The sequence below is a fragment of the Microbacterium sp. LWH12-1.2 genome (assembly GCF_040675825.1).
Lineage (GTDB): Bacteria > Actinomycetota > Actinomycetes > Actinomycetales > Microbacteriaceae > Microbacterium.
The window spans coordinates 343,954-455,097 of the sequence record NZ_JBEGIJ010000001.1 but is presented as its reverse complement, the minus strand read 5'-3'; the positions used below and the strand labels follow the sequence as shown (position 1 = coordinate 455,097).

The following is a 111,144-nucleotide window of genomic DNA, read 5'->3' as shown; positions in this document are numbered from 1 at the left end:
GCGTCACGACGGCTGCCAGCACGTCGTGAAGCTCCTTGGCCTCTGCATCGTTCACGGAGACAACCAGACGGCCGCCGCCCTCAAGCGGGACACGCACGATGATGAGTCGCCCCTCCTTCACGGCCTCCATCGGTCCGTCTCCGGTTCTTGGCTTCATCGCTGCCATCGTGGCTCCTTTCCCTCGGTCGTATGGATTAACTTTATCGGGTGTCGCCGACGCCCGGACGTCACATGTGAAGAAATGCATCAACCCTTAACGTTCAGGGCACCTGCCAGAACGTGTTGCCGAGGGCGTAGACGTGGTAGATCCAGAGCCATTGGCCGAGCAGAACCGCCGCCAGGACCCCGAGCCGCCAGGGGCGCGACCGCGGAACGGCGATTGCTCCCCACAGCGGGCTGAGCGGAATGAGCAACCGGAACGTGCTCGACTGCGGGAAGAACACCGCCAGCAGGTACAGCGCGTAGCTCAGGCTCCACAATCGCAGATCGGCGCCGAGCGCCCTCACGTGGCGCGATCGCAACAGGGCGACACCGAAGGCGGCCACCAGCACGATGAGGGCGATGAGGCCCCACCATGGCGGCATCCCCCACTGGCCGAACCAGAACTGCGCCGCCTGGATCCATCCATCGAACGGCACGAACCCCGAGGCGCCGCCGGAGACCCAGTTGCGCCGCCACGCGAGCTCGGTGGCGAGGTAGGCACCGGCGTCCCCGGTCACGAGCCCCGCGATCACCTGCCAGCCGAAGCCGGTCGCGGTGGCGAGGGCGCCGAGCGCGACGATGTGAACGATCTCGCGAACCAGCAGCGGATCCTCACGGCGGCGGACCCAGCGGAGGATTCCGTAGAGGCCGAGGTACAGCGCGAACGCGAGAATGCCTGGACGCGTGAAGGCCATCACCGGAACGAGGAGATACAGCAGCCAGAAACGGCGCCGGGCCACGGCATCCAGAGCGAGGAACAGGAAGAGCAGGAAGAGCGTCTCCGCGTAGCCGACCTGGAACAGTGCTCCGAGCGGGCCCGCGGCGAAGAACACGACCGCCCACATGGCGGCCGAAGCACCGATCCTGTCGCGGAGCAGCCGATGCAGCGCGAGGCAGGCGAGGAACCCGGCCACCAACGAGACGAGAAGCGCGCCAGCACCCCAGGACCCGAAGAGGAGCCCCAGCGCTTTCGCTGCGTATGCGTACACGGGCATGAACGCCCAGGTGTTCTCAGCAACCTCACCGGACTCCGTCAGCGGCAGTTCCCCCGGGTAGCCGTACTCGGCGACCGACCAATACCACTGCGCGTCCCAGCCGAGGACGAAGTCGACGAGCCCCGCATCCGCCCCGAACCGGGAGAGCGGCGTCGACAACGACGCGGCGAGCAGAAGCAGACCGGTCGTCACCAACCGTGCGGACACATAGACGACGGCGATACGCGCGACGACGGGAATCTGCGCCCAGCGTCGGGCGGCTCCGATCAGCGGGCCGTGAGCCACGCGCGGAGTCCCCGCTCCACGGCATCGATCTGGGCGAGCGGAACGCGCTCCTGATCGTGATGAGCCAGGTGCGGGTCGCCGGGTCCGTAGTTCACCGCGGGGATGCCGAGGGCCGAGAACCGGGCAACATCCGTCCACCCGTATTTCGGCCGCGGTTCGGCGCCGACAGCAGCGACGAACTCCTGGGCGATCGGCGCGTCCAGCCCCGGACGGGCGCCCTCGGCGGCATCCGTGATCTCCACTTCGAAGCCGGCGAGAACGCCGCGCACGTGCGCCTCGGCCTCTGCCGCGTTCTTGTTCGGGGCGAAGCGGTAGTTCACCTCGACCTCGCACGCGTCCGGGATGACATTGCCGGCCACACCACCGGCGATGCGCACGGCGCTGAGACTCTCGCGGTACAGCAATCCGTCCACGGGGATCTCGCGGGCCTGGTACTCGGCCAGCCGGCTGAGGATGGGAGCCGCGCGGTGGATGGCGTTGTCACCGACCCAGGCACGGGCGCTGTGCGCACGCACGCCGACAGTGCGCACGATCGCACGCAGCGTGCCATTGCAGCCGCCCTCGACCTCGCCGTTGGACGGCTCACCGAGGATCGCGAAGTCCGCAGCGAACAGGTCAGGGCGAACCGCAGCCAGAAGGCCGAGCCCGTTCTTCGACGCCTCGACCTCTTCGTTGTCGTACCACATCCAGGTGATATCGATCACGGGGTCGACGAGCTCGGCGGCGAGCTTCAGCTGCACGGCGGTCCCGGACTTCATGTCGACGGTGCCTCGCCCCCAGAGAAAGGCCTCGCCGTCGATCTCGATATCGCGAGTCGGCAGGTTCTCGTTGATCGGGACGGTGTCGATGTGTCCCGCGATCACGACGCGCTGGGCGCGGCCGAGGTCGGTGCGGGCGACGATGGTGTTTCCATGGCGGATCACTTCGAGGTGCGCCAGCGGCGCGACGGCCGCCTCGATCGCGTCGGCCAGCGTCTGCTCATCACCGGAGACGCTGGGGATGTCGCAGATCGCGCGAGTGAGATCGACGGAGGACGCGGTCAGGTCGAGCGGCATGCGTTCCAGCCTACTGTCGTGGATTCGGTAGCGTTGAGGCATGACAGAAGCGCGCACTGCCTGGGGAGTCGGCCTCACCACCATCGCCGGCGACGGCACCGTCCTGGATGCCTGGTTCCCCGAGGTCGGCTCCGGCCCGTTGAACGCAGCGGATGCCGCCGCAGCGGTTGTCACCTGGGAGGCGTTGGCTGAGCCCGACGAGCGGCGCAACGTCACCCTCGAGGTCGTGCAGCTGCAGATCGATCTGGATGCCGCCCCCGCTTCGACGGCCGATGCCTACCTGCGTCTGCACGCCCTCTCCCACCTCGTGGTGCGCCCGAACGAGCTGAACCTCGACGGGATCTTCGGACACCTCCCGAACGTCGCGTGGACGAGCGCAGGGCCGATGCACCCGAGCGATGCCGCCCGCCTGCGACCGCTACTGCAACGTGCCGGCATCCAGGTGCAGGGACTGGACAAGTTCCCTCGGCTCACCGACTACGTCCTGCCGGCCGGCGTGCGGATCGCAGACGCCTCGCGAGTACGCCTGGGAGCGCACCTCTCCCCCGGCACGACCGTGATGCACGAGGGCTTCGTGAACTTCAACGCCGGAACGCTCGGCGCCGCCATGGTCGAGGGACGCATCTCGCAGGGCGTCGTCGTCGGAGCGGACAGCGACATCGGCGCCGGCGCCTCGATCATGGGCACCCTCTCCGGTGGCGGCACCGTACGGGTCTCGATCGGCGAGCGCTCGCTGCTGGGCGCGAACGCCGGAATCGGCATCGCGCTCGGCGATGACTGCATCGTCGAGGCCGGTCTCTACGTCACGGCGGGCTCCAAGGTCCTGCTGGCTGACGGCCCCAACACCGCCGACGGCGGCAAGCGCGTCGTGAAGGCCGGCGAGCTGAGCGGCCGCAACGGTCTCCTGTTCTGGCGAAACTCCGTCACGGGTGCGATCGAGGCGAAGCAGCGCGCAGGCGTCGGCGTCACCCTGAACGAGGCGCTGCACGCCTGACAGCCCCGCAGGCCTGTACTTCCGCTGGGCTGCTGGCGGGGCGCACAGGGTACATCTGACGCCCCGTGCTAGTGTCATAGGGATGCCTCTCGCGAGAGCGAGACGTCTGCGTCGTCGACACGCTCCCGCGCCACTTGCTGGTTCTGGCCTTTTCGAACGGCGAAACGATGCGCGATCCCGCGCCGTCGCCCACCTTCCCGCACAGCGCCTCTGTTGCGTGTGCACTCACGGAGATACATCTATGACTTCCTTCCTCGACCTCGGCGTGCCCGCCGATCTCGCTGCAGTCCTTGCTGCAGATGGCAAGACCGAGGCGTTCGCCATCCAGCGCGACACCCTCCCCGACTCCCTCGCCGGCCGTGACCTCCTCGGCCGCGGCCGCACCGGCAGTGGCAAGACCATCGCCTTCGCGCTTCCGCTCGTCGCCCGTCTCGCGGCGTCGTCCCGCTCCAGCCGCGCCGGCCACCCGCGCGGCCTCGTGCTCGCTCCGACCCGCGAGCTCGCCACCCAGATCGCAGCGACCATCGCGCCGCTCGCGGCAGCGGCCGGCCTCCGCGTCACCACCGTGTTCGGTGGCGTCAGCCAGCGCCCGCAAGAGCAGGCGCTCCGCAGCGGCGTCGACATCGTCGTCGCCTGCCCCGGCCGTCTCGAAGACCTGATGAAGCAGCGGGTCGTGCACCTCGACGCCGTCGAGATCACCGTGCTCGACGAGGCCGACCACATGGCCGACCTCGGCTTCCTGCCCGGTGTCACCCGCATCCTCACCGCGACTCCGGCCGGCGGACAGCGTCTGCTGTTCAGCGCCACGCTGGACCGCGGTATCGACACCCTCGCTCGCCGGTTCCTCTCGAACGCGGTCAGCCACGAGGTCGACGAGTCCAGCGTGCCGGTCGGCGAGATGACGCACCGCGTGCTCGTCGTCGATTCCACCGACAACAAGACGACCCTGGTCCGCGAACTCGCGTCCGGCACCGGCCGCCGCATCCTGTTCACCCGCACCAAGCACCAGGCGAAGAAGCTCGCCAAGCAGCTGACCGCCGCCGGCATCCCGGCTGTGGATCTGCACGGCAACCTGTCCCAGAACGCGCGTGAGCGCAACCTGGGCGCCTTCTCGTCCGCTCCGGAAGACGGCGGCGTGCGCGTGCTCGTCGCCACCGACGTCGCCGCCCGCGGTGTGCACGTCGACAACGTCGACCTGGTCGTGCACGTCGACCCGCCGATGGAGCACAAGGCGTACCTGCACCGCTCGGGTCGTACCGCGCGCGCAGGCGCTGCCGGTACCGTCGTCACCGTCGTGCTCCCCGAGCAGCGTCGTGACGTGAAGGACCTTCTCCGCAAGGCATCCATCACCGCACCTCTCGAAGACGTCACCGCCGGTGCCGTCGCCGAGCTCGTCGGCCAGCGTGCCGAGCACGTGCGCCCGGCGCCGATCGTTCAGCAGCAGCCGCAGCGTCAGGCGCCCAAGCAGCGCCCCGCCGGTGCCGGCGCTCCCCCGGCCCGTCGCAGCCGCCGTCCCCGTCCTGCCGGTCAGGGTCAGGCGCAGGGTGCCGGTCGCGGCCAGGGTGGCGGCCAGGGCCGTCGCAGCTCGCAGGGACGCTGATCTAGCCTCGCTCCCCATCTCGGGGTCGTACATGGCCGCCATCCTTTGAGGATGGCGGCCATCTGCGTCTCCCGGCGTGCTCGGAACGCGCTGATCAGAGCCTGCAGCCTCAGCGCCGCACGGACTCCAGGACGACCGGATCTGCGCATCCCCTGGCGAAGCCGGCGATGCGCCGCCGGATCTCGAAGCCCAGCACCCGCACGCCGATCCACTCGGCCACTGGAGCGAGCCATATCGGACGGCAGGAGAAGTTGTACTTCCACACCGCGAGCGTGCCCGTGCCGGACGGCGCGGGCGTGAAGCGCCAGCCGCCGCCGAGCTTCGAGAAGAACCAGGGACCGTCCACCATCACCATCCCCACGTTCGTCGGCGGGGCGTACGAGACGTAGCGACTGACCATCGAGAAGCCGAAACGCTGACGGGTGTAGGTGAGCACGTCCTTGTCCGCGGCTGTCGCGCCGTCGAGGAAGTGCTGTTCGCTGATGAATCGATCCCAGCGCCGGCGTACCTGACCTGTCGTCTGCGACACCGCGAACGCCGTCGCCGGATCCACCGGGACGACGACCTCAGCGCTGACGACCGGCACGGTCGTGGCTCAGCGGCCCGGGTACTGCCGTTCCGGCCAGCCGGTGTACAGCTGCTGCGGCCGGCCGATCTTCGTCTGCGGGTCGTTCTGCAGCTCGCGCCACTGGGCGAGCCAGCCCGGCAGACGGCCGATCGCGAACAGCACGGTGAACATGCGGGTCGGGAAACCCATCGCCTTGTAGATGACGCCGGTGTAGAAGTCGACGTTCGGGTACAGCCGACGCTCGCGGAAGTAGTCGTCGGCGAGTGCGAGCTCCTCGAGCTCCTGGGCGAGATCCAGAAGCGGATCGGTGACCCCGAGCTCGGCGAGAACCTCGCGAGCCGCCTCCTTCACGAGCTTGGCGCGCGGGTCGTAGTTCTTGTACACCCGGTGCCCGAAGCCCATCAGCTTCACGCCCTCTTCCTTGTTCTTCACCCGCTCGACGAAGCGCGAGACGCTCTGTCCCGAGTCGCGGATCTGGCCGAGCATCGTCAGCACGGCCTCGTTCGCACCGCCGTGCAGGGGTCCGGAGAGGGCCTGGATGCCCGCCGAGATCGACGCGAACTGATTCGCTCCGGTGGACCCGACGAGGCGGACCGTCGACGTGGAGGCGTTCTGCTCGTGGTCTTCGTGCAGGATGAGCAGCAGCTCGAGCGCCTTCGACATCACCGGGTTGATCTCGTAGGGCTCGGAATGCACGCCGAAGTTCAGCTTCAGGAAGTTGTCGACGAAGCTCAGCGAGTTGTCCGGGTAGAGGAACGCCTGACCGATGCTCTTCTTGTGCGCGTACGCGGCGATGACGGGAAGCTTCGCGAGCATCCGGACCATGTTCAGCTCGACGTGCTCGGGGTTCGCCGGGTCGGATTCCTGCTGGTAGTACGTCGAAAGGGCAGCCACCGCGGAGGAGAGCACCGCCATCGGGTGCGCGTTGTCCGGCAGCGCCTGGAAGAAGTGCTTGAGATCTTCGTGCAGCAGCGTGTGGCGGCGGATCTTCTCGTCGAACTCCGCCAGCTCGGATGCCGACGGCAGCTCGCCGTAGATGAGCAGCCAGGCGACTTCGAGGTAATTCGTGTTGCCCGCGAGCTGCTCGATCGGATATCCGCGATAGCGCAGGATGCCCTTGTCACCGTCGATGAAGGTGATGTCGGACTTCGTCGAGGCCGTGTTGACGAAGCCGTAGTCCAGCCCGGTGTAGCCGGTCTGGCGGGTCAGCGTGGAGAAGTCGATGCTGTTATGCCCTGCGGTGCCGCGCACCAGGGGGAACTCTGCGGTGGTCTCACCGATCGTCAGCTTCGCTGTGGCCTGCTGGTCTGCCGCTGCGCTCACGCGGACCTCCTCATAGGTGTCTTGCACGTAGGTCTCTCGACTTCAGTCAAAAAAATCAGGGCGATGTCACGACGCAGAGCGTCAGGCCGGGTCACAGCCGAATCGCTTTTACAGCCTAGTAGCCGCATCGGCCTACTGTGACATCCGCCAAGAGACATCGCTCAGGCGGGAGAGATCCTACAGATTTCCGCCAAGCAGACGCCGCGCTGCTTCGACGACTCGCTCGCTCGGCGCGGTCAGCGCGAGTCGCACGTGCTCTCCGGAGCTCGCACCGTAGAACGGGCCGGGACCCGCCAGGATGCCGAGTTCGGAGAGTCGCTGCATCGACTCCCATGCATCACGGCCTTCGGTGGCCCACAGGTACAGGCCTGCCTCAGAGCCATCGACCCGGAAGCCCGCAGCCTCCACAGCCGGACGAAGGAGGTCGCGCCGCTCGCGGTACAGCTCCTTCTGCGCAGCGACGTGCTCGTCATCCCTCAAGGCGACGGCCATGGCATGCTGCACCGGAGCGGGCGGCATCAGGCCGAGGTGCTTGCGGGCCATGAGCAGTTCACCGACGTTCCGAGCGCAGCCGGCGAGGAACGCCGCCCGGTATCCGGCCAGGTTCGACTGCTTGCTCAAGGAGTACACGCTGAGCAGGTTGGCCCGACTGCCGCCGGTGACTCGGGGGTCGAGCACCGAGGGCACCGGCTCGGTGGCCCAGGGGCCGTCCCAGCCGAGTTCTGCGTAGCATTCGTCGCTCGCGAGCACGGCTCCGAGTTCGCGAGCACGTTTCACCGCGGCGGTGAGCTCGCTGATCGACCACGTCCGTCCGTCCGGGTTGCCCGGCGTGTTGATCCAGATGAGCTTGGTGCCATCCGGCCATTCCGCTGGGTCATCGGCCGGCAACGGCGTCGCGCCTGCGACGCGCGCACCGACCTCATACGTGGGGTAGGCCACGCGGGGGTGCACGACGATGTCACCCTCGCCGAGGCCGAGGAGCGTCGGCAGCAGTGCGACGAGTTCCTTGGATCCGATCGTCGGAAGCACGTTGTCGACGGTGAGATCCGGCACGCCGCGGCGGCGCGCATACCAGTCGACGATGGCTTCACGCAGGGCCGGCGTACCGACAGTCTGAGGGTAGGCGTGCGCATCGGTGGCCTCGGCGAGCGCACGGCGGATGATCTCGGGCGTGGGGTCGACCGGGGAACCGATGGAGAGATCGACGATCCCCTGCGGGTGCTGAGATGCGCGCTCCCGGTACGGAGCGACGGCGTCCCACGGATAATCTGCGAGGTCGCGGATGCTCACTTACTCGCCCTGCGGCGGGAGAGCACTGATGATCGGGTGGTCGAAGGCGAGGACGCCCGTCTTGGCCGCGCCACCAGGGGAACCGATCTCGTCGAAGAACTCGACGTTCGCCTTGTAGTAGTCGGCCCACTCCTCGGGGAGATCATCCTCGTAGTAGATCGCCTCGACCGGGCACACCGGTTCACAGGCACCGCAGTCCACGCATTCATCCGGGTGGATGTACAGCGAACGCTCCCCCTCATAGATGCAGTCCACGGGGCACTCGTCGATGCAAGCACGATCCTTCACATCGACACACGGCAGAGCGATCACATACGTCACCGCTCCAGTCTACGACTCGTGGCTGGACGCAGATCTCCGAACACCCGGATCAAGGGGCACGGCAGTGATGAGCGGCGCCTGCTCCGGCGATTCCGCGACGGGGGCCTGCTCCGCATGCGTGCGCACCTGCAGACGAGAGAACGAGGGCCAGGCGACGGCGAGGAGCACGAGCCCCGCCACGATGTACGTCCAGATGCGCCCAGAGAGGGTGTCCTCCACGACGACGGAGCCACCGGGACCGACACCCGAGATGAGCACGAGCGTTCCGATCATTCCGAGGCCCGCCGCGAGCGTCGCGCCGCGATCGTGGGTGAGCGCTCGGATCGCGATGAGAATCGCGGCGCAGGCGATCGCGCCGATGATGAGGCCCACCGGGATCGGCCCCCACATCAGGCTGTGCCCGATCGTTCCGGCGACGCCATAGACACCGCCGACGAGTGCCGCGGCGATCCACGACAGAACTCGGGAGATCCAGCTGATGCGCACCTCAGAATTCTACTCGGGCCGAACGTTCAGGCCGCGAGGCCTGTCAGACGGAGCAGCGCTGCCACCAGCGCCGCGGCGAACACGACGACGAGGAATGACTGCTTCAGCCACAGGAGCCCTGCTGCCACGAGGAGCGCAGGCACCCTGGCGTCGACGATGACCGCCTGACCGTCCCCGAGCGTCTGCACGGCCACGAGAGCGGCGAGCAGCCCGACGGTGAGCAGGTCGGAGATGCGGGCCGGATGCGGCGCTTCGAGCACCTTCGGCGGCACGAGGTAACCGATCACCTTGAGCGCCAGACAGATCAGCGCGGCGAGAAGTATCGCGCTCCACACGCTCATCGCGGCACCTCCGAGGCGCTCGTCGCCGCCGCGGCGGGTTCAGCACGGCCGAGCCAGTTGAACCAGCCGATGAGGATGGCGACCACCGCGGCGACGAGCACCGGCAGTCCCGGCATCAGGAACGGGGTGAACGCGGCGGCGACGACAGCGGCCGCGATGCCGACGGCGATGGCCTGACGCTGCTTCAAACGCGGCCACAGCAGCGCCAGGAACGCCGCGGCGGCCGCGGCATCCAGCCCCCAGGTCTTCGGATCCCCGAGCACATCTCCGACGAGAGCACCGATGAGCGTCGTGGCATTCCACCCCAGGAAGATCCCGATCCCGGTGACCCAGAACCCGACCTGTCGCAGACGCGGATCGTTCTGCGAGATCGCGACCGCGGTGGACTCGTCGATCGTGAAGTGCGCGGCGGCGGCGCGCCGCCAGGCGCCTCCGCCGACGACGGGCGACATCCGCATCCCGTAGGCGACGTTGCGGACGCCCAGAAGTGCGGCGGACGCGACCGCGGAGGGCAGGGCGGCAAGGCCCCCGGCCGCGAACACCCCGACGAAGGCGAACTGCGACCCGCCGGTGAACATCAGCAGGCTCAGGACGCAGGCCTGCAGGACGTCCAATCCGGCCGCGACGGCGAGTGCTCCGAAGGAGATGCCGTAGGCGCTGGTCGCGAGCACCACTCCCAGCGCCTCGCGCCAGACCTCACGTTCCGCGGACACGCAGCTCCCTTCGATGGACAAGCGTTCGTTCAAACGAACGGACGTCTATCATTCTGAACAGAGTGTTGCGGATAGTCAAGCGAACGATCGTTTGACATGATGAACACATGGAGGATCTGCGCACTCGAATCGCTCGCACCCTGCGGCGGGAGCGGGAGGCGGCCGGCTTGTCGGTCTCTGAGCTCGCCCGCCGCGCCGGCATCTCGAAGGCGACCGTCTCTCAGCTCGAGAGCGGCGCGGGCAACCCGAGCGTCGAGACTCTCTGGGCATTGGGCGTCGCCCTCGACGTGCCGTTCGCGGTACTCGTCGATCAGCAGGCCAACGCCCCGACGCTCATTCGCGCCGTCGATCTTGCCGGGGTGCCAGCCGCGGCGGCGGCATACAGCGCGACGCTGCTCGCGGCCAGCCCTCCCGGCGCCCGCAGAGATCTGTATCTCATCCAAGCGGACCCCGGAAAGGCTCGGGTATCAGATCCACACCACCCGGGGACGACCGAGCACGTCATCCTGATCTCCGGCGAAGCACAGGTCGGTCCCGTGGGCGAAACTGTGACCCTCCGGCCAGGCGACTACCTCTCGTACCCGGGAGATGCTCCGCACATCTTCGAAGCGGCCGCGCCGGGCACGAGTGCGGTGCTCATCTCAGAGCTCCGCTGACCCCCCTCGGTCGTTCAGTACCAATCCGTCGACTGCGAGTGCGACCAAGCGCTGCACGGCGTGCCGTACACAGACGAGATGTACCCGAGACCCCACGCGATCTGTGTCGCTGCGTTCGTCTCCCAGTCGCTGCCCGCCGAGGCCATCTTGCTGCCGGGCAGTGACTGCGGGATGCCGGTGGCGCCACTGGAGTCGTTGTACGCCTGGTAGTTCCAGCCGGATTCCTTGTTCCACAGGGAATCGAGGCAGGAGAGCTGATCGGCGCCCCAGCCGTACTGGTTAGCTGCCATCTGCTGGGCCGTCGCCTTCGCGCCGTCAACCGTGTTCGTCGCAGCCAGCGAGGCGAGCTGCGCCGCCTGTTCTGCGGCGGCCTGCTCTGCGGCGGCCTGTGCCGCGTCGGCGGCGGCCTTCTGCTCCTGTGCGGCGGTGAACGCCGCCTGCAGCTTCTCGGTGTCCGCGAGCACCCCTTCGGTCTCGGTGACGGAATCCGCGGTGAGGGCGGCCAGCACCAGCACCGGCATCTCGGCGCGATCATCCAGCGCATCGATCCGGTCCTGCAGATCAGTGGTGTCGAGCGGTGCGACGGCCGGGTCGATCGCCAGGCCGGATTCAGCGACCTCATCAGTCAGCGCATCGGCGGCGGCCACGGCCTCCCGCGCTTCCACCATCGTGATCGCGGCAGTGTCGGCGTTCTTCGTCGGGAGTTCGGAACCGGTGACGAACGCCGAGACGATCGCCGTCGCATCGGGCTGTTCGGCGCCGGCAGCCGGTGCCGACACGAGGCCGGCGGTGAGAGCTGCGCCGAGAAGCGCCGCCGTCGCCGTGCCGAGGATCATCATCGGACGGCGTGCGGTGACGGCTGCACGGGCGGACGCTGCCGCGGAGGCGCGCCGAAGGTTACGGGTCTTGTGAAGCATGGGTTTCGACTTTCGGGTCGTCGTACGCCCTCGACAGGAGACTCATCGGGAGTTCGTCCCGGGCGCAAGCCATCGAGTCTGCACGACGAACCTGAGTGAAAACCTGCTCTCACCTGGGCATTACATGAGAAGAGGGCCCCGCGCGCGCCGATTCGGCGCTGCGGGGCCCTCTTTCAGAGGCGATTCTCAGACGTTGGCGTCCTGGCGCTTGAGGCGCGCAGTCTCGCGTGCGCGGGTGTTCGCGTCGAGGTTCACCTTGCGGATGCGCACGACCTCGGGCGTCACTTCGACGCACTCGTCGTCGCGGGCGAACTCCAGGCTCTCCTCCAGCGTCAGCTGACGCGGCGGGGTCATCGACTCGAACGTGTCGGAGCTCGCTGCACGCATGTTGGTGAGCTTCTTCTCCTTGGTGATGTTCACGTCCATGTCATCGGCGCGCGAGTTCTCACCGATCACCATGCCCTCGTAGACCTCCTGCGTGGGCTGCACGAAGAACGACATGCGCTCCTGCAGGGCGATCATCGCGAACGGGGTGACGACACCCTGGCGGTCAGCGACGATCGAACCGTTCTGACGCGTCGTGATGGAGCCGGCCCACGGCTCGTAGCCGTGCGAAATCGCGTTCGCGATGCCGGTGCCGCGAGTGGTGGTCAGGAACTCGCTGCGGAAGCCGATGAGGCCGCGCGACGGGACGATGAACTCCATGCGCACCCAGCCGGTGCCATGGTTGGTCATGTTCTCCATGCGGCCCTTGCGGTTCGCCAGGAGCTGCGTGATCGCGCCGAGGTGCTCTTCCGGAGTGTCGATGGTGAGGTGCTCGAACGGCTCATAGGTCTTGCCGTCGACTTTCTTCGTGACCACCTGCGGCTTGCCGACAGTGAGCTCGAAGCCTTCGCGGCGCATGTTCTCGACGAGGATCGCGAGGGCCAGCTCTCCGCGGCCCTGCACTTCCCACGCATCCGGACGTCCGATGTCGACGACCTTGAGCGAGACGTTTCCGATGAGCTCCTTGTCGAGGCGGTCCTTGACCATGCGAGCGGTGAGCTTGTGGCCCTTGACCTTGCCCATGAGCGGCGAGGTGTTGGTGCCGATCGTCATCGAGATGGCGGGGTCGTCGACCGTGATGGCCGGGAGCGGACGCACATCTTCGGGGTCGGCGATGGTCTCACCGATCGTGATGTTCTCGAAACCGGCGATCGCGACGATGTCGCCGGGGCCGGCGGACTCTGCGGGGTAGCGCTCGAGGGCGCGAGTCTTCAGGAGCTCGGTGATACGAGCGTTCTGGTGGGTGCCGTCGGCGCGGACCCAGGCCACTGTCTGGCCCTTCTTCAGCGTGCCGTTGAAGACACGGAGCAGGGCCAGACGACCGAGGAACGGGCTGGAGTCGAGGTTCGTGACCCATGCCTGCAGCGGCGCCTCGTCGTCGTACGCCGGAGCCGGCACGTGCTCGAGGATCGCCTCGAAGAGCGGTTCGAGGTCACCGTTGTCGGGCAGCGAGCCGTTCTCCGGGCGGTTGAGCGACGCGGCGCCGTTGCGGCCGGACGCGTAGACGATCGGCACGTCGAGCAGGGCATCGACGTCGAGGTCCGGCACGTCGTCGACGAGGTCGGACGCGAGGCCGAGCAGCAGGTCGTGCGCCTCTTCCTCGACCTCGGCGATGCGGGCGTCGGGACGGTCGGTCTTGTTGACCAGGAGGATGACGGGCAGCTTCGCCTCGAGCGCCTTGCGCAGCACGAAGCGGGTCTGCGGCAGCGGCCCCTCGGACGCGTCCACGAGCAGCACGACGCCGTCGACCATCGAAAGGCCGCGCTCGACCTCGCCGCCGAAGTCGGCGTGACCGGGGGTGTCGATCACGTTGATCGTGATCTCCTTGCCCTCGGCGTGCTTGCCCTTGTAGGTGATCGCCGTGTTCTTGGCGAGGATCGTGATGCCCTTCTCACGCTCGAGGTCGTTGGAGTCCATGGCGCGTTCTTCCATGTGCTCGTGAGAGCCGAAAGAGCCGGTCTGACGCAGCATGGCGTCGACGAGCGTGGTCTTTCCGTGGTCGACGTGCGCGACGATTGCGACGTTGCGGAGGTCAGAGCGGAGGGCGTGCGCCATGCAGAAGTCCTAAAAGGGAGGGGAAAGGGTCGGGATGCCGACATACCAGGGTATCGCATGGCCAGGCATCGTTCCTGGGCGGACGTCGTACGATCAGGGACGTGACCCCTCGACCCGCTCCGGCACTCGCGCCGGACACGCCTCCCACACCCTCGCGCACGCGCCTGTGGTGGGAGATCGCGATCGTCCTGGCGCTCGGACTCGGCCAGTCCGCGGTGTACGCGATCGTGCAGCTCGCCTATCGACTCACCGACGAGAAGCCGCTCGCCGATCAGGTGGCGACACTCAATCCTTCGCGCAGCGATCGTGAACTGTTCGACCTGATCTACCAGGTGCTGTCGATCGGGTTCTCCATCGTCCCGGTGCTGCTGGTGTGCTTCCTGCTCTGGCAGTCGTCGCGCCCGCACCTCGGCCGGCTCGGACTCGACGGCACCCGAATCGGGCGGGACGCCAGCGGCGGCATCCTGCTGGTGCTGGCGATCGGCATCCCCGGCCTCGCCCTGTATCTCGTCGGACGCATGCTGGGACTCTTCGTCGCCGTGAACCCGGCCGGGCTGGACGCGTACTGGTGGACGGTGCCGGTCCTGCTGCTCGCCGCGGCACGCGCCTCCCTGCAGGAGGAGTTCGTCGTGCTCGGCTACCTGTTCGCGCGGCTGAAGCAGCTGGGGTGGGGGCCCTGGACGATCATCATCGCCACCAGCGTGCTGCGTGCGAGCTATCACCTCTATCAGGGACCGGGCGCGTTCATCGGGAATTTCGCGATGGGGATGCTGTTCGGCTGGCTGTTCCTGCGCACCGGACGACTGCTGCCGTTCCTGGTCGCGCATTTCCTCATCGACGCGACGGTGTTCGTCGGCTACCCGTGGGCCGCCGCGACCTGGCCCGCGCTGTTCGGCCTGCCGGCGTAGTCCCTCCGTCGCTCTACGAGGCCGCGCACCGCGGGCGGGTCAGAGATTCGCGATCACGACGGCTGCGGCTGCCCAGAGCACGAGCACGCCCAGGACGATCAGTGCCGTTGCGTCCCAGGTGCGACGGATCGGAGCATCCGCTGCACCGCCGGCCGCCTCCCAGCGATCCCGAATCCCGGTGAGCTCGCGAACGCCCGCCGGCATCTTGACCTCCACGTCATCCCGCGAAGGGCGACGCACCGGGCGCGACCGCGCCGGACCGCCGTAGCAGGTGACGTCGGTGCCGTCGTCGAGCGAGAACACCAGCTGCCAGCGCATATCGATGTCTCGCACCCGGGTCCAGCCGAAGCTCGTCCTGCGGAGCATGTTCTGCACGAGCGCTCCGTCCGCGTCGACGCGGACGAGGGAGACGGAGCTGACCTCATAGACCACCCACAACGTCAGCAGCACCCACGGGGCGAGCAGGAGCATCTGCCCCCAGCCCGCGCGCACCACGGCATCACCGAGGAGGAACGCCGCAAGCAGCCCCGAGATGATCATCACGACCGGCCCGGAGGACGCGCGGAACGTCCGCGTGCCCTCCGGGCGTTCGTCGTCCGTCACCGTCAGCGTCCGCCGAGCGCGATGGAGGCGCCGGGGATCGCCTGCAAGAGGCGATCCGTGTACTCCTGCTGCGGGTTCGCGAAGATCTCATCGACCGTGCCCTGCTCGACGACGCGCCCCTTCTCCATCACGCACACGAGGTCGCTCGAGACGCGAACGACCGCGAGGTCGTGCGTGATGAACAGGTACGTCAGATCGAGCTCCGACTGCAGGTCGGCGAGCAGCTTCAGGACCTGATCCTGCACCAGCACATCGAGCGCCGACACCGCCTCATCGAGAACGACGATGTCGGGCTTGAGGGCGAGCGCGCGCGCGATCGCGACGCGCTGCCGCTGTCCGCCGGACAACTCGTTCGCGTACCTCGTCGCCAGCACCCGCGGCAGCGAGACCTGATCGAGGAGCTCCTCCACCCGTTCGCGCTGCGAGGTGCGATCGCCCACACCGTGGATCTGCAGCGGTTCTGCGATGGTGGCGCCGATGTTGCGCAGCGGGTCGAGAGATCCGTACGGGTCCTGGAAGACCGGCTGCATGCGTCGACGCAGGCCGAACGCCTGAGCGTTCGAGAGGCGCGACACATCCTGGCCGTCGATCTCGATGGTGCCGCTGGTCGGCTCTTCGAGCTTGAGCACCATCTTCGCCACCGTCGACTTGCCCGAACCGGATTCCCCGACGAGAGCCAGGGTCTTGCCCTTCGGGATCTCGAAGGTGACGTCGTCGACAGCCCGGAATGCTTCGCTGCGGAAGCCTCCCTGGCGGATCCGGTAGTCCTTCGTGAGGCCGGCCACTCGCACCGTCGGCGGGATGTCGGCGAGGTCCTTGAGGGTTTCGATGCCCCGGTCCTCGACGACCGCCTGGATGCGCTGCGATGCGATGCTGGGCGCTGCGGAGACCAGTCGTTTCGTGTACGGATGCTGTGGATCCTCGAGGATCTGCCGGCTCGGCCCTGCCTCGACGATGTTCCCGTTGCTCATCACGATGATCTTCTCCGCACGCTCGGCCGCCAAGCCGAGGTCGTGGGTGATCAGAAGCACCGAAGTGCCCCTGTCACGTGTGAGAGAGGCCATGTGATCGAGGATCACCCGCTGCACGGTGACGTCCAGCGCGGAGGTCGGCTCGTCGGCGATGAGCAGCTTCGGGTCGGCTGCCAGGCCGATTCCGATCAGCGCGCGCTGCCGCATGCCTCCGGAGAACTGGTGCGGGAACTGATGCAGACGCCGCTCGGCATCCGCCAGGCCGGCCTGCTGCAGCACCTCGATCGCGCGCGCCTTGACGGCGGCGCGGCCCTGTGCGATCCCGTTGGCCCGGATCGCCTCCTTCACCTGGAAGCCGATGCTCCAGACGGGGTTGAGGTTCGACATCGGATCCTGCGGCACGAAGCCGATCTCGCGGCCCCGAACGTTCTCGATCGCGGTGCGGCCGAGGGTCGTCAGCTCGCGGCCGTCGAGCGTGATCGATCCGCCGGTGATCATTCCGGTGCCGGGAAGGAGGTTCACGATGGCTGTGGCCGTCGTGGACTTGCCCGAACCCGACTCCCCGACGATCGCCACGGTCTCACCCGGGAAGATGTCGAAGCTCGCCCCGTGGAGAACCTCTTTCACGCCCTCCTGCGTGCGGAACGCGACCGTGAGGTCGCGCACGCTGAGCAGGGGGATCTGTGCGGCTGCACGATCGTTCATCGACGTGCCCTCGCCTTCGGGTCGAGGGCGTCTCGGATCAGCTCGCCCAGAGTCACGAACGCGAGCACCGCAAGGGTGAGCGCGATCGACGGATAGATGAGTGCCATCGGCGCGACGCGCAGCGACGACTGTGCCGCGCTGATGTCGTTGCCCCACGACATGGTCGAGCTTCCCAGACCGACGCCGAGGAACGACAGCGTCGCCTCGGCGACGATCGACGCGGCGAGGCTGAGCGTCGTCAGGACGAGCAGCGGCGCGAGCGCGTTCGGAATCACGTGGGCGACGAGAGTTCCGAATTTGCCCTTGCCGAGCGCCCGCGACGCGACGACGAAGTCGGCCTGCCGGACTCTCAGCACTTCGGCGCGCACGACTCTGGCAGTCGATGCCCAGGCGAAACCACCGATCGCGAGCGCGAGGACCGGTACGGACCGGTACTGCGAGAACACCGTCATGACGACGACTGCCGCGAGGATGTACGGGATCGCGAAGAAGATGTCGCCGACCCGCGAGAGCAGCGAATCCAGCCATCCTCCGTAGAACCCGGCCAGCGCGCCCATGATCAGCCCGAGGACCGAGGAGATGAGCGTGGCGAGCAGGCCGACCGACAGCGAGGTCTGCGCACCCCAGATGAGGCGTGCGTAGATGTCGCATCCTTGGAACGTGAACCCGAGCGGGTGCCCGTCTGTCGGCCCGCCATTGCTGTTCGAGAGCTGGCAATCGCCGTTCGGTGGGGTCGAGGTGAACAGGGTCGGCCACACTGCCATCACCAGGAAGATGAGGGCGAGCGCGACGGAAGCCCAGAACAGCGGGCGACGTCGGAGATCAGTCCACGCGTCACGCCACAGGTTGCTCGGCTTCTCGGCGATCCGCACCGCGTCGACGGAGATCGTCTCCGTCTCGATCGGCGCGACGAAGTGCTTCTGCGTAGTGGGGTCAGGCATAACGGATCCTTGGGTCGAGCAGACCGTAGAGCAGGTCGATGACGAGGTTGACCAGGACGTACAGGATCACGAAGACCGTGACGAAGGAGACCACGGTGGGGCCTTCATTGCGGATCGCGGCCTGGTACAGCGTGTTGCCGACACCGGGGACGTTGAAGATGCCCTCCGTGACGGTCGCACCGACCAGCAGCACACCGAAGTTGGTCGCCGAGTTGGTGATCACCGGGATCAGGGAGTTGCGAAGCACGTGCACGGGGATCACGCGGCCGCGCGAAAGCCCCTTGCTGTACGCGGTGCGCACCCAGTCCTGATTGAGGGTGTCGATCACCGAACTGCGCATGAGCCGCATGCTGACCGCATACAGGCTGAAGCCGAGCACGATCGCGGGCAGCCACAGGCCGCCCCAGTCGTTGTCGGCGCCGACGGTGGGCTTGAACAGTCCCCACTGGATCGCGAGGAAGTACTGCGCGAGGAACGCGACGACGAAGATCGGGATCGCGATCGCGACGAGCGCGACGACCAGAGCGACATGGTCGAACAGCTTGCCCTTGTACAGCGCCGAGATCGTGCCGATGATGATCGCGAGCACGAACTCGATGCCGATGGCCATCACCGCGAGCCGGCCGGTGACCGGAAGCGTCTCGACGAGCACCGCGGAGACGGGGCGACCCGAGAACGTGGTGCCGAGGTCACCCTGGAACACGCCGGTGATGTAGTACCAGTACTGCACGAGGAACGGGTCGTTCAGGTGGTATTGCTCGCGCAGCTGCTGCACGACCGCCGGGTTCGGGGTGCGGTCGCCGAACAGCGCGAGGATCGGGTCGCCTGGCATGGCGAACACGAGGAAGTAGATGAGCAGGGTGGCTCCGAAGAACACCGGAATCACCTGCAGGAAACGTCTCAGGATATAGCCGAGCATCTGTTGTCCCGTAGTCAGGAAGCGAAAAGGTATGACCAACACGGCCTGTGAGGCGGCGACGAAGAATCGTCACCGCCTCACAGGAGAGTGCTATCAGACCTACTCGGCGGCCTTCGTGACCTGGTAGAGGATCGGCCAGGTGTCCCAGCCGAACTCCACGTCCTCCACGCTCTCGCCCCACGCGCCCATGGCGTTGGTGTACCAGAGCGGGATGGAGGGAAGCTCCTGGAACAGGATCTCCTGCGCCTCCTGGAACTTCTTGATGCCGTCTTCGACATCCGCCGCCGAAGCGCCTTCATCGAGGAGCTTGTCGAACTCCGCGTTCGAGTAGTCGCCGTCGTTCGATCCCGCGTCGGTGCCGTAGATCGGGCCGAGGCCGTTGAACATCGACGGGTAGTCGAACTGCCATCCGTTGCGGAAGGCAGTGGTCGCCTGACGCTCGGTGATCAGCGTGCGGTGCTCTGCGAAGGTCGGGATCGGCTTGCCCGCTGCCTCGATGCCGAGGTTGTTCTTCAGCTGGTTCGCGATCGCATCGACCCAGCCCTGGTTCGGGCCGTCAGCGTTGTACTGGATCTCGAAGGTGCCGCTCCACGGGGCGATGGCGTCGGCCTCGGCCCATAGCTTCTTCGCCTCATCCGCATCGAACTCGAGCACCTCGGAACCAGGGATCTCCTCGGAGTATCCGTCGATCACGGGCGAGGTGAAGTCCTTCGCCGGGGTACGCGTGCCGTTGAAGACCACATCGGTGATCTCTTCGCGGTTGATCGCGTGCGAGATCGCCTGACGACGCAGGATGCCTTCCTCACCGCTGAAGTGGTCGAGGCGGCCCGGGATCGTGATGGTGGCGTTGGCCGCTGCCGGCTGGTTCACCGTGCGTCCCTCGAAATCGCTCTCGAAGGTCTGCAGCGCGCTGTCCGGGATCTCCTGGAGGATGTCGAGGTTGCCGCCCTGAAGGTCGGCGTACGCGGCATCGGTGCTGGCGTAGAGGATCATGTCGACTCCGCCGTTCTGCGCCTCACGCGGACCGGTGTACTCGTCGTTCTTCACGAGGTCGATGCGCTCGTTGTGCTTCCAGGCGCCTTCCTCCTCGAACGCGTACGGTCCGTTGCCGACGGGGTTCTCGCCGAACGCCTCGAGGTCGTCCCACGCCGAGGCCGGCATCGGGAAGTAGGCGGTGTATCCGAGACGCAGCGGGAAGTCGGACTCGGGCTGCTTCAGCTTGACCGTGAAGGTGAGGTCGTCGACGACCTTCAGGCCGGAGAGCTCGGGGACGTTCTCGTCGTAGGAGAAGCCCTCGATGGACTCGAAGAAGTAGCTCGAGAGCTGCGCGTTGTCGAGCGCGGCGCCGTAGTTCCACGCCGTGACGAAAGCCTCGGCGTCGACCGGGTCACCGTTGGTGAAGGTCTGGTCGGGCTTGATCTTGATGGTGAAGGTCTGCGCGTCGTCGGTCTCGATCGACTCGGCGACATCGTTGTGAACAGCGCCTTCCGCGTCGTAGTAGACCAGGCCAGCGAACATGCTCTGGATGACGAGTCCGCCGCCCACCTCGTTGGTGTTCGTCGGGATCAGCGGGTTCTGCGGTTCGGTGTTGTTGACCGAGATGACGGCCGTGGGGTCACCGGATGACGTTTCTTCCGTCTCGGGGGTCCCGCCAGCGGCGCAACCGGCGAGTGCTAGCGCGCCGATGACAAACAACGCGGTGCCCGCAAGGGCGATCTTGTTTCGCTTCACTTTGTGTCCTCCTGATGGACATGGATAAACGCGCACTCCTCGTCGAATGCGCGGCGATAGTTGAGAGTAACCCCCAGAATCCCCCGTACCTATCTCCGCTAATGAACTGTTACTGAGTGGTGACCATCCGTAACAGCGCTGTAACCGGGAGGCGCGCGAAAACGGCGTTCCGCGTACCCGGGCGGGTATGCGGAACGCCGTTCGGACGTGCGGTTTCGTCTCAGGCGAATGCCTCCACCGGCGGGCAGGCGCAGACGAGGTTGCGGTCGCCGTATGCCTGGTCGATGCGGCGCACCGGCGGCCAGTACTTGCCCGCGACGAGCGCCGGAATCGGGTACGCAGCCTCCTCGCGGGTGTAGGCGTGCGCCCACTCCCCCGCGATCAGCGAGACCGCGGTGTGCGGCGCCCCCACCAGCGGGTTGTCGTCGGCGGGCCAGCGGCCTGCGGCGACAGCATCCGCCTCGGCCTTGATCTGGATCATCGCCTCGATGAACCGCTCGATCTCGCCGATGTCCTCCGACTCGGTCGGCTCGACCATGAGCGTGCCCGCGACGGGGAACGACATCGTCGGCGCGTGGAAGCCATAGTCGATGAGTCGCTTGGCGACGTCGTCGACGGTGATGCCTGTGGCTTCCTTGAGGGGACGGAGGTCCAGGATGCACTCATGCGCGACGCGGCCGTTCTCGCCCGTGTACAGCACCGGGTAGTGCTCGCCGAGGCGCGCAGCGATGTAATTCGCCGAGAGGACGGCCGCGGCCGTCGCACGGCGGAGTCCGTCGGCACCCATCATCCGCACGTAGGCCCACGAGATCGGCAGGACACCCGCCGACCCGTATGGCGCACCGGAGATGGCACCGCCTTCGAAGGTGAACCCTCCGAAGTGCTCAGCACGCTGCGCAAGCGGATGCCCCGGCAGGAACGGCGCGAGGTGGGCCTTGGCCGCGACCGGTCCGATGCCTGGACCGCCACCGCCGTGCGGGATCGCGAACGTCTTGTGCAGGTTGAGATGCGAGACGTCGCCGCCGAGGTCGCCGAATCGGGCGTACCCGAGCAGGGCGTTGAGGTTCGCGCCGTCGACGTAGACCTGCCCGCCGGCGTCGTGAACGGCGGCGGTGATCTCGACCACGTCGTGCTCGTACACGCCGTGCGTCGACGGATAGGTGATCATCAGCGCGGACAGCTCGTCGGCGTGCGCTGCGATCTTCGCGCGCAGGTCGTCGAGGTCGACGTTGCCGAGCTCGTCGCAGGCGACGACGACGACCTTCATGCCGGCGAGTACGGCGGATGCCGCGTTGGTGCCGTGTGCGGACGACGGGATCAGGCACACGGTGCGCTGATCATCGCCGTTGGCGAGGTGGTAGCCGCGAATGGCCAGGAGGCCGGCGAGCTCACCCTGCGAGCCCGCGTTCGGCTGCAGCGAGACGGCGTCGTAGCCCGTGACCTCGGCGAGCCAGCCCTCGAGCTGGTCGACGAGTTCGAGATAGCCCTCGACGTCGGATGCCGGCGCGAACGGGTGGATGCCGGCGAACTCCGGCCACGTGATCGCCGCCATCTCGGTCGCGGCGTTGAGCTTCATCGTGCACGAACCGAGCGGGATCATGCCACGGTCCAGGGCGTAGTCCCGGTCGGCGAGGCTCTTCAGGTACCGCATCATGGCGGTCTCACTGCGGTGCGCATGGAACACCGGGTGGGTCAGGTAGTCGGTCTCGCGGATGAGGTCGCCCGGAAGCGAGTTGTAGCCGTCGCCGAAGCCGAAGACGCGCTCCTGCTTGCCGCCGAACACCTGCGCGACCTGATGCAGTTCGCTGTGGCTGGTGGTCTCATCGACCGAGATGCCGATCGTGTCGGCATCCGCCACGTGCAGCAGGATGCCGTAGCCGTGGTGCGCCTGCTCGGCGAACTCCGCAGCCCGCCCGGGGACCCGCACCTGCAGCGTGTCGAAGAAGGCTTCGTGCACGACCTCGGCCCCGGCCTCGACCAGCCAGTCGCGCAGCAGCGCGGCCTTCAGCGCGGTCTCCTTCGCGATCGCCCGCAGTCCGTCCGGACCGTGGTAAACGGCGTACATCGACGCCATCACGGCGAGGAGCACCTGCGCGGTGCAGATGTTCGACGTGGCCTTCTCGCGGCGGATGTGCTGCTCGCGCGTCTGCAGCGAGAGACGGTAGGCCGGCTTGCCGTCGGCATCCACCGAGACGCCGACCAAGCGACCCGGAAGCTGCCGCTCGAGACCCGCGCGCACCGCCATGTAGCCGGCGTGCGGTCCGCCGAAGCCCATCGGCACGCCGAAACGCTGGGTGGTGCCGACGGCGACGTCCGCGCCCAGCGAACCCGGCGACGAGATGAGCGTGAGGGCGAGAAGATCGGCCGCGACGACGGCGAGGGCACCGGCCAGGTGCGCAGCGTCGATGACGGCACTCGGGTTCCAGACGCGTCCTGATGCGCCGGGGTACTGCACGAAGACGCCGAACAGTTCGGCCGGCAGGGTCTCCCCCGCGGCGAAGTCCACCGTCACGAGCTCGATGCCGACGGCCTCGGCACGGTTGGCGAGCAGCGCCTTCGTCTGCGGCAGCGCGTCGGCGTCGACGACGAACACATTCGATTTCGTCTTCGAGGCGCGACGGGCGAGCAGCATCCCCTCGACGACCGCGGTGGACTCATCGAGCATCGACGCGTTCGCGGTCGACAGCCCGGTGAGCTCGGCGACCATCGTCTGGAAGTTGATGAGCGCCTCCAGGCGCCCCTGGGAGATCTCCGGCTGGTACGGCGTGTACGCCGTGTACCAGGACGGGTTCTCGAGCACGTTCCGCTGGATCACCTGCGGGGTGATCGTGCCGTAGTAGCCCAGGCCGATCATCGGCCGATTCACCGTGTTGCGTGCCGCGAGCGCGCGGAGCTCCGCGAGCGCCTCGGTCTCGCTGGCGGCGCCGGGGATGAGCGAATCGGTCGACGCTGCGGTGAAGATCGAGGAGGGAACCGCCTGGCGCATCAGCGCCTCGACGGGGCTCCAGTCCTCGAGCTCGGACTCGACCCCGAGCGCATCGAGCATGACCCGCTGCGCCTCGGCGGTGGTTCCGATATGACGATCGGCGAAAGAGACCACGTCTGGATCAGCCCTCCGTGAGTGCGACGTACGCGTCGCGGTCGAGCAGACCGTCGGCAGCGCCGGCCGCGACGGAGACCTTGATCAACCAGCCGCCGGCGAACGGCTCGGCGTTGACGAGCGAAGGGTCGTCGACGACGGCGTCGTTGATCTCGACGACGGTGCCGGCGACCGGAGCGTAGAGCTCGCCGACCGACTTCGTCGACTCGATCTCGCCGACGACGGCACCGGCGGTGATCTCGGTGCCGACAGCGGGCAGCTCCACGAAGACGACGTCGCCGAGCTTCTCGGCCGCGTAGTCGGTGATGCCGATGGTGACGGTCTCACCGTCGATCGCGAGCCACTCGTGCTCTTCGGTGTAGCTCAGTGCGTTGAGGTCGGTCATTTTGTCCTCCGGTAGAAAGGCAGGGCGGTCACGGTCGCGGGGATCTTCGTCCCCCGCACATCCAGGAATACTGTGGATCCCTCTTCAGCGGAAGAAGGAGTCACATAGGCCATCGCGATCGGGTGGCCGAGGGTCGGGCTGAGGGCACCGCTGGTGATCTCGCCGAGAACGGTGCCGTCTTCGGCGACGACCGCGTAGCCGGCACGGCCGGCGCGCTTGCCCTCGGCGGTGAGGCCGACGAGGATCGGTGCGTCGGCTGCCGCATCCACAGCGTCCTTGCCGACGAAGCTCTCCTTGTCGACGGCCACGACGCGTCGGAGTCCGGCCTGCGCGGGCTTCGTGTCGAGGGTCAGCTCGTGCCCGTACAGCGGCATGCCCGCCTCGAGTCGGAGGGTGTCGCGAGCGGCGAGACCGGCCGGCACGAGGCCGTGCGATTCTCCGGCGACGATCAGGGCGTCCCAGAGCGCCGGAGCGTCGGCGGCGCGGACGAGCAGCTCGAAGCCGTCCTCGCCGGTGTACCCGGTGCGGGCGATGAGCAGCGGCTCACCGAGGAAGAAGGCATCGGCCCAGGCGTAGTACTTCTGCTCCGCCCACGGGGTTCCGAGATCGGTGATCCCTTTGGCGACGGAGACGATTGCCTCGGCAGCGGGTCCCTGCACGGCGAGCAGGGCGTAGGAGTCGGAGACGTCCTCGACGTCCACCCCACGGTCACCGATGAATCCGGCGAAGCTGCGGTCCTCATCGGCCCCGCGCGGCGGAAGCTCGCGCTCGGGAATCGACGGGAATGACCGAACCCGCGATGCGAACGCCGCATCGACGAAGCCCCGGTTGCCCGCGTTGGCGATCACCAGGTAGCGATCTTCTGCCAGCCGGTAGGCGATGACGTCGTCGACGATCCCGCCGCTTTCAGCGAGGACAAGCGAATACTTGGCCTTGCCGACCGGCATCGTGGAGATGCGGCCCGCAAGCGCGTAGTCGAGGAACTCGGCGGCATACGGACCGGTGACGAGGAACTCGGCCATGTGCGAGATGTCGAAGAGTCCGGCGGACTGACGCACGGCGTGGTGCTCAGCGAGATCGGAGGTGTACCGCACCGGCATCTGCCAGCCACCGAAGTCGGTGAAGGAGGCGCCCAGCGCCTCGTGGCGTTCGCGGAGCGGGGTGTAGCGGGGGTCGGACATGGAGTTCTCCCGGGCTGGATCGGGCGGACCGGCGGCGTCGCCGATCCTGGGAACTCCCCCTCTGTCATAGGCCTGAGAGCTTCGCCCATCGACAGGCCAAGGACCATCGAAGCAGGGGCTTTCACCGTCGGCGGATCTCGTTGCGCGAGATCGCTTTTCAGAGTGGCCGGAACCGCGCGGTACGCGTTACCTGAGAGATTGGCGGGGAGGCTTGCTCCTTCGGTGCCCGGCTGCATTCACCGGGGCTCTCCCGCGAGGGTCATTCGGCCTGTGTTCGGTTGTGCGATCAGTCTAGCGGGTGCGCTCCGGTCGCAGTTTCTGCCGCTTCATGTACGCGAAAGCGGCGGGAACTGCGACCGGAGCCAGGCTCGGATGTCAGCCCTTGACGGCGCCCGCGACGAGTCCGCTCGTCATGCGCCCCTGGACGATGACGAAGAAGATGATGACCGGGATGGCCACGATCGTCGAGGCCGCCATGACCTGACCCCAGTCGATGGCCTGGGTCGCGCTCTGCTGGACGAACCCGCGCAGCCAGAGCGGCAGGGTCCGGTTGTTCTCCATGATCACCAGCGCAACCGTGAACTCGTTCCAGCACTGCAGGAATGCGAACACACCTGAGGCGACGAGGCCCGGAGCCAGCAGGGGCAGGGTGATGCGCACGAATGCCTGCGTCCGGCTGAGTCCGTCGATCATCCCCGCCTCCTCGAGTTCGGCCGGAACACCTGCGACGAAGCCGCGCAGCATCCAGATCGTGAAGGGCACGACGGCTGCGACGTACAGGATGCTGAGTCCCAGTACGTTGCTGAGCAGGCCGAAGCTCGCCATCATCTTGTACTGCGCGATGAAGAGCCCCTCGGCCGGGAGCATCTGGATGAGCAGGATCGTCACGATGAACGAGACGCGACCGCGGAACTTGAACCGGCTGATGGCGATGGACGCGAGGAACGCGAACGTCAGGCAGACGGCGACCGAGAGAAGCGTCACTCCGACGCTGACCGCGAGCGCTGAGAAGAATGACGGCGTGAGCACCCGTTCGAAGTTCGAGAAGGACCCGCCGACCGGGAAGAACGTCGGGGTGAAGGACTCGAGAGTGGCCGTCGACAGCATCGACGAGTTGACCATCCAGTAAACGGGGAACGCCCAGATGACGGCGATGACGAGCGCCAGGATGCTGAGCAGCCACGTGCCCAGGCGGAGCTTCCGGCGACGCACTGGGATGCGACTCCCGTCGGCACTGACGGCGACGCGACCGGCGCTCTTCTCGACAGCGGTGCGGGCGGCGGTGACGGTCATTTTCCCTCCTCCTTGATGAGGCTGCGCACATAGAACCAGCTCAGCGCGATCGTCAGCGCCAGGACGAAGATCGACATCGCCGCTCCGGCTCCGAAATCAAGCCCGGCGACTCCGGTCTTATAGATGTAGGTGCCGAGGAGGTCGTAGTCCGTCGACTTGGGCCCGGCGTCCTGCAGGAGGGTGATCTGGGCGAAGACGCGCAGATCCCAGATGAGGTTGAGGAGCAGGACGATCGCGATGACCGGCTTGAGGACCGGGAACACGATGAAGCGGAACCGCTGCACGGCGCTCGCGCCGTCCAGCTGACTGGCTTCGAGGACCTCCCCGCTGACCTGGGTGAGGCCGGCGTACGCCGAGAACGCCACGAACGGCACCGACATCCAGATGATGATGATCGACGCGACGATGAAGAAGAGCAGCGGTGTGGTGCCGATCCAGTTGAATCCCTTCATGTCGACACCGGGGATCATGCTGAGGAGGTAGTTGATGACGCCGCGCTGGCGGTTGAAGAGCCAGATGAACACGGTCATCGCAGCGATCACGGGCATCGCCCAGGCCAGGAGCAGCGCGATCTGCAGGGTGAAGCGTGCCGCAGCGTGGATCTTGGTCATCAGTAGTGCGAGGAGGACTCCGACCACGATGGTGACGAATGCCGTCACCAGGCAGAAGAGCACGGAGCGGAACGTCACCGCCCAGAACGTGCCGTCCTGCGCGATGGCGATGTAGTTGTCGAACCCGACGAAGTCGGGGGCCTTGCCACCGAGCTGCTGCATCGCCCCGTACTTCTGGAATGACGTGACGATCTGCCAGACGACGGGATACCCCATGCCGAGCAGCAGCACGAGAACGGCGCCGAGGATCAGGAAGTAGGGCGCCAGCGCGCGACGCCGAACGGACGGATCGGCGCCGGTCGAGCGGCCGGTGCGGCCGGGAGGCGAAACGGGGGCATCTGTGGTGGTCATGCGGGCACTGCCTGTCTGAGAAATACGCGTGGGGGCCGGGCGGACCCGACCCCCACGCAGGGTGATCAACCGTTGATGACGGCGTCGATCTTGGCGTCGTACTCCTTCGCCAGGTCTGCGACGTCTCCGCCCTCCGCGACCTTGCCGAAGAACTCCTCCAGGATCTTCTTGCCCTCGACCGCCGCCCAACCGGGCGCTGCCGGGGTCAGCTTCGAGCCGAGTGCGGAGTCGACGAGCGCCTCAGCGAACTGGTCGTCGCCGAGATCGCCGACGAAGTCGACATTCGCCGGACCCAGGCCGTTCTTGGCGAGCAGCGTCTGGTACTCGTCCGAGTAGATGATCCGGAGGAGCTCCTTGGCCCCTGCCTGGTTCTCGCTCTTGGCCGAGACACCGATGTTCGAGCCGCCGGCGAAGACCGGTGCCACCGAGCCCTCCTCGAGGCCGGGGAGCGGGAACACGCCGAACGTGGCGTCGTTCCACTCACGGACCTCGGCGCCCTCGTCGTTGTCACCGGTGTAGTCGCCCACCGACCAGTGAGCCCAGCCCGGAGCGATGATCGTCGCCGCGGTCGGAGCCGCGCCGCCCTTGTCGTTGTTGATGTTGATCCATGGCGTCGAGTCGTCCTCGGTGGCCGGAGCGTTCGATGCACCCGTGAAGATGTCCTGGAACTGCTCGAGTCCCGCGATGGACTTCGGGTCGGACAGCGTGGAAGCCCACTTGTCGCCGTCCTTCTTGGCCAGCTCTCCCCCGTTGGCGAAGATCCAGGAGATGCCGTTGCGCCAGTCCTGACCGCCGATGTAGAAACCGGACTGGCCGTCGGTGTGAAGCGCCTTGACCGACTCGCTGAACTCGTCGAGCGTCTTCGGAACCTCGAGCCCGGCAGCGGTCCAGATGTCCTTGCGGTAGGTGATGTATCGGGAGCCGAAGTAGTACGGCAGCGCGTACTGCTTGCCGTCCACTTCGCCGACCTCGACGAACGACTCCAGCAGCTTGTCGCCGCCGAGATCCTCGAAGATCGGGCTCAGGTCGCTGAACGCACCGGCTGTCGTGAAGGTGGGCGACCAGGTGTTGCCGATCTCGGTCACATCAGGGGTGTTCTTGGCGTCGGGAAGCTGGTTGGTCAGCTTGGTGAGCGCGTCGCTCCAGTCCTGCTGCTCGATGGTGAGCGTGCCGCCGGTCGCTTCTTCATACGCATCGACGAGGAACTCGCGAGCCTCTTCGGGGGTGTCCCCACCCATCACCCAGAAGGTGATGTCCTGTCCCTTGGCGGACTCCGGGTCGAATCCGGACGCGGCCGTTTCGCCGCCTCCGCCGGTGCCGCAGGCCGTCAGGCCGAGGGCGAGGACCGATGCCCCCGCCACGGCGGTGAGCGCGATCTTGCGCTTCCCGTTTCTATTCATTCTTCTTTTTTCCTCTCGGTGCTGCACTGCAGGAGGGATTCTCTCCGGATGGAGTCACCCCCGGATGGGGTTTGTTAGGACAGTAACCTAACAAACCCCATCCGGGGTAACAACCTCTCCACAGCTCCGGACATAACATTTCGGACTCAGCGTCGATCTTCGTCATCGATGTGCACTAAGGGTCGGTCTGACACTAAGATCGAATCGGAGGTTAAGGTAACAATGACTCAAAGCCACGGCATCCGAGTCGCCGTCTCGACGGTGATCCTGACGCTGCGCCGCACTGCGAACGGCGAAGCCGTACTCGCGCTGCCCCTCGTGCTGCGCACCAGAGAGCCCTACGCCGACCAGTGGGCGCTGCCCGGCGGCTGGCTCACCGTTGCGGAATCCGCAGTCGACGCGGCCGCGCGCACCCTGGCAGAGACGACCGGCCTCTCGCCGAGCTACCTCGAACAGCTCTATGCGTTCGGCGCCGTGGACCGCTCCCCCACCCGCGTGGTCTCCATCGTCTACTGGGCGCTGCTGCGCTCGGATGACGTCGATGCACAGAGCGCTGCGCACCTGGCCTCCGGACACGCACCGGAGAACGTTCGATGGTTCGACGTCGACGCTCTGCCGCCACTCGCCTTCGACCACAACCAGATCGTCGAGTACGCGCTCTGGCGGCTCCGCAACAAGGTCGGCTACAGCCGGGTCGCGCACGGCTTCCTGCCCGCCGAATTCACGCTCGCCGACCTCCGCGAGGCCTACGAGGCGATCCTCGGCCGCCACCTCGATCCGGCGAACTTCCGCCGCCAGGTCGAAGCCGCCGGCAACCTTCTCCCCACCGAGCGCTTCCGCACCGGCAGCCACCGTCCCGCCCGCCTCTACCGCTACAACACCGACGTCGAGCTCGCCGATCGCGGCCCGCTCGGCTCCGACGAAACGAGCACCCGATGAGCATCACCTTCGTCCCGACGCCCACCGTTCCCGAGGCCGACGCCTCGGTCGATCACGCGATCCAGGCGATCGTCTCCGGCGCCTCCATCGACGCCACGTGCAGCACCGATCTCGCGGCCGGTCCATGGGACTTCGACAGCCGCCCCGGCTACGGGCCCGGCTCGTCGATGGGCGACGTCATCCCGACCGGGGCCCCTCGTCAGGGCGAACTGCCCGCCGCATACCGCGAGGCAGGCGAAGACGAGCTCGACGCGCGGATCCGCGCCGCCAAGGCGACGCTCGGAGACCGGGTCGTCATCCTCGGCCACTTCTACCAGCGCGAAGAGGTGGTCCGCCACGCGGACTACGTCGGCGACTCCTTCCAGCTCGCGACGGCGGCGAAGGGACGCGCAGATGCCGAGGCGATCGTCTTCTGCGGAGTGCACTTCATGGCCGAGACCGCCGACCTGCTCTCCGGTCCGGATCAGGCCGTGATCCTGCCGAACCTCGCCGCCGGCTGCTCGATGGCCGATATGGCAGACATCGACCAGGTCGAGGAGTGCTGGGAGCAGCTGGCCGACGTGCTCGGAGACATGGACGCCGTGGACGAGACCGGCCGGGTCCCGGTCATCCCGGTGACCTACATGAACTCCTCCGCCGCGATCAAGGGCTTCGTCGGACGGCACGGCGGCATCGTCTGCACGTCATCGAACGCGCAGACCGTCCTGGAGTGGGCGTTCGAGCGGGGGCAGCGCGTGCTCTTCTTCCCCGATCAGCACCTGGGCCGCAACACCGCCAAGGCGATGGGCGTCCCTCTCGAGCAGATGCCGATGTGGAATCCGCGGCGTCCGCTCGGCGGCTCCACCGCCACCGAGCTCGTCGATTCGCGGGTCATCCTGTGGCACGGGTTCTGCTCGGTGCACCGACGCTTCACGGTCGCGCAGATCGACCAGGCGCGAGCCGAGAATCCGGACGTACGCGTGATCGTGCACCCGGAGTGCCCGATGGAAGTGGTGGATGCCGCAGACGAAGCCGGCTCCACGGACTACATCCGCCGCGCGATCGACGCCGCGACAGAACCGACCGCCTTCGCCATCGGCACCGAGATCAACCTCGTTCGTCGGCTCGCCGCTCAGTACCCCCAGCACGAGATCTTCTGCCTCGACCCGGTCGTCTGCCCGTGCTCCACGATGTACCGCATCCACCCCGGCTACCTCGCCTGGGTGCTCGAGGAACTCGTCGCCGGTCGCACGCCCAACCGCATCCAGGTGTCCGCCGACGTCGCCGACCCCGCACGCGTGGCGCTGGAGCGGATGCTGGCGGCGAAGCCGCCCGTCGTGGACGGCGTCCGATGAACACGCTCGTGGTGGGATCGGGAATCGCGGGCCTCACCGCGGCGCTCCATGCGCACGAGGCGGGCCACGCGGTCACCATCGTGACCAAGGCGGCGCTCGGCGACGGCTGCACGGGATTCGCCCAGGGCGGGGTCGCCGGCGTATACGGCCCTCGGGATTCAGCGGCCCAGCACGCGTCGGACACCCTGATCGCCGGCGCCGGTCTCTCGGATGCGGCGGCTGTCGATGTCCTCGTCGCCGAAGGTGCGACGAGGATCGCTGAACTCATCGCACGCGGCGTCGCTTTCGACCGGTCCGCCGACGGTGAACTGCTTCTCGGGCGCGAGGCCGCGCACAGCCACGCGAGGATCGTGCACGCCGGCGGCGACGCGACCGGTGCCGCCATCTCCCGCGCCCTGGTCGCTGCCGTGCGCCGCACCAGCATCGAGGTCGTCGAGGACGCGTTCCTGATCGATCTGATCGTCCGCGACGGCGCGGTGCGCGGCATCCGCCTGCTGATCGACGGCTCAACCGCCGACCTCGCCGCGGATGCCGTGATCCTGGCCACCGGCGGCGCTGGACACCTGTACGCGCACACGACCAACCCGGCCGGTACGACCGGTGACGGCATCGCCGCGGCGCTGCGCGCAGGCGCCGAGGTGGCCGATCTGGAGTTCGTCCAGTTCCACCCGACGATCCTGGCCGCCGGTCCGGCGTTCCTCATCTCCGAAGCCGTACGCGGCGAGGGGGCGACGCTCATCGACGACGCGGGGCGCCGGTTCACGTTCGACGTGCATCCAGACGGCGAACTCGCGCCCCGCGACGTCGTGTCCCGAGCGATCGCCCGCCAGGCCACCGCGCAGGGATCGCCGGTGCGGCTGGATGCCACGATGATCGGGGCTTCCGCCCTCGCTCAGCGCTTCCCGACCATCGATCGGGTCACCCGCGAACGCGGCTTCGATTGGGCACGCGAGCCGATCCCGGTGACGCCGGCGGCGCACTACCTGATGGGCGGGGTCGTGACCGACCTCGACGGCCGCACGTCGCTGCCCGGCCTCTTCGCCGTCGGCGAGGTCGCCCGTACCGGCGTGCACGGGGCGAACCGCCTGGCGTCGAACTCCCTGCTCGAGGGTGCGGTGTTCGGCGCCCGCGCTGCTGCGGCTCTCGGCTCGCCCCGGGCATCCGATCGCCCGCTCCCGGCGGAAAGAATCCCGCTGAACCTCGCGAATACCGGGTCTTTTCGCGACGGGAACGAACGGGGACCGTTCAGCCGGGCGGCGCTGCAGCAGGTGATGTGGGACGAAGTCGGGTTGCTCCGCACCGACGACAGCCTCGCCGACGCGCTCGACACGATCCGCGCCTGGCGTGCCGATGCCACCGCTGCGCACACGGTCGCCGAGCACGAGGACGTGAATCTGCTTCTGCTCGCCGATGCCACGGCATCCGCCGCCCTCGCCCGCACCGAATCCGTCGGCGCCCACTACCGCAGCGCCGACCGCATCGAAGCACCACAATTGGAGACCGTCTGATGCTCACCGCCGCCACCCTCACCCGTGTCGTCGGGGCAGCCCTCGAAGAGGACGCGCCCTGGGGCGATCTGACCAGCAGCACGCTGCTTCCCGCAGACGCCACCGCGACCGCCGACCTGGTCGCCAGAGAGGCCGGCGTCTTCAGCGGCGGCGATGTCTTCGCCGCCGCGTTCGCGCTGACCGACCCGGCACTCGTCGTCGACGTGCACGTCGGCGACGGTGATTCCTTCACTCCCGGCGACGTGCTCGCATCGGTGTCAGGGTCGGCGCGCAGCATCCTCACCGCCGAGCGCGTCGCCCTGAACTTCACGCAACGGATGAGCGGGATCGCCACGCTGACGGCCGCATACGTCACGGCGGTCACCGGCACCGGTGCGCGCATCGCCGACACCCGCAAGACCACCCCTGGGTTGCGTGCTTTCGAGCGGCACGCCGTCGTCTCGGGCGGCGGCAGCAATCACCGCTTCTCGCTCTCGGATGCGGTGATGGCGAAGGACAACCATCTCGCAGTGCTGAAGAGGTCGGGGGCGGATCTCGCGACGGCGCTCAGGGAGTCGCTGTCACGGCTTTCGCACACCACGCATGTGGTCGTCGAGGTCGACCGGCTCGACCAGATCTCCGCTGTGCTCGATGGCGGAGCGCACACCGTGCTGCTCGACAACTTCTCGCTCGAGGATCTCCGCGCCGGCGTCGACCTCATCGGCGATCGGGCGACCGTCGAGGCATCCGGAGGCGTCAGCCTCGACACCGTGCGGGCGATCGCCGAGACCGGCGTCGACGTCATCTCCGTCGGGGCGCTCACTCATTCCGCACGGGCACTCGACCTCGGCCTGGATGTGCGGATCGCCTGATGCTCTACCTCGACCACGCCGCAACCTCCCCGGTGCGTCCGGAAGTGTGGGAGGCCATGCGCCCCTACCTGACCGGGGTGTACGGCAACCCGTCCAGTCACCACACCGTCGGCGAGGCTGCGGCGAGCGCACTGGATGACGCCAGGGCGCGCGTGGCGAGGGTGCTGGGGATGCGTCCCTCCGACGTCATCTTCACTGCCGGTGGCACCGAAGCCAACAACCTCGCGGTGAAAGGCATCGTGCTGGCGGCACTCGGGAGCGGCCGTCGACACCTGGTGACCACGCCCATCGAGCACGAATCGATTCTGGAATCAGCGGACTACTTGCACCGCCTCCACGGGGTGTCGGTCGCTCGCGTCGCGGTGGATGCCGTCGGGCGGGTCACTCCCGAGAGGCTTTCCGCCGCGCTGCGCGACGATACGGCGCTGGTGTCGCTCGGGCACGCGAACAACGAGATCGGCACGGTGCAGGATGTCGCTGCCCTCGCCGCTGTGACCCGCGCGGCCGGTGTTCCGCTCCACGTCGATGCCGTGCAGTCGGCCGGCTGGCTGTCGCTGAGTGCGCTCGGCGCCGACGCGATCTCGCTCGCCGGTCACAAGCTCGGTGCCCCCAAGGGGATCGGGGTGCTCGCGGTGCGAGGGCGGGTGCCGCTCGAACCCCTGCTGCACGGCGGCGGCCAGGAGCGTGGGCGCCGATCCGGCACTGAGAACGTCGCCGGGGCCGTGGCGATGGCCGTGGCGCTGGAGCTCGCCGACACGGAACGCGATGCCGTCTCCGCCCGCGTCGGCGCGGCGACCGGGCGATTCATCGCCCGGGTCCTGGCAGCAGTTCCGCGAGCGGCGCTCACTGGCGATCCGGTGCACCGCCTGCCGGGCACCGCGAGCTTCACCTTCGCGGGGACGAGCGGCGAGGCGGTACTGCTGGAGCTGGAGCGGCGTGGAGTGATCTCGTCGAGCGGCTCGGCGTGCGCCGCCGGAAGCGACGAGCCCTCGCACGTGCTCCTCGCGTGCGGCATCCGGCCTGAAGTCGCGCAGACGTCGGTGCGGTTCACTTTCGGTCGCGAGGTCCTGCCGGACGACGCCCCCGAGCGCCTCGCGGCGCTCGTCGCGGATGCGGTGCGCGCGGTCGCCGGTTCATGACTCCGGAGAACCGGTCCTCCTTCGAGCTCGCGTCCGCGTATTTCCGCGGTCAGACCGGCGCGCATATGTGGATTCTCCGGAGTTATGGCTGACGGGGAGTCACACTCAGGCCGGCGCGGGGCCTCGGCCCGAGGACGGTCATAGACTCTGCTGGTGACTACAGCCGCCGCCCCGATCGTGACGATCATCGTTCCCGGGCGCGATATCGCCGCCTTCGCCCCTGCCGCCCTCGATTCGCTGCGAGCGCAGACCGAGGCGCGCTGGCAGGCGATCCTGATCGACGATGGATCGGTCGATGACACGGGAGCGATCTTCACCGATGCCGCCGCCCGCGACTCGCGCTTCCGGGTGATCCGGCACGACGCCTCGCGAGGGCTTGGAGCCGCCCGCAACGTCGGCATCGACCTCGTCGACACTCCCCTGCTGGGCTATCTCGACGCCGACGACGAGTTCATGCCGACCGCGCTCGAGCGCCTCACCGGCACTCTCGCCTCGACGGGGAGCGACTTCGCCGCCGGAGCCTACGTGCGCACGCGGCTGCAGGGAGAGACATACGTCCCCGGCCGCCTGCAGCCCTGGGTGGCGGCGGCGACCCGCCCCGAGCGTCTGGCCACAACGCTGACAGCCCACCCGCACGCGTCAACGAACATCGTCGCCTGGTCGAAGATCAGCCGCACCGACCTGTGGACCGGCCTCCGGTTCCCGGAGAACGTCGCGTACGAGGATCAGGTCGTCGCCCAGCTGATGAACACCAGGGCTCGGGCCTTCGACGTCGTCCCCGACGTCCTGGTGCACTGGCGGTTCCGCGCCGACGGCAGCTCGCTGACGCAGAGCAAGGCCCAACTGCCCGTGCTCCGCGACTATCTCCACGGCCTCCGCAGCGGCATCCGCGTGCTGCGCGAAGCGGAAGCGCACGCGGCCGTGGCTGTGCGGCTCGAACTCATCCTCGCGATGGACGTGCCTCCCCTGCTGGCGATCGCCGAGACGCACCCCGACCCCGCCTATTCGGCGGAGGTCGCATCCTTCATCGGAGAGTTGCAGGAGCTACCCGAATTCGCCGCCGCGGTCCCTGATCCGAACTTCGCCGCCGCCATCGCCTGGTGAAAGCCTCAGGAGCCGCATGAACGCTTACCTCAACGACCTCTTCGGCCTCGCCGGCCGCACCGCGATCGTCACCGGCGGCAGCTCCGGCATCGGCCGTGGCATCGCCACCGCCCTGGCCAAGGCCGGCGCGGCCACCGTGATCGTGGCCCGCGGCGCTGATCGCGTCGACGAGACCGTACGTGAACTGGTCGACGCGGGATGCCGCGCGGCCGGCGTCATCGGTGATCTCGGCACCCGGGCCGGCATCCGGGCGGTCGCCGAGCAGGCCGTCCACCCGTTCGGCGAACCCGACATCCTGGTGAACTCTGCCGGCATCAACATCCGCCCGCCGTACCCGGAGATCTCCGAGGCCGACTGGGATGCGACGATGACGGTGAACGCCCTGGCACCGTTTCTGCTCGGGCAGCGATACGCCCCGGGGATGGCGGCACGCGGATACGGGCGCCTCATCCACATCACCTCGCAGCAGGCCCACCGCGCCTTCGTCGGCAGCGGCGTGTACGGCGTCTCGAAGGGTGCGGTCGAATCGCTGATGCGTTCGGAGGCGGAGGCATGGGGCGGTACCGGTGTGACGAGCAACTCGCTGGTCCCCGGATTCGTGCTCACGCCGCTGAACGCGCGGCTGCAAGAGGATCCGGAGAAGGTCGGCGCCCTCGCCGCACGCACGATGATCGGCCGCAACGGCCTGCCGAGCGATTTCGCTGGAGCATCCGTCTTCCTCGCGGGCGCAGGATCCGCCTACGTCACGGGCCACTCATTGTTCGTCGACGGCGGTCTCTCGGTGCACTGAACCTCTCGGTGCACTGACACCCCGGGGGTCAGCTGTCGACCGGATGCACCCGTTCGTCGGCACGCGGCACATCGAGGAGCGGCACCGGCGACGTCAGTGCCGCCACCGCATCCGCACCTGCCGAATTCTCAGGAGCGCGGTCCGCACGCCGCTCGGTGAGCGCAGCGCCGACGCCGCCGGACACGGCCTCCTCGACCGCAGTCTCGGTCTCGAGCACCCGCGAAGCCGCGACCTGTTCCGCGGCAAGCTCGGCGTACAAGCCGCCCAGCGCGAGCAGCTCGGCATGGGTGCCGGACTCGACGATCAGCCCGGCCTCGAGCACGTGGATGACGTCGGCGCCCATCACTGTGGACAGCCGGTGCGCGATCGACAGCGTGGTCCGCCCGCGCGCCGCCTCATCGAGCGCCTCCTGCACGACGCGCTCCGACACGGTGTCCAATGCCGATGTCGCCTCGTCGAGAAGCAGCACCGGCGGATCCTTCAGCAGCACCCGGGCGATCGCGATGCGCTGCTTCTCGCCGCCAGACAACCGGTACCCGCGCTCGCCGACCACCGTGTCGTAGCCGCGCTCGAATCCGGCGATGATGTGGTGGATGTTCGCCGCCGCGCATGCGGCGATCAATTCTTCCTCGCTTGCATCCGGCTTCGCATAGAGGAGGTTCTCGCGGATCGTGGCGTGGAAGAGATACGTCTCCTGCGAAACGATCCCGACGTCGTCGATGATCGATTCCTGCGTCAACCGGCGCACGTCGGCACCGGCGAACAACACCGCTCCCCCGTGCGCCTCGTACAGACGCGGAGCGAGGTACAGCACGGTGGTCTTGCCCGCGCCGGATGGCCCGACGAATGCGACGTGCTCCCCCGGCTCGGCGACGAACGAAACGCCCTGCAGCGTCGGACGAGCCTCGGCTGACGCATCCGGGTAGCGGAAGACCACGTCTGCGAACTCGATGCGGCCGCGCGGGCCTGGCGCGTTCGTGGCCGAGATCGCGTCCGGCGCGTCCTGGATCTCGGGGACCATGTCGAGATACTCGAAGATCCGCGCGAACAGCGCCGACGATGTCTGCAGATCGAGCGAGACGCGCATCAGCCCCATCAGCGGCATCAGCAACCGGGCCTGAACGGTGGTGAAGGCGACGACGGTTCCGGCCGTGATCGCGTCGGTGCCGCCAGTGATCAGATAGCCCGAGACGAGGTAGATCACGGCGGGGACGGACGCCATCAGCACCTGCACGACCGCGAAGAAGCCCTGCCCGCTCATCGCTCGGCGCACCTGGAGCTTCACCTGATTGCGGTTCTCGGCCTGATACCGCGCCGACTCGGTGCGCTGCCGGTTGAACGCCTTCGACAGCAGCATCCCCGAGACGCTCAGCGTCTCCTGCGTGATCGAGGTGAGCTCCGACAGCGACTCCTGCGTCTCGCCGGCGATCCGCGCGCGCACCTGCCCGACGCGGCGCTGCACGATCACGAGGAACGGCATCAGCACGACCGCGATGAGCGTCAGACGCCAGTCGATCAGGATCATCGCGACGAGCGAGGCGATGACGGTGACGACGTTGCCGAGGATGCTGGTGACGGTGTTCGTCAGCACCCCGGAGACGCCGCCGACGTCGTTCTGCAGGCGGGATTGGATGACACCCGTCTTGGTGCGGGTGAAGAAGCCGAGCTCCATCGCCTGCAGATGCTCGAACAGGCGCACGCGAAGATCGCCGGTGACGCTGTTGCCCACCGTCGACGTCAACCACGTCTGCGCGACGCCGAGCACCGCGGAGAGCAGGAACAGACCGATCATCGCGAGGACGAGGCGGATGAGCAGCGCGATCTGCGGATTCCCGCCGTCCAGCGGGAACAGCGCATCGTCGAAGATTCGCTGCACGATGAGCGGAGGAACGACGGCGATGGCCGCTCCGACGATCACGAGGAGTCCGGTGATCAGGATGCGCCCACGGTAAGGGCGGAACAGCTCGATCACCCGGGCGCCAAGTGCGCGGATGCGCGGCGCCTGGGCGTTGAGCCGCCGCTGCGCGGCCTCGTCCACACCGTGGAAGCCACCGCGGCCACCCATCCCGCCACCCATGCTCATGTGCTTCAGCGTAGCCAGGTGTGCCGACACGGATGCTCTCCGAATCCGCTCTGGGCGGATTCTAGGGCTTCCGGAATGAAATGTCCGAGGGCGTCGTTACGCTGAATGGTTCCCGCGCATTCGTGCACAATCCCCACCACACCCCCAGGAGGCCGCATGGCTGCCGTCGATACCGGCTCGATCACGACGACTCCCCCGGCGAAGGGGGAGCTGATTCCGCGCAAGGACATGCGCGTCATCTGGGTGCTGCTGACCGCCGCCTTCGTGGCGATCCTCAACGAGACCACGATGGGGATGGCCATCCCCCATCTCATCGACGACCTCGGCATCTCGCCCCTGGCCGCGCAATGGGTGACGAGCGCATTCATGCTCACCATGGCCGTCGTCATCCCCACCACCGGATTCCTGCTGCGGCGCTTCACGACGCGGCAGGTGTTCCTCGCGGCTCTCGCCCTCTTCTCGCTCGGCACGTTGCTCGCCGCACTCGCATTCGGCTTCGAGATGCTTTTGGCCGCCCGTGTGGTGCAGGCGAGCGGCACCGCGCTGATGATGCCGCTGCTGATGACCACGATGATGAACCTCGTCCCGCAGGCTGCTCGCGGGCGCATGATGGGTCGCGTGAGCACGGTCATCTCTCTCGCACCGGCACTCGGCCCCACGATGTCCGGCTTCCTGCTGGATCACTTCGGCTGGCGTTCGATCTTCGTCGTCGTGCTGCCGATCGCGCTCGTGGCGATGTTCGTCGGGTGGCGCTGGCTGACCGACGTCGGCGAGACCACGCAGGCACCGCTCGACATTCCCTCGATCATCCTGTCCGCGTTCGGCTTCGGCGGAATCGTCTACGGACTCAGCCAGATCGGCGCGCTCGCCGGTGGCGGAGCGGCATCGGCCGCCCCCTTGATCATCGCGCTGACGGTCGGCGTGGTCGGCCTCGGGCTGTTCCTCTGGCGCCAGATCATCCTGCAGCGGGTCGACGACGCTCTGCTCGATCTGCGGGTGTTCTCGTCTCGGGCGTTCTCCCTGGCGATGGCGCAGATGTTCCTGCTCTCGCTGGCGTTCTTCGGCACGATCACGGTCGTACCGCTGTTCCTGCAAGACGCTCTCGGCCTCCCCGCCGTCGATGCGGGACTCGCCGTACTTCCGGGTGCGCTCGCGATGGGACTGCTCGGCCCGACGATCGGCCGCATCTACGACGCGCGCGGCACGCGCATCCTGCTCATCCCCGGCTCGATCCTCGCCGCCGGCACCCTGTGGTTCTACACGACGCTCACCGTCGACACGTCCGTCTGGGTGGTGGTCGTCGCACAGACTCTGCTGTCCGTCGGACTCGCACTGTCGTTCACACCGCTGTTCACGGCGTCGCTCGCATCGCTCACGCCGAAGTTCTACTCCTACGGCAGCGCCGTCATCGGCACCGTTCAGCAGGTCGCGGGAGCAGCCGGCATCGCCGTGATGGTGGCGCTGTTCACGCTGGTCGTGAACGCGAACGGTGGCACGGAGGTGCCGGAGGCCGTCGCTGCGGGTTCGCAGATCGCGTTCCTGGTCGGTGCGGTGATCGCGACCGCCACCGTGGTCGGGGCATTCTTCATCCGCAAGCCGGCCGAGCACGACGAAGAGCCGTCGCACACAGGCCACTGATCGACGCCGACGGCGTCTGCCGCTACTCCGCTTTCTGCGCAGCGATGTGTCCAGCGGGGATGTGGCAGACGCCGTCTGCGCAGTAGCCGGCAGTGCCGTCGCCCGGGAGAAGGTTCAGCCCATCGGGCAGCGGCAGAAGCGGCGTCTGCGGCGCTGCCGAGTTCTCCTTCGAATTCATCATCCCTCGATGCTACGCCTGCGTCACGGAGGTAGGGCCGTTCGACCTCGCTGAGGGCCTTCCCTCGCTGGTCTGCGCGGCGTAGTCTTCCCGGGTGGCGCCTGGGGTTGCGTTCGGTTCACGCAGCCCCGCGCACCGGACGCGAAGGAGCAGCCATGATCATCACTCCCCCGCCTGCGGCGACGGCTCAAGGGCATATTGCCGATATGTACGCGAGCGACATGTCCGCCGACGGGTTCGTGTTCGGCCATACCCAGGCGATGGCGATGAATCCCGAAGCGCACGTCGCCTTCGAGAACCTCATCCGCGCGGTCGTCCCGTCCATCGGATTGCGCGTGTACGAGGCCGCCACACTCGGCGCCGCGCGGGAGATCGGCTCCACCCATTGTCTGCTCGCGCACGGCCGCAAGTCGCTGCGCGCCGACGTTGTGGATGAGGCCGGGCTGGCGGCGTTCGCCGACAACGACGACAGCGCCTTCACGGCACCAGAGCAGGCCGTCATCCGATACGCCGCGAAATTGTCCTCGGACGCGAACTCGATGACGGATGCCGACACCCAGGCGCTCCGCGACGCCGGGTACTCGGACCGGCAGATCGTCGACATCACGTTGGCGGCCGCCGTCCGGAATTACTTCAGTCGTGCGCTTCTCGCACTCGCCGTGCCCGTCGACGATGTGCCGGGCCTGGATCCTGCGATCGCCCGCGCACTGGCCGGCGGTACTCCAGCCTGACGAGCGAGTCGTCAGTCCACCGCCTCCATCTGCGTGCGCGCATAGTCGAGGTCCTGATCGGAGAGTTCTTCCTCAGCGCCGACCACCGCACCGGTGATCGTCCTGATCTCCTCTCGCACCGTCTCGTCGAGGCGGAGCGAACCGCTGGCGATCATCTCATGCCGCGCCTCGATGGAAAGCCGCGGCCACCACTCATGAATCGGGGGAAGAGTCATTCTGATTCCTTTCTACGCGGGGCGGCAAGCCCCTGGACATCGATGGCGGACGCGCACGACACTGAGGTCATGACCTCCGACCGCACAGCGCCGCAGGATCCCCGGCGAGATGATCGCCCCGACGGACGAGACGAGACACCGAACGAGCGGGCGGACCGCAACTGGGACGACCTGCTCCAGGAGCTGCGCGTCATGCAGACCGGTACGCAGATTCTCACCGGATTCCTGCTCGCCGTGGCGTTCCAGCCGAGATTCACCGATATGGACGAGTTGCAGAGGGATCTGTACGTCGTCCTTGTGGCGCTGGCTGCCGTCGCGACAATCCTCGCCCTTGCACCTGTCGGCATGCATCGCGCATTGTTCGGCCGGCAGCGCAAGCCCGAGCTGGTGCGCGTCGCCGCGCGCATCGTGAAGATCGATCTCCTCGTGATCGGAGCGCTGACCATCGGGGTCACCACGCTCATCATCGACTTCGCCGTCAACCGCACGGCCGGCGTCATCGCCCTGGTCGCGGCGATCGTCGGCGTACTCGGGCTCTGGGTGGCACTGCCCCGGCTCGTCCGCCGGACGCTGGGTGCGCACGACCTCAAGCCCTGATATCGCATGCCTGTCACCCGCCCCGACCTCAGCGCTTCGCCGGCGTCCGGTTCTCCGCGCTCACCATCCATGCGAACTGCTCCAGGCGTTCGATGACGGCGTGCAGGATGTCCGCGGAGGTCGGGTCCTCCTCGTCCACCGCATCATGCACCCTGCGCATCGTCGCCACAGTGGTCTCGAGGCGCGCGGTGATGAGGTCGACGGTGTCCGCGGTGGACACCTCGCCTGCCGGAAACTCCGGGAGCGTCGTGGTCGATGCGATTGTGTCGCTGCGCCCGTCTGGAACCGCGTGGAGCGCGCGCATCCGTTCTGCGACGGTGTCGCTGAACGCGCGAGCATCCGCGATGATCTCGTCGAGCTGCCGATGCATGTCGCGGAAATTGCGACCCACCACATTCCAGTGCGCCTGCTTACCCTGCAGCGCGAGTTCCAGCAGATCGACGAGAACGATCTGAAGGTTCGCAGCGAGTTCCGTTGACGCGGTGAACCCCTTCTCCGCGTTCTGGCGCCGTGTGGTCTTCGATCCTTTCGACGAAGCGCTCTTCGCCGAGGTGGTGCTCTTCGTGGTCTTCGTGCTTTCAGCCATGGTGGTTTCCTCCTGCCCCGGAAGCTATCCGGTGCGAGAGCCCGAACCGAGGGGCTTGACAGAATCTGCGTCGTCCCAGAAGGTGCCGACGACGTATGCCGGCGCCACATGTGAGGTCCCTCCGAATCCGGCGTTTCAGGTTGTATCCGTCCAGGAGGTGGGGAATCGTAGCCCGGACATGTCGCGACCGCGTCGTGTCCGCAATCGTAAGGAGAGACCAGTGCTCACCCTCACCGATAACGCCACCGCCATCGTCACCACCCTCGTCAGCCGTCAGAGCGACACCGCTGAAGCAGGGCTCCGCATCCATTCGACCGCGACCGGAGCACCGGACGGCGGCGCCCGCCTCGCCGTGGTCGTCACGCCCCACCCGGAACCCGACGATCAGGTCGTCGAGATCTCCGGCACCCGCCTCTTCCCCGAAGACGCCGCGGCTGCTGCGCTGGATGACAAGGTGCTCGATGCCGGCGTCGACGATGCCGGCGCCATCTCGTTCGCTGTGCTCTCGCAGACGGTCTGACCGAAGAAACGGGATGCCGCGACCCGATCGGGTCGCGGCATCCCTGCGTCTGCGTGCTGCGCGATCAGTGTTCAGCCCAAGCCGGTCACCAGGTTGATGATCGTGGCGAGGATGACCGTGCCGAAGAGGTAGGCGAGTGCGGTCTGCGCGATCACGACGCGGCGAACGACGTTGGTCGTGACATTGGTATCGGCGACCTGATAGGTCATGCCGAGCCCGAGCGAGAAGTAGAGGAAGTCCGTGTACTGCGGCGGCTCGTCCTGGTTGAAGTCGATGCCGCCCTGCGGGTCGCTGTAGTACATCCGCGCATAGCGCAGCACGTAGTCGACCTGGATGAGCAACCAGGAGCTCGCGACACTCACGACCGCGATGCCGGCCAGGACGTACTCCTCGATGCCCGGAGCGTGCTGGGCCTGGATGATCACGCTGAGGACGGCCGCGAGGCTCACCAGGCTGCCGATGATCGAGATCAGCCAAGCTGCCTTGCGGCCGGGTGCCTCGACCGTCGCGTGCTCGTGCGTCTCGGTCGGGCCCATGGGCCAGACCAGGAAGAGTACCCAGAGAACGCTGACCAGGGCGAAGGCGCCCCATCCGGCAAGGATCCCCGCTGCTGGCCCCAGCAGGAACGAGGTGCCGATCCCCACTGCTCCCCCGCCGAGGATCGATACGATCATTCGGAGGCGAACTTGTGAGCGGGCGGAGTGGGTGTTCATGCCCGGATGATATCCGCAATAGCGCGGCTTGCAGGTATCCGCGTCAGGGTCAACCCTCGGGCATAGTCCGTCGACGGGTACTAGGGTCTGAAGGCCCCGCAGTTCCGCTGCGCCATCCGAGAGGACGAAGATGACAACAGCCGAAGAGACTCCGACGGCTGCGTTGCTCGACGGGCGTTACCAGCTGGGTGAGCTCGTCGGACAGGGCGGTGCCGCACGGGTGTACCGCGCTGAAGACCTGCTGCTCGGACGCACCGTCGCCGTGAAAATGATCCACGCCGATGCGGACACGCTGGTTGCTCCGGCACGTGTCCAGAACGAGATCGCGCTTCTCGCCTCGCTCACGCACCCCTCTTTGGTCGCGCTCTTCGACGCGAAAGTCATTCCGGGGCAGTCGAGCTACCTCGTGATGGAGTTCGTCGACGGTCCCACGCTCGCCCGCCGTCTGCACGACGGCCCCTTGGCCCCTGCTGAGGTCGCCAGCCTCGCGCGAGACCTGGCATCGGCGCTGCATCTGGTGCACACCGCAGGGATTGTGCACCGAGACGTCAAGCCGGCAAATGTTCTGCTCGCCCCGGGGGCGCTGCCCGGCGCGACATTCCAGCCGAAACTCGCAGATTTCGGCATCGCACTCCTAATGGATGGCACCCGTGTGACATCACCGGGAACCGTCGTCGGCACCGCGGCCTACCTCTCTCCGGAGCAAGTACGCGGCGAAGCGGCGTCGCCTGCTGGCGACATCTACGGACTGGGGTTGGTACTCCTTGAAGCGCTCACCGGTGAGCGGGCATTCCCGAAGGCGATGGGCGTCGGTGCGGTGATGGCACGGCTTGTCGGACCACCCCGGATTCCCGAATGGATAGGTCCGCACTGGACCGACCTGCTCACGAGGATGACAGCGCCAGACCCCGCTGCGCGCCCGTCCGCACGCGAAGTGGCCGAGAGCACCGCCGGACTGCCCGAACCGGTCCGGCCGGCGTCTGCCGCGGCGGTCTCGTCTGGCGGTGAGGAGACTGTTGCGTTTTCGCTCGAACGCACCCGCTTGCTTCCCGCCGGTGGGTCTGGGACCGAACACTCCTCGCCTGACCACCGCGCGAAGAGCCCGCGCCATCGGTCTGCGCCGATGATCGTGATCGGTTCGGCGGTCGTTGCGGCGCTGTGCATCCTGGTCGGGGTGTGGACGGGAGCAATCGGAGCGGGGTCGATGACCGCACCGTCACGTCTCACCGGCAGCATCCTTGAACGCCCGGCTCCGGCCTCCGATCCTGGCGGCGACGCGCCGACAGGCCACACTGACGACGATCAGGACAAGCAGGCTGAGAAAGCCGCAGAGGAGGCCGAACGGGCGAAGGAGAAGGCCGAGCGCGAGGCCGAGAAGGACAACAAGAAGGACGACGGATGAGATCACCCGCCGATCAGACGTCCATCGCGAGGCCCGCCAGGGTGTGCCCGGCGCCGGCATAGATGTTGAGCACCCCGTGCACGCCCTTGGCTGCCAGGGCTTCGACTTGATCGGGATGCTGCGCGACCGCGACCACGCGGCCGTCGAAGCCTGCCTCATGGAGGCGGTCGAGCGCGAACGTGTTCGACCCGTGGAAGGCCATCGCCAGCACGACGGTCTTGACGAACCCGCCGGAGACGAGGCGGCTCCAGAACTCCAGGTCCGTCGCGTCTCCCTCGAGCACGTGAAGGCCGTCGGCCTCCAGCCGGGTGATCACGGCGTGATCGTTGTCGATGCCCAGCACGCGCAATCCGCCCTCCTCCGCGAGCCGCTCGTAGGCGGCCCGACCGACGCGGCCCATGCCCAGTACGACGACGTCTGAGCCGCTGGTGTCGATCGGGCGATCGGACGGCCGGAGCTTCGAGATCTGCTGAGCAGGCAACCACGTCAGCGCCGTGATGAGGCGCAGACCGTGGGCGTTGGCGACCGACGAGACCACCATGCTGAGCGCGACCGCGATCGCGACGACCGTCAGCCAGCGTTCCGTCAGCAGCGCTGACGAGACACCGAATGCGGCGACGATGATCGAGAACTCGGAGAAGTTGCTGAGCACGAGACCGGTTCTGATGGCGGTCCGATTGCGCAGTCCGAAGAGGCGGCCCAGCCAGACATACCCGATGAAGGTGAGCGGCAGCAGCACGATGCACAGGACGAGTGCGAGTCCGGCATCCGCCCAGGTCGGCGACGCCCCCATGCCGATCAGGAGGAAGAAACCGATCAGGAACAGTTCCTTCACGCTGAACAGTGCCTTCGACATCTCGATGGCGCGAGGATGCGTGGCGAACAACAGCCCCATCACCAGAGCGCCCAGATCGCCCTTGATCCCGACTGCCTCGAACGCGAAGTAGCCCGGCCCGAGCGCCATCACCACGCCGAATAGCACCAGAAGCTCTCCGTGTCCGATGAACGTCAGCAGCCGCCGCATCAGCCACGCCAGCGGGAACACGAGCACCAGCGCGAACGCCCAGGGACCAGGCGGATCATCCGCGTTCCCCGTGATGAACACAACCGCCGCGAGATCCTGGATGACCAGGATCGCGATGGCCGTCTGCCCGTAGAGAGATCCGTCGTCGGAGCGATCCTCGAGCACCTTGACGCACAGCACGGTCGATGAGAAAGACAGAGCGAAGCCGACCAGCACCAGAGTCCGCCAGCCGTCCACCGACGTGAACCCGATCACGCTGGCGAGGCCCACGGTTCCCGCGCCGACGAGCACGCTGAGCAGCATGTGGATGGCCGTGGTTCCGTACGCCTCAGGGCGGAGCAGGGCACGGATGTCGAACTTCAGACCGATCGTGAACAGCAGCAGGGTCACGCCGATTTCGGCGATCCGATCGAGTCCGACGAAGGGTGCGACCTGCGCCGCGCCGAGCACGAAACCTGCGGCGAGGAATCCCACCAGAGCCGGAACGCGCAGCAGATGTGCGATCGTGCCGAACGCGGCGGCAACGATCAGAGTCAGCGCGATGACGTCCACGGCACCTCGTCCCAATCCGTGGTGCAAACTCTACCGATCAGCGAGTGCCCAGCCGCCAGAATCCGCGAATCGGCACGCACGCGGCCGGTCTCAAATCTCCGTGACCTGCCCGGCGTCGACGTGCCACCGACGATCGGTCTGCACCGTGGCGAGCATCCGCCGGTCGTGGGTGACCAGCAGCAGTGTGCCCTCGTAGGGCTCGAGCGCCTGCTCGAGCTGTTCGATGGCTGCGAGGTCGAGGTGGTTCGTCGGCTCGTCCAGCACCAGGAGGTTCGTGCCGCGCGTCTGCAGCAGGGCGAGTCCCGCACGCGTGCGTTCCCCCGGCGACAGCTCGTCGACCGGACGATTCACGTGATCGGCCCTGAGTCCGAATTTGGCCAGCAGCGTGCGCACCTCGCCGGTCGCCATCTCGGGGACGAGCCCTTCGAAGGCGGCAGCGAGCGGAAGAGACCCGGAAAGCTGCGAGCGCGCCTGATCGATTTCGCCGATCTGCACGCTCGCCCCGAGGCTCGCAGTTCCCTCATCCGGATGCTGCTGCCCGAGCAGCGCCCGGAGGAGCGTCGACTTGCCCGCGCCATTGGGACCGGTGATGCCGATGCGCTCCCCCGCGTTCACCTGCAGCGACACGGGGCCGAGGGCAAAAGAGCCCTGCCGGAAGACGGCGGAGCTGAGCGTCGAGACGACGGAACTCGAACGAGGCGCAGCAGCGATGGTGAATTCGAGCTGCCACTCCTTGCGCGGTTCCTCGACCTCATCGAGCCGAGCGATCCGGCTCTCCATCTGACGCACCTTCTGCGCCTGCTTCTCGCTGGACTCGGTCGAGGCCTTGCGCCTGATCTTGTCGTTGTCCGGCGCTTTCTTCATCGCATTGCGCACGCCCTGACTGGACCATTCCCGCTGCGTCCTGGCTCGTGAGACGAGGTCGGCCTTCTTCTCGGCGAACTCGTCGTACTTCTCGCGCTGGTGACGGCGAACCGTCGCACGCTCTTCCAGGTAGGAGTCGTATCCGCCGCCGAATACACGGTTCGAGCCCTGCGCCAGGTCGAGCTCCAGCACCCGCGTCACACAGCGAGCGAGGAACTCGCGGTCGTGGCTGACCAGCGCCGCGCCGCCACGGAGTCCCCTCACGAAGGCTTCCAGTCGCTCGAGACCATCGAGGTCGAGGTCGTTGGTGGGCTCATCCAGCAGCACGATGTCGAAGCGGGAGAGCAGGAGCGCGGCCAGTCCGACGCGAGCAGCCTGGCCGCCCGAGAGCGAGGTTATCAGGATCTCCCCGGCGTCCGTGCCGCCGAGCACGAGCCCCAGATCGGCGAGGACAGCAGGGATGCGTTCATCGAGGTCGGCCGCGCCGCTGGCCAGCCAGCGATCGAGCGCGTTCGAGTAAGCGTCCGCGGGGTCGACGCCGGGGGCGGCCAGCGACGGGTCGCCGAGCGCCGCGGCGGAAGCATCCATCTCCCTGGTCGCTTCGGCGCATCCGGTGCGCCGGGCGATGTAATCCGCCACCGTCTCGCCGACGACGCGTTCATGCTCCTGTGGCAGCCACCCGACGAAGGCATCGGCCGGAGCCAGCGCGATCGTGCCGGCCTGCGGTTCATCGATGCCGGCGAGCAACCGGAGCAGCGTCGACTTTCCGGCGCCGTTCGCTCCGACGACTCCGACGACGTCGCCCGGCGCGATGGTCAGATCAAGCGAATCGAAGAGGGTGCGATGGCCGTACCCACCAGCCAGGTCCTGCGCCACGAGTGTTGCGGTCATGAAGCAATCCTGTCATCGGTACGGGCTCGCGAATTGCGCCGGTGGCGACTGTCCCCGTGGATTGACGCGGAACCGAGCCTCGACTGATCATCCAGAGACTCATACGCTTCCCTCATGACCATCACGAGCGAGACGGGTCCGCGATTCGGCACCGGCCGCGTGCGGTCGGCGCTCGTCATCACCGCCACGCTGTTCGCTGTCGGGACGATCGCGCTCATCTGGTTCGCCGCTGTGCCCTGGGGACCGCTCGTGTGCCCCGCGATCGACCCCGCTCCGCGCAATTGCTTCGCCGCCGACCGTATGGGGACGGCCGTCATCACGACCGCCGTCGTACTGGTGTTGTACAACTCGACGGTCGTTCTGGCGGCTTCCAGACCCAGAGCTCTTCGGCCTTTCGCCGTGGCGGGCCTCATCGCGCTGCTGCTGGCGCCAGTCGTCTCGTATCTCGCGGTCGCGTGGCTACCGGGGTTCCCTCTCGCCTGAAACCCTCATGCAACGGCATCCGCTCCACGGCGCATCCCAGGCCCGCGGCGCGGAAGAGGTCAGCCGGGATGCCCGCTGTGATCTTCGAAGTCGGGTTTCGCCCTGAGGACATCGGCGATCTCTTCTTCCGGTCGCGGAGCGATGGTCTCGTCGAGTTCGAGTTCCGGGATGGATGGCTCGTCCGGGCCGGGTATGTGCTCGTTGTGGTCAGACACGGCGGATCCTTCGGTCGGCAACACGCACATCGTACGCCGCTGTTGCGTGCGCTGTGCGTGTCGCCGACACTCAGGACCTCTCCACGGGCAGCCAGAGTTCGCAGGTGGCGTGCGTGCCGGTGAAGTCGAGGTAGCGCACGATCGAGGGCCCCGGGCGCAGGCGCCAGGGATTGGAGGGGAACCACTCGGTCGCGGTCGCCGCCCAGAGCCGCTGCAGCGTCTCCGGGAACGGACCGCTCGATGCGAACACCGCCCACGCGCCCGCCTCGAGTCGGATGACGTCGAGGTCGGCGGGCGGCGTGGTGTGCGCATCGAGCGCGACCCCGTGGAGGTACGTGAGCATCGATCCTTCCGGTGCGTCCGGATCGATCCCGGCGGTGACGGCCAGGATGCCGGCAGGGTCGGTGTCGTTGAGCGCCTTGAGTCGCGCATGTTCTTCCGGCGCGATGGCGGCGATGTGATTCTGAATATGCGGGTTGACGCCCTCGTGGATGAGGGGAACCTGCGCGGCATGTCCGACCAAGACGAGCTCGGGTCGGTTGGCGATGGTGACATCCATCGGTGTACTCCCTTCGACGCTCAGACGGAATCTGAGCGTGGGTTGTGTGCTGAGCGGACCACCATGTCGACGCACGTCGGCCGGGGCAGTGCCGTGCACGGCCCGGAATGCCCGCCCGAACGCCTCAACCGACCCGTAGCCGTAGCGCACCGCGACCTCGAGCAGGTCGGGGGCGCCGGCCGCGAGGTCGGCACCGGCGAGAGTCATCCGCCGCCGGCGCACATATTCCGACAGCGGCATCTGAGCCAACGCCGAGAACATCCGGCGCAGGTGATACTCGGTCGTCGCGTGTTCACGGGCGAAGGCGGCGACGTCGATCTCTTCAGCGGTGCTCCGCTCGACGAGGTCGACCAGAGCGTTGAGCGTGCCGATCATGTGGTCCTCCTTTCAGACTCAAGCTTCCGCGATGCGACGCAGAGCGCACCCGATAATTCTGGCCAGGTCTGATCGGTGATGGCTTCGCACGGTCACCTTCTTCCGGACGCTGTCGCCGACGATACCGATCGAAGGCGCGTACGCTGAAGATCGGCCGCGATTCGTGCGGGAAAGGACTGCTCCCCGTGAAACTCATCCAACTTCGGCATTTCGTCGCCGTCGCCGAGAAGCTGCACTTCCCCCGTGCGGCAGAATCCCTCGACATCTCTCTGGCCGCTCTGTACTCCTCGATCGAGAAGCTCGAAGAAGAAGTCGGGCATCCGCTCTTCACCCGCACTGGCGAAACCCGACTGACGAAGGCCGGCACCCTCCTGCTCCCCGAGGCCCGGGATCGGATCGCGGACGCGCCGACGCCAGCCCCGAAAACGGTCGCTCCGGCAGGCGGCAAGGCCAAGGCTTCCAAAGGAAAAGGCCGTACACCGGCCGTGAAGGGTCAGCCCAAGCCGTACAAGACGCGGCAGGGGCGCTGAGCCGCCGAGGTCAGTCCCAGTCGAGGTATTCCTCGATGAGGACCGCAGTCTCGATCGGGTCGGTCATCGGGAACAGGTGATCTCCGACGACGGTCTTGATGCTCGCGCGCTCGGGCACGGTGGCCTGCAGGCGCTCGCCGTTCGCCGGCGGCGTGACCACGTCATCCGTTCCCTGGATGATGAGAACCGGGATGACCGGGGCCACCGGGATATCCGCTTCTTCGACGCCGAGCAGCAGCAGTCCGTTTGCACGGTCGGCATGCGCCGCGACGGCAGCGCGCGCCACGGTGCCGCCGAATCCGTGACCGCCGATCCAGGTGTCGTGGAGGCCGACGTGATCGATCACTGCGATCGCGTCTTCGACGCTCTCCTCGAGCGAGGCGGCCAATGCGTCGGCGCGGTGGCCGATGCGCAGCACATGGAAACCCGCTTCCTCGGCGAGGTAATGCGAGACGACACCCAGGATGTCCGCAGCAAGGCCGCGCTCCTGGATCAGCACCAGCTTGACCGGACCGTCGCCCTCATCGACGAAAGGAATCGCGCGGCCGTCCGGCTCGAAGATCTGGGTGTCGGTCATCGTCGTGTTACTCCTTGCGCGAGGGTTCTGGGCGAGAACAAGCCGAAATCAAGCGTAGTCGCCCGGTCTGTGAGGGCGTTCCGGCCGGGATCCCGTCGGGTGCGGCGCTCACGCTGATCCTGCTCCGCTGATTAGGTCGCCGGTCCATCGAAGACCTGAACGTGCGGACTAGGCGGACGCGTCGGATTCAGTTCCGTTCAGTGAACGGATGTAAGCCGCGTTCCCGCTGATCGCCGGCTTGTACCGATCGATGTCCGGCGTGCCGACGAATTCCACCAGCAGGTCGAGCAGGGTTGCGATGGCCTCGTCCGGTTCGCCTGCGGCGCGGAGCGTGATCGCTTCGAACGCGCCCAGGGAGGGCGAGTCCGGAAATCTGGTACGGGCCACCGCGAAGATCTCCCGCGACTTCTCGTACTCGCCCACGTTCCTCAGAGTCGAGCCGTACTGGACATAGCAACGACGGAGCAGATCGCCTTCCAGCCCGGCAGCGAGAGCCCGCTCGTAGAATCCCCGTGCGACTTCTTCTTGGCCATCGGTGTCGTACGCCCCGCCGACTTCGTAGAGCACCCGCGCATTCTCGGGATCAGACGCGTAGAGCGGAAGCAGCGCATCGATGGTCGGCTGCATATTGTTCCGGTCTCGGGCCGCGAAGATCCGGTCGAGCTCACCATCCAGCGCCATGGAACTCAGTCTGTCACGGGCGCCTCGTCAGACGGCGGTGATTTCTGGCTGGCAGTGCGGGCACAATTGTGCGGATGCTCCTCCGGCGACGTGGTCGAGGATCGTCGCGCCGCACACCGGACACGCCTCCCCGCCGCGTCCGTGCACAGCCATCGCCTCGACCTTCGCCTGTTTCAGTCGGTCGGGCGGCAGCCCGAGACGGTCCGCGACTGCGCCCCTCAGGATGTCGACGACGGCGTGGAACAGTCGCTCCTTCGCCTCCGCGTCGAGCGACGCGGCGTGCACGGTGTGCGGCAGCCGCGCCCGATGCAGGATCTCGTCGGAGTAGGCGTTGCCGATTCCGGCGAGCGACGCCTGCTCCTGCAGCAGTGCCTTGATCTGCTTTCGCCGGGTGCCGAGGGCGCGCTCGAAGTCTTCGCGAGAGAAGTCCGGTGAGAGCGGATCCGGTCCGAGTGCGGCGATGCCGGCGACGTCGGTGGGGGCATCCACGACCGACGCTGTGACGGCGAGGAAGTCGCCTGTGTCGACGAGGCGCATCACGGCACCACTCTCGAGCGTGATCCTGGCGACCTCCGGTACCGGCTGCTCGCCCGCCGGGTCTCCCGGGGGTTGCCATCTGATCCAACCGTTGCGGCCGAATCCGATCATCAGCCAGCCCGCAGTCGTATCGAACCCGACGTGCTTGCCGAAGCGCCGCATTCCTCTGATCCGGGCGCCGACGACGGAGGCGGGCGGACGATCGCGCGTCTTCACGATGCGGAACTCGGCGACGTCCAACCCCGCGATGACATGGTCTTGGATCCGCTCGTCGAGGAACTCGACGAGCGCCTGCACCTCGGGAGACTCGGGCATGCGCCCATCCTGCCACCGGGCTCGGACATCCGCACTCAGGAGATTCGGACGGCACACGGGTGGCTAGCGCGGGACCCGCGACCAGTCCGCGCGCTCCTTGGCCGACATCGTCGCCTCAACGACCCTTCCCTGGTCGAGCAGCGACAGACTCGCGCCGTGGGCGAGGAGGAGCCGACGGTTCCAGCGGATCCGCGCGAAGAGTGCGTCGACCTCGTCGTGCGTCCCGAGCAGGACAGGGACCAACAGCGCGGCGGCCGCCCCCTCATCCCACGGTCGGCGTATGCCGGCGGCATCGCAGAGCGGGAGCAGCGCGCTGTGGAGCAGTAAGTGCCGGGCCAGACTGTCCCGCAGGACTCCCCCGCACTCCTCGCTGATCGGGACGGTGAACTCCCGGGGCCCGTGGAGGGCGTCGGCCCCGCCGACCACCACAAGCCGGAGGACGCCATCGACCGTCACCACGGATGGCATCCAATTCGAACGGGTGAAGACGACCTCGCGCACGGACCTATTCTCCCTCGTCCTCGAATTAGGCCCTCAGCAGGATCAATCGTGACCCCGTCGATTCACAATCTCCGCGACTCGGAGGTTCAATCCGACCGCGATCAGTTATTGAAGCGGAACTCCACCACGTCGCCGTCCTGCATGACGTAGTCCTTGCCCTCGAGGCGGGCCTTGCCCTTGGAACGGGCCTCGATCACGGAGCCGGTCTCGACGAGGTCATCGAACGAGACGATCTCCGCCTTGATGAAGCCCTTCTCGAAGTCGGTGTGGATGACACCAGCGGCCTGCGGCGCCTTCCAGCCCTTACCGATCGTCCAGGCGCGAGCCTCTTTCGGGCCGGCGGTCAGGTACGTCTGCAACCCGAGAGTGTCGAAGCCGATGCGGGCGAGCTGGTCGAGACCGGACTCGTCCTGACCGGTCGACGCGAGCAGCTCGGCGGCGTCCTCGGGGTCGAGGTCGATCAACTCGGACTCGATCTTCGCGTCGAGGAAGATCGCCTTGGCCGGAGCCACCAGTTCGGCGAGCTGCGCCTTGCGATCGGCATCCGTCAGTACTGCCTCATCGACGTTGAAGACGAAGATGACGGGCTTGGCGGTGAGCAGACCCAGTTCGCGGATCGGCGTCAGGTCGATGCCGGCGACCGACAGCAGCACGCCGCGCTCGAGAGCATCCTTCGCCGCGTTCGCCGTCTCGAGCACGACCGGCTCGATCTTCTTGCCGCGGACTTCCTTCTCGTACCGGGAGATCGCCTTCTCCACGGTCTCGAGGTCGGCGAGCATGAGCTCGGCGTTGATCGTCTCCATGTCGGATGCCGGGTTCACCGCACCGTCGACGTGCACGACGTCATCGTCGGCGAAGCCGCGCACGACCTGGGCGATGGCATCCGCTTCACGGATGTTCGCGAGGAACTTGTTCCCCAGCCCCTCCCCCTCGCTCGCACCGCGGACGATGCCGGCGATGTCGACGAACGACACGGCCGCCGGCAGGATCCGCTCGCTGCCGAAGATCTCGGCCAGCTTGTCGAGACGCGGGTCTGGCAGGTTCACCACGCCGATGTTCGGCTCGATCGTCGCGAACGGGTAGTTCGCCGCGAGCACATCGTTCTTGGTGAGTGCGTTGAAGAGGGTGGACTTGCCGACATTGGGCAGGCCGACGATTCCGATAGTGAGAGCCACGGGGTACGAGTCTACCTGCCGTGGCCGTCAAGGCCGGGCGGGAGCTGCGGAGAGCGGACGCGGCATCCCGAGATCAGGACGACGACCCGAGATCAGGACGTCTGCGGCTGAAAGCTCCTGATTCGGGGACATCCTCCTGATCTGGGGATGCAGCGACGCCACGGCCGCCCGACGTCAGCCCCGCAACGCGCGGAACGCCGTCGTCACGTAGGGCATGTCGATCGTGCCGTCGCCGAGACCGAGCTCGTCGAAGAACTCGTCCATCTCCCGCTTGATCTGGGCGCGCTCCTCGTCGGATGCGGTGATGAGGTAGCTGCGCGAGAACGCCATGTGGTGCAGTTCCATCCTGCTCATCGGACGGTTCCACTCCCAGCGCCTCGACTCGACCTCGCCGAACGGCTCTGCGACTCGAGGCCCATCCGGACCGTTCACCATGTTCTCCGCGGGGCTGCTGTGCATGATCTCGGTCAGGCGGCGCACCCATTCTTCGCGTTCATCGCGGATGTTCCAGATCAGCCCGAGCACCCCACCGCTGCGCACGACGCGCCCGATCTCGACGTCCGAGGCCTTCGCGAGCACTCGCGTCAACTTGCCCGTGCCCGCACCCACGTCGGCGATCCGGCGTGAACCGTCCGGCATCGGTTCCAGCATCCACGCGACCGCCTCGAACGGATAGTCGGGTCGTCCGACTTCGTACTTGAGTGCTTCTGCGCCGAAGGATGTCGCCTGCTCGCGTGCCATGTCGCCAGCCTACGGCGAGTCTGCGCGATGGCTCCAGGGACGCGGGAGAGAGTTGTGACGTGCCACTGGATTTCACCGCGATCGACTTCGAGACGGCGAACTCCAGCCCCGCCTCCGCCTGCTCCGTCGGACTCGTCCGTGTCCGCGGCGGCGAGGTCGTCGCCACTGCAGGCTGGCTGATCCAGCCGCCCGCCGGGCACGACGATTTCCAGGAATGGAACGTCCGCATCCACGGCATCCGTCCGGAAGACGTGCAGACGGCAGCGACCTGGTCCGAGCAGTTCGACCGCCTCTGCGCGTTCGCCGGCGCCGACGTGCTCGTCGCCCACAACGCCGGATTCGATCTCAACGTCCTGCGTCGCGCCTCCGAGGCCACCGGCGACGAGTGCCCGCCGTTCCGATCGCTGTGCAGCCTGCAGGTCGCCCGCAAGATCTACGACCTCGACTCGTACCGGCTGCCGGTCGCCGCGGCCGCCGCCGGTTTCGGAGATTTCTCGCATCACGACGCTCTCGCGGATGCCCGGGCCTGCGCGCAGATCGTCATCGACGCCGCCCGCCGGTCGGATGCCGCAGACATTCACGCGCTCGCTCAGGTTCTCGGCATCCGGGTGACGGATGCTCCGGCATCCGCCCCGGTGCGCGCCGTCGCCTGACCCCGCCGTTGCGGGCCCCGCGGGCAACCGCACCGGCGACGCCGCGGAGCGCCCCGACCGGAATGTCCGACCCCGGGCGCATCATGAGGATATGGATGCTCCGCTGATCGTCGCTCTTGTCGTCATCGCCCTCGCGGCCGGTGCCGCGGCGGGCTGGTTCCTGCGTGCCTCCCGTGGGGCCGCCGATCTGGCCCGCACGCACGCCGAGCTCGCCGCCGCCCGCGATGATCGCGATCGGCAGTACGACCTGTATCGCGACGCGGTCGAGCACGCGCGCACTGAGCAGCGGGCCGAGGCGCAGCGTGTGCAGCAGCAGAACGCCGTGCTCACCGCACTCGCCCCGGTGCGCGAATCGCTCCAGCAGATGCAGAACAAGGTCGCCTCACTCGAGCAGGAGCGGCATGCCCAGTTCGGCTCGCTGACCGAGCAGCTGCGCCGCGCGCAGGAGTCGGACGAGGCCCTGCGGGCGACGACCGAGACGCTCGCCGGAGCACTGCGCTCGACCACCACCCGTGGGGTCTGGGGCGAGACACAGCTGCGCCGAGTCGTCGAGGCCGCCGGACTCACCCGTCATGTGGATTTCGACCTGCAGTCGACGATCTCCTCCGATCGCGGTCAGGGTCGCCCCGACATGGTGATCCGGCTCGCCGGTGGCGCCTCGATCGCGGTCGACGCGAAGGTCCCCCTCGACGCGTATCTCGAAGCGTCCGCTCTGCCCGGCGGCGACGCCCATGAAGCGCAGCGCCGCGCGCACATGCAGAGGCACGTGAAGGCCGTGCGCGCCCACGTCGACGCGCTCGCCAAGAAGGCGTACTGGTCGGGCCTCGACGCCAGCCCGGAGTTCGTCATCTGCTTCCTGCCCAGCGAGTCTCTGCTTGCGGCGGCCATCGACGAAGACCCGACGCTTCTCGACTATGCGTTCAGCAAGCGCGTCGCCCTCGCATCGCCCGTGAATCTGTGGGCGGTGCTCAAGACGGTCGCGTACACCTGGACCCAGCAGGAGGTCTCCACCGAAGCACGCGCACTGCTGAACCTCGGCACGCAGCTGTACGACCGGCTCGGAACCCTCGCGGGTCACGCCGACGATCTGCGACGAGCGCTCGAGCGCACCGTCGACAGCTACAACCGCTTCGCCGGATCACTGGAGAGTCGCGTCCTCGTCACGGCTCGTCAGTTCCCCGGCATCGACACGACGTCACTGAGCACGGCGCCGCCGACGATCACCGCTCCGACTCGCCGCTTCACCGCAGCCGAGCTGATCGCCGGCACCGACCCGGCCGAAGACGACAACCGCGTCGACGAAACCGGTCAGGAAACCGAAACCGGCCAGGTCACCGAGGCCGGTCAGGAACCCGGTACTGCGGGACTGCAGGCCGACGTCGGAGAAGTACGCGCGCGTCTGCAGGCCGACGCGCCGGATGCCGTGGCCGCGGAGCGCACGCGCGGCCACTGATCCGACGTCTGACGTCACGGCAGCAGAGCGGCTACTGACCCCAGGAGTCGAGCCCGTCGTCTCGGCGGGTCAGGCGATGCCGGGAACGCCGCTGAGCAGGGCGATGACGAGACCGCTGCTCACGAGGAAGGCGCCGATCATCCACCAGGCGCTGAGCTCGTGACCTTCGTCGCGGCGCTTGCGGAACAGCACGTCGGTCCGGCGAGCAGGGTCTGCGTGCGACGCGCCGCCGGCGACGGCACTCACCGTCGCGGCGGGCAGAGAAGCAGCATCCACATCGGCCGGATTGACACGGAGGATGCGACCTGTGTTCGTGGTCACATGCACCACGGGAGCGGCTTTTCCGCCACGATCCTGCTGCGTTGTCATCTGCTTGCCCTCCTGTGCCTGCGGTGCTCGGTGGCCCCGTCGACGGCGACAAACCCAGTCCCAATTGTGACACGAAGCACAAGAAACCGACGGATTCGGGGCGCATCCAGGCGGTACCGGGTCGGTAACGATGGAGCCGTTGCCGTCTCGGTCACCGACCGAAGCGCGGCGTTTCAGGAGGAGAGGACGCCGATCAGAGCCACTTCGAGACGAGATGCTCCGAGGCGATCCGGCGAAGGGTCCCGGAGGCTCCTCGCAGCACGACGCTCTCCGTGTAGAGGTACTCGCCCTCACGGCGGACGCCGTCGACCAGCTGTCCGTCGGTGACGCCCGTCGCGACGAAGATCGTATTGTTGCCGCGCACGAGGTCGTCGGCTTCGTAGACCTTGTCCATGTCAAGCCCTGCGTCGATGCCGCGCTGGCGTTCGTCATCGTCGCGCGGCCACAGCCGCCCCTGGATGTGACCGCCGAGCGCCTTGATCGCGCACGCGGTGACAATACCTTCGGGGCTGCCGCCGACACCGACGCACATGTCTGTGCGGGCTCCGTGACGCGCGGCGTTGATTCCACCGGCGACGTCGCCGTCGCTCATCAGGCGGGTTCCCGCACCGGCATCCCGGATCTCCTGGATCAGCTGCTCGTGACGCGGACGGTTCAGCACCGACACGACGATCTCGTCGACCGGCTTGCCGAGAGCGGCGGCGAGTCTGCGGATGTTCTCCCCGATGGGGAGGCGGATGTCGACGACTCCGACGCCTGCAGGGCCGGTGACGAGTTTGTCCATGTAGAACACACTCGACGCGTCGAGCATCGATCCGCGATCAGAGACCGCGAGAACCGAGAGAGCGTTCTGACGACCGGCCGCCGTGAGCGACGTGCCGTCGATGGGGTCGACGGCGATGTCGCACTCAGGCCCGCGCCCGGTGCCGACGACCTCGCCGTTGAACAGCATGGGGGCGTTGTCCTTCTCGCCCTCGCCGATGACGACGCGGCCCTGGAAGTCGACGGTGCCGAGGAATGCGCGCATGGCATCCACCGCCGCGCCGTCCGCTGCCAGCTTGTCGCCTCGTCCGACGAAGGGCACGGCGCGGATGGCCGCAGCTTCCGTCGCCCTCACCAGCTCCATCGCGAGGTTGCGGTCAGGATGCAGGGGGCTCAGTTCGGCCGTCAGACTCACCATGCGGTCAGCCTAGCGATCGGGTGGTGCGAATCGGGCGCATTTCCCGCCCGATCGAACGAAGGAATCCTGATTCTTAACGGTGGCGTATCTCACCCTTCGTGCGGGCGTCATGCCGACGGCATCCGCACGCCTGCCCCGATAGAGTGACAGCTGTCCCGGCTTTCCCTAACGCAGGAGTTCTCATGCCCGTCGCCACCCCGGATCAGTACGCTGAAATGCTCGACCGCGCGAAGGCCGGCGGCTTCGCGTACCCCGCTTTCAACGTCTCCAGCTCGCAGACGATCAACTCCGTCCTGCAGGGCCTCACCGAGGCCGGCTCCGACGGCATCATCCAGGTCACCACCGGCGGCGCCGACTACTTCGCCGGCCAGACCGTTAAGGCCCGCGCCACCGGCGCCCTCGCGTTCGCCCGTTACGCCACCGAGGTTGCGAAGAACTACCCGGTCACCGTCGCGCTGCACACCGACCACTGCCCGAAGGACGCCCTCGCTGGCTTCGTCGAGCCGCTGATCGCCGCCTCCGAAGAAGAGGTCAAGGCCGGCCGCAACCCGATCTTCCAGTCCCACATGTGGGACGGCTCGGCGGTCCCGCTCGCAGAGAACATCGAGATCGCGCAGCAGCTGCTCCCCCGTATGAAGGCGATCAACGCGATCCTCGAGGTCGAGATCGGCGTCGTCGGCGGCGAAGAGGACGGCGTTCAGCACGAGGGTTCGAACGAGGCGCTGTACACCACCTTCGCCGACGTCGACCAGGCCGTGCAGGCGCTGGGTCTCGGCGAGCAGGGCCGCTACATCGCCGCCCTCACCTTCGGCAACGTGCACGGCGTCTACAAGCCGGGCGGCGTCAAGCTGCGCCCCGAGCTCCTCGGTGAGATCCAGGCCGAGGTCGCGGCGAAGTACAACACCGGCGCGAAGCCCCTCGATCTCGTCTTCCACGGCGGCAGCGGCTCGACCGACGAAGAGATCGCGCTCGCGGTCGCCAACGGCGTCATCAAGATGAACATCGACACCGACACGCAGTACGCGTACACCCGTGCGATCGCCGACTACATGTTCAAGAACTACGACGGCGTCCTGAAGGTCGACGGCGAGGTCGGCAACAAGAAGGTCTACGACCCGCGCGCGTGGGGCAAGGTCGCTGAGACCGCGATGGCGGCTCGCGTCGTCGAGTCGACGCGCCAGCTCGGCTCGCACGGCCAGTCCAAGAGCTGACCCAGTAGTGCCAGAACACGGCTGCCCCCGGCCGCTGCGGCCGGGGGCATCCGTGTTTTCGAGGCAGAGCTGGTTCACGGCCCCCGATACACGTCCAGGATGCTGGGAGCTCCCTCGGGCCGATGCAGAACGACGATCTCGTCACCGGCCTGCACCCGGCCGTGCTGCACGACTCTGAGGTACGGTCCGAGGCGACGCGCCTCGGAGAATCGCTTCACCCATCCGCGCTCGTCATCGCCCCCGACCCAGCGCGCGAAGGTCTGGCACGGAGTGCGGGGCATGGTGACCTCGACGATGACGCTCTCGCCGATCTGCCACTGCTCGCCGACGAGCGCTCGGTTGACGTCGATCCCCTCGGTACGGAGATTCTCGCCGAACCAGCCAGGGGGAAGGTCGCGTCCGAGTTCGCCTGACCAGTAAGCGGCATCCTCTTCGGAATAGGCGTACAGCGCCTTGTCCAGCCCACCGTGGTGCTTGCGATCCGCCTGCACATCGGCGTACACGCCGTACGGACGGATACGGACCGCACCGTCCACCGGGCGCTTGTCGATCGCGGTCGTGCCGATGGAGCCGGCATCCGGCCGAAGCTGATGCACCGCGCACACGGCGACCAGACGCGCGACGGTCACCGCGTCGCCATCGACTCGACGTACGCGATGAAAGCGGGGTCCCCCATCATCGGCACCATGATGCAGATCGACACCACCAATGTGGTCGCGGCGGCACCGACCAGCGGCACCCACCAGCTGAGTTTGCCCTGCCGCAGGCGACGAACGGACAGCAGCGCCGTGAGCGTCCAGCCGACCAGGAGAAGGACCGCAGCGAACGTGCCCCAGAGCCTTCCCTGCGCGAAGTTCGTGAACTCGCCGTCGATGCCGAGGATCTTCATGCTCTCGTTCATCACGGTCGGCAGGTCGAGGTAGGAGATCGCGGTGACGATCACGTTGACGAGTCCGTACGCGAGGAGAGCGATCGTGACGATCCGGTCCACCGGTCGCCTGCGAGCGGAGGTCGCAACGGCCGCGGCTGCAGGTACTGCCGGAGGCATCGAGGGATCAGCCGCATCCTCACCCAGGGGTGGAAGGCCGGCGGCCCTCCGCTGCTCCTCAGGAGTCGCGAGTTCACCGTATTGGGGCAGCTGTCCGGTCATCCGGCAATGCTAACCGCACCGGCCATGGCCGGCTCTCAGGCCGCTACGCGTCGGGGTTGCTGGCGCGTCCGCCGAGGGCCCGGTCGTCACGCTGTCCCGAAGCGTCGTGGCGCAGTTCCTTCGGCAGCGAGAACATGAGGTCCTCCTCCGCGGTGCGCACCTCTTCGACGTCGTTGTACCCGGCATCGCCGAGGGCTGCGAGCACCTCGCGCACCAAGACTTCGGGGACGGATGCTCCGCTGGTGACTCCGACGGTGTTGACGCCGTCGAGCCAGGACTGCTCCACTTCCTCGGCGTAATCGACGCGATAGGCGGCCTTCGCGCCGTACTCCAGAGCGACCTCGACCAACCGCACGCTGTTGGAGGAGTTCGACGATCCCACGACGATGACGAGGTCTGCGTTCGCCGCGACCTTCTTGATCGCCACCTGACGGTTCTGAGTGGCGTAGCAGATGTCATCCGACGGCGGGTTCTGCAATTCGGGGAACCGCAGACGCAGCCGGTTGACCGTCTCCATCGTCTCGTCGACGGAAAGGGTGGTCTGCGACAGCCAGACGACCTTCGACGGGTCCTTCACCACGACGGTGTCGGCCTCGGCCGGCGAGTTAACGATCGTGACGTGGTCCGGAGCCTCGCCCGCGGTGCCCTCGACCTCTTCGTGTCCTTCGTGGCCGATGAGCAGGATCTCGAAATCGTCCCGGGCGAACCGCACGGCCTCGCGGTGCACCTTGGTGACGAGCGGGCAGGTCGCGTCGATCGCGTGCAGGCCGCGATCGGATGCCGCATCGACGACCGCCGGCGACACCCCGTGCGCGCTGAAGACGACGTGCGCACCCTGGGGAACCTCGTCGACTTCCTCGACGAAGATCGCCCCCTTCGCCTCCAGTTCGGTGACGACGTGGATGTTGTGCACGATCTGCTTCCGCACGTAGACCGGCGCGCCGTAGCGCTCGAGGGCCTTCTCGACGGCGACGACAGCGCGGTCGACGCCGGCGCAGTATCCGCGTGGTGCGGCCAGCAGGATCCGCTTCTGTCCGTCGACCGGGTTATCCTGAAGCCGCCCGCTCGCCGCGCGTACGCGTGGGATGCGAGGGACGGGAAGGTGCACAGCAGTCGAGGTCACCTCTCAATTCTACCGGCGCACACCTGAAGAGGGCCGGAGAGCCCTCTGCCTGAACGAACCACCCGACAGGACCCGATGACAGTCTTCGAAGCAGCGACAGGACCCGGCGAGACTCCGCCGGCCGATTCCGTCGCTCCCCGCGAATCGACTGCCGACGCACCCACCTCGGTCGCTCGGTTGAATGCGACGATCCGCGATTTCGTCGCCCGCTGGAACACGGTGTGGGTCGAGGGCGAGATCACCAGCTGGAACATGCGATCCGGCAATGTCTTCGCCCGCCTCAAGGACACGCAGTCGGACGCGCAGATCTCCATCCGGATCTGGTCGAGCGTGCGGGCGCGGATCCCCGCCGATCTCGGGATCGGCGATCACGTCGTCGCCGCGGTGAAGGCGGACTACTTCGTCAAGAGCGGCGACTTCAGCTTCACGGTCGCGGCGATGAAGCACGTCGGGCTCGGCGATCAGCTGGAGCGGCTGGAGAAACTGCGCATCCAACTGCGCCAGGAGGGCCTTTTCGATCCGGCCCGCAAGAAACGCCTCCCCTTCCTCCCGCACGTGATCGGACTGATCACCGGCGAGAAATCCGACGCCGAGAAGGATGTGCACCGCAACGCCGAACTGCGTTGGCCTCAGGTGCGGTTCCGCACCGAATACGCGGCCGTGCAGGGGGACCGCTGCGTTCCGGAGACCCTCGCCGCGCTCAAGAAACTCGACGCCGATCCGGAGGTCGACGTCATTATCATCGCTCGCGGCGGCGGTGACCCGCAGACCCTGCTCGGGTTCAGCGACGAACGCATCGTGCGAGCGGTGGCCGCGGCATCCACCCCGATCGTCAGCGCGATCGGCCACGAGAACGACCATCCGCTGCTCGACGACGTCGCCGACCTGCGCGCTTCGACGCCGACGGATGCCGCCAAGCGTGTGGTCCCAGACGTCGGCGAGCAACGTGCCCTCATCGCGCAGCTCCGTTCCCGCGTCACCACGCGCCTCACCCAGCGGCTTTCGCACGACATCGCCCAACTGGAGCAGCTGCGTTCACGGCCGGTGCTGCGCTCCCCCGCGCCGATCATCGACTCCCGCTCGCAGGAGGTCTGGTTGCTCCTCTCCCGCGGACGGGACATCGTCACCCGCGAGCTGGACACAGCCGGCCGCAAGACCACCGAACTCCGCGCCTCACTGCGCGCTTTGTCTCCGGCTGCGACGCTCGCCCGCGGTTACGCGATCGCGCACCTCGAGGGCGGCGTCATCCTCCGCGACGCGGCCGATGCTCCGGCCGGCAGCGCGCTCACGATCACGGTCGACCGGGGTTCGGTCGCCGCCCGCTCCGAAGGCGAGATCCCGGAGAGCACCTGACGCTCCGGATGCGGCGCACCGTCACCCCCGGTCGTTGAGCGAGCGAAGCGAGACGAAACGCGCCGATCCGACCCTCGAGGCTGGAGGGACGCGTTTCGTCTCGGTCGCTCCGCTCCCTCGCTCAACGACCAGCAGGCCCAGCCGTGTCCGTTGCACGCCGTAGGATGGAGGGGTGAGCGCGCTGAACGACACCCCTATGGAGACGCTGTCGTTCGAGGCCGCTCGTGACGAGCTCGTCCGCGTCGTCGCCGAGCTCGAACAGGGCGCACCGACGCTCGAACATTCGCTGGCGCTCTGGGAGCGCGGCGAAGCACTGGCCGCTCGCTGCGAAGAGTGGCTGCTGGGCGCGAAGCGCCGGCTGGACGCGGCACGGGATGCAGCATCCGACTCCCCGACCTCCGGCGGCGACGCCTCATGAGCAAGCCCCCGCCGATCGTCGCCGAGCTCGGCCGTCCGGAGACACCGGACGAGACCGCGGCACGTAAGGCCGCGTCGAGCAAGACGTATCGGTCGAGCCAGAACGTCCGCAACCTCGTTGCGGCGCTTCTGGTGACGCTGGCGATCGTCGCCGTCATCATCTTCGCGGTGCCCCGCGGTGAGCCGGTGGCCGCCGAGCGCATCGACGTCGCCGGCATCGCCGAGAACGTCGAGTCGACGCTGGAGAGCCCGGTCATCGTTCCGGAGCTCGGCAAGTTCTGGCGTGTGAACGCCGCCGAGCTGCAGAGCGGGGAGACCGTCGTCTGGAACGTCACCCTCGCTCCGGCCGCGCAGGATGAGCGCGGATTCATCCGGCTCGCCCAGGCCTTCGACGCCGACTCGTCCTGGGCCCCGCAGCGGCTGAACGGCATCGCTCCCACCGACACCGTGCGCATCGGCGGCCTCGAGTGGGACGTGTTCGGAATCGGCGACTCCGCCAAAGACAACGTCAGCTACGCGATCGGCACTCAGGCCGGCGACGACTACGTGCTGCTGTACGGCTCGATGTCGGCCGAGACCACGACAGACCTCGCCGAATCCATCGTCCCGCAGATCCGCGCCCTCTCGGAGACCTCATGACACTTCGACTCACACCATCGGCCGCCTGGCAGGAGATGCAGGAGGGAAACCGACGGTTCGTGAACGACGAGCCGCGGCATCCGAATCAGAATGTCGAACGTCGCAACGACCTCGTCGCCGCGCAGTACCCGATGGCGACCCTGTTCGGATGCTCGGACTCCCGCCTCTCGGCCGAGATCATCTTCGACAAGGGGCTCGGCGACCTATTCGTCGTACGCAACGCCGGCCAGGTCATCGGGGAGTCGATCATCGGCAGCCTGGAGTACTCGGTCGAGGTTCTCCAGGTCCCGCTGATCGTCGTCCTCGCCCACGATGCCTGCGGAGCCGTCGGTGCTGCCATCGCGGGCACCGCGATCGACGCGAAACCCCTGCCGCCGCACATCTGGAAACTCATCGCCCCGATCATCCCCGCCGCGCGCAAGGTCCTGGCCGAGCAGGGCGGATCCTCGCCGGCCGACATCGACGCCGAGATGGTCGGACGCGAGCACCTGCGCAACACCGTGGCAGACCTGCTGCAGTCATCCGAGCTCATCAGCCAAGCCGTCGCCGACGGCCGACTGGGCATCGTGGGCGCCAACTACCGACTCAGCGAGGGCACGGCCGTGCCCATCGTCTCCGTGGGGCTCGCGATCGACGCGGGCTCCGAGATCCCGGCCTGAGGGCCCAACGTCACATCTGGAGGAACAGCAGTGACCGAAATCGAGTACCGCATCGAGCACGACACCATGGGCGAAGTGCGGGTTCCCGTGAACGCCCTGTACGGGGCGCAGACCCAGCGAGCGGTGGAGAACTTCCCCATCTCCGGCAAGGGTCTGGAGTCCACGCAGATCGCCGCACTGGCGCGGATCAAGAAGGCTGCAGCGCTCGCGAACAAGGAGCTGGGCACCCTCGACGGTGCGATCGCCGACGCGATCGCCGCGGCGGCCGATCAGGTCGCCTCGGGCGTGCATGACGCCGAATTCCCGGTCGACACCTACCAGACCGGATCCGGCACGTCGTCGAACATGAACATGAACGAGGTGCTCGCCTCGCTGGCGACCGGCATCCTCGGTGCGAACGTGCACCCGAACGACCATGTGAACGCCTCGCAGTCGTCGAACGACGTGTTCCCGACTTCGGTGCACATCGCCGTCACTCAGGCGCTCATCGACACGCTCATCCCGTCGCTCGACCACCTCGCCGTCGCCCTCGAGGCGAAGGCCGTGCTGTGGAAGGATGCCGTCAAGTCGGGTCGCACGCACCTGATGGACGCGACTCCGGTCACCCTCGGCCAGGAGTTCGGAGGCTATGCCCGTCAGATCCGCCTCGGCATCGAGCGCGTGCAGTCGGCACTCCCCCGCGTCGCCGAGGTTCCACTCGGCGGCACCGCCGTCGGCACCGGTATCAACACGCCTCTCGGCTTCCCGCAGAAGGTCATCGCGCTGCTCGCGGCCGAGACCGAACTGCCGATCACCGAGGCGAAGGACCACTTCGAGGCTCAGGCGAACCGCGACGGTCTCGTCGAGGCATCCGGCGCCCTGCGCACCATCGCCGTCTCACTGACGAAGATCAACAACGATCTGCGCTGGATGGGCTCCGGCCCCAACACCGGACTCGGCGAGCTGCACATCCCCGACCTGCAGCCTGGGTCCTCGATCATGCCCGGCAAGGTCAACCCGGTCGTTCCCGAGGCCGTGCTCATGGTCTGCGCTCGGGTGATCGGCAATGACGCGACGGTCGCGTGGGCCGGAGCATCCGGTTCCTTCGAGCTCAACGTCGCCATCCCGGTGATGGGCACCGCCCTGCTCGAGTCGATCCGCCTGCTCGCGAACGCCTCGCGCGTGCTCGCCGACAAGACGATCGACGGTCTCCAGGCCAACCTCGAGCGCGCGGCCGCGTTCGCCGGCATGAGCCCGTCGATCGTGACGCCGCTGAACAAGCTCATCGGCTACGAGGCCGCGGCGAAGATCGCGAAGCACTCGGTCGCGAACGGCATCACCGTGCGCGACGCCGTGATCGACCTCGGATACGTCGAGCGCGGTGAGCTCACGCTCGAGCAGCTGGACGAGAAGCTCGACCTGCTGTCGATGACCCACCCGGGCTGACACACCCTGCGAAACGCGGATGCCGCGAGGACTCGTTCCTCGCGGCATCCGCGTTTCTGCATTCTCGCCTTGTCACAGCTGTCGGACGTTGTTGCACCTGCAGGACGTTTGCTGCCGCAGCATCCGACACCTGCAACAACGTCCGCCAGGTGCGACATCCCACTCCTCCTGCACAAACAGCGATAGGCAGCAATCGATCCACAACGCACGCTCCGCCGTCCACGCAATGCTCTCGACCAGCATCCTGAGGGGATGTTGAAACCGGCAGCCCTCATCACTCAGCTGGGCGGCGTCGCCCGCGGAACGCAACTGCAGCAGTTCGGGGTGTCGCGGACCGCGCTCTCGCGAGAGGTCGCGGCCGGACGCATCGACCGCCTGCGTACCGGCGTGTTCGCGGCACCGCAGGTGTCGGAGGATCTCCGGAGTGCGGCCGCCCATGGCGGGCAGCTCACCTGCACGTCGCTTCTCCGTCTGCAGCGGATCTGGGTTCTGCCCGAGACGACGGAGCCGCATGTGTGGATGGGCACCAAGGGCAGGGTGCATCGGCACGCGGGCTGCGCGTGCATCAGCCATTTCTACCGGGGAAAGGCCGAGATCGGCCCGGCTTCGATCGAGCGAGCCCTGGTTCACCTCTACAGATGCCAGGGCGATGAGGCGTTCTTCGCAGCCTTCGAATCGGCATGGATGCTTCGCCGGCTCTCGACTGCGGGCCGCTTCCGCATCCGCGCTTCCCTTCCTGCATCCGCTCGCTGGCTTGTCGACCTCGCCCGTTCGGATGCCGAGAGCGGCCTGGAATCGCTGCTCCGCCTGCGGCTCCACATCCTGGGCATCGCGCTGACCTGTCAGGTGCGGATCGCCGGCGTCGGGAGGGTGGATTTCCTCGTCGGCACCCGGCTCATCCTCGAGGTCGACGGCAGAGAGAATCATGATGGCGAGACGAACAGGCACAAAGATCTGGTGCGGGATGCCGCGGCATCCCGTCTCGGCTACGAAACCCTCCGCTTCGACTACGCGCAGGTGATCCACGATTGGCCCACGGTTCAGGCGGCGATCCTCGGTGCCCTCCGCCGGCTTCGGGACCACGCCTGATCCACCGCATCCGTCGGACGTTGTTGCAGGTGTCGGATGCCGGGGCAGAAGACGTCCGACAGGTGCAACAACGTCCGACAGGCGTGACGCCGTTCCGGCCGCAGACGCCCCCAGACACACCTCCAGCAACACGATCGGCCTTTTCTCCGCCTTCGGTACAGCCCGATTTCTCCTGAGGTTCACCTGCCGGACACCCGGGCTTGGTCTGCTGGGGCACGAGCGCTCTGCTCCCCCGAACACCCCCGCTTGAGGAGTCCCCGTGGTCATGAACATCGGTCGAACGAGCCTGCCCATGGCAGGTCACGTGCGAGGCAAGCGCAGTGCAGTCACCTGCCACCTGAAGTGCGCGAACGCGTGCGCGGACGGGGTGTGCAACACCTCGTCGAACGGCTACCTCCGCGACATCATCGACGCACAGCTGTCCCGCCGTTCCGTACTCGGCTTCGGTGCCGCCGCCGTCGCGAGCATCGTGCTCGCCCCCGCGCTGACCGGTGCGCAGTCCGCCACCGCCGCGTCGGGTGTGCCGATGGCTCCCGTCGGAGCGACCGGCGCTTTCGGATTCACGCCGATCGACCCGGTCGCTTACACGGTCGACAGCTTCGTCGTCCCCACCGGCTTCGACTGGGCGCCGATCATCCGCTGGGGCGATCCGATGTTCAACGACAGCCCCGCCTTCGACGCGGCCGACCAGACGCCCGAGGCTCAGGCACGACAGTTCGGCTACAACGTCGACTACACAGATGTGATCCGGACGTCGCCCACCACGGCGATCCTGTTCGTCAACCACGAGTACACCAATGAGGGAATCATGTTCCCCGCCGACCAGCTCGCCGGAGACCTCGACCGGGTGCGCCGCGTCGGCCTGAAGGCCCACGGCCTCAGCGTGGTCGACCTCACCCGCGCCGACGAGACGGCCTCCTGGAGCCCGGTGGTCGGCGGCCAGCGCAATCGTCGTTTCCTCGATGACACGCCCTACGCCTTCACCGGCCCGGCTGCCGGCTCGGCGCTGCTGCAGACCGCCGCAGATCCTGCCGGCACGACGCCGCTCGGCACCTTCGGCAACTGCTCCGGCGGCACGACGCCCTGGGGCACGATCCTCAGCGGCGAGGAGAACTTCAACGGTTACTTCCGTTCGGTCGGCACGTCGGCCAGCGATCAGCGCTACGGCCTGAAGGATGCCGAGACCGCCCGCGGCTGGGAGCACGTCGACCCGCGGTTCGACGCCCGCGCACCCGGGTTCGAGAACGAGGTCAACCGATTCGGCTGGATCGTCGAGATCGACCCGACGGACCCGACTTCGGTGCCTCGCAAGCACACCTCCCTCGGACGCCTCAAGCACGAGGGCGCGAACGTCATCATCGCGAAGAACGGCAAGGCCGTCGCCTACACGGGCGACGATGAGCGCTTCGACTACCTGTACAAGTTCGTCTCGCGCGACTCGTTCATCGAGGGCGACCGGGCGCACAACATGACACTGCTCGAGAACGGCGACCTCTACGTCGCCCGCTTCGCCGGCGACTCGCCTGCGGTCGAGATCGACGGATCCGGCGCCGTGCCCTCGGACGGCGGATTCGGCGGCAGCGGCCAGTGGCTGCCGTTGGTCGTCGGCGGTGCGTCCGTCGTCGAGGGGATGTCGGTCGAGGAGGTCCTCGTCTATACGCGCCTCGCTGCGGACAAGGTCGGTGCGACGAAGATGGACCGCCCGGAGGACGTCGAGCCGAACCCTGTCACCGGCCGTGTCTACGTCGCGTGCACCAACAACACCAAGCGCGGTACTGCCGGCTCGGCGGGCCCCGACGAGGTCAACCCGCGCAACGAGAACCGCGACGGCCACGTGATCGAGATCACCGAGGCCGGTGGCGATCAGACGGCGACGGCGTTCTCGTGGACGCTCCTCCTCGTCGCAGGCGACCCCGCGACGAACTCGACCGCGTACTTCTCCGGCTTCCCGGCCGATCAGGTCTCTCCGATCTCCTGCCCCGACAACCTCGCGTTCGACAGCGCCGGAAACCTGTGGATCTCCACCGACGGTGCGCCCGGCGTCATCGGCTACAACGACGGCCTGTTCCGCGTGACGTTGGACGGACCGGAGCGCGGCAACGTCGAGCAGTTCCTGTCGGTGGCCCGCGAGGCCGAGACCTGCGGTCCGGTCATCCACGACGATGAGCAGCGCGTCTTCGTCTCGGTTCAGCACCCGGGCGAAGACGGCAGCTACGAGCAGCCGACCTCGCAGTTCCCGGACTCGATGCGCCCCGCCCCGCTCGCGGGCGCCGGCGGAGGGACGCTGAACATCCCTCGGCCGTCCGTGGTCCAGGTCTTCCCGCTGGACATCGAGCCCACACCGACGCCGACCCCCACGGTGGATCCGTCACCGACGCCCTCGCCGACCGTCACCCCGGGCACGCCCGGAACACCGGGAACCCCCGGCACGCCAGGGACGAAGCCGGGAACCGGGCAGCTGCCCGCGACAGGTGCCGACCCGCTCGGCGGGATCCTTGCCGGCGCCGGGCTGCTGGCCGCCGCGGGCATCGCGTTCCTCAGCCGCCGCAAGCGTGAAGCCGAAGCGCCCGACGCAGAGGCCTGAGCTCACCCGGATGCCGCGCGGACTCGCTCCGCGCGGCATCCGTGTTCCCTCCCGCGGGCATCAGCGACAGCGGCGGATGCCCCGTCACACACGACAGCGGATGCCGCCCTCCGGACGGCATCCGCTGTCGATGTCTGTTCAGCTGAGCTCGCCGCCCTCCAGCAGCTCCGTGACAAGAGCGGCGATCGCCGAGCGCTCCGATCGCGTCAGGGTGACGTGACCGAACAGGTCGTGCCCCTTGAGCGTCTCGATCACGCTGGCGATGCCGTCGTGGCGACCGACCCGGAGGTTGTCGCGCTGACCGACATCGTGGGTCAGGACCACGCGCGAGTTCTGCCCCATCCGGCTCAGCACCGTCAGCAGGACGTTGCGCTCCAGCGACTGCGCCTCGTCGACGATCACGAAGGCGTCGTGCAGCGAACGACCGCGGATGTGAGTGAGCGGCAGGACCTCGAGGATGCCCCGCTCGAGGACCTCCTCGACCACGTTGCCGGAGACCACCGAGCCGAGCGTGTCGAAGACCGCCTGACCCCAGGGCCCCATTTTCTCGCCCTGGTCGCCGGGAAGGTACCCGAGCTCCTGCCCGCCGACGGCGAACAGCGGCCGGAAGACGATGATCTTCTTCTGCTGCTGTCGTTCGAGTACGGCTTCGAGACCCGCGCACAGTGCCAGTGCCGATTTACCGGTGCCGGCCCGTCCACCCAGCGAGACGATACCCACCTCGGGATCGAGGAGCAGGTCGATCGCGATCCGCTGCTCGGCCGAGCGCCCGTGCATTCCGAAGATCTCTCGATCACCGCGCACCAGCCGGTACTCACCGTCGCCGGTGACCCGCCCGAGTGCGGAGCCCCGTTCGGAGTGGATGATCAAACCGGTGTTGACCGGGATGCCGCGCGCCTCCTCGCTGATGCCGACTTCACTCTCGTAGAGGTCGCTGATGTCATCACCGGAGATGTCGAGGTTCGAGATGCCGGTCCAGCCGGAATCGATGGCCTGCTCGGCGAGGTACTCCTCCGCCCGGAGTCCGAGAGACGCCGCCTTCACCCGCATCGGCAGGTCCTTCGAGACGATCGTCACCTCCTGACCGTCCTGGGAAAGGTGCATGGCCACCGAGAGGATGCGGCTGTCGTTGTCGCTGAGTCGGATGCCGACCGGCAGCACCGACTGGTCGGTGTTGCCGAGCTCGACGCGGAGGGTACCGCCTTCGCCGACCTCGACCGGGAAATCCAGCCGGCCGTGCTCGACGCGCAGATCATCGAGGTGCCGAAGAGCCTGACGCGCGAAGTAGCCGATCTCCGGGTCGTTCCGCTTGCCTTCGAGCTCGCTGATGACGACGACCGGAAGCACGACCGAATGCTCGGCGAATCGGAAGAACGCCTGCGGGTCGCTCAGCAGCACGGACGTGTCGAGCACATACGTGCGCAGATCCTGATCCGGATCTGCTGAGGACGACCGTCGCGCGGTCTTTCGGGTGGCCTGCTGCGCGGTGCTGGCGGACTGCTGCGCTGTACGTGTGGTCACGACCCACTCCCGACCCGGGATGTTTCCCGGCTATGCGAACGAGTCGACCAGGGGGCCACGAGTCGCGATCCTGAAGGCCGACCCGATCGGGCGCCATGCCCGATGCCTAGAAGGTACGACGCCGCACCGACATACGTCGGGCTCGACACGCCAGCAATCGGTTACGCGCTGATTAACGTCTCGTTGCCGTATGCCGCAATCGCCTCGTCGAGCATCCGGAATGTCTCGCTGTCGGTGCCCGCGTGCGGCGCGATCCGCACAGTCTCGCCCCGCGCCGTCATCACGACTCCGGCGTTGGTGAGCGCCGCCGCCATGCGCGCCGGCGCCTCCGGAGCGAGCGCGACGATGCCCGCACGCGCGTCGCGTTCCCGCGGAGAGCGCACCTCGATCCCGTGACGGTCTGCGATCTCGATCACCGCGTCGACCTGCTCGGCCAGACGCGCCTCGATGAGCGAAATGCCGACATCGTGCATCTCGCGGAGACCGACCGCGAGGCGCGCCGCAGCGAGGTGGTCGGGGGAACTGATCGTGTAAGCCTGAGCGGATGCCGCCGGGGCCGGCAGCTCATCGACGAAGAGTCCCTCCGCCACTGTGCCGGTGATACCGCTCAGCACCGGAGCGATGCGTTCTCGTGCCCGCGACGAGAACCAGGCGAAACCCGTGCCGCGGCCGGCGCGAAGCCACTTGTAGCCGTGTCCGACCACGACGTCCGCCGCTGAGTAGTCGTCATCGAGGATGCCGAAGGATTGCACGGCGTCGACGATGAGCAGACGGTCCGGGCCCAGGGCCTCGCGGAGCGCCGCGAGATCCGTGCGGTACCCGGTGCGGAAGTCGACGTGGCTGACGGCGAGCGCGGTGACATCGTCGTCGAGCGCTTCGGCGACGGCATCCGGTGTCACCCGCATGCCCGCCGGTGTGATCCAGCGGGCGGTCAGTGCCCCGGAAGAGGCCTGCGCTGCGCGTTCCAGCGTCAGACTGACGCTCGGGAACTCGCCGGTCGAGGCGATCACATGCCCGCTGAGTCCGTACAGCGCCTGCATGAGCCCGTGCGTCGACGACGGCTGCAGCGTCACGTCCGCAGCATCCGCCCCGAGCAGCGCCGCCACCAGCTCCTGCGCCTGACCGATCCGCTCGGCCACCAGTGCCACCGACGATGGGCGGCCGCTGCCGAGCAGATCCGCATCTGCGAAGACCTCCGCGCGCACCGATGGCGCGAGCGGTCCGAACGCCGCCCAGTTGAGGTAGCCCGGCTCGCCGCCGAAGCTTGCGAGGTAGTCGTCGAAAGTGCTCACCGCGACATTGTGGCACGGTGCGCTTTCGACCGGCTCGGCGCGCCGGCGTCCGATCAGCGCCCGAAGCGGCGATCGCGGTCGCTGTAGTCCCTGATCGCACGCAGGAAGTCGACCTGGCGGAGATCCGGGCCCAGCGCCTCAACGAAGTAGAACTCGCTGTGCGCGCTCTGCCAGAGCAGGAAATCGCTGAGTCTCTGCTCCCCGCTGGTGCGGATCACGAGGTCGGGATCGGGCTGTCCGCCGGTGTACAGATGTTCGCCGATCATCTCGGGGGTGAGGTGTGCGGCGAGGTCTTCCAGGGTGCCGCCGGATGCCTCGTGTGCGGCGATGATGCTGCGCACGGCGTCGACGATCTCGTTCCGTCCGCCGTAGCCGACGGCGAGGTTCACGTGGAGTCCGGTGTGCGTGCGGGTCCGGGCCTCGGCATCGGCGAGCACGCGCGCGAGCTCCGGCGGAAGGATGTCGGCCCTGCCGACGTGCTTGACCCGCCAGTTGCCTTCTCGCGACAGCGCTTCTGCCAGTTCCGCGATGATCTCGATGAGGTCGTCGAGTTCCGCCGAGTCGCGTTTGCGCAGGTTGTCGCTGGAGAGCAGGTACAGCGACACCACGCGCACACCCAGTTCATCGCACCACCCGAGGAACTCGCGCATCTTCGCTGCTCCGGCTCGATGCCCCTCTGCGGCGCTGTCATAGCCGAGTTGGCGGGCCCATCGACGATTGCCGTCGATCATCATCGCGACGTGGTGCGGAACGGATGCCGGATCGAGGTGTCGACGCAGCCGGTTGCTGTAGAGCCGGTACAGCGGCCCTCGCCCCTGGCTGTCGCGTGAAATCACCTCCCTACGCTATCGCGCCCGCGCTGAATGCGAGTGGCACGGATGCTGACGGTATGTGCAGATCCCGGCATGGTCGCACGCCTAGAGTGAGCACGTGAGCACTCCTACGCCGCCCGATGTCCCTCAGCTGCCGCTCATGGCGGAAGCGCAGCATGATGCGCAGGCCGAGATCAGGCCGACCTGGCGCGGATGGATCCATGCGGGCACCTTCCCGGTCGCGATCATCGCCGGCATCGTCCTCATCGCTCTCGCACAGGGGGCTCCGGCGAAGTGGTCCGCTGCCGTGTTCATGGCGACGTCATTGCTGCTGTTCGGCAACTCCGCGCTCTACCACCGGTTCGACTGGGGTCCGAAGACGAAGGCGGTGCTGAAGAGGATCGATCACGCCAACATCCTCCTGCTCATCGCCGGCACCTACACGCCGATCGCGACGCTGGCGCTGCCTCCGGAGAAGGGCGGACTGCTGCTGATCCTGGTGTGGTCCGGGGCTCTGCTCGGCATCCTGTTCCGCGTCTTCTGGATCAATGCACCGCGCTGGCTGTACGTCGCGCTCTACCTCGTGCTCGGTTGGGCGGCCGTGATGTACATGGCCGATCTCCTGTACGCGAACGCGACGATGATGGTGCTCGTCGTGATCGGCGGTCTGCTCTACACGGGCGGGGCGATCGTCTACGCGATGAAGAAGCCGAACCCCTGGCCAGGGCACTTCGGTTTCCACGAGATCTTCCACGTGTGCACGGTGCTCGCGTTCCTGTGCCACTGGTTCGCGTGCCTGCTCATCGCGCTGGATCCGCTGGCACCCTCACTCGGCCTGCCCGGCGCCGGAGGCTGATCAGGTGGCGCGCGGGTCGTCGTCGCTTTCACGAACGATCGGCAGATCTGCGTCGGTCTCTGTGGCCTCATCAGCCGCGTGGGCAGCCTGCTCGGCGTCGAGCTCGACCCTGACCTCTTCGCGGTAGCGGACGCGACGGATGCGGCGGTTCATGTCCCAGATCAGCAGGATCACGGCGATCAGCACGATCACGATCACGGCGAAGCCCACGAATCCGGGAGTGACCGCTTCCGGCGCGACCGTCATGGTCGGCGTCGGCATCGGAGTCTCGGTCCCGGTGAGAACGAGCATGAGTCCGCCTTTCGTGCGCAGGTCGCATAACCTGGAACCACCAGCCTAACGACCGGAAGACCCCCACTGTGACGACCGCACGAGAGCTCGACGAACGCTATGGCCGCACCCGTCGGCGGCGGATGCCGTGGATCGTCGGCGGTGCCATCGCCGTGCTCGCTGTCGGTGCGCTCAGCTGGTCGACGGTGAGCCAGTCGATGAGCTCGGTCGATGCCGACGATCTGGGCTTCGATCTCGTCGACGCGCACCGCGTAGACCTGCGATTCCAGATCAGCGGTGTCCAGGGCAAGGACGTGGTCTGCGTCCTGGAGGCCCTCGACGAGGAGTTCGGCGTGGTGGGCTGGAAAGTGGTCGAGATCCCGGCCGGCGAGGGCCATACGCGGAGCCTTTCCGAGACCATCCCCACCGTCGCGGCGGCCACGACAGGTTTGGTGAACACCTGCTGGGTCGCTTAGACTCGAGCCACACAGACGACGCCCTGGCACGTGCCGGGGCGTCTTGGCATATCCCCCGCAGGACGTCGGCGGATACCGATAGAAGGAGCTTCGTCATGTCCATCGACGCTCAGGTTCCCTTCCTCACGCAGGAAGCGTATGACCGGCTCGTCGCCGAGCTGGAGCACTTGTCCACCACCGGGCGCGAGGAGATCGCGAAGCGCATCGAAGCGGCTCGCGAAGAGGGCGACCTCAAGGAGAACGGCGGCTACCACGCCGCCAAGGACGAGCAGGGAAAGCAGGAGGCGCGCATCCGCACCCTGCAGGGTCTGCTGAAGACGGCCAAGGTCGGCGAGGCACCGGCCAGCCGCGGTATCGTCGAGCCCGGAACCGTCGTCACCGCGAACGTGGCCGGCGGCGAAGAGGTGTTCCTCCTCGGCAGCCGTGAGATCGCTGCGGGCAGCGACCTCGACGTCTACAGCGAGGCCAGCCCGCTCGGACAGGCCATCCTCGGTCTCAAGGTCGGCGAGAAGTCCTCCTACGAGGCCCCGAACGGCAAGTCGATCGCCGTCGAGATCGTCAACGTGGAGACCTACACCGGCTGAGCCGGCCCCCATCCGCACGAATGCCCCCGGATCCGTGGATCCGGGGGCATTCGTCTGCCGATAGAGTGCCGCCGGACTCAGTCCGGAACCACGACCGGTTCGAAACCGGCGCGGCGCAGCGTGTCCAGCGTGTGCTCGGAGTGCTCAGGTCCGCGCGTCTCGACGCTGAGCTCGAGGATGACCTCGCTGATCTGCAGGCCGTGCCCGTGCCTGGTGTGCATGGCCTCCATGACGTTCGCCCCCGCCTCGGCGATGAGCTCGGACACCCGGGCCAGCTGGCCGGGGCGGTCAGGAAGAGGAATGCGGAGCGTGAGGTAACGGCCGGATGCCGCCAGCCCGTGCGACACGACGCGCTGCAGGAGCAGCGGGTCGATGTTGCCGCCGGAGAGCACGGCCATGGTCACACCGGTCGCGGATACCTTGCCGGCCAGGATCGCCGCGACTCCCGCGGCGCCGGCGGGCTCGACGACGACCTTCGCCTGCTCGAGGAGCACGAGGATGGCGCGCGCCAGATCGTCGTCCGAGACGGTGACGACCTCGTCGACCAGATCCTTGATGATGTCGAACGGGATGGCGCCAGGTCGCGCCACGAGGATGCCGTCGGCGATGGTCGGGCGGGTCACGATGTCGACCGGGTGTCCGGCCTCGAGCGAAGGCGGCATCGCGGCCGCATTCTCGGCCTGCACGCCGATGATCCGCACTTCCCGCCCGAGCTCGGCGGCACGCGCCTTGACCGCGGCTGCCACGCCGGCGATGAGGCCGCCGCCGCCGATGCCGAGGACGATGGTGTCGACGTTCGGGGCGTCTTCGAGCAGTTCGAGGCCGAGCGTCCCCTGGCCGATCACCACGTCGCGGTGATCGAAGGGGTGGATGAGGACAGCCCCGGTGCGCTCGGCGAAATCGGCCGCCAGGCGCAGCGACGTCGCCACGGTCTCACCCTCGAGCACGACATCCGCTCCGTAGCCGCGGGTGGCGAGGAGCTTGGGCACCGGCACACCGAGCGGCATGAAGATCGTGGCCGAGATACCGAGCGCCTGGGCGGCGAGAGCGACACCCTGCGCGTGGTTGCCTGCGGATGCCGCGACCACGCCGCGTGCGCGTTCCTCTGCGGTGAGCCGGGAGAGCCGGTACGCGGCACCGCGGATCTTGAACGACCCCGTGCGCTGCAGGTTCTCCATCTTCAGCAGGACGGGCGCCCCGAGCACGTCCGACAGTGCCCGGGAGGGCAGCGTCGGCGTGTGGGTGATCATCTCGGCAAGGCTGCGTGCTGCTTCCTCGAACTCGTTCAGGCCGGGAACTGCGGTCATCGATTGCTCCTCCGCCGCTGTCGCGGCACTGTGCTCCAGATCAGGTCACCCTGCGGGACGTCGCCGGTTCGCCAGGAGCCGGACGTCAATGTCACGGCCACGACGTTGACGAATGCCGCGAGCGGCACCGCGAAGAGGGCGCCGGGGATCCCGCCGATCATCGCACCGCCGGCGACCACGAGGACGACGGCGAGCGGATGCACCTTCACGGCGGATCCCATCAGGATCGGCTGCAGGATGTGTCCTTCGACCTGCTGCACGCCGAGGACGACCACGAGCATCCAGAGCGCGATCCACGGACCGTTGTAGACCAGCGCGAGGAAGACCGCGATGGCGCCGGTGGCGACGGCTCCGACGATCGGGATGAACGATCCGAGGAAGACCAGGACGGCGACCGGCAGCGCCAGCGGCACCTGCAGCAGGAACGCGCCGAGTCCGATGCCGATCGCGTCGATCGTGGCCACGAACAGCTGGGTCCTGGCGTAGTTGACGATGGTCTTCCACCCGTTGCGGGCAGCTCCGTCGATGGCGGGCTGGGCGTTGCGGGGGAAGATCTTGACCGTCCAGCGCCAGATGCCCGCGCCGTCGGCGAGGAGGCAGACCAGCACGAACAGGGAGAGCAGCGCACCGGTGACGACGTGCCCGAGGGTGGAGCCGACCGCAAGGGCTCCGGACCACAGCGCCTGCCCCTGCTCCTCGATCAGAGCCTGGGCCTGAGCGAGGTAGTCGTCGATCTGGTCACCGGTCAGGTGCAGCGGCCCTTCGCGGAGCCAGGTCTGGAAATTCTCGATCGACTGAGCCGTGCTCGTCTGCACTTCCGGGAGTTCCACACGGATCTGCCAGACGACCAGCCACATCAGACCCGTGACGATCGCGAGAGTGCCGAGGATCGACAAAGCGACAGCCAGCCAGCGCGGGAACCCTCGGCGGAGCATCCATTCGAAGGCCGGCCAGAGCAGAGCGGTGATCAGGATCCCCACCATCAGCGGGATCACCAGGAGCTTGAGCGTGATGACGAGCCAGATGAAGACGCCGATCGCGGCGGCGAGTATCAGCAGCCGCCAGGCATACCCGGCCCCGACGCGCAGCCCGTGTGGGACGGCCTCGTCGGCTTCGGTCGTCACCGTGCGCTCCGTCGAGATCGGGCGCGGGCGGAAGAGGTCTCTCAGTCTCGGTCGCAGCGGATCGCTCATCCGGTCAGTCTAGAGCGCACGTCCTGGCGACTGCTGACCGCAGGGTCCGGCTGACCGGTGATGTCCGCGGGCGCCGATACGCTGGCGAAGTGACCGAGACCCTCAACTCCGCGCAGGCGCGCCGGATCGCGCTGGCTGCTCAGGGATTCACGCGATCGCGCCCGTCATCGGTCGCATCGCGTCATGTGCATCGCGTGATGGACCGCCTCGGAGTGCTGCAGATCGACTCGGTGAACGTGTTCGCACGCTCCCACTACCTGCCGCTGTTCTCCCGCCTCGGGTCCTACGATCCGGCTCTGCTCGACCGGGTCTTCCTCTCGCGCACCACGCATTATGTCGAGTACCTCGCTCACGAGGCCACCTTCATCCCCGTCGAGGACTGGCCGCTCTGGCAGTTCCGGATGGATGACTTCCGCCGGCGCTGGTCGAGTGAGGACTCCTGGGTGAGCGCCAACGCCCGGACACTGAGCTGGGTGCAGGACGAGCTTCGCGTCCGCGGTCCGCTGCGCCCGGCCGATCTCCGTGCTGATGCACCACGTGAGCGCGGCACCTGGTGGGACTGGGACGACGTCAAGCTCGCGCTGGAGCACATGTGGCGCACCGGTGACGTCGCGATCAGCGGACGCCGCGGATTCGAGCGCACATACGCCCTCGCCGAGCAGGTGATCCCCGACCGCATCCGGTCGCAGGAGGTCTCACGTGCCGACGCGATCCGCGAGCTCGTGCGGCGTGCGGCGCAGTCGTCGGGAGTCGCCACCCAGGCCGACCTCGCGGACTACTACCGACTGCGCGATCGCGTCGCGGTGACAGCCGCGATCGCCGACCTCGTCGACACCGGCGAACTCGTGCCGGTCAGCGTGCGGGGGTGGGAGCGGGGCGGTCGCCCGCTTCCTGCCTGGCGGCACCGCGATGCCGTGCTCCCCCGGCGGGTGGATGCCGCTGCGGTGCTCACTCCCTTCGACCCGGTGGTGTGGTTCCGCGATCGCGCGCTGCGCGTCTTCGAGCTCGACTACCGGATCGAGATCTATGTGCCGGCGGACAAGCGCCGATACGGCTACTACTCGCTTCCCGTCCTCGTCGGCGATCGGATCGTGGCTCGCGTCGACCTCAAGGCCGATCGCGCCGCCTCAGCGCTGCGCGTGCAGTCCGCGTGGTGGGAGCCGCAGGCCCGCCCGGAGGACGCGGTGCCGATCGCCGCCGAGCTCGCGCTGGCTGCCTCCTGGCAGGGACTGGAGCATGTCTCGGTCTCGGGCTGGGGTGACGCCGCCGACAGCGTGTATCAGGCGCTTCAGGCCCTCGGTGGAGCGCCGGTGACCCGGCACGTGCACCCACGGGAGACCGCCTCATGACGAGGCGCCGCGGATGGGCGATCGGCACGGCCGTCGCCGTGCTGCTGCTCGGTGGCGCCGCGGTGTGGATCTGGCAGTCCTCAACGGCGCCCTCCGCCGTGGAGACTCCTCCGTCGCGCTCGTCGCCCGCTCCGAAGGTGACGGCGGCGTCCATCGAGCAGGTTCAAGAGCTCGTCGACGAGCACCTCGAGGAATGCGCGAGAAGCACGAGAAGCGCGCCACCGGAGGGCTGCGGCATCCGGATCCCGTGGGGTACCGAGTTCTCGGCGGTTTCCGGCGTCCGGTACCGCATCGAGAAGCTGCCGACCGTCGAACTCGACGGAGACGAATTCACTGCGGACGGCGGCATCCTCGTCGCCACCGTGACCGGCACCGGCCAGGACGGCGCACCTCGCACCGAAACCTACCGGAGCGAGACCTGGGCGGTGCGCGGCGACGTGGATGTCACCGACGAAGGGATCGAGATCTCAGTGTGGTGAGGTCTAGAACTGCACGCGCGGCGGCTCGGAGATCGCGCTGGCATCGGCGACCTCGAAGAATTCACGCTCGGTGAAGCCCAGTCCGCGGGCGAAGAGGTTGTTCGGGAACACCTTGATCTTGGTGTTCAGCTCGCGCACCCCGCCGTTGTAGAAACGTCGAGCCGCCTGGATCTTGTCTTCGGTGTCGACGAGGGCCTGCTGCACCTGGAGGAAGTTCTGACTCGCCTGAAGCTGCGGATAGGCCTCGGCCACGGCGAACAGACTACGCAGCGCCTGCTGCAGATGTCCCTCGGCGATACCGGCAGCGCCGGGGCTCTCGGCGGACAGTGTTTCAGCGCGTGCGCGGGTGACGTTCTCGAAGACCGCCTTCTCGTGGGAGGCGTAGCCCTTCACGGTCTCGATGAGGTTCGGGATGAGGTCGGCTCGTCGCTTGAGCTGGACGGTGATGCCGCTCCACGCCTCATCGACCCGGATCTTGAGTTGCACCAGCGAGTTGTAGGTGGCCCAGAGGTAGATTCCGATGAGCAGAATCACTCCGACGATGATCAGTACCGGCACGAGCCACTCCATGCGGAGGCCACCCTTCCTCGAATTTCTCTCATCCTAGTCGCGCAGTCTGCGCGTGGACTGGGTACGTCGCTGGGGCGCGCGGGGAATGATCCTCAGTCGCCGAGCACGCGCTCGAGGTACCGATTGCCGAAGCGGCGCTCGGGGTCCAGGCGGTCCCGAAGTTCGACGAAATCGTCGAACCGCGGATAGCTCTCTCGCAGTTGCGCGGCATCGAGGGAGTGGAGTTTGCCCCAGTGCGGCCGCCCGCCGTGCTCGAGCATGATCTTCTCGACGGCGCCGAAATACTCGGTGTGGCCGGTGCGCCAGTAGCGGTGCACGGCGATGTATCCGGTGGCACGTCCATGCGCGGTGGAGAGCCAGCGGTCGTCCTCGGCAGCGAATCGCACCTCCACAGGGAACTCGATGCGCCATCCGTGCGACGAGATCAGCTCCTGCACTGCGCGGAACGCCGGGACGACGTTCTCGGCCGGCAGGGCGTACTCCATCTCGCGGAAGCGCACGGTTCGGTTCTGCGTCAGCACTCGATGCGACCGGTCGGTGTACTCGCGATTGCCGGTGAGCTTCACGGCGAGACGGCTGAACGGCGGCGTGATCGCCGGAACCGCCTTCCCCGCGGCGCAGACGACGCGGTAGACGCCGTTGGAGAGCAGCGTCTCGTCGATCCACTTGCCGACGACCGGAAGCGGATGACGCACCGTCGACTCCGGCATCCGCGTCTGCCGCTTCGTCAGGGCGACGTCGGTGTGCGGGAACCAGTAGAACTCGAAGTGATCGGATGCCGCGACATGGTCGTCGAGCGTCGACAACACGTCCTCCAGGGGAACGGGCTGGTCGATCGCGTGCAGGACGAAAGCCGGTACGCACTGCAGCGTCACCTCGACGATGATGCCGAGCGCTCCGAGGCCGAGGGCGACAGCCGGCAGCATCTCGGCGTTCTGCGTGTCGTCGATCCGCAGGAACTCCCCCGTCGCGGTGACCATCGTGACGCCGACGACCTGGGTGGCGAGTCCGCCGAATGCGGCGCCGGTGCCGTGCGTTCCGGTCGAGATCGCTCCCGCGATCGATTGCCGGTCGATGTCGCCGAGATTCTCCATCGCGAGGCCGTGCGCGGCGAGCAGACGGGGTACCCGGTGCAGACGTGTACCTGCGAGCAGCGTGACGCGGCCGGTGGCGGCATCCGCCTTCACCACACCCTGCATGTCGTCGAGCTCGAGCAGCACGCCGGGCGCCGCCGCGATGCCGGTGAAGCTGTGTCCTGCGCCGACTGCTTTCACGGTGAGCCCCTGCGACACCGCGGCCTGGACCGCGCGCTGCACGCCCTCCGGAGTGCGCGGCCGTTCGATGCGGAGCGGCGTGATCTGCGCGGTGCGTGCCCAGTTCTGCCAGGTGCCGCCGATTCTCGTCACAGGAACGCCTTCCCCTCACCGCGGTACGTCGGCAACTCGTCGATGACTTCCGTGCCCGAGACGAGATGGTAGCGATCGATCCGCTCCGCGGGCTCGCCGCTCTTCGCGTGCCGGAACCACACCCGGTCACCGAGCTGCAGCTGGGCCGCCGAGCGCCCTTGCAGCGGTGTCTGCACCTCTCCGGCCGCCTCGCGGGGAAGCGTCCGGAGCCCCTGCGGCCAGGCCGGCAGGGGCTGGCGCGAGGCGAGGGCCGGTCCCGAGGCGATCCATCCACCGCCGAGCACGGTCGCGATGTCGCGGGTCGGGCGACGGACCACGTCGAAAGCGAAGGCCGACGCCGGGGCCGGGCGGAAGGAGCGGTAACCGTCGAAGAGGTGACCGCCGAGCAGGCCGCTGCCGGCGCTCGCCTCCGTGAGCGACTCGTCGCTCCCGGTGAATTCGAGCGAACCCGTGCCGCCGCCGTTGAGGAACTCCAGGGGCGTGATCTCGGCGAGAGCGGTCGCGATCGCCGCCCTGCGCTCGCGCAACTCGGTGCGCGAGCGGGCCTGCACCATCCGGATCAGCGGCGCGTCCGCGCCGGCATCGTCGCCTTGGCCGGCGATCTGCGCCTCGTACATCTGCAGGCCCACGAGCCGGAAACCCGGCCGTCGAACGATCTCCCTGGCGAAGGCCGCGACCTCGCCGGCGCTGAACAGCGCAGAACGACGCACGCCGATATGTCCGAGCGCAGCGGAACGGAGCGACGCATCCGCATCGATCGCGACCCGGATCTCGGGGCGCTGCCCGGGGGCGGCGACGCTGTCGATGAAGTCCAGTTGGGACGGATCGTCGACCATCAGCGTGATCCGCCGCGCCGCAGTCTCGTCGGCTGCGAGCCGCTCCAGACTCGGTCGGTCGACGGTCGGGTAGCCGAGCACGATGTCGTCGTGCGTCTCGGACAGCCACAACGCCTCCGCGAGCGTGAACGCCAGAATGCCCCGGAACCCCGGGAGCTGCAGCACGGCGTCGAGCACGGCGCGCACACGCACCGACTTCGAAGCCACCCGGATCGGGAGGCCACCGGAACGCACGAGAAGATCCATCGCGTTATACCGCAACGCCTCGAGATCGATCACCGCCACCGGAGCGGGCAGGTGGGCGGTCGCATCGGAGAGCCGCGGCCAGTACCGCGCAGCATCCTGCCACTCCGGGGCGACGGAAAGACGCGCATCAGCTGGGGGGCTCAGTTCGGCGGTGAGGTCGAGCACTCCCCCACCCTACGACCTTCATGGACGCGGAATCACCTCTGTCGGGACTGCGTCGCACCATTGTGTCGTCGATAGGCTGGCGTTGCACGCCCCCGTAGCCCAATGGCAGAGGCAGGCGACTTAAAATCGCTTCAGTCTGGGTTCGAGTCCCAGCGGGGGCACTCGGCGCACAAAGATCGCTCCAGACCGAATCCGCTCAGCGGACATCCTTGAGCTGATCGAGGTAGCGTGCGACCACACCCAGCTCTTCCGCCGTGAACGAATCGTGGATCTGCGAGACCTGAGCCGTGATCGCCGCCCACGGGTTCCCACCGTCGCTCGCTCGGAGGTTCTCCTGGCGCATGTGCACGACGACACGTCGACGGTCATGGGGGTCCGCGCGCCGCTCGATGAGCCCTCTCTTTTCGAGCCGATCGAGGACGCGCGTGGTGGTGCTGGTCGGAAGCGCGGTCTGGACGCTGATCTCGCCCGCAGTGATGGGCGCGTCGCTCCGTGCGACGAAGCCGAGCGTCTGAAGGTCGACCAGACGGATGCCGAAATCGTGCGCGATGCGTTCGTTCGTGAGTACCGAGTTCGCAATGACGAGCTGCGTGAGTTCCAGGATGCGAGCGGTGATCTCGTCTTTGTCGATCATGCTGTTCTCCTCAAAGTATTTCCAGAATGGAGATGTTTCACTATAGAATCATCCCACATCGGGATTACTTGGCCGCCAGCGACACGCACGGCGGACGACCCATTCGCAATTCCGCACCTTGGAGGATGAGATGCCGAAAGCCCTCGTGATCGGCGCGGGATCCGCCGGACCCGCCGTCGCGCAACTACTCACCGAGCAGGGGTGGAACGCCCCGCTGTTCGAAGCGCGGAGCTCCCTCGACCGAGCGGAGGGCCTGTTCCTGAATGTCGCCATCAACGGGCGGCGCGTTCTCCGGCTCCTGGGCGCGGAGGAGCGCCTGCTCTCCGACGCGCACCCCGCTCCCCTGATGGAGATGTGGAGTGGCCGCGGCAGGCATCTCGCCACGGTCCCCAACGGCCCCGCCGGCAGCCCCGCGGACGGCGGAGCGGTCGTCAGGCGCGGTTGGTTGCAGGAGGTGCTGTGGGACAGCGCGATCACGGCAGGAGTGCAGATCCACCCGGGCAAGCGATTGGTCGGCGTCGAGCAGAATGACCGCGGAGTCCGGGCCGAGTTCGCCGATGGGCATGTCGAGGAGGGCGACATCATCATCGGCGCTGACGGTGTCGGATCGCTGCTGCGCCGGCAGGTCGCGCCTGAGGTCACCGCCGAGTACACCGGCCTCATCGGCACCGGCGGATTCTCCCGAGTACCCGGCCTCGCACCCACCGTCGGCGTCCAGCGCTTCGTCTTCGGGCGCCGGTCGTTCTTCGGCTACCTGGTGCGCGAGGACGGCACGGTGTACTGGTTCGCGAACCTCACCGCGCCGCAGTTGCCGTCACGTGATCGCTCCGTATCAGGCGAAGAGATCCTCACCCGTCTTCAGCAGGTGCACGACGCGGATCCCGAACCCGTGCCCTCGATCCTCGCCCACTCCACCGGCTCCATCGGCTCGTATCCGATCTTCCGCGTCCCGACATCGCCGCGGTGGTGGCGGGGAAGAGCGGTGCTGATCGGCGATGCGGTCCACGCCACGAGTCCTTCCGCCGGCCAAGGCGCATCCCTCGCCCTCGAAGATGCGGCGTCCCTCGCTGCCGCGCTCGGCGCCGGAGCTACCGATCATGAGCGTGCTTTCGCGGCCTTCGAACGGGAGCGGCGCGAACGCGTGGAGAAGATCGTGGCGTACGCCGCGAGCATCGACAAGCAGAAGAAGACCAGCGGCAATCCGATCTCCGCCGCCGCGCGCGACTTCCTCCTGCCGCTCTTCCTTCGCGGGGCGACGAAGGACACCCGCTACGACTGGGTCTTCGACTACACGCCTCCACCTGTCGTCGCCGCATCCGATTCGCCGAACGGCGCACGTTCCACCCCCTGAGTGGAAGAGCCACCACCGCTGAGCTCACCGCTGCGCTCTGATCGACCTCAGAAAACGCAGAAGCTCGTCGGTCACCGCGTCCGGGGCATCCTGACTCACGATGTGACCAGCATCCGGGATGACGACCTCGCGTACTCCTTCGTGCCGCGCCCATGCGGGCATGGCGGTGGCGATGTTGCCCGTACGGTCCAGTGCACCACGGACCAGCCCCAGCGGCACCGGCGTCCGGTAGGTCGGGTCCGGATCGACGAAGGCTGTCGTCGCCCGCCAGATGTCGAGGAATTCCGACTTCGCGACCTGCGCGAATGCCCGCTCCGCGTCCCTCCTCGCGAAGTCGGAGGTCGCAGAGGCCTCCGCCAGCAGTCGCGGCAGCCGAGCGGCGGGGACGAGGGCGAGGGCGGGAGCCGCAAGGCGCAGCAGTTGACGCTGCCACACGGTCAGCGGGCCATTGTTCCACGTCGAGTCCAGCACCATCAGACCGGAGAACGCCTCCGGCGCCTTCCGCACCAACGCCTGCGCCAGGTTGCCACCGAGTGAGTGCCCCACGAGCACGGGGCGATCGAGCCCTCGTGATGCGATGAGTTCTTCGATGTCGGCCACCAGGCTCTCAGCGGTGATCGGCACGAGGTTCGGGCGCGACTGGCCGTGCCCGCGCAGGTCCAGCATCAGCGCTCTGCGCCCCGAGGCGATGACGGCTTCGACCTGCGCAGAGAACATGACATGATCGGCGCCCGCGCCGTGCAGGAACACGACCGCGGGCTCGTCGCCGCCGGAGTCGTCGAAAGCCAGCGAACAGCCACGCAGAGTCAGGCGTTTCGACAGAGTGGGCATATTCGGAATGTAGCCGATCAGGTGGTGACTCCTGCGACGTCGAGGGCGCAGAGGAGCGACCCATACGCGGAAGAGCCCGCCCGAGACGAATCTCGGACGGGCTCTTCGCAGCGATCAGATGATCAGGCGTCGGCGTTCACGGTCTTCTTGACAGGCGCCTTCTTCACCGGCTTCGCCGCAGGCGCAGCCTCCGCAGCAACGGTTGCCTTCACTGGCTCGACCTTGGCCGGCTCTGGCTTGGCCGGCTCTGCCTTGGCGACAGGGGCGGCAGGAGCCGCATCCACGGCCGGACGCGGGCGAGCCGCGAACTCCTCGAAGACGTAACGAGGGCTCTGCACCGTCTCGAGGTTGACCAGGTCACGACCGAGGAAGAAGTTGTTCACCCAGCCCCACACGACGCGGATCTTGCGCTCCCACGTCGGCATCGCCAGGCCGTGGTAGCCACGGTGGGCGATCCAGGCGACGAAGCCCTTCAGCGCCAGGTTGCCGGACTGGAAGACGCCGTTGTACAGGCCGAGACCCGCGACAGCGCCCATGTTCTTGTGGAAGTACTCCTTGGGCTCCTCGCCACGGATGACCGCGACGATGTTCTTCGCAAGCAGCTTCGCCTGGCGCACCGCGTGCTGAGCGTTCGGAACGCAGTAGCCGCCGACACCGCCACCGGACAGGTCGGGGACGGCCGAGACGTCACCGGCAGCCCACGCGCCCTCGACGATCGCGTCGGCCGTGCCGACGCGCAGGTCGGCGCGGGTCTGGATGCGGCCACGCTCTTCGACGGGGAGGTCGCCGCCGCGGACGACGGTCGGGTTGGCCATCACACCGGCGGTCCACACGATGAGGTCGGTCGGGATGACCTCGCCGGTGGAGAGTTCGACGATGCCGTCGACGGCGCCCGTGAGCTGCGTGTCGAGGTGCACGTTCGCACCGCGCTTCGCAAGGTCCTTGAGCACCCACTCGCTGGTCTTCAGCGAGACCTCGGGCATGATCCGCCCCATGGCCTCGATCAGGTGGAAGTGCGTGTCATCGAACGTCAGCTGCGGGTACTTCGACACCAGCGCAGATGCCAGCGAACGCAGCTCCGCGAAGACCTCGATGCCGGCGAAACCGCCACCGACGACGACGACGGAAAGCAGACGGTCGCGCTCGGGACCGGCCGGCAGCGACGCCGCCTTGTCGAAGTTCGACATCAGCCGGTCGCGGATGGCGACGGCCTCTTCGATGGTCTTCAGCCCGATCGCGTTGTCGGCGATGCCCGGGATCGGGAAGGTGCGGGAGACAGCGCCCGCCGTCACCACGATCTGGTCGTATGCGAACTCGTAGGGCTCGCCCTCGGTCGGCGTGATCGTGGCCACCTTGTTGGCGTGGTCGATCTTGGTGACCTTCGCGGTGACGACGTGAGTCCGCTTCAGGTGGCGACGATGCGCGACCACCGAGTGCCGCGCCTCGATGGAGCCGGCGGCGACCTCGGGCAGGAACGGCTGGTAGGTCATGTACGGCAGCGGATCGACCATGGTGACGTCGGCTTCACCCTTGCGGAGCTGCTTCTCGAGCTTCCACGCCGTGTAGAAACCTGCGTAGCCTCCACCGACGATCAGAATCTTGGGCACAGTGCTGTTCTGAGGCACAGGGGAACAACTCCTCGGAGTCAGGATTTTGGCGTGCGACTCGCGCGCGCTGAGCGGATGCGCCGGGCAGCTGCGGTGACGCCAAGCCCCACCAGGATACCAGGGACTGTGAGCGCAATGAGCGGGAGGGTACCGTAACGCAATGACTCGGCGCTGGGAAGCAAGGGAGACCCCGGTTCGGTCGGTGGTTCCGCCGCGGGAAGCGGCGGCACGCTCACCGGCGTGATCTCGGGTTCCGGCTGCGGTTCGGACGCTGCTCGACGGTGCAGACGGACCCACTCCGCGAGGTCTCCCATGGGGTTCTTGTCGACCTTGGGGACATCCGTGGAAATGGCGGCGGCGGCATCCACCAGCCCGTATCCGTAAAGCGGATCACTGGGCTTCGTCGCGCCCTCCACCGGAATCGCGGTCTTGATGATGCGGTTGATCACATTTGCGGCGTCGAGGTCAGGGTGCGCGGAGCGCACCAGCGCAGCGATGCCGGCCACGATCGGCGCTGCACCACTGGTGCCGCGCCACCACGCCACCTTTCCGTCGGCGGAAACGCCGAGAAGGCCTTCACTGGGCGCCGAGATGCCGATCGTGATGCCCTGCGTCGACGCCTCGATGCTCGCCGTACCGGTCTGATCGACCCCGCCGACGGTGAGCACGCCGGGGATCGTCGCCGGAGCGCCGATGATGCTCGTGCCGCTCCCCCGGTTGCCCGCGGCCACCACCACGACGACGTCGTGCTCGAAGGCGTACAGGAACGCCTCGTCCCAGCTCCGGTCCCACTCGAGGGTGTTCGTCGTGAACGACAGGTTGATGATGTCGGCGCCGTTGTCGACCGCCCACTTCATCCCCTTCGCGACCTGCTCGGCGAAGGGGACGGCCGCCGCTGCGCCGAAGCCGAGCGAGATCGAGAGCAGGTTCGCCTCGGGTGCGACGCCGATCATGCCGGTGCCGTCGGCGGCACCTCGTCCGGCGGCCAGCGATGCCACCCAAGAACCGTGGTTCCCGTCGACGGCGCCGAGCGGTGTCCGCCCGTCAGGGGTGCCGCTGCCGCTGACGTCCGTCCCGCCGATGACCGCGTCGCCGAAGGTCTGCGGCACCTTTGCGATACCGGTGTCGATCACGGCAATCGTGACGCCTTTACCGCGTGTGGTCTGCCATGCTTCGCGGATGCGGGCGCCGTCCAGCCAGTACTCGGAGGCGCGCACCGGATCCGCAGGGTTGTCCGGAACAGGCCCTGGAGCGGTCGTCGCTCCCAACAGCAGCACGGATGCCGCAACCATCGCCACGGCGACGGTCATGCGCAGCATCCTCATGCTCATGCCGTCGCCGCTCCTGCGACCCGGATCGCTGCGCCGGGATCGTCGCAGCGGCACTGCTCGGCAGACCAGGAGGAGCGAGCGAGCGCCTCATCGCCGATCGGGTTGACGCCGGGTCCTGCAGCCAGCGCGTGCCCCGCGAGCGCGTGCAAGCACTTCACGCGCGTCGGCATCCCGCCGGCGGAGATCCCGTCGATCTCGGCGACGTCGCCGAACTGGGCGCGATCTGCGAGGTATGCCTCATGGGCGGCCTGATACGCCGCGGCGATGTCTTCATCGTCGGCGAGAAGGGCCGCGAGCTCCGGCATCACCTGGGTGGCCTCGAGGGTCGACATGGCGGCCGTCGCGGCCGGGTGCGTCAGGTAGTAGAACGTCGGGAAAGGGGTGCCGTCGGCCAGCCGCGGCGTGGTCGCGACGACCGTGGGATTGCCACATGCGCATCGGGCGGCGATGCCGAGAACGCCCCGAGCCGGACGGCCGAGCTGTGCCGAGACCACGGCGAGTTCAGCGGGCGTGGGGGCAGGAAATGGCGGCGTAGTCACCCGTCCAGCGTAGGGGAGGCAACCGGGGGGATGCTCGGAGCGAACGCTCAGCGTCACTCAGGGGGTGACGGCCGCCGTGTCAGCGAGGCCGCTCGACGTGAGCGTGCGCAGCAGCTGCCCCATCCAGTCAGCCGGCTTCTCTTCCAGGGTGTCGCTGACGGCCTCCTGCTCCTGCGGGAGAGCGGCCGGATCGAGGTCGTTGTCGATCAGATAGACGACCTCGCCGGGCTTGACGTAATAGAGGCGCTCACGCGCCTGGGTGGTGATGTACGCAGGGTCCTGCCAACGTTCGCGCTCCTGCTCGAGAGCGGCGATCTCGTCCTCGCTGACCTGGACGGATGCCTCGAGCGCTGCGATCTTCTGCCGCTGATCGATGAACGTGCCGAGGGTCGGAACCAGCACCCAGGCGCCGAGGACGACCAGCGACAGCATGATGACCGAGAAGGCGGAGAGGCGGATGCCGGACGCCCACTCGCGCACGTCGACACTCTGCCCGCCGGCCGCAGCTCGGCTGGATGCCGGACGCGAGGCGGCCGCCCGGGTCGGCGTGGTGCGAGCGGCGCTCTTCTTCGCGGGCTTCGCCTTCGAGCTCTGCGCCTTGGAACTCGGCGCCTTCGAACTCGGCGCCTTCGAGGCGCCCGAAGACGCCGAAGGAGGAGCCGGTCGTCGTGCCACGGCTCCTCCTCGGTGTTATGTCTGTCTCAGCTGCGCTCAGCCCTGGTAGCGCGGGAAGGCCGAACGGCCCGCGAAGACCGCGGCATCCCCCAGCTCTTCCTCGATGCGCAGAAGCTGATTGTACTTCGCGACGCGCTCGCTGCGAGCAGGCGCACCCGCCTTGATCTGACCCGAGTTCGTCGCGACGACGAGGTCGGCGATGGTGGTGTCCTCGGTCTCGCCCGAGCGGTGCGACAGCATCGCCGTGTAGCCGGAGCGCTGCGCGAGGCTGACCGCGTCGAGCGTCTCGGAGAGCGTGCCGATCTGGTTGACCTTGACCAGCAGCGAGTTGGCCACGCCGCGGCGGATGCCATCGGCGAGACGCTCCGGGTTGGTGACGAACAGGTCGTCGCCGACGAGCTGGACCTTCGAGCCGAGCGCGTCGGTGAGCAGCTTCCAGTTGTCCCAGTCGTCTTCGGCGAGGGCATCCTCGATCGTGACGATCGGGAAGTCGTTCATCAGTCCGACGTAGTACTCGATCAGCTCGGGTCCTGACCAGTCCTTGCTGTCCAGACGGTAGACGCCGTCCTTGAAGAACTCGGTCGCTGCGACGTCGAGGCCCAGGGCGATCTCGGTTCCCGGCTTGAAGCCGGCCTTCTCGATCGCCTTGACCAGGAAGTCGAGGCCCTCGCGGTTGCTCGGCAGATCGGGGGCGAAGCCGCCCTCGTCGCCGAGGCCGGTGGCGTAGCCCGCGGCCTTCAGCTCGGCGCGCAGCACGTGGTAGGTCTCGACGCCCCAGCGGAGGGCCTCGGAGTAGGTCTCGGCGCCGATCGGCGCGAGGAAGAACTCCTGCATGTCGATGCCGTTGTCGGCGTGCTCTCCGCCGTTGATGACGTTGAACAGCGGAACGGGCAGGACGTGCGCGTTCGGTCCGCCGAGGTAGCGGAACAGCGGCAGGTCGGCAGAGTCTGCCGCGGCCTTTGCCACCGCGAGGCTGACGCCGAGGATGGCGTTGGCGCCGACGCGCTTCTTGTTCTCGGTGCCGTCGACCTCGATGAGGATCTCGTCGATGACGCGCTGCTCGCTCGCCTCGACGCCCTCGATGGCCGGGCCGAGCTCGTCGATGATGGCCTCGACGGCCTTGAGCACGCCCTTGCCGCTGTAACGGGTCTTGTCGCCGTCACGCAGCTCGTACGCCTCGAAGGCGCCGGTGGATGCACCCGAGGGGACGGCAGCCCGCTGGACGATGCCATCGTCGAGGAGCACCTCCACCTCGACGGTCGGGTTACCTCGCGAGTCGAGAATCTCGCGTGCGCCTACAGCCTCGATGAGTGCCACGAATGTGCTCCTTGCTCAGGGAAAGGGTGTGGTGGAGCGACGTCGATCCGCGCCCAGTCTAGCCCGCCCGCACTCACCACCCCGGGGCGTGACGATCCGTCGTCACACGACGAGCGCGAGCGCGATGCCGTCCCAGCCCTTGATGCCCACGGTCTGCAGGGCGGTCGCGTCGAAGCGCGGGTCCTCCCCCAGCATCCGAAGCGCGTCCCTGGTGCCGACGACCATCGAGTCGGTGCTGTCCTGGCGCACGATCTCGCCCTCGCGGCCGATGTTGTCGAGCACGACGACGGTGCCCGGATGCCCCAGCCTGGCCGCCCAGTCGAGGTAGATCGTGTTGGACTCCTTGTCGGCGTCGATGAACACGAGATCGAATCCGCCGACCAGAGTGGGCAGGACGTCTGCGGCGCGACCGACGCGGATGTCCACCCGTTCACCGATGCCCGCGGCGTCGATACTCGCCCGTGCAACTGCGGCGTTGTCCGGTTCCGCCTCGACGGTGAGGACCTTGCCACCTTCGCCGACTGCCCTCGCCAGCCAGATGGTCGAATATCCGCCGAGCGTTCCGATCTCCAGCACCCGGCGCGCGCCGCTCAGCCGTGCGATCAGATTCAGCAGCTTGCCCGCGACAGGAGCGACCTCGATCTTCGGGAGCCCGGCAGCCTGCTGCGCCTCGAGCGCGGCCTCCAGCGCGGGGTCGTGGCCGACGAGCGTGTCGGCGAGGTAGATGTCCGCTTCCGCCCAGGCGGCAGGTGTCGATTGCATGGGTCCAGCCAATCCCGGTGAACCGCAGCCGTCAAGAGCGCGGCGGTGACAGCAGCCGACCGGGTGCGTCCGCGAGTTCGGGCTGCTGCCGGAACTGCCCCGTGATGAGGAGCACGACGATCACGAGAGCGATCACGATGCAGCCCGCCGCCCCGAGCGGCCCGGCGAGGGCGAGGTCGGGCTTGGCCGCGGCGAAGATCACGATCATCCCGCCTGCGGCGTTCAGTGATCCGTGGGCGATGACGGCCGGCCACACCGATGCCGAGCGCAGGCGCAGCCAGCCGAGGAGGATCCCCCAGGCGACGCACCCGCCGATCATCAAGAGCACGCCGGTGATGTCCGTACGCCCGAAGTTGTAGCCGAGCAGGATGATCGGGCTGTGCCAGAAGCCCCAGACAGCGCCGCTGATCAGAAGGGCCGGCCACGTGCCGAGCGGCCGCAGCGCCGGCACCAACCAGCCGCGCCACCCGAGCTCCTCGCCGAAGGCGAAGATGCTGTTGAAGAGCGCCGCGAGCGGAATCGACGCCAGCTGCGCCACCACGATCGCGACGACCGGCGGCGCGGGCGTCCCTGGCGGGAGCGCCTTCTCGATCTCCGCGGCGAACGCGGCGAAGGTGAAGTCGAGCTGCACCCAGCCCAGCGCCGCCGACAGCAGGATGCTGAGCGCCACGAGCACTGGAGGGGCGAGCCAGGCCAGCACCATGAGCCAGACCACTCGTCTGGCGGGGCGCAGCGGCCACAGCCCCAGGAAGCGCGCACGACCACCGCGCGCCGGCACCCGCATCGCGAACGTGACGATGAGCGCGGCGACAGCCGGCGTGAACATCATCACCGGCAGCAGGACGCCGGAGATCGGCTCCGCGAGCCCGTCACCGAGCCAGAGCGGCAGAGCGACGAGCCAGGCGATGGCGCACGAGAGCACGACGAACGCGAGAATCGCGCCCCACGCGGGTCGGGTCCTCGGCGCGTTGGTGGAGAACGTCATTCCTGTTCCTTTCCGGTGGACGCGGCGGCGCTGAGCACTGCCGCTGCGGTGACCGCGTCGTCGAGGGTGACGATGACGGTCTTGCCGTTGATGCGGGCGACCTCGATGCCTTCCCCGGTGCGCAGCACGATGCCGAAGCGGCCGTCTGCGCCCCAGCGGATCCCCCAACCGCCGAACTCCGAGAAGGGGTTCACCTGGATGGCGCGGACTGCCGCGATATCTTCGGCGGCGATCGCATAGCGGGGCCATCCGACCGCGCTGCGCAGATGCAGCCCCTCGGCATCCGCCCGCACGTAGAAGACGGAGGTGCTCAGCAGCATCACGACCAGGAGCAGCCCGACGCCTACCGCGAACCATCCGCCGGCACGGCCGAACGCGAGAAGCACGACACCCACGCCGAGCGTCACGAACACGAAGAGAGAGATCGTCACGATGCCCGTTCGAGACAGCGTCGACGTTCCGAACCAGGCGGCGCGTGCGCCGGCCGGAAGCGGAAGCGGAGCCGCGCTTCCCCCCTGCCACGGCTCCTGGTGCTGCGTGGCGTCGAGGGGCCCCGGCTTCGACGAGCTCGGTTGCACGAACCAGCCGAGAAGGGTGAAACCGACGAGCAGGGCGAAGGCCAGAGCCGCCCATGGTCCGATGTCGGGCGCATCCCGCGCATCGTCGAGGCCTCGCTGCACTCCCATGATGGCGAGGCCGAGCACAGCGAGCAGTACCGACAGTCCCAAGCTCACAGCCCCGAGGAGCCGCACCGTTGCACTCGGATCGTGATTGCTGCGCGGCAGCAGCGTCGCGGTGCCGTCGCGGTGCGAAGGCAGTCGCTGCGCAAGAAGGCCGAGCGCCACCATCACCAGCACCATCCCGACGCCGACGCCGAGCGGCAGAAGGAGGTTCGCCCATGGCGGCCCGAATCCATCAGGACCGGCACCCGACCAGTGGATCGCCGCGGGATCAGGCATCTCGGGAAGCCAGGCGAACATCACCGCGGCGGCGAGGGCGATGACTCCGAGCGGAACGATCAGCCCCACCCACAGCAGTCCCGCACGAGCCCGGCGGCGCTGCGTCGTCTTCGCGGACGAGATGTTCATGAGGAGTGCTCCTTGATGAGGGCGGCGAGGGTGTCCGGCGTGAGTCCTACTGCCGCGGCGCGGGCGACGAGCGCATTGACGTCGGCGTGCAGCTCGGCGAGGGCGTCGGCCGCGGGCGCCACCACGGCGCCGCGTCCGCGGCGCAGATCGATCAGCCCTTCATCGCGAAGATTCTGGAGAGCATGGAGCACCGTGTGCAGGTTCACGCCGAGCCCGGCGGCGATCTCACGCGCGGCGGGCAGCCGGTCACCCGGGCGGATTCTTCCGCTGGCGATTCCGGTGCGCACGGAGGCCGCGACCTGTTCGAAGAGAGGGCGCTCGCTGTGCGGCTCGATCGTGAGCAGCATCTCGCTCCATTCGTACTGTTCTAGTTTAACTAGAACATTTATAGCATCTCGACCAACGAATGCACCAGGTCCTGACCCGCTCGGCAAGATGGGCGACATGCGTGTCACCCCCCGCCGCCTGGCCATCGGCATGAGTCTCTGGATCCCGAACCTGTTCAGCGGAATCCGTATCCGGCGCTTCAGCGACGACTGGACGCACGCGACCGTCGAGCTGCACGTCAACGTGCTCACCCGCAACTACGTCAAGACCGCCTTCGGGGGGTCGATGTCGGCGATGACCGACCCGTACTTCTTCATGCTCGTCATGCACCAGCTCGGGCGTGACTACGTCGTGTGGGACACCCGCGGTGAGATCGAGTTCCTCAAGCCGGGACGCGGCGTTCTCACTGCGGAGTTCGAGGTGAGCCCCGAGAAAGTCGCGGAGATCCGCGAGCGGGCGCGCGGCGGCGCGAAAGTGCTCGAATGGTTCGAGACGGTCATCACGGATCGCGAAGGCGATGTCGTCGCGAAGGTTCGCCGCGAGGTGTACATCCGCGAGAAGAAGCGCGTCACGGCTACGCGCAGCTGACACGCGTCTCTCGTCAGGCGCCCCCTCCGGATGGGGCGACGGGCGATGGCGGCATCGACGACGAGCGAACGATCAGTCGCGGGGCGAGCCGTATCGTCTCGTGCGCCGACGCCGCACCCGACGCCAATCCGAGCGCGAGTTCGAGTGCCGTACGGCCACTCTCCTCGAACGGCTGTCGAACAGTGGTGAGGTCCAGCGCCGAGGCGACCTCGCCGTCGTCATACCCGACGACCGCGATCGGAGCCGTAGCGCGTGCGGAGCGAAGCCGGGACAGGATCGCCGCGGCGAACTGGTCGTGATTGGCGACGATCGCCGTGGCCCCGGCATCGGTCCGCGCCCGGAGCACCCGATCATCGACCGACGAGGGCCCATCGACCGCGACGGCGGTGACGTCGAGGTGCTGCGAAAGCCCTTCGATGCGAAGCATCCCTGCCGACACGTACGACGGCGAGCGCTGCGGCTCGTGAACGAAGAGAATCCGGCGGTGGCCGAGTTCCGCGAGATGACGACCGATCTGCGAACCGCCGTCACGGTCGTCCACGAGTACGACGGGACCCCCGACGTCTGCCCTCGTCGGCACGACGTCCACGTACACGATGGGGATGCGCGCCGCTCTGCTCGCCCGGCGCGCAGCTCCTCCGAGCGGCACTCCCATCACCACGAGCCCCGAGACGTCAGCACGCGTCGGGAGCACATCGAGAAGAGGCTCGTCGGCGGCGGCTGCGGAATCCAGGTCGTACGGGATGATGTCGACCGCGGCATCACGGGCTCGACGCAGCATCCCGGACAGGCGACGCAGATACGACGGATAGGTCGTGAACGGTGCGGCCACGGCGATGCGCGCAGCGCCGACCCGCCTCCCCGCCGTCATGCGATAACCCAGTGCCGTGGCCGCTTCGACGATGCGCGCGCGGGTCTCCGGCCGCACGCGGTGCGGAGAACTCACCGCCAGCGACACGGTGGAGATGCTCACGCCGGCGCGTGCAGCGACGTCGTAGATGGTGACGCGTCCAGGGCGTGCGCGCATTCGACCACATCCACCCTTCATCGAAGTTCTTCGATTGCCAAGACTAGTGCGCAGCCCATCGAAGGAGATGCCCGATGCCGAGACGTTCCCGCTTCCGCCGACCGCTGCTCGACAGCGCGGTCGCCGCACACGAGAAGCGGATCGCTCCGCTGCTCGCGCCCGAACCGGCCGACCCGGCCGGACGACGGCGGGTCGCGCAGGAGAACGACGTCAGGGTGAGCGCGGAGCTGGGGATCGAACCGATCGGCACCGCCACGCGAGATCACGTGATCCCGGTCGTCGGGCATCCCGACGTGCGGGTACGCGTGTACTGGCCAGGGCCCGAACCGGCACCGGCCGGCTCCGATCTGCCGATCCTCGTCTACTTCTACGGCGGCGGCTTCACGATCGCCGGGATCGACTGGGTGTCGTGGGATGCCCGTTTCCGCGAGCGGGCACGGGATGCCGGGATCATCATCGTCGCGGCGGACTACGCGCATGCGCCCGAGCAGCGTTACCCGACGCAACCGGAGCAGTGCTGGTCGGCCTTCGAATGGACGCATGCGAGCGCGAAGGATCTGGGCGCGTCACCGAGCCGGATCGCGGTGGGCGGTGCGTCCTCGGGCGGTGACCTCGCCGCGGCGGTGACGTTGATGAACCGTGATCGCACCCGACACCCGATCGCACTACAGATACTGGAGAATCCCGCGCTGGACCTCACCATCGGTCACGCCGACATGAGCGGCATCAGCGCCAGGATGCCGGGAGTGATCGTGCGCAAGGCGGGACGGAGCCTGGTACGGCAATACGTCGGCGACGATGCGGCGTCAGCCCGCGAGCCCTACGCCTCTCCTCTGCTCGCCGCGTCGCACGAAGGCCTGCCCCCTGCCCTCATCCTCACCTCGGAGCTCGACCCGCTGCGCGGCGACGGCGAGGCGTACGCGCGTGCGCTCTCCCACGCGGGGGTGCCGGTGACGGCGATCCGATTCATCGGGCAGACGCACGGATCACTCGGTTCGACCGGCTTCGTTCCCGCCGCGGATGCCGCGCATCGCTTCCTCGTCTCACAGCTGCGCACGCTGCACGATGGAGGCGTCGTATGACCGCTCACCGCACGGATTGCCCGCCGCTCAGCGCGCCGGTCCTCGAGTGGATCCAGCGCGTCGAGGAGCTCTCGGCAGCGCATCCCGAACTCGCCGCCGCAGACCCGGTCGCGCGGCGCCGCCCGGCGCGGAGAGTGAGCGATCTCGTCGCGCTCGAGTTCACCGATCCGGCGCCGGACGGCGTCGAGATCGACGACCTGGAGCTGCGCGGCGGCGCCGGTCCGCTCCGCGCTCGACGGTTCCGCCGCGCGGATGCGATCGGCGACAGCCCCACGATGCTGTGGCTGCACGGAGGCGGCTGGGTCGGCGGGTCGATCGACGAGATCCTCAACGACCGCATCTGCGCAGCCCTCGCACTCCGCTCAGGAGTCCAGATCGTCTCGCTCGAATACCGCCTTGCGCCGGAGCATCCGTTCCCCGCCCCGGTGGACGACGCGGTCGCCGCGCTGCATGCGCTGCGCTCGCGCGCCGACGAACTCGGCGTCGACGTCGATCGGCTCGGCATCGGAGGCAACTCCGCCGGTGCGACCATCGCGGCGTCCGCAGCCCTCCGCGAGCGCGACGCCGGACGCGCACTGCACCATCAGGCACTCGAGGTGCTGCCTGCCGCGCTGCGCACCTTCGGTGCGTCGATGCAGCGATACCGCCGCGCATCGGGCATGGAGGACGCCGAGAGCATCGCCGATGTGTATCGCGCCGGCGCGCCCCACACGGCGGCCTCACCGCTGGACGCGGCGGACCACCGCAGCCTCGCGCCCGCGTTGATCCTCGCAGCCGAATTCGATCCGCTCCTCGACGGCGCCGTCGCCTACGCTCGCGCTCTGCGTGAGTCGGGAGTGGCAGTCGTCCTTCGAATCGGCGAGGGGCACATCCACGGCTCCCCCGCTCTCACCGCCCGATGGCAGGGAGCGCGGGACTGGCACGATGACTTCGCCGCCGAACTCGCCGCCGCCTATGCACCGCGGTCTTCGGACACGCATCCGCCGCGCCGATGATGTCGCTCCCCCGCCCGACCCGACCAACGAACTGGAGACGATGATGTCCGCCTATGCCGTCGAGCCCGTCCTTCCCTCCCCTCCGCCTCTGAGCGCCGACCACATCCCCGGACAGCGGCAGAGCCGGTGGTTCTGGACCGCATTCGTCCTCACCTGGTTCGCTTCGGGGATCGCTCAAGGCGTGGCCGCTGTCGCCGTCCCGCAATTGCTCAAGGAGTGGGACCCCGAGCACGCCACCGGCAACCTCAGCATCATCCTCACCGTCGGCGGGGCGGCGATCCTGATCACGACGCCGATCTTCGGACGCCTCAGCGACCGTTCGATGTCGCGCCTGGGCATCCGCCGTCCGTGGATCCTCAGCGGCGCGCTGATCGCGCTCTGCGGATATGCGGTGCAGGCGCTGGCCCCCTCACTGGTCGTTCTCGGCCTCGGAACGATGCTGGTGCTGATCGGCTGGGGTGCGGTGTCGATGACGATCCACACCCTGTTCGCCGATCAGATCCGCCGCCGCATCCGCGCGATCATGTCGGCCGTCACGGGGGCTGCCACCGCCATCGGGATCCTGATCGGAGTGTCGTTCGCCGGTGTCGTGGCAGGGCTGGGCCAGGTCGGCATGTTCCTCATCCCCGGCGGAGTCTCCGCGCTCCTGGCTCTCACCTTGTTCTTCGCGCTCAAGGACATCCGCCGCGATCAGCCCGCACCGAAGCTGGACTGGGGCGGCGTGCTGTCGACGTTCTGGCTGAGCCCCCGGCGATATCCGGACTTCGCCTGGGCATGGGTGTGCCGATTCTTCATGACGGCCTCGATCGTGTCTGTGACCAGCTATCTCTATCTCACGATCTCCAGCCGGTTCGGCATCGAGGATCCTGCCGAGATCGCGAGTGTGCAGACTCAGGCGACGGCGGCGTTCACGATGATGAACCTCGTGATGGCATTCGTCTTCGGAGTGATCTCCGACCGCACGGGACGGCGAAAGCCGACGGTCGTCTTCGGCGCACTTCTCAGTGCGGTCGGACTCGTCCTGGCCATTGCTTTCGGGGACATCGGGTTCTTCCTCATCGGCATCGCGATCGTCGGAGCGGGCCAGGGCGCCTACATCGCCGCCGACGTGGCACTGATGACCGAGTGCCTTCCCTCGGCAGAGGATGCCGGCAAGGACCTCGGCATCGTCGCGCTCGCCTACCTGCTGCCGGGCATCCTCGTACCGGTGTTCGGATTCTTCGCGACCCGCATAGGATCACCCACGGGAGAGAACTTCGCGGCCCTGTACATCGGCACCGTCGGAATGGCGCTGATCGCCGCGTTCGCGGTCACCAGGGTGAAGGGCGTTCGATGACTGCCGCTCCTCGACTGCGCGGTGCCGCACGCCGAGAGTACCGACGACTGTCCAGGGCCGCCGACATGCCGCCGCCGACGCACCCGCTCGTCACTCTCACGCCGGGCATCCCTGTTGCCGCCGACGACGGCGCCCAGCTGCTGACGGACCATTGGCACGCGGAGGGGGCCGGCGGGCAGACGCTGCTGATCCGCACCCCGTACGGGCGCGACGGCGTCGCCGGCGTCGCCCGCTTCTTCGCCGAACGCGGCCATCACGTCGTGGTGCAGAGCTGTCGCGGCACGTTCGGCTCTGGCGGCTCGTTCAGCCCACTGCACGACGAGGTCGCCGACGGGCAGGCGACGCTGCGCTGGGTGCGCGGTCAGAGCTGGGCGACGGGCCGCGTGCACTCCTGGGGCGGGAGCTACTTCGGAGTCACCCAGTGGGCGTACTGCGACGGCGAGGAGCGCCCGGACACCATGGGCATCGCGATCTCGGCTCGACGTTTCGATGATGCGATCCTGTACCCGGGCGGCGGGTTCTCGATCGACACGCCGCTCACCTGGGCGTACGCCCTCGACATGCAGGAGCGGAGCCTTCCTCGTCGGATCTGGGCCCTGCTCCGGGCCAGGTGGGCGATCCCCCGCGGCGCCCTCGCCACTCCTCCCGGCGAGGCCGTTCGCGTCGCTGCGAAGGCTGATCCGCAATTCTTCCGGGACTGGGTCGATCACAGCGATGAGGGCGATCCCTGGTGGCATCCGCTGCGTTTCGCGTCCGATGTCGACACGGTCCCTCCGGTGACGCTGATGGCGGGGTGGCAGGACCTGTTCCTCGTCGGGCAGCTCGCCGACTACGCCGCGCTCAAGGATGCCGATCGCCCCGTTCGGCTCATCATCGGGGACTGGATCCATGGCGACCCGGAGACGACGGTGATGGGAGTGCGCGAGGCGCTGGCGGCCTTCGCCGATGCCGGGAAGGGCGCAGACGTGCGACTCGAGATCAGTGGCGGCGCCGGTTGGCACGAGTTCGAGCAGTGGCCGGTTCCCACCACGACCGTGTTCCACGAGTTCACCGCCGACGGACAGCTCGCGCTGCCCGAGGCCGAACGTCCGGCCGCGGCACTCCCGTATCGCTACGAGCCGGCCGATCCCACACCGGACGCCGGCGGCCGCACTCTCAATCCGTTCGCTGCCGGCCGCCGCGATCAGCGTCTGCGGGAACAGCGAGATGATGTGCTGATCTTCACAGGCGACCCCCTGCCGGAAGATCTCGTCATCATCGGAGAGCCGGGGATCGATCTGACCTTTGCGTCGTCCAACCCTCGCGCAGACCTGTTCATCCGGCTCTGCGAAGTCGACCTCAAGGGCAGGTCGCGCACGATCACCGACGTCTATCAGCGCCTGCCTGCTGAGGCGGCCCCGAACGAGTCCCGCCGGATCCGACTCTCCTTCGCGCCGATCGCCCATCGCTTCGCCGCCGGCTCACGCCTTCGCGTGCAGGTCTCTTCCGGGGCGCATCCGCTGCACCTGCGCAATCCCGGTACGGCTGATCCGGTGCGCGACCATTCGCGGCTGATCGGGAGCGACCAGGTCGTTCATGTCGGCGGCCCGGCACCGGCCGCCCTCACCCTGCCTGCGCTCGACACGAGCCGGGCACCGGCCGTTCACGTGCCCGTGGCACGATGAGAGGATGCCGCTCACTCGCCGTCTGACGCTGGGCGATGCCGTCGCGATCGGTCTCGGCTCGATGATCGGCGCCGGGGTCTTCGCCGTATGGGCACCCGCGATCGGGGTGGCCGGCAGCGGCATCCTCATCGCGCTCGCGATCGCCGCGTTCGTCGCCTACTGCAACGCTACGGCCTCGGCGCAGCTCGCCGCCGTGCACCCGGTCGCGGGCGGCACCTACGCGTACGCACGCGCCGAGATCGGCCCGTGGTGGGGGTTCATCGCCGGCTGGTGCTTCGTGATCGGCAAGATCGCCAGCTGCGCCGCGATGGCGATGACCTTCGCCGCCTACGCCGCCCCGGCCGGCTGGGAGGTGCCCGTCGCCGTCGCCGCGGTCGCCGCCCTCGCCACGGTCAACTGCTTCGGCGTCACCCGCACCGCCCTGCTCACCCGCATCCTGGTGGTCTGCTCGCTGCTCGGCCTCGCGATCGTCGTCGCGACGGGCCTCCTCGCTGCCCCGGAGGCCTCTCCGGCGCCGCTGCCGGATGCCACCGCGTATGGCGTGCTGCAGGGCGCAGGGCTTCTCTTCTTCGCGTTCGCGGGCTACGCGCGAATCGCCACGATGGGCGAAGAGGTGGTGAGCCCGGAGCGGACCATCCCTCGCGCGATCGTGCTCGCGCTCGCAGGGGCCGTGGTCGTGTACGTCCTCGTCGCGATCACCGTCATGACCACGCTCGGTGCAGATGCGGCAACCAGCACGGCCCCGCTCGCCGACGTCATCACCGCCGCCGGCTGGCCCGAGCTGGCGCCGGTGGTGCGGGTGGCTGCGGCAGCGGCGTCGCTCGGCGCCCTTCTCGCGCTCCTCACCGGCATCGGCCGCACGACACTGGCCATGGCCAGGGAAGACGACGTACCGCGCTTCCTCGCGCACGTCGATGAACGCTGGCAGGTGCCGCGCCGCGCGGAGGTCGCGATCGCGATCATCGTCATCGGGGTCGTGCTCGTCGCCGACCTCCGCAACGCGATCGGCTTCTCGTCATTCGGCGTGCTGCTGTACTACCTGATCGCGAACGCGGCCGCTTTCCGTCAGGACGACAGCGCACGGCGTTACCCGCGGGCTCTCCAGGTGCTCGGCGCGCTCGGCTGCCTCGTGCTCGTGAACACCCTGCCGATCGTCGCATCTCTCGTCGGCACGGGTGTCGTGCTCCTCGGAGTGGCGTACCGGATGCTGCGGCTGAGTATCGCCAGCCGCTGAGCTCAGCTGTCGGGGTCGGCTCGGTAGGTGCTCGGAGCGATCCCGAGAACCGTTCGGAAATCTCGGGTCAGATGCGCGTGGTCGGCGTAGCCGAGATCGGCGGCGATCACGGCGATCTCGGCGTGCGGATCATCGCGCATCCGTTGCGCCGCCTCCTGCAATCGGCGTCGGCGGATCATCGCCGCCGGCGGCAGTCCCACGTGCCGATGCGCGAGACGCTGCAGCGTGCGCAGCGACAGATGCAGTCGCGCTGCGGCATCTTCCGCACGCAGGATCGACGCATCCGTCATCAGAAGATCCGACATCGCGTTCGCCTGTCGCGCCACGGGCGAGACCTCGCCGACCCGCGCGGCGAGCCACCGTGCGAACACGGCCACCGCCTGGGCGCGGCCGCTGTCTCCCGCGTCCGTCATGGCCGCTGCGACGCCCGCAAAAAGCTCAGGAGCATCGAAAGGCATCGCGGTGTCGCGGAGCGCGGCCGGCTCTTCGACCAGCGCGGCGGCCGACGCCGGGCGCAGAAGCGCGCCAACAGCCCAACCGCGGCCGCGAAGGTCGCGGAAGGATGCAGCCGTCGTCGCCCCGACCAGTTGCACTTCGGCCGGTGCGCCGCCGTTCTGCTCGACCACGAGGTTCAGGGCCGGGTAGGCCACGACATCCTGACGAGACGTGCGCCCCGGCTCGATGTCCCATACGGGAATCCAGAACCAGGCGGCGAGTTCCGCTGCTTCAGGAGGCGCCGGCAGCCGATGGAACTCCGGCATCCGCGCCGGGTACAGCACTCCTCGCCGCGCATCGATCACGTTCCGACGATAGCCGCGGCATCCGACATCGTGTCGCGAATCTTCAATCGCTGCGCATCCGCTCATCCCTAGCGTGGAGGCATGAACACATCATCCGCCGGCCTCACCGGCACCCACACCACCAACGGCCGCCCGAACAACGCGACCTCGCTCACCCCGTTCCTCGCCATCCCCGGCGCTGCCGACGCGATCGCGTTCTACCGTGACGTCTTCGGGGCCACGGTCATCGACATCACCGAGATGGGCGGCGTCGTGGTGCATGCCGACCTCGACTTCGGACTCGGGCTGCTGCAGATCGGGGAACCGACCGCCGAGTACCACCTCGTCGCGCCGCCTGCAGGCGAGGACGACTGCTACTCGCTCGGGGTCTTCGTGCCCGACACCGACGCCACCGTCGAGCGTGCCGTGACTGCCGGTGCCGTCGTGCGGGAACCCGCATCGACGTTCGTCTCCGGCGACCGGTTCGCCAGCATCCGCGATCCGTTCGGCGTGCGCTGGTCGATCATGAGTCGCGTCGAGGATCTCTCCGTCGAGGAGAGCGCGCAGCGCGTGCAGGAGTGGGCGGCCTCGTTCAGCTCCGCGAGCGCATAGCCGCGGCGACCGCCGGCAGCAGCGCCTCCGCGGTGCGGCGATACCCGAGCGCGCTCGGGTGGAACCGGTCCAGGCTGAACATGCCGTCCGGATCATCGAGGAACATCGGTCCGACGGCGCGACGCAGATCGACGCTCGCGGCGCCTGCGCGCGCCGCGGCGGCGGTCTGCGCGAGCGCCAACTGTCGGGACACCCGCGCGCCGAGCGTGCGCAGCGGTTGCGGCACCGCCCGCAGCGCGCCGAGATCAGGACACGTTCCGACGATGACCGCCGCTCCGCGCCGTCGCAGGTCGGCGATCGCGGACTCGAGGTGGGCGACGGATTCGGCGACCGGCACACGGTGCGTGACATCGTTGCCGCCGACCACGATCACGGCCACGTCCGGGCGGTAGCCGTCCGCAAGCGCGTCCAGTTGACCGGCGAGCGCTGAGGACTCGGAGCCGACGATCGCTCCCGTGTGCAGGCGCACGGGCCGGTGGAGCTGCCGGGCAAGGCCTTTCGCGAGCCGACCGCCCAGGGTGTCCTTTCTTCGCTCCGCGCCGAGTCCGGCGGCGAGCGAGTCGCCCAGCAGCAGCAGCTCGACCGGAGCACCGGCGAGGGAGGACCGCCAGATGCGATCGGCGTCGAGCGAGTCCTCGCCGAGCGGCTTCCCGATCCTGCGGCGGGCGATCGCCGCCTGCCTGGTCAGCAGTGTGCGTCCGCCCCAGACGAGGGCCGACGCGGCGCTGATGGTGAGGCCGGCGGCGAGCACGATGCGAGAGCGCGTCATGATCCGATTCGACCGCGAGAGCGTGAACGCCGCGTGAACGGCTTCCGGCCCCGTGTTCACCGCATCCGCACCGGTGCGACTTGCAGGACCGAATCACGGATGCATGACGAAACGCCGTGGAACGGCCCGACGTCCGTGCCTCGGTCCTGCAAGTGCACCCGGCACCGGTCAGGAGAGCGGCTTGAGCTCCAGGTTCCCCGGCTCGGCACCCGCCGAGAGCGTCGCGAACGACGTGTACCCATCGGATGCCGAACGCTCCAGCAGCGCCTTGAGGTTCTTGGTGCGACGCTCGAGGCGCACGCGTGCGCCGGTTCCGATCAACGCGGACTTGTGCGCGGCGAGCTCGGAGATCGAGACGTCGGCGTCGTGGATCAGCACGACCGACGACGCTTCGGCCTCCGGGGCCGTGGTGACGAGGTCGACGAGACGCTCGAAGCCGAGCGAGAACCCGACCGCGGGCACCTGCTGACCGAGGAACCGGCCGATCATGCCGTCGTAGCGGCCGCCGCCGCCGAGCGAGTAGTCGACAGAGGGGTGGGCGAGCTCGAAGATCGTGCCCGTGTAATAGCCCATGCCGCGCACCAGGAACGGGTCGAAGACGAGCGGGATGTCGGTCTGACCGGTCCCAGCCGCCACCGCCTCGCCGATGCCGACCAGGTGCCCGACGATCTCGTCCGGCGCCCCCTCCGGCAGCGCCTTGCGGACCTGGCGCTCCCCGAACGGGTTGTACTCCATGGTCTGCGGCCGATTCAGGAACGCCTCGAAGGCGTCGACGGTGGATGCCGCTGCGCCGCGCTCGCGCAACTCAGCGGCCACGCCGCTCGGCCCGATCTTGTCGAGCTTGTCGATGGTGATGAGCACGCCGGGGCGTTCATCCGCCGTGAAGCCGAACGTGCCCAGCATCCAGTCCAGGACCCGTCGGTCGTTGATGCGCACGGTCGCGCCCTCGAGTCCGAGTGCGTCCACCGCGTCGAGCGAGGCGACCATGAGCTCGGCCTCGGCACGCGCCGAGTCGTCGCCGATGACGTCGATGTCGCACTGCACGAACTGCCGGTAACGACCCTTCTGCGGGCGCTCGGCACGCCAGACCGATCCGATCTGGATCGAGCGGAACACGGCGGGCAACTGGCCGCGGTTCGTCGCATAGAAGCGCGCGAGGGGCACCGTGAGGTCGTAGCGCAGGCCCAGGTCGGAGAGCGCGGCCGGGTCATCGGCGGCATCCCGGATCGCTTCGGCGTCAAGACCTCGACGAAGCACGTTGTAGGCGAGCTTCTCGTTGTCGCCGCCGATGCCCGCGTGCAGACGCGAGTACTCCTCCACCACCGGGGTCTCGATCTCGTCGAATCCGTGCGCCCGATAACGGTCGCGGATGACGGAGAGCACGCCTTCACGGCGGGCCTTGTCGGCGGGGAGGATGTCGCGCATTCCGCGCGGCGGGTTCACAGTAGCCACGGATCTATCCTTCCAGGTCCGCCGGGCATCCACGCCGCGGTGCGGTCAGGCCTCGGCCTGGCGCACCTCGTCCTCCAGCGTCCGGAGCCGCTCGCGGAGGGCGCGCTCGGCGTCCCAGCCGTTGGCCCTGGCAGTCGCGACGAGCGCCAGCAGGGCGTCACCGAGTTCGGCTTCGGATGCCGGCGCCCCGACGGGCGCCGGCACGGAGACGCGCACGCCGGCCGCGCGACCGGCGAGCTTCTGCGCGAGCGCGAGCGCCGGCATCCCCCGTGGAACGCCGTCGAGAACGCTCGTCCTCGCGCGCTTCTCCGCAGCCTTCGCTGCGTTCCAGTGCACGAGCACCTCTTCGGGAGTCCGCGCGATCTCACCCGCGAAGACGTGCGGATGCCGACGCACCATCTTGGCGGTCAAGGTACGCGCGACGTCATCGATATCGAAGGGATCGTCGGGATCCTGAGCGGCGATCGCCGCATGGAACAGCACCTGCCAGAGCAGGTCGCCGAGTTCCTCGCGCAGATCGGCGCGCGTACCGCTCTCGACCGCGTCGATCACCTCGTGCGATTCCTCGATGAGGTACGGAATCAGGTCGCGGTGCGTGATGCGCTCGGACCACACGCACCTCTCGCGCACCTCGCGCATCGTCTCGGCGGCGACCCGCAAGGGGTCGGCGCCCGGTACGCCGTCGCGACGGTCGGAGTGCGGAGACACGGTTCTCCCTTCGGCCGGGGCAGTCGCCCCGGATCTCACGATGTCGCCGCAGCGACCTGTCGATACCACCGGGACCGCAGCGACACGATCACGCCGGAGAGCACGAGAGCCGCGAACGATCCCACGATCACGCCGAGAATGGCCTGGTCGCGGACGACGGCATCATCGGCGAACGCGAGGTTGGCCAGCAGCAGCGACACGGTGAAGCCGATGCCGCCGAGGGCGCCGGCAGCGAGGATGTCTGCGAACGGCAACGCGGGCTTGGTGCCCTTCGGCCGGATGCGCATCGCCACCCAGCCGAACAGGCTGATTCCGACGATCTTGCCGACCGGCAGCGCCACGGCGATGCCCCAGAACGCGGGTGAGAGTTCGCTCGGCGAGAGGGCGGGAATGACCACGAACGCCGCGGCGAACGCGAACAATGGCAGGATGAAGCCGTTCACGGCGGGTTCCAGAGCGTGCCGCACCCGCTCAGCCGGCACCGGCGACATCACCAGTCCGAGCAGCACGCCTGCGATCGTCGCGTGGATGCCGGATGCCGCGACGAGACCCCAGGTCACGACGCCCAGCACGCCCATCGCCACGGCGACGCCGGCATGACCGGTCTTGTGCAGCAGGCGACTCAGCAGCGCGAACGCGACGACAGCGACCAGCGCGAGCCCGAGCAGAACCCACTGCACGTCACGGGCGAACAGCACGGCGATGAAGATGATGCCGATGATGTCGTCGAGGATCGCGAGGGCGAGCAGGAACACCCGCACACCGGCGGGCAGACCCTTGCCGAACATCGCGAGCACACCGAGCGCGAATGCGATGTCGGTCGCCGTGGGGATCGGCCAGCCGGACGCCGTGTCTGCTCCCCCGGCGAACAGCAGATACACCGCGATCGGGACGAGCACGCCACCGGCCGCCGCGATCGCCGGCTGCATCGCCTTGTGCAGCGAGTCGAGTTCACCGTGGGTGAGCTCGTGGCGCAGTTCGATGGCCACGACGAGGAAGAAGATCGCAAGCAGACCGTCGGAGATCCAGTGCGCCACCGAGAGGTCGAGTCCGGTGCCGGGCACCGCGATGTGGAAGTCGAGCACGGCCGCGAGGGCGTCATGCGTGGGGAGGTTCGCCAGCAGGAGACCGAGTCCTGCTGCCAGGAGCAGGAGAACGGCAGGGAACTGCTGTCCGCGGAGGGGGTTCGCCGAGATACGCATTCCCTCCATCGTAGAGCGCCCCCCGACGCGGCGTTTGTTACGCCGGGGAAACCCGTTGGTCACGCGTGTGGGCGAGACCCGGATACGCTCGAAAAGTGACCCCCGAACACACCTTCTCCGAGCCCACGAACACCGAGGCCATCCGCGTCATCGGACGCTTCGAAGCGGGCCGTGGCATTCCAGAGCAGATGCGCTCCGACGTCAGGATGCTCGGCGGCCTGCTCGGCCGGGTGCTCCGCGAGTCCGGCGACGACGGCCTCTTCGAGGACGTCGAGCGCCTGCGTCTCGCCACCATCCAGGCATACGACCAGGAGACCCCTGAGGCCTTCGACCGCGCCGCGGCCATCGCGGAGTCGTTCTCCGTCGCCCGCGCCGACGAGGTCGCCCGCGCCTTCACCTGCTACTTCCATCTGGTCAATCTCGCCGAGGAGCACCAGCGCGTCCGGGTCCTCCGCGAGCGCGCAGGACAGCCGGGGCGTGAGGATGCCGCCGACACCGTCGCCACCGCCTATGCGCGGCTGCGGAGCGAGGTCGGCGATGCCGAAGCGCGGCGGCGGCTCGAGGAGCTGCGTTTTCACCCCGTGTTCACGGCGCATCCGACCGAGGCCCGTCGCCGGGCCGTGTCGTCCAGCATCCGCCGTCTATCCGAACTGCTCACGCAGCACGATGCGGCGAGCGTCGACGGCGCCGAGGAGCAACGTGCCGAGCGACGGATGCTGGAGGAGATCGACACACTGTGGCGCACCGCTCCGCTGCGCGCGCAGAAGCCGTCGCCGACCGACGAGGTCCGCACCGTGATGGGCGTCTTCGACGAGACGCTCTTCACCACCGTGCCGCACGTGTACCGCCGGATCGATGACGCCCTGCGCGGCGACGAGTCCGGGGCGAGCGCACCGGTGGTCCCCGCCTTCGTGCGGGTCGGCTCCTGGGTCGGCGGCGACCGTGACGGAAACCCCTTCGTGACGGCATCCGTCACCAGAGAGGCTGCGCAGATCGCCTCCGATCACGTGCTGCGCGGACTCGAGCGCGCGCTCGAGCGGATCGGCCGCACCCTCACCCTCGACGCCGAAGACACTCCGCCAAGCTCCGCGGTCGTCGCCCTGTGGGACGCGTTCGCCGCCGCAGAACCGTCGGTCGCCGCCGATCTTGCCACGCGCTCCCCCGGCGAACCGCACCGGCGGGTGCTCCTCGCTCTCGCACGGCGGGTCGCCGCGACGCGCAGTCGCGCCGGCTCCCTGGGCTACGGCGCCCCCGAGGAGCTGCTCGACGACCTGCGCGTCATCCAGACCTCGCTGGCGGATGCCGGGGCGAAACGCCATGCCTTCGGCGGCATCCAGCATCTGATCTGGCAGGTCGAGTCCTACGGCTTCCACCTGACCGAACTCGAGGTCCGCCAGCACTCGCAGGTGCACGCGAAGGCGCTCGCCGAGCTGGAGAGCGGCGAGGCTGTCAGCGCCCAGACCGAAGAGGTGCTCGACGTCTTCCGCGCGATCGCCGACATTCAACGCGACTACGGCCTGCGTGCCGCCGGCCGCTACGTGGTGTCGTTCACGCAGGCGGCATCCGATCTCGCAGCAGTGCACCGCCTCGCCCGCCACGCGCTCGGCGACGATGCGCTCGTGCTCGATGTGGTGCCCCTGTTCGAGACGTTCGCCGACCTGCAGGCCGCACCCGACATCCTCGCCGAGGTCGTCACGTTCCCCGAGTTCCAGGAGCGGATGGCCGCGACCGGCAATCGCCTCGAGGTCATGCTCGGCTACTCGGACTCGTCGAAGGACGTCGGGCCGGTCGCCGCGAACCTCGCGCTCTACGAGGCACAGGAGAAGATCGCCCAGTGGGCGCAGGAATCGGGCATCACGCTCACCCTGTTCCATGGGCGCGGCGGGGCTCTCGGCCGTGGCGGCGGACCGGCGAACTCCGCGATCCTGGCGCAACCACCGCACTCCGTCGACGGACGTTTCAAGCTCACGGAACAGGGCGAGGTCATCTTCGCCCGCTACGGCGAGCCGGCCATCGCGATGCGCCACATCGACCAGGTCGCCGCGGCGACCCTGCTCGCCTCGTCGCCCACCGTCGAGGCGCGCACCAGCAGCGCCGCCGCGCGCTACGCCGACATCGCCGCTGTCATGGACGTCGCCTCGCGGGAGCGCTTCTTCTCGCTCGTGAAGGCGGAGGGCTTCGCACCGTGGTTCGCGACGGTCACCCCGATGGAGGAGATCGGACTGCTCGCGCTCGGCTCGCGACCCGCGCGCCGCGGCCTCTCCGTCGAGTCCCTCGAAGACCTCCGAGC

Annotated in this window: 111 protein-coding genes, 1 tRNA gene and 2 riboswitches (2 of these 114 cut by a window edge); of the genes, 43 read left to right on the top strand and 69 right to left on the bottom strand. The window is 68.0% G+C overall.

The window, feature by feature from the left end:
* The 3 genes from MRBLWH12_RS02090 to dapE all read right to left on the bottom strand — a co-directional run.
* Positions 1 to 166: the 5' portion of a DUF3117 domain-containing protein gene (locus tag MRBLWH12_RS02090; RefSeq protein WP_067122349.1), read on the bottom strand. 8 nt of this gene lie to the left of the window's left edge; only the first 166 of its 174 coding nucleotides appear in the window; it begins with the start codon at positions 164 to 166; its stop codon lies off the left edge, out of view.
* Between the two features lie 94 nt (positions 167 to 260).
* Entirely contained in the window at positions 261 to 1,481 is a 1,221-nt protein-coding gene (locus MRBLWH12_RS02085) for a hypothetical protein (protein WP_363545561.1), read from the bottom strand.
* Positions 1,463 to 2,536, bottom strand: a complete 1,074-nt coding sequence (dapE, locus tag MRBLWH12_RS02080) for a succinyl-diaminopimelate desuccinylase (protein ID WP_363545558.1) — start codon at positions 2,534 to 2,536, stop codon at positions 1,463 to 1,465. The genes MRBLWH12_RS02085 and dapE overlap by 19 nt, the downstream gene beginning before the upstream one ends.
* A 40-nt stretch (positions 2,537 to 2,576) precedes the next feature.
* On the opposite strand from dapE, the gene dapD reads away from it, so the two are divergent.
* On the top strand, positions 2,577 to 3,530 hold the full coding sequence (gene dapD / locus MRBLWH12_RS02075) for a 2,3,4,5-tetrahydropyridine-2,6-dicarboxylate N-succinyltransferase (RefSeq protein WP_363545555.1): 954 nt from the start codon (positions 2,577 to 2,579) through the stop codon (positions 3,528 to 3,530).
* A gap of 241 nt (positions 3,531 to 3,771) precedes the next feature.
* The gene (locus MRBLWH12_RS02070; RefSeq protein ID WP_341975362.1) at positions 3,772 to 5,130 is read left to right on the top strand and encodes a DEAD/DEAH box helicase; all 1,359 of its coding nucleotides are present in this window, start codon (positions 3,772 to 3,774) and stop codon (positions 5,128 to 5,130) included.
* A gap of 109 nt (positions 5,131 to 5,239) precedes the next feature.
* Here the strand turns inward: MRBLWH12_RS02070 and MRBLWH12_RS02065 are convergent, their stop codons facing one another.
* The 7 genes from MRBLWH12_RS02065 to MRBLWH12_RS02035 form a co-directional block, all read right to left on the bottom strand.
* Complete coding sequence (locus tag MRBLWH12_RS02065; protein WP_341975363.1) at positions 5,240 to 5,716, bottom strand: SRPBCC family protein; 477 nt, start codon at positions 5,714 to 5,716, stop codon at positions 5,240 to 5,242.
* Between the two features lie 9 nt (positions 5,717 to 5,725).
* The gene (locus MRBLWH12_RS02060) at positions 5,726 to 7,021 is read right to left on the bottom strand and encodes a citrate synthase (RefSeq protein WP_341975364.1); all 1,296 of its coding nucleotides are present in this window, start codon (positions 7,019 to 7,021) and stop codon (positions 5,726 to 5,728) included.
* A 177-nt stretch (positions 7,022 to 7,198) separates the two neighbouring features.
* The gene (dapC, locus tag MRBLWH12_RS02055) at positions 7,199 to 8,311 is read right to left on the bottom strand and encodes a succinyldiaminopimelate transaminase (protein WP_341975365.1); all 1,113 of its coding nucleotides are present in this window, start codon (positions 8,309 to 8,311) and stop codon (positions 7,199 to 7,201) included.
* The gene (gene fdxA / locus MRBLWH12_RS02050; RefSeq protein ID WP_341975366.1) at positions 8,312 to 8,632 is read right to left on the bottom strand and encodes a ferredoxin; all 321 of its coding nucleotides are present in this window, start codon (positions 8,630 to 8,632) and stop codon (positions 8,312 to 8,314) included.
* A gap of 9 nt (positions 8,633 to 8,641) precedes the next feature.
* A complete protein-coding gene (locus tag MRBLWH12_RS02045) occupies positions 8,642 to 9,118 on the bottom strand; it encodes a histidinol dehydrogenase (RefSeq protein ID WP_341975367.1) in 477 nt (158 codons plus the stop codon).
* A gap of 26 nt (positions 9,119 to 9,144) precedes the next feature.
* The gene (locus tag MRBLWH12_RS02040) at positions 9,145 to 9,459 is read right to left on the bottom strand and encodes an AzlD domain-containing protein (RefSeq protein ID WP_363545550.1); all 315 of its coding nucleotides are present in this window, start codon (positions 9,457 to 9,459) and stop codon (positions 9,145 to 9,147) included.
* Positions 9,456 to 10,172, bottom strand: coding sequence for an AzlC family ABC transporter permease (locus tag MRBLWH12_RS02035; RefSeq protein ID WP_363545547.1), 717 nt, complete (start codon positions 10,170 to 10,172; stop codon positions 9,456 to 9,458). The genes MRBLWH12_RS02040 and MRBLWH12_RS02035 overlap by 4 nt, the downstream gene beginning before the upstream one ends.
* A 107-nt stretch (positions 10,173 to 10,279) precedes the next feature.
* Here MRBLWH12_RS02035 and MRBLWH12_RS02030 point away from each other — a divergent pair, with 107 nt between their 5' ends.
* Positions 10,280 to 10,828, top strand: coding sequence for a helix-turn-helix domain-containing protein (locus tag MRBLWH12_RS02030; protein WP_363545545.1), 549 nt, complete (start codon positions 10,280 to 10,282; stop codon positions 10,826 to 10,828).
* A 14-nt stretch (positions 10,829 to 10,842) separates the two neighbouring features.
* On the opposite strand, the gene MRBLWH12_RS02025 is transcribed toward MRBLWH12_RS02030, so the two are convergent.
* Together MRBLWH12_RS02025 and typA are read right to left on the bottom strand one after the other, a co-directional pair.
* Positions 10,843 to 11,745 (bottom strand): phospholipase, encoded by a 903-nt coding sequence (locus tag MRBLWH12_RS02025; protein ID WP_363545542.1) that lies wholly within the window; start codon positions 11,743 to 11,745, stop codon positions 10,843 to 10,845.
* A gap of 186 nt (positions 11,746 to 11,931) precedes the next feature.
* Positions 11,932 to 13,845 (bottom strand): translational GTPase TypA, encoded by a 1,914-nt coding sequence (gene typA, locus MRBLWH12_RS02020; protein WP_363545539.1) that lies wholly within the window; start codon positions 13,843 to 13,845, stop codon positions 11,932 to 11,934.
* Positions 13,846 to 13,946: 101 nt separating this feature from the next.
* Here typA and MRBLWH12_RS02015 point away from each other — a divergent pair, with 101 nt between their 5' ends.
* Positions 13,947 to 14,753: a CPBP family intramembrane glutamic endopeptidase gene (locus MRBLWH12_RS02015; RefSeq protein ID WP_363545536.1), complete on the top strand. Its 807-nt coding sequence runs from the start codon at positions 13,947 to 13,949 to the stop codon at positions 14,751 to 14,753.
* A 39-nt stretch (positions 14,754 to 14,792) separates the two neighbouring features.
* Here the strand turns inward: MRBLWH12_RS02015 and MRBLWH12_RS02010 are convergent, their stop codons facing one another.
* The 11 genes from MRBLWH12_RS02010 to MRBLWH12_RS01960 all read right to left on the bottom strand — a co-directional run bounded on the left by MRBLWH12_RS02010 (position 14,793) and on the right by MRBLWH12_RS01960 (position 28,944).
* Positions 14,793 to 15,356 carry a PH domain-containing protein gene (locus MRBLWH12_RS02010; RefSeq protein WP_341975374.1) on the bottom strand — a complete coding sequence of 188 codons (564 nt, stop codon included), beginning with the start codon at positions 15,354 to 15,356 and terminating at the stop codon, positions 14,793 to 14,795.
* Between the two features lie 2 nt (positions 15,357 to 15,358).
* Positions 15,359 to 17,032 carry an ABC transporter ATP-binding protein gene (locus MRBLWH12_RS02005; protein ID WP_341975375.1) on the bottom strand — a complete coding sequence of 558 codons (1,674 nt, stop codon included), beginning with the start codon at positions 17,030 to 17,032 and terminating at the stop codon, positions 15,359 to 15,361.
* Positions 17,029 to 17,973 (bottom strand): ABC transporter permease, encoded by a 945-nt coding sequence (locus tag MRBLWH12_RS02000; RefSeq protein WP_341975376.1) that lies wholly within the window; start codon positions 17,971 to 17,973, stop codon positions 17,029 to 17,031. Before MRBLWH12_RS02000 ends, MRBLWH12_RS02005 begins: the two co-directional genes overlap by 4 nt.
* Positions 17,966 to 18,892 (bottom strand): ABC transporter permease, encoded by a 927-nt coding sequence (locus MRBLWH12_RS01995; protein WP_341975377.1) that lies wholly within the window; start codon positions 18,890 to 18,892, stop codon positions 17,966 to 17,968. The genes MRBLWH12_RS02000 and MRBLWH12_RS01995 overlap by 8 nt, the downstream gene beginning before the upstream one ends.
* Positions 18,893 to 18,991: 99 nt before the next feature.
* Positions 18,992 to 20,623 carry a peptide ABC transporter substrate-binding protein gene (locus tag MRBLWH12_RS01990; RefSeq protein ID WP_341975378.1) on the bottom strand — a complete coding sequence of 544 codons (1,632 nt, stop codon included), beginning with the start codon at positions 20,621 to 20,623 and terminating at the stop codon, positions 18,992 to 18,994.
* A gap of 220 nt (positions 20,624 to 20,843) precedes the next feature.
* Positions 20,844 to 23,669, bottom strand: coding sequence for an aminomethyl-transferring glycine dehydrogenase (gene gcvP / locus MRBLWH12_RS01985; protein ID WP_414685033.1), 2,826 nt, complete (start codon positions 23,667 to 23,669; stop codon positions 20,844 to 20,846).
* A 61-nt stretch (positions 23,670 to 23,730) separates the two neighbouring features.
* Positions 23,731 to 24,108 carry a glycine cleavage system protein GcvH gene (gcvH, locus tag MRBLWH12_RS01980; RefSeq protein ID WP_341975380.1) on the bottom strand — a complete coding sequence of 126 codons (378 nt, stop codon included), beginning with the start codon at positions 24,106 to 24,108 and terminating at the stop codon, positions 23,731 to 23,733.
* The gene (locus tag MRBLWH12_RS01975) at positions 24,105 to 25,289 is read right to left on the bottom strand and encodes a glycine cleavage system aminomethyltransferase GcvT (RefSeq protein WP_341975381.1); all 1,185 of its coding nucleotides are present in this window, start codon (positions 25,287 to 25,289) and stop codon (positions 24,105 to 24,107) included. The genes gcvH and MRBLWH12_RS01975 overlap by 4 nt, the downstream gene beginning before the upstream one ends.
* A 54-nt stretch (positions 25,290 to 25,343) precedes the next feature.
* Positions 25,344 to 25,455: riboswitch (glycine riboswitch) on the bottom strand.
* Position 25,456: 1 nt separating this feature from the next.
* Positions 25,457 to 25,552, bottom strand: a riboswitch (glycine riboswitch).
* Positions 25,553 to 25,664: 112 nt separating this feature from the next.
* Positions 25,665 to 26,582 carry a carbohydrate ABC transporter permease gene (locus MRBLWH12_RS01970; protein WP_363545529.1) on the bottom strand — a complete coding sequence of 306 codons (918 nt, stop codon included), beginning with the start codon at positions 26,580 to 26,582 and terminating at the stop codon, positions 25,665 to 25,667.
* Positions 26,579 to 27,544, bottom strand: a complete 966-nt coding sequence (locus tag MRBLWH12_RS01965; protein WP_341975383.1) for a carbohydrate ABC transporter permease — start codon at positions 27,542 to 27,544, stop codon at positions 26,579 to 26,581. The genes MRBLWH12_RS01970 and MRBLWH12_RS01965 overlap by 4 nt, the downstream gene beginning before the upstream one ends.
* 65 nt (positions 27,545 to 27,609) lie before the next feature.
* A complete protein-coding gene (locus tag MRBLWH12_RS01960) occupies positions 27,610 to 28,944 on the bottom strand; it encodes an extracellular solute-binding protein (protein ID WP_341975384.1) in 1,335 nt (444 codons plus the stop codon).
* A 222-nt stretch (positions 28,945 to 29,166) separates the two neighbouring features.
* On the opposite strand from MRBLWH12_RS01960, the gene MRBLWH12_RS01955 reads away from it, so the two are divergent.
* From MRBLWH12_RS01955 to MRBLWH12_RS01925, 7 genes are all read left to right on the top strand, one after another.
* Positions 29,167 to 29,883 (top strand): NUDIX hydrolase, encoded by a 717-nt coding sequence (locus MRBLWH12_RS01955; RefSeq protein WP_341975385.1) that lies wholly within the window; start codon positions 29,167 to 29,169, stop codon positions 29,881 to 29,883.
* Positions 29,880 to 31,217: a quinolinate synthase NadA gene (nadA, locus tag MRBLWH12_RS01950; protein WP_341975386.1), complete on the top strand. Its 1,338-nt coding sequence runs from the start codon at positions 29,880 to 29,882 to the stop codon at positions 31,215 to 31,217. Before MRBLWH12_RS01955 ends, nadA begins: the two co-directional genes overlap by 4 nt.
* Entirely contained in the window at positions 31,214 to 32,725 is a 1,512-nt protein-coding gene (gene nadB, locus MRBLWH12_RS01945) for an L-aspartate oxidase (protein WP_363545525.1), read from the top strand. The genes nadA and nadB overlap by 4 nt, the downstream gene beginning before the upstream one ends.
* Positions 32,725 to 33,576, top strand: coding sequence for a carboxylating nicotinate-nucleotide diphosphorylase (gene nadC / locus MRBLWH12_RS01940; protein WP_363545523.1), 852 nt, complete (start codon positions 32,725 to 32,727; stop codon positions 33,574 to 33,576). Before nadB ends, nadC begins: the two co-directional genes overlap by 1 nt.
* Positions 33,576 to 34,715, top strand: a complete 1,140-nt coding sequence (locus tag MRBLWH12_RS01935; protein ID WP_363545520.1) for a cysteine desulfurase family protein — start codon at positions 33,576 to 33,578, stop codon at positions 34,713 to 34,715. Before nadC ends, MRBLWH12_RS01935 begins: the two co-directional genes overlap by 1 nt.
* Before the next feature lie 153 nt (positions 34,716 to 34,868).
* Positions 34,869 to 35,819, top strand: a complete 951-nt coding sequence (locus MRBLWH12_RS01930; protein ID WP_363545517.1) for a glycosyltransferase family 2 protein — start codon at positions 34,869 to 34,871, stop codon at positions 35,817 to 35,819.
* Positions 35,820 to 35,835: 16 nt separating this feature from the next.
* Complete coding sequence (locus tag MRBLWH12_RS01925) at positions 35,836 to 36,609, top strand: SDR family NAD(P)-dependent oxidoreductase (protein WP_363545514.1); 774 nt, start codon at positions 35,836 to 35,838, stop codon at positions 36,607 to 36,609.
* A gap of 28 nt (positions 36,610 to 36,637) precedes the next feature.
* Here the strand turns inward: MRBLWH12_RS01925 and MRBLWH12_RS01920 are convergent, their stop codons facing one another.
* On the bottom strand, positions 36,638 to 38,686 hold the full coding sequence (locus MRBLWH12_RS01920) for an ABC transporter ATP-binding protein (RefSeq protein WP_363551279.1): 2,049 nt from the start codon (positions 38,684 to 38,686) through the stop codon (positions 36,638 to 36,640).
* Positions 38,687 to 38,848: 162 nt separating this feature from the next.
* On the opposite strand from MRBLWH12_RS01920, the gene MRBLWH12_RS01915 reads away from it, so the two are divergent.
* Complete coding sequence (locus MRBLWH12_RS01915) at positions 38,849 to 40,330, top strand: DHA2 family efflux MFS transporter permease subunit (RefSeq protein WP_363545512.1); 1,482 nt, start codon at positions 38,849 to 38,851, stop codon at positions 40,328 to 40,330.
* Positions 40,331 to 40,352: 22 nt separating this feature from the next.
* Here MRBLWH12_RS01915 and MRBLWH12_RS01910 read toward each other — a convergent pair whose 3' ends face one another.
* On the bottom strand, positions 40,353 to 40,511 hold the full coding sequence (locus MRBLWH12_RS01910; protein ID WP_363545509.1) for a hypothetical protein: 159 nt from the start codon (positions 40,509 to 40,511) through the stop codon (positions 40,353 to 40,355).
* 152 nt (positions 40,512 to 40,663) lie between these two features.
* On the opposite strand from MRBLWH12_RS01910, the gene MRBLWH12_RS01905 reads away from it, so the two are divergent.
* A complete protein-coding gene (locus MRBLWH12_RS01905; RefSeq protein WP_363545506.1) occupies positions 40,664 to 41,239 on the top strand; it encodes a carboxymuconolactone decarboxylase family protein in 576 nt (191 codons plus the stop codon).
* Positions 41,240 to 41,250: 11 nt separating this feature from the next.
* Here MRBLWH12_RS01905 and MRBLWH12_RS01900 read toward each other — a convergent pair whose 3' ends face one another.
* A complete protein-coding gene (locus tag MRBLWH12_RS01900) occupies positions 41,251 to 41,454 on the bottom strand; it encodes a hypothetical protein (RefSeq protein ID WP_363545503.1) in 204 nt (67 codons plus the stop codon).
* A 69-nt stretch (positions 41,455 to 41,523) separates the two neighbouring features.
* Between MRBLWH12_RS01900 and MRBLWH12_RS01895 the strand changes: the two genes are divergently transcribed.
* The gene (locus MRBLWH12_RS01895) at positions 41,524 to 42,051 is read left to right on the top strand and encodes a DUF6328 family protein (RefSeq protein ID WP_363545500.1); all 528 of its coding nucleotides are present in this window, start codon (positions 41,524 to 41,526) and stop codon (positions 42,049 to 42,051) included.
* 28 nt (positions 42,052 to 42,079) lie between these two features.
* Here MRBLWH12_RS01895 and MRBLWH12_RS01890 read toward each other — a convergent pair whose 3' ends face one another.
* A complete protein-coding gene (locus MRBLWH12_RS01890; RefSeq protein ID WP_363545497.1) occupies positions 42,080 to 42,637 on the bottom strand; it encodes a Dps family protein in 558 nt (185 codons plus the stop codon).
* Between the two features lie 220 nt (positions 42,638 to 42,857).
* Between MRBLWH12_RS01890 and MRBLWH12_RS01885 the strand changes: the two genes are divergently transcribed.
* Positions 42,858 to 43,157, top strand: a complete 300-nt coding sequence (locus MRBLWH12_RS01885) for a Fe-S cluster assembly protein HesB (protein WP_363545494.1) — start codon at positions 42,858 to 42,860, stop codon at positions 43,155 to 43,157.
* A 71-nt stretch (positions 43,158 to 43,228) separates the two neighbouring features.
* Here MRBLWH12_RS01885 and MRBLWH12_RS01880 read toward each other — a convergent pair whose 3' ends face one another.
* The gene (locus MRBLWH12_RS01880) at positions 43,229 to 43,870 is read right to left on the bottom strand and encodes a DUF1345 domain-containing protein (RefSeq protein ID WP_363545491.1); all 642 of its coding nucleotides are present in this window, start codon (positions 43,868 to 43,870) and stop codon (positions 43,229 to 43,231) included.
* A gap of 130 nt (positions 43,871 to 44,000) precedes the next feature.
* On the opposite strand from MRBLWH12_RS01880, the gene MRBLWH12_RS01875 reads away from it, so the two are divergent.
* Positions 44,001 to 45,272, top strand: coding sequence for a serine/threonine-protein kinase (locus MRBLWH12_RS01875; RefSeq protein WP_363545488.1), 1,272 nt, complete (start codon positions 44,001 to 44,003; stop codon positions 45,270 to 45,272).
* A gap of 13 nt (positions 45,273 to 45,285) precedes the next feature.
* On the opposite strand, the gene MRBLWH12_RS01870 is transcribed toward MRBLWH12_RS01875, so the two are convergent.
* Together MRBLWH12_RS01870 and MRBLWH12_RS01865 are read right to left on the bottom strand one after the other, a co-directional pair.
* Positions 45,286 to 46,848, bottom strand: coding sequence for a cation:proton antiporter family protein (locus tag MRBLWH12_RS01870; protein WP_363545485.1), 1,563 nt, complete (start codon positions 46,846 to 46,848; stop codon positions 45,286 to 45,288).
* Positions 46,849 to 46,938: 90 nt separating this feature from the next.
* The gene (locus MRBLWH12_RS01865) at positions 46,939 to 48,603 is read right to left on the bottom strand and encodes an ABC-F family ATP-binding cassette domain-containing protein (protein ID WP_363545482.1); all 1,665 of its coding nucleotides are present in this window, start codon (positions 48,601 to 48,603) and stop codon (positions 46,939 to 46,941) included.
* Positions 48,604 to 48,717: 114 nt separating this feature from the next.
* Between MRBLWH12_RS01865 and MRBLWH12_RS01860 the strand changes: the two genes are divergently transcribed.
* Complete coding sequence (locus MRBLWH12_RS01860) at positions 48,718 to 49,086, top strand: hypothetical protein (RefSeq protein ID WP_363545479.1); 369 nt, start codon at positions 48,718 to 48,720, stop codon at positions 49,084 to 49,086.
* A gap of 59 nt (positions 49,087 to 49,145) precedes the next feature.
* Here MRBLWH12_RS01860 and MRBLWH12_RS01855 read toward each other — a convergent pair whose 3' ends face one another.
* Together MRBLWH12_RS01855 and MRBLWH12_RS01850 are read right to left on the bottom strand one after the other, a co-directional pair.
* Entirely contained in the window at positions 49,146 to 49,301 is a 156-nt protein-coding gene (locus MRBLWH12_RS01855) for a hypothetical protein (RefSeq protein WP_363545477.1), read from the bottom strand.
* A 70-nt stretch (positions 49,302 to 49,371) separates the two neighbouring features.
* Positions 49,372 to 50,235: an AraC family transcriptional regulator gene (locus MRBLWH12_RS01850; RefSeq protein ID WP_363545474.1), complete on the bottom strand. Its 864-nt coding sequence runs from the start codon at positions 50,233 to 50,235 to the stop codon at positions 49,372 to 49,374.
* A 185-nt stretch (positions 50,236 to 50,420) separates the two neighbouring features.
* On the opposite strand from MRBLWH12_RS01850, the gene MRBLWH12_RS01845 reads away from it, so the two are divergent.
* Positions 50,421 to 50,765: a LysR family transcriptional regulator gene (locus tag MRBLWH12_RS01845; protein ID WP_363545471.1), complete on the top strand. Its 345-nt coding sequence runs from the start codon at positions 50,421 to 50,423 to the stop codon at positions 50,763 to 50,765.
* 10 nt (positions 50,766 to 50,775) lie between these two features.
* Here the strand turns inward: MRBLWH12_RS01845 and MRBLWH12_RS01840 are convergent, their stop codons facing one another.
* From MRBLWH12_RS01840 to MRBLWH12_RS01815, 6 genes are all read right to left on the bottom strand, one after another.
* Entirely contained in the window at positions 50,776 to 51,342 is a 567-nt protein-coding gene (locus MRBLWH12_RS01840; RefSeq protein ID WP_363545469.1) for an alpha/beta fold hydrolase, read from the bottom strand.
* Between the two features lie 168 nt (positions 51,343 to 51,510).
* Positions 51,511 to 52,023 carry a tetratricopeptide repeat protein gene (locus MRBLWH12_RS01835; RefSeq protein ID WP_363545467.1) on the bottom strand — a complete coding sequence of 171 codons (513 nt, stop codon included), beginning with the start codon at positions 52,021 to 52,023 and terminating at the stop codon, positions 51,511 to 51,513.
* Positions 52,024 to 52,050: 27 nt separating this feature from the next.
* Positions 52,051 to 52,875: a DNA-formamidopyrimidine glycosylase family protein gene (locus tag MRBLWH12_RS01830; RefSeq protein ID WP_363545464.1), complete on the bottom strand. Its 825-nt coding sequence runs from the start codon at positions 52,873 to 52,875 to the stop codon at positions 52,051 to 52,053.
* 63 nt (positions 52,876 to 52,938) lie between these two features.
* Positions 52,939 to 53,376 carry a DUF6357 family protein gene (locus MRBLWH12_RS01825; RefSeq protein WP_341975413.1) on the bottom strand — a complete coding sequence of 146 codons (438 nt, stop codon included), beginning with the start codon at positions 53,374 to 53,376 and terminating at the stop codon, positions 52,939 to 52,941.
* Between the two features lie 101 nt (positions 53,377 to 53,477).
* A complete protein-coding gene (gene ychF, locus MRBLWH12_RS01820) occupies positions 53,478 to 54,551 on the bottom strand; it encodes a redox-regulated ATPase YchF (RefSeq protein ID WP_363545461.1) in 1,074 nt (357 codons plus the stop codon).
* Positions 54,552 to 54,725: 174 nt separating this feature from the next.
* Positions 54,726 to 55,292 carry an SAM-dependent methyltransferase gene (locus tag MRBLWH12_RS01815; protein WP_363545458.1) on the bottom strand — a complete coding sequence of 189 codons (567 nt, stop codon included), beginning with the start codon at positions 55,290 to 55,292 and terminating at the stop codon, positions 54,726 to 54,728.
* A gap of 59 nt (positions 55,293 to 55,351) precedes the next feature.
* Between MRBLWH12_RS01815 and MRBLWH12_RS01810 the strand changes: the two genes are divergently transcribed.
* The gene (locus MRBLWH12_RS01810; protein WP_363545456.1) at positions 55,352 to 55,945 is read left to right on the top strand and encodes a 3'-5' exonuclease; all 594 of its coding nucleotides are present in this window, start codon (positions 55,352 to 55,354) and stop codon (positions 55,943 to 55,945) included.
* 91 nt (positions 55,946 to 56,036) lie between these two features.
* Entirely contained in the window at positions 56,037 to 57,398 is a 1,362-nt protein-coding gene (locus MRBLWH12_RS01805) for a DNA recombination protein RmuC (protein WP_363545453.1), read from the top strand.
* A 69-nt stretch (positions 57,399 to 57,467) separates the two neighbouring features.
* Here MRBLWH12_RS01805 and MRBLWH12_RS01800 read toward each other — a convergent pair whose 3' ends face one another.
* Entirely contained in the window at positions 57,468 to 57,767 is a 300-nt protein-coding gene (locus MRBLWH12_RS01800) for a hypothetical protein (RefSeq protein ID WP_341975420.1), read from the bottom strand.
* Between the two features lie 193 nt (positions 57,768 to 57,960).
* The gene (gene glpX / locus MRBLWH12_RS01795) at positions 57,961 to 58,947 is read right to left on the bottom strand and encodes a class II fructose-bisphosphatase (RefSeq protein ID WP_363545451.1); all 987 of its coding nucleotides are present in this window, start codon (positions 58,945 to 58,947) and stop codon (positions 57,961 to 57,963) included.
* Positions 58,948 to 59,129: 182 nt separating this feature from the next.
* On the opposite strand from glpX, the gene fbaA reads away from it, so the two are divergent.
* Positions 59,130 to 60,158 (top strand): class II fructose-bisphosphate aldolase, encoded by a 1,029-nt coding sequence (gene fbaA / locus MRBLWH12_RS01790; protein WP_363545448.1) that lies wholly within the window; start codon positions 59,130 to 59,132, stop codon positions 60,156 to 60,158.
* Positions 60,159 to 60,232: 74 nt separating this feature from the next.
* Here fbaA and MRBLWH12_RS01785 read toward each other — a convergent pair whose 3' ends face one another.
* The 3 genes from MRBLWH12_RS01785 to MRBLWH12_RS01775 are packed head-to-tail and all read right to left on the bottom strand — an operon-like array spanning position 60,233 to position 62,395.
* On the bottom strand, positions 60,233 to 60,787 hold the full coding sequence (locus MRBLWH12_RS01785) for an MOSC domain-containing protein (protein WP_341975423.1): 555 nt from the start codon (positions 60,785 to 60,787) through the stop codon (positions 60,233 to 60,235).
* Positions 60,784 to 61,308 carry a DUF6264 family protein gene (locus MRBLWH12_RS01780; RefSeq protein WP_341975424.1) on the bottom strand — a complete coding sequence of 175 codons (525 nt, stop codon included), beginning with the start codon at positions 61,306 to 61,308 and terminating at the stop codon, positions 60,784 to 60,786. Before MRBLWH12_RS01780 ends, MRBLWH12_RS01785 begins: the two co-directional genes overlap by 4 nt.
* Positions 61,309 to 61,351: 43 nt before the next feature.
* Complete coding sequence (locus tag MRBLWH12_RS01775) at positions 61,352 to 62,395, bottom strand: 4-hydroxy-3-methylbut-2-enyl diphosphate reductase (protein WP_407359302.1); 1,044 nt, start codon at positions 62,393 to 62,395, stop codon at positions 61,352 to 61,354.
* Positions 62,396 to 62,506: 111 nt separating this feature from the next.
* Here MRBLWH12_RS01775 and xseA point away from each other — a divergent pair, with 111 nt between their 5' ends.
* The 7 genes from xseA to MRBLWH12_RS01740 all read left to right on the top strand — a co-directional run bounded on the left by xseA (position 62,507) and on the right by MRBLWH12_RS01740 (position 70,597).
* Positions 62,507 to 63,784, top strand: a complete 1,278-nt coding sequence (gene xseA / locus MRBLWH12_RS01770) for an exodeoxyribonuclease VII large subunit (RefSeq protein ID WP_363545445.1) — start codon at positions 62,507 to 62,509, stop codon at positions 63,782 to 63,784.
* A 196-nt stretch (positions 63,785 to 63,980) separates the two neighbouring features.
* Entirely contained in the window at positions 63,981 to 64,202 is a 222-nt protein-coding gene (locus tag MRBLWH12_RS01765) for an exodeoxyribonuclease VII small subunit (RefSeq protein ID WP_341978475.1), read from the top strand.
* The gene (locus MRBLWH12_RS01760; RefSeq protein WP_363545443.1) at positions 64,199 to 64,840 is read left to right on the top strand and encodes a DUF4245 family protein; all 642 of its coding nucleotides are present in this window, start codon (positions 64,199 to 64,201) and stop codon (positions 64,838 to 64,840) included. Before MRBLWH12_RS01765 ends, MRBLWH12_RS01760 begins: the two co-directional genes overlap by 4 nt.
* Positions 64,837 to 65,499 (top strand): carbonic anhydrase, encoded by a 663-nt coding sequence (locus tag MRBLWH12_RS01755; RefSeq protein ID WP_363545441.1) that lies wholly within the window; start codon positions 64,837 to 64,839, stop codon positions 65,497 to 65,499. Before MRBLWH12_RS01760 ends, MRBLWH12_RS01755 begins: the two co-directional genes overlap by 4 nt.
* A 30-nt stretch (positions 65,500 to 65,529) precedes the next feature.
* Positions 65,530 to 66,924, top strand: coding sequence for a class II fumarate hydratase (locus MRBLWH12_RS01750; protein WP_363545438.1), 1,395 nt, complete (start codon positions 65,530 to 65,532; stop codon positions 66,922 to 66,924).
* A gap of 252 nt (positions 66,925 to 67,176) precedes the next feature.
* The gene (locus MRBLWH12_RS01745) at positions 67,177 to 68,013 is read left to right on the top strand and encodes a DUF559 domain-containing protein (RefSeq protein ID WP_363545436.1); all 837 of its coding nucleotides are present in this window, start codon (positions 67,177 to 67,179) and stop codon (positions 68,011 to 68,013) included.
* Positions 68,014 to 68,278: 265 nt separating this feature from the next.
* Positions 68,279 to 70,597, top strand: a complete 2,319-nt coding sequence (locus MRBLWH12_RS01740) for a PhoX family protein (protein ID WP_363551278.1) — start codon at positions 68,279 to 68,281, stop codon at positions 70,595 to 70,597.
* Between the two features lie 138 nt (positions 70,598 to 70,735).
* Here MRBLWH12_RS01740 and MRBLWH12_RS01735 read toward each other — a convergent pair whose 3' ends face one another.
* From MRBLWH12_RS01735 to MRBLWH12_RS01725, 3 genes are all read right to left on the bottom strand, one after another.
* Positions 70,736 to 72,118: a PhoH family protein gene (locus MRBLWH12_RS01735; protein WP_414684901.1), complete on the bottom strand. Its 1,383-nt coding sequence runs from the start codon at positions 72,116 to 72,118 to the stop codon at positions 70,736 to 70,738.
* Positions 72,119 to 72,279: 161 nt separating this feature from the next.
* On the bottom strand, positions 72,280 to 73,410 hold the full coding sequence (locus MRBLWH12_RS01730) for an aminotransferase class V-fold PLP-dependent enzyme (protein ID WP_363545434.1): 1,131 nt from the start codon (positions 73,408 to 73,410) through the stop codon (positions 72,280 to 72,282).
* A 53-nt stretch (positions 73,411 to 73,463) separates the two neighbouring features.
* Positions 73,464 to 74,243: an isoprenyl transferase gene (locus MRBLWH12_RS01725; RefSeq protein WP_341978479.1), complete on the bottom strand. Its 780-nt coding sequence runs from the start codon at positions 74,241 to 74,243 to the stop codon at positions 73,464 to 73,466.
* Between the two features lie 139 nt (positions 74,244 to 74,382).
* On the opposite strand from MRBLWH12_RS01725, the gene trhA reads away from it, so the two are divergent.
* Positions 74,383 to 75,078, top strand: coding sequence for a PAQR family membrane homeostasis protein TrhA (trhA, locus tag MRBLWH12_RS01720; RefSeq protein ID WP_341978481.1), 696 nt, complete (start codon positions 74,383 to 74,385; stop codon positions 75,076 to 75,078).
* Here the strand turns inward: trhA and MRBLWH12_RS01715 are convergent, their stop codons facing one another.
* Positions 75,079 to 75,369 (bottom strand): hypothetical protein, encoded by a 291-nt coding sequence (locus tag MRBLWH12_RS01715; RefSeq protein ID WP_363545432.1) that lies wholly within the window; start codon positions 75,367 to 75,369, stop codon positions 75,079 to 75,081.
* 68 nt (positions 75,370 to 75,437) lie between these two features.
* On the opposite strand from MRBLWH12_RS01715, the gene MRBLWH12_RS01710 reads away from it, so the two are divergent.
* Positions 75,438 to 75,824, top strand: coding sequence for a DUF4307 domain-containing protein (locus tag MRBLWH12_RS01710; protein WP_341975435.1), 387 nt, complete (start codon positions 75,438 to 75,440; stop codon positions 75,822 to 75,824).
* 95 nt (positions 75,825 to 75,919) lie between these two features.
* Positions 75,920 to 76,408, top strand: a complete 489-nt coding sequence (greA, locus tag MRBLWH12_RS01705; protein WP_102192396.1) for a transcription elongation factor GreA — start codon at positions 75,920 to 75,922, stop codon at positions 76,406 to 76,408.
* A gap of 77 nt (positions 76,409 to 76,485) precedes the next feature.
* Here greA and ilvA read toward each other — a convergent pair whose 3' ends face one another.
* Positions 76,486 to 77,715 (bottom strand): threonine ammonia-lyase, encoded by a 1,230-nt coding sequence (gene ilvA, locus MRBLWH12_RS01700; protein WP_341975437.1) that lies wholly within the window; start codon positions 77,713 to 77,715, stop codon positions 76,486 to 76,488.
* Positions 77,712 to 78,908 carry an AI-2E family transporter gene (locus MRBLWH12_RS01695; RefSeq protein WP_363545428.1) on the bottom strand — a complete coding sequence of 399 codons (1,197 nt, stop codon included), beginning with the start codon at positions 78,906 to 78,908 and terminating at the stop codon, positions 77,712 to 77,714. The genes ilvA and MRBLWH12_RS01695 overlap by 4 nt, the downstream gene beginning before the upstream one ends.
* An 89-nt stretch (positions 78,909 to 78,997) precedes the next feature.
* Between MRBLWH12_RS01695 and MRBLWH12_RS01690 the strand changes: the two genes are divergently transcribed.
* Positions 78,998 to 80,257, top strand: coding sequence for a winged helix-turn-helix domain-containing protein (locus tag MRBLWH12_RS01690; RefSeq protein ID WP_363545425.1), 1,260 nt, complete (start codon positions 78,998 to 79,000; stop codon positions 80,255 to 80,257).
* Positions 80,254 to 80,736, top strand: a complete 483-nt coding sequence (locus MRBLWH12_RS01685) for a hypothetical protein (RefSeq protein ID WP_363545421.1) — start codon at positions 80,254 to 80,256, stop codon at positions 80,734 to 80,736. Before MRBLWH12_RS01690 ends, MRBLWH12_RS01685 begins: the two co-directional genes overlap by 4 nt.
* Positions 80,737 to 80,739: 3 nt before the next feature.
* Here the strand turns inward: MRBLWH12_RS01685 and MRBLWH12_RS01680 are convergent, their stop codons facing one another.
* The 3 genes from MRBLWH12_RS01680 to MRBLWH12_RS01670 all read right to left on the bottom strand — a co-directional run bounded on the left by MRBLWH12_RS01680 (position 80,740) and on the right by MRBLWH12_RS01670 (position 83,959).
* The gene (locus MRBLWH12_RS01680) at positions 80,740 to 81,306 is read right to left on the bottom strand and encodes a LemA family protein (RefSeq protein WP_341975441.1); all 567 of its coding nucleotides are present in this window, start codon (positions 81,304 to 81,306) and stop codon (positions 80,740 to 80,742) included.
* A gap of 92 nt (positions 81,307 to 81,398) precedes the next feature.
* On the bottom strand, positions 81,399 to 82,712 hold the full coding sequence (locus MRBLWH12_RS01675; protein ID WP_363545418.1) for a D-arabinono-1,4-lactone oxidase: 1,314 nt from the start codon (positions 82,710 to 82,712) through the stop codon (positions 81,399 to 81,401).
* Positions 82,709 to 83,959, bottom strand: coding sequence for an alanine racemase (locus tag MRBLWH12_RS01670; RefSeq protein ID WP_363545415.1), 1,251 nt, complete (start codon positions 83,957 to 83,959; stop codon positions 82,709 to 82,711). Before MRBLWH12_RS01670 ends, MRBLWH12_RS01675 begins: the two co-directional genes overlap by 4 nt.
* Before the next feature lie 88 nt (positions 83,960 to 84,047).
* Between MRBLWH12_RS01670 and MRBLWH12_RS01665 the strand changes: the two genes are divergently transcribed.
* Positions 84,048 to 84,120: transfer RNA gene (locus tag MRBLWH12_RS01665), tRNA-Leu, on the top strand.
* 35 nt (positions 84,121 to 84,155) lie between these two features.
* On the opposite strand, the gene MRBLWH12_RS01660 is transcribed toward MRBLWH12_RS01665, so the two are convergent.
* Entirely contained in the window at positions 84,156 to 84,593 is a 438-nt protein-coding gene (locus tag MRBLWH12_RS01660) for a MarR family winged helix-turn-helix transcriptional regulator (RefSeq protein WP_363545412.1), read from the bottom strand.
* A gap of 130 nt (positions 84,594 to 84,723) precedes the next feature.
* Between MRBLWH12_RS01660 and MRBLWH12_RS01655 the strand changes: the two genes are divergently transcribed.
* Entirely contained in the window at positions 84,724 to 85,944 is a 1,221-nt protein-coding gene (locus tag MRBLWH12_RS01655; protein ID WP_363545410.1) for an FAD-dependent oxidoreductase, read from the top strand.
* A 24-nt stretch (positions 85,945 to 85,968) separates the two neighbouring features.
* On the opposite strand, the gene MRBLWH12_RS01650 is transcribed toward MRBLWH12_RS01655, so the two are convergent.
* From MRBLWH12_RS01650 to MRBLWH12_RS01605, 10 genes are all read right to left on the bottom strand, one after another.
* Positions 85,969 to 86,775, bottom strand: coding sequence for an alpha/beta fold hydrolase (locus MRBLWH12_RS01650; protein ID WP_363545407.1), 807 nt, complete (start codon positions 86,773 to 86,775; stop codon positions 85,969 to 85,971).
* Between the two features lie 122 nt (positions 86,776 to 86,897).
* Positions 86,898 to 88,382 (bottom strand): NAD(P)/FAD-dependent oxidoreductase, encoded by a 1,485-nt coding sequence (locus MRBLWH12_RS01645; protein ID WP_363545404.1) that lies wholly within the window; start codon positions 88,380 to 88,382, stop codon positions 86,898 to 86,900.
* A gap of 38 nt (positions 88,383 to 88,420) precedes the next feature.
* Positions 88,421 to 89,701 (bottom strand): S8 family serine peptidase, encoded by a 1,281-nt coding sequence (locus MRBLWH12_RS01640; RefSeq protein WP_341978483.1) that lies wholly within the window; start codon positions 89,699 to 89,701, stop codon positions 88,421 to 88,423.
* Between the two features lie 8 nt (positions 89,702 to 89,709).
* Positions 89,710 to 90,252 carry a DUF501 domain-containing protein gene (locus MRBLWH12_RS01635; RefSeq protein ID WP_363545401.1) on the bottom strand — a complete coding sequence of 181 codons (543 nt, stop codon included), beginning with the start codon at positions 90,250 to 90,252 and terminating at the stop codon, positions 89,710 to 89,712.
* Positions 90,253 to 90,309: 57 nt separating this feature from the next.
* The gene (locus MRBLWH12_RS01630; RefSeq protein ID WP_363545398.1) at positions 90,310 to 90,927 is read right to left on the bottom strand and encodes an FtsB family cell division protein; all 618 of its coding nucleotides are present in this window, start codon (positions 90,925 to 90,927) and stop codon (positions 90,310 to 90,312) included.
* 36 nt (positions 90,928 to 90,963) lie between these two features.
* Positions 90,964 to 92,244 carry a phosphopyruvate hydratase gene (gene eno, locus MRBLWH12_RS01625; RefSeq protein ID WP_102192408.1) on the bottom strand — a complete coding sequence of 427 codons (1,281 nt, stop codon included), beginning with the start codon at positions 92,242 to 92,244 and terminating at the stop codon, positions 90,964 to 90,966.
* A gap of 102 nt (positions 92,245 to 92,346) precedes the next feature.
* Positions 92,347 to 93,006 carry an O-methyltransferase gene (locus MRBLWH12_RS01620; protein ID WP_363545395.1) on the bottom strand — a complete coding sequence of 220 codons (660 nt, stop codon included), beginning with the start codon at positions 93,004 to 93,006 and terminating at the stop codon, positions 92,347 to 92,349.
* A 31-nt stretch (positions 93,007 to 93,037) separates the two neighbouring features.
* Positions 93,038 to 93,991, bottom strand: a complete 954-nt coding sequence (locus MRBLWH12_RS01615; protein ID WP_363545393.1) for a CPBP family intramembrane glutamic endopeptidase — start codon at positions 93,989 to 93,991, stop codon at positions 93,038 to 93,040.
* Positions 93,988 to 95,079 (bottom strand): DUF1648 domain-containing protein, encoded by a 1,092-nt coding sequence (locus MRBLWH12_RS01610; protein ID WP_363545390.1) that lies wholly within the window; start codon positions 95,077 to 95,079, stop codon positions 93,988 to 93,990. Before MRBLWH12_RS01610 ends, MRBLWH12_RS01615 begins: the two co-directional genes overlap by 4 nt.
* A complete protein-coding gene (locus tag MRBLWH12_RS01605; RefSeq protein ID WP_341975455.1) occupies positions 95,076 to 95,426 on the bottom strand; it encodes a GntR family transcriptional regulator in 351 nt (116 codons plus the stop codon). The genes MRBLWH12_RS01610 and MRBLWH12_RS01605 overlap by 4 nt, the downstream gene beginning before the upstream one ends.
* Before the next feature lie 97 nt (positions 95,427 to 95,523).
* On the opposite strand from MRBLWH12_RS01605, the gene MRBLWH12_RS01600 reads away from it, so the two are divergent.
* A complete protein-coding gene (locus tag MRBLWH12_RS01600; protein WP_363545387.1) occupies positions 95,524 to 95,994 on the top strand; it encodes a DUF4442 domain-containing protein in 471 nt (156 codons plus the stop codon).
* A 13-nt stretch (positions 95,995 to 96,007) separates the two neighbouring features.
* On the opposite strand, the gene MRBLWH12_RS01595 is transcribed toward MRBLWH12_RS01600, so the two are convergent.
* Entirely contained in the window at positions 96,008 to 97,021 is a 1,014-nt protein-coding gene (locus MRBLWH12_RS01595; protein WP_363545384.1) for a LacI family DNA-binding transcriptional regulator, read from the bottom strand.
* Between the two features lie 74 nt (positions 97,022 to 97,095).
* Between MRBLWH12_RS01595 and MRBLWH12_RS01590 the strand changes: the two genes are divergently transcribed.
* Genes MRBLWH12_RS01590 through MRBLWH12_RS01570 form a run of 5 tightly spaced genes read left to right on the top strand, consistent with a single transcriptional unit; the run spans position 97,096 to position 103,332 of the window.
* On the top strand, positions 97,096 to 98,103 hold the full coding sequence (locus MRBLWH12_RS01590; RefSeq protein WP_363545381.1) for an alpha/beta hydrolase: 1,008 nt from the start codon (positions 97,096 to 97,098) through the stop codon (positions 98,101 to 98,103).
* Positions 98,100 to 99,098, top strand: a complete 999-nt coding sequence (locus tag MRBLWH12_RS01585) for an alpha/beta hydrolase (protein WP_363545379.1) — start codon at positions 98,100 to 98,102, stop codon at positions 99,096 to 99,098. Before MRBLWH12_RS01590 ends, MRBLWH12_RS01585 begins: the two co-directional genes overlap by 4 nt.
* Positions 99,028 to 100,434 (top strand): MFS transporter, encoded by a 1,407-nt coding sequence (locus tag MRBLWH12_RS01580; RefSeq protein ID WP_363545377.1) that lies wholly within the window; start codon positions 99,028 to 99,030, stop codon positions 100,432 to 100,434. The genes MRBLWH12_RS01585 and MRBLWH12_RS01580 overlap by 71 nt, the downstream gene beginning before the upstream one ends.
* On the top strand, positions 100,431 to 102,098 hold the full coding sequence (locus MRBLWH12_RS01575; protein WP_363545374.1) for a CocE/NonD family hydrolase: 1,668 nt from the start codon (positions 100,431 to 100,433) through the stop codon (positions 102,096 to 102,098). The genes MRBLWH12_RS01580 and MRBLWH12_RS01575 overlap by 4 nt, the downstream gene beginning before the upstream one ends.
* A 4-nt stretch (positions 102,099 to 102,102) precedes the next feature.
* On the top strand, positions 102,103 to 103,332 hold the full coding sequence (locus MRBLWH12_RS01570; protein ID WP_363545371.1) for an APC family permease: 1,230 nt from the start codon (positions 102,103 to 102,105) through the stop codon (positions 103,330 to 103,332).
* Positions 103,333 to 103,334: 2 nt separating this feature from the next.
* Here the strand turns inward: MRBLWH12_RS01570 and MRBLWH12_RS01565 are convergent, their stop codons facing one another.
* Positions 103,335 to 104,132 (bottom strand): AraC family transcriptional regulator, encoded by a 798-nt coding sequence (locus MRBLWH12_RS01565; protein WP_363545368.1) that lies wholly within the window; start codon positions 104,130 to 104,132, stop codon positions 103,335 to 103,337.
* 81 nt (positions 104,133 to 104,213) lie between these two features.
* On the opposite strand from MRBLWH12_RS01565, the gene MRBLWH12_RS01560 reads away from it, so the two are divergent.
* Positions 104,214 to 104,723, top strand: coding sequence for a VOC family protein (locus MRBLWH12_RS01560; protein ID WP_363545366.1), 510 nt, complete (start codon positions 104,214 to 104,216; stop codon positions 104,721 to 104,723).
* Here MRBLWH12_RS01560 and MRBLWH12_RS01555 read toward each other — a convergent pair.
* The 4 genes from MRBLWH12_RS01555 to nhaA all read right to left on the bottom strand — a co-directional run bounded on the left by MRBLWH12_RS01555 (position 104,704) and on the right by nhaA (position 108,854).
* Positions 104,704 to 105,492, bottom strand: coding sequence for an SGNH/GDSL hydrolase family protein (locus tag MRBLWH12_RS01555; RefSeq protein WP_363545364.1), 789 nt, complete (start codon positions 105,490 to 105,492; stop codon positions 104,704 to 104,706). The genes MRBLWH12_RS01560 and MRBLWH12_RS01555 overlap by 20 nt on opposite strands.
* 168 nt (positions 105,493 to 105,660) lie before the next feature.
* Positions 105,661 to 106,917, bottom strand: a complete 1,257-nt coding sequence (locus MRBLWH12_RS01550; protein ID WP_363551276.1) for a histidine--tRNA ligase — start codon at positions 106,915 to 106,917, stop codon at positions 105,661 to 105,663.
* A gap of 72 nt (positions 106,918 to 106,989) precedes the next feature.
* Positions 106,990 to 107,583, bottom strand: coding sequence for a MazG family protein (locus MRBLWH12_RS01545; protein WP_363551274.1), 594 nt, complete (start codon positions 107,581 to 107,583; stop codon positions 106,990 to 106,992).
* Between the two features lie 104 nt (positions 107,584 to 107,687).
* Positions 107,688 to 108,854: a Na+/H+ antiporter NhaA gene (gene nhaA / locus MRBLWH12_RS01540; RefSeq protein WP_363545361.1), complete on the bottom strand. Its 1,167-nt coding sequence runs from the start codon at positions 108,852 to 108,854 to the stop codon at positions 107,688 to 107,690.
* Between the two features lie 95 nt (positions 108,855 to 108,949).
* On the opposite strand from nhaA, the gene MRBLWH12_RS01535 reads away from it, so the two are divergent.
* Positions 108,950 to 111,144, top strand: partial view of a phosphoenolpyruvate carboxylase gene (locus MRBLWH12_RS01535; RefSeq protein WP_363545358.1) — the 5' portion only. The gene runs 502 nt beyond the window's last position; the window shows 2,195 of its 2,697 coding nt (coding positions 1-2,195); its start codon is at positions 108,950 to 108,952; the stop codon falls past the right edge of the window.

Excerpts from the sequence above, each read along its gene's own strand:
- dapE (WP_363545558.1), bottom strand. The coding sequence starts at position 2,536 with ATGCCGCTCGACCTGACCGCGTCCTCCGTCGATCTCACTCGCGCGATC.
- dapD (WP_363545555.1), top strand. The coding sequence starts at position 2,577 with ATGACAGAAGCGCGCACTGCCTGGGGAGTCGGCCTCACCACCATCGCC.
- MRBLWH12_RS02070 (WP_341975362.1), top strand. The coding sequence starts at position 3,772 with ATGACTTCCTTCCTCGACCTCGGCGTGCCCGCCGATCTCGCTGCAGTC.
- MRBLWH12_RS02040 (WP_363545550.1), bottom strand. The coding sequence starts at position 9,459 with ATGAGCGTGTGGAGCGCGATACTTCTCGCCGCGCTGATCTGTCTGGCG.
- MRBLWH12_RS02030 (WP_363545545.1), top strand. The coding sequence starts at position 10,280 with ATGGAGGATCTGCGCACTCGAATCGCTCGCACCCTGCGGCGGGAGCGG.
- MRBLWH12_RS02025 (WP_363545542.1), bottom strand. The coding sequence starts at position 11,745 with ATGCTTCACAAGACCCGTAACCTTCGGCGCGCCTCCGCGGCAGCGTCC.
- typA (WP_363545539.1), bottom strand. The coding sequence starts at position 13,845 with ATGGCGCACGCCCTCCGCTCTGACCTCCGCAACGTCGCAATCGTCGCG.
- MRBLWH12_RS02005 (WP_341975375.1), bottom strand. The coding sequence starts at position 17,032 with ATGAACGATCGTGCAGCCGCACAGATCCCCCTGCTCAGCGTGCGCGAC.
- MRBLWH12_RS02000 (WP_341975376.1), bottom strand. The coding sequence starts at position 17,973 with ATGCCTGACCCCACTACGCAGAAGCACTTCGTCGCGCCGATCGAGACG.
- MRBLWH12_RS01995 (WP_341975377.1), bottom strand. The coding sequence starts at position 18,892 with ATGCTCGGCTATATCCTGAGACGTTTCCTGCAGGTGATTCCGGTGTTC.
- gcvP (WP_414685033.1), bottom strand. The coding sequence starts at position 23,669 with ATGCTCGATGCGCTCGGGGTCGAGTCCGAGCTCGAGGACTGGAGCCCC.
- gcvH (WP_341975380.1), bottom strand. The coding sequence starts at position 24,108 with ATGACCGACCTCAACGCACTGAGCTACACCGAAGAGCACGAGTGGCTC.
- MRBLWH12_RS01975 (WP_341975381.1), bottom strand. The coding sequence starts at position 25,289 with ATGTCCGACCCCCGCTACACCCCGCTCCGCGAACGCCACGAGGCGCTG.
- MRBLWH12_RS01970 (WP_363545529.1), bottom strand. The coding sequence starts at position 26,582 with ATGACCGTCACCGCCGCCCGCACCGCTGTCGAGAAGAGCGCCGGTCGC.
- MRBLWH12_RS01965 (WP_341975383.1), bottom strand. The coding sequence starts at position 27,544 with ATGACCACCACAGATGCCCCCGTTTCGCCTCCCGGCCGCACCGGCCGC.
- MRBLWH12_RS01960 (WP_341975384.1), bottom strand. The coding sequence starts at position 28,944 with ATGAATAGAAACGGGAAGCGCAAGATCGCGCTCACCGCCGTGGCGGGG.
- MRBLWH12_RS01955 (WP_341975385.1), top strand. The coding sequence starts at position 29,167 with ATGACTCAAAGCCACGGCATCCGAGTCGCCGTCTCGACGGTGATCCTG.
- nadA (WP_341975386.1), top strand. The coding sequence starts at position 29,880 with ATGAGCATCACCTTCGTCCCGACGCCCACCGTTCCCGAGGCCGACGCC.
- nadB (WP_363545525.1), top strand. The coding sequence starts at position 31,214 with ATGAACACGCTCGTGGTGGGATCGGGAATCGCGGGCCTCACCGCGGCG.
- nadC (WP_363545523.1), top strand. The coding sequence starts at position 32,725 with ATGCTCACCGCCGCCACCCTCACCCGTGTCGTCGGGGCAGCCCTCGAA.
- MRBLWH12_RS01935 (WP_363545520.1), top strand. The coding sequence starts at position 33,576 with ATGCTCTACCTCGACCACGCCGCAACCTCCCCGGTGCGTCCGGAAGTG.
- MRBLWH12_RS01925 (WP_363545514.1), top strand. The coding sequence starts at position 35,836 with ATGAACGCTTACCTCAACGACCTCTTCGGCCTCGCCGGCCGCACCGCG.
- MRBLWH12_RS01920 (WP_363551279.1), bottom strand. The coding sequence starts at position 38,686 with ATGGGTGGCGGGATGGGTGGCCGCGGTGGCTTCCACGGTGTGGACGAG.
- MRBLWH12_RS01915 (WP_363545512.1), top strand. The coding sequence starts at position 38,849 with ATGGCTGCCGTCGATACCGGCTCGATCACGACGACTCCCCCGGCGAAG.
- MRBLWH12_RS01910 (WP_363545509.1), bottom strand. The coding sequence starts at position 40,511 with ATGATGAATTCGAAGGAGAACTCGGCAGCGCCGCAGACGCCGCTTCTG.
- MRBLWH12_RS01905 (WP_363545506.1), top strand. The coding sequence starts at position 40,664 with ATGATCATCACTCCCCCGCCTGCGGCGACGGCTCAAGGGCATATTGCC.
- MRBLWH12_RS01900 (WP_363545503.1), bottom strand. The coding sequence starts at position 41,454 with ATGACTCTTCCCCCGATTCATGAGTGGTGGCCGCGGCTTTCCATCGAG.
- MRBLWH12_RS01895 (WP_363545500.1), top strand. The coding sequence starts at position 41,524 with ATGACCTCCGACCGCACAGCGCCGCAGGATCCCCGGCGAGATGATCGC.
- MRBLWH12_RS01890 (WP_363545497.1), bottom strand. The coding sequence starts at position 42,637 with ATGGCTGAAAGCACGAAGACCACGAAGAGCACCACCTCGGCGAAGAGC.
- MRBLWH12_RS01880 (WP_363545491.1), bottom strand. The coding sequence starts at position 43,870 with ATGAACACCCACTCCGCCCGCTCACAAGTTCGCCTCCGAATGATCGTA.
- MRBLWH12_RS01875 (WP_363545488.1), top strand. The coding sequence starts at position 44,001 with ATGACAACAGCCGAAGAGACTCCGACGGCTGCGTTGCTCGACGGGCGT.
- MRBLWH12_RS01865 (WP_363545482.1), bottom strand. The coding sequence starts at position 48,603 with ATGACCGCAACACTCGTGGCGCAGGACCTGGCTGGTGGGTACGGCCAT.
- MRBLWH12_RS01860 (WP_363545479.1), top strand. The coding sequence starts at position 48,718 with ATGACCATCACGAGCGAGACGGGTCCGCGATTCGGCACCGGCCGCGTG.
- MRBLWH12_RS01850 (WP_363545474.1), bottom strand. The coding sequence starts at position 50,235 with ATGATCGGCACGCTCAACGCTCTGGTCGACCTCGTCGAGCGGAGCACC.
- MRBLWH12_RS01840 (WP_363545469.1), bottom strand. The coding sequence starts at position 51,342 with ATGACCGACACCCAGATCTTCGAGCCGGACGGCCGCGCGATTCCTTTC.
- MRBLWH12_RS01835 (WP_363545467.1), bottom strand. The coding sequence starts at position 52,023 with ATGGCGCTGGATGGTGAGCTCGACCGGATCTTCGCGGCCCGAGACCGG.
- MRBLWH12_RS01830 (WP_363545464.1), bottom strand. The coding sequence starts at position 52,875 with ATGCCCGAGTCTCCCGAGGTGCAGGCGCTCGTCGAGTTCCTCGACGAG.
- MRBLWH12_RS01815 (WP_363545458.1), bottom strand. The coding sequence starts at position 55,292 with ATGGCACGCGAGCAGGCGACATCCTTCGGCGCAGAAGCACTCAAGTAC.
- MRBLWH12_RS01805 (WP_363545453.1), top strand. The coding sequence starts at position 56,037 with ATGGATGCTCCGCTGATCGTCGCTCTTGTCGTCATCGCCCTCGCGGCC.
- MRBLWH12_RS01800 (WP_341975420.1), bottom strand. The coding sequence starts at position 57,767 with ATGACAACGCAGCAGGATCGTGGCGGAAAAGCCGCTCCCGTGGTGCAT.
- glpX (WP_363545451.1), bottom strand. The coding sequence starts at position 58,947 with ATGGTGAGTCTGACGGCCGAACTGAGCCCCCTGCATCCTGACCGCAAC.
- fbaA (WP_363545448.1), top strand. The coding sequence starts at position 59,130 with ATGCCCGTCGCCACCCCGGATCAGTACGCTGAAATGCTCGACCGCGCG.
- MRBLWH12_RS01780 (WP_341975424.1), bottom strand. The coding sequence starts at position 61,308 with ATGACCGGACAGCTGCCCCAATACGGTGAACTCGCGACTCCTGAGGAG.
- xseA (WP_363545445.1), top strand. The coding sequence starts at position 62,507 with ATGACAGTCTTCGAAGCAGCGACAGGACCCGGCGAGACTCCGCCGGCC.
- MRBLWH12_RS01765 (WP_341978475.1), top strand. The coding sequence starts at position 63,981 with ATGGAGACGCTGTCGTTCGAGGCCGCTCGTGACGAGCTCGTCCGCGTC.
- MRBLWH12_RS01760 (WP_363545443.1), top strand. The coding sequence starts at position 64,199 with ATGAGCAAGCCCCCGCCGATCGTCGCCGAGCTCGGCCGTCCGGAGACA.
- MRBLWH12_RS01755 (WP_363545441.1), top strand. The coding sequence starts at position 64,837 with ATGACACTTCGACTCACACCATCGGCCGCCTGGCAGGAGATGCAGGAG.
- MRBLWH12_RS01745 (WP_363545436.1), top strand. The coding sequence starts at position 67,177 with ATGTTGAAACCGGCAGCCCTCATCACTCAGCTGGGCGGCGTCGCCCGC.
- MRBLWH12_RS01740 (WP_363551278.1), top strand. The coding sequence starts at position 68,279 with ATGAACATCGGTCGAACGAGCCTGCCCATGGCAGGTCACGTGCGAGGC.
- trhA (WP_341978481.1), top strand. The coding sequence starts at position 74,383 with ATGGCGGAAGCGCAGCATGATGCGCAGGCCGAGATCAGGCCGACCTGG.
- MRBLWH12_RS01715 (WP_363545432.1), bottom strand. The coding sequence starts at position 75,369 with ATGCTCGTTCTCACCGGGACCGAGACTCCGATGCCGACGCCGACCATG.
- greA (WP_102192396.1), top strand. The coding sequence starts at position 75,920 with ATGTCCATCGACGCTCAGGTTCCCTTCCTCACGCAGGAAGCGTATGAC.
- ilvA (WP_341975437.1), bottom strand. The coding sequence starts at position 77,715 with ATGACCGCAGTTCCCGGCCTGAACGAGTTCGAGGAAGCAGCACGCAGC.
- MRBLWH12_RS01695 (WP_363545428.1), bottom strand. The coding sequence starts at position 78,908 with ATGAGCGATCCGCTGCGACCGAGACTGAGAGACCTCTTCCGCCCGCGC.
- MRBLWH12_RS01685 (WP_363545421.1), top strand. The coding sequence starts at position 80,254 with ATGACGAGGCGCCGCGGATGGGCGATCGGCACGGCCGTCGCCGTGCTG.
- MRBLWH12_RS01680 (WP_341975441.1), bottom strand. The coding sequence starts at position 81,306 with ATGGAGTGGCTCGTGCCGGTACTGATCATCGTCGGAGTGATTCTGCTC.
- MRBLWH12_RS01660 (WP_363545412.1), bottom strand. The coding sequence starts at position 84,593 with ATGATCGACAAAGACGAGATCACCGCTCGCATCCTGGAACTCACGCAG.
- MRBLWH12_RS01655 (WP_363545410.1), top strand. The coding sequence starts at position 84,724 with ATGCCGAAAGCCCTCGTGATCGGCGCGGGATCCGCCGGACCCGCCGTC.
- MRBLWH12_RS01650 (WP_363545407.1), bottom strand. The coding sequence starts at position 86,775 with ATGCCCACTCTGTCGAAACGCCTGACTCTGCGTGGCTGTTCGCTGGCT.
- MRBLWH12_RS01640 (WP_341978483.1), bottom strand. The coding sequence starts at position 89,701 with ATGCTGCGCATGACCGTCGCCGTGGCGATGGTTGCGGCATCCGTGCTG.
- MRBLWH12_RS01620 (WP_363545395.1), bottom strand. The coding sequence starts at position 93,006 with ATGCAATCGACACCTGCCGCCTGGGCGGAAGCGGACATCTACCTCGCC.
- MRBLWH12_RS01615 (WP_363545393.1), bottom strand. The coding sequence starts at position 93,991 with ATGACGTTCTCCACCAACGCGCCGAGGACCCGACCCGCGTGGGGCGCG.
- MRBLWH12_RS01610 (WP_363545390.1), bottom strand. The coding sequence starts at position 95,079 with ATGAACATCTCGTCCGCGAAGACGACGCAGCGCCGCCGGGCTCGTGCG.
- MRBLWH12_RS01605 (WP_341975455.1), bottom strand. The coding sequence starts at position 95,426 with ATGCTGCTCACGATCGAGCCGCACAGCGAGCGCCCTCTCTTCGAACAG.
- MRBLWH12_RS01600 (WP_363545387.1), top strand. The coding sequence starts at position 95,524 with ATGCGTGTCACCCCCCGCCGCCTGGCCATCGGCATGAGTCTCTGGATC.
- MRBLWH12_RS01595 (WP_363545384.1), bottom strand. The coding sequence starts at position 97,021 with ATGCGCGCACGCCCTGGACGCGTCACCATCTACGACGTCGCTGCACGC.
- MRBLWH12_RS01590 (WP_363545381.1), top strand. The coding sequence starts at position 97,096 with ATGCCGAGACGTTCCCGCTTCCGCCGACCGCTGCTCGACAGCGCGGTC.
- MRBLWH12_RS01585 (WP_363545379.1), top strand. The coding sequence starts at position 98,100 with ATGACCGCTCACCGCACGGATTGCCCGCCGCTCAGCGCGCCGGTCCTC.
- MRBLWH12_RS01580 (WP_363545377.1), top strand. The coding sequence starts at position 99,028 with ATGACTTCGCCGCCGAACTCGCCGCCGCCTATGCACCGCGGTCTTCGG.
- MRBLWH12_RS01575 (WP_363545374.1), top strand. The coding sequence starts at position 100,431 with ATGACTGCCGCTCCTCGACTGCGCGGTGCCGCACGCCGAGAGTACCGA.
- MRBLWH12_RS01570 (WP_363545371.1), top strand. The coding sequence starts at position 102,103 with ATGCCGCTCACTCGCCGTCTGACGCTGGGCGATGCCGTCGCGATCGGT.
- MRBLWH12_RS01560 (WP_363545366.1), top strand. The coding sequence starts at position 104,214 with ATGAACACATCATCCGCCGGCCTCACCGGCACCCACACCACCAACGGC.
- MRBLWH12_RS01555 (WP_363545364.1), bottom strand. The coding sequence starts at position 105,492 with ATGACGCGCTCTCGCATCGTGCTCGCCGCCGGCCTCACCATCAGCGCC.
- MRBLWH12_RS01550 (WP_363551276.1), bottom strand. The coding sequence starts at position 106,917 with ATGCGCGACATCCTCCCCGCCGACAAGGCCCGCCGTGAAGGCGTGCTC.
- MRBLWH12_RS01545 (WP_363551274.1), bottom strand. The coding sequence starts at position 107,583 with ATGCGCGAGGTGCGCGAGAGGTGCGTGTGGTCCGAGCGCATCACGCAC.
- nhaA (WP_363545361.1), bottom strand. The coding sequence starts at position 108,854 with ATGCGTATCTCGGCGAACCCCCTCCGCGGACAGCAGTTCCCTGCCGTT.